The sequence below is a fragment of the Algoriphagus sp. PAP.12 genome (assembly GCF_026652115.1).
GTDB lineage: Bacteria > Bacteroidota > Bacteroidia > Cytophagales > Cyclobacteriaceae > Algoriphagus.
Genome location: NZ_JAPPSQ010000003.1, coordinates 230685 through 346027, shown reverse-complemented (window position 1 = coordinate 346027; position 115343 = coordinate 230685). Strand labels below are relative to the sequence as shown.

The following is a 115343-nucleotide window of genomic DNA, read 5'->3' as shown; positions in this document are numbered from 1 at the left end:
GATCCAAAGTTCATCAACGATAGGAAGTTCCTCTTCGATAATTCCATCCAATAGCTCATCTGGATTGTCACTCATTCCCAAAATATCCTCAGCTGTCCAGTAATTTGCATCAATCATGAGATTCACCTGTTCATCCATTACTAACAATTCATCTTCTGAATTGCTTGGATAGAATCGGTAGATCCCCACTGAAATAATGATCACTGCTGCTGCTGCCCACCTTCCCCAGGCAATTTGACGGTTAGGTTGAGCTTTGGTCATAATTTGATCGGGTAAGGAATCAAAATAACCTTCTGGTTCTTTAAAGGGCTTTATTTTTGGTATGGGTGACATAGCTATTAATTAGACTAAGTTGAGATAGATAGGTTTATTCATCTTTTAGAAAATCTTCAATTTTTTTTACTGCATGATGATAAGAGGCTTTTAAAGCGCCCACGCTGGTTCCTGTGATTTCTGAAATTGCATCATAGGTCAAATCATCTTGATATTTCATATGAAAGACCAAGCGTTGTTTTTCGGGCAATGTCAAAAGGGCTTTTTGAAGCTTTTTTTGGATTTCATCTCCATCCATACTTCCAGATTGATCCAAATAGGATTCCATTTTCTCCTGATGATCATCAATAGAGAAGAAATACCTCTTTTTCTTTTTATCCAGAAATGTCAGCGTTTCGTTGGTGGCAATTCGATACAGCCAGGTAAACAGGCTTGAATTTCCCTGAAACTTACCAATATGTTGAAAAGCTTTGATAAATGTGCTTTGGGTCAGGTCATCGGCATCCTCATGGATCAATACCATTCTTCGGATGACTTGATAAACACGACTTTGGTATTTTTCAATCAGTTTACGAAACCCTATCTCTTTTCCGAGAGGACTTTGAATGAGCTGAAGGATTTCCTGATCACTGCTATGCATTGTTTTCTTAGACTCCGATAGGCGCGAAGGGTTTATTGAATTTGCAGAATTTTCTAGAAAATCTGAAAATCCAATACATTGCCAATACTCTTAAGTCCTAATCCTAAGGTGATTACCCAAATTCCTATTGAAATAAGATTTATGATAAGTGGATTTTTATGTTCCCCCATCCAGGATTTTTGATTGGCTACCCAGATTAGCCAAGCACTAATCAGAGGTAGGAGAATTCCGTTGGCTAATTGAGCCAAAGAAATCAATTGAACTGGCTTGATTCCAAAAGAGGCAAAAATCAATCCTGAACCAACAATCACTAGAAATGACAATCTCATCGGTTTGGATTGATGATCTTGACTCCAATTCATAATCCCGCAAATAACCAAAGCTCCGGCCAATGGAGCGGTAATCGATGAAGTCAACCCTGCTGCCAAAAGCCCAAATCCCATCATATAGGTTCCTGCTTTTCCAAATACTCCTTCAAGCCCTGCCGCGACGTCTTTTGCAGAGGAAATGTTCATGCTTTCATTTACCGAACCGACAATCACGATTGCCATTGAAACTAATCCTCCCAGAAGTACCGATAAGATAATATCTCTGCGCATCGCAGGAATAGAGCTGGGTTTTTTCCATTTTTCCTTTGCCAAACTAGCGTAAAGAAAAAGATTGTAAGGCACTACGGTGGTACCAACCAAAGCAACTAAGGTTGGAATTTGTTCTGAAGATAGACTAGGGATAAATCCCTTGAAGACCATTTCCCAATCAGGTTGAACTAAAATGGCGGTAAGCAAAAATGCCAATGACATAAAGATGACCAAGCCAACGAGTACTTTTTCCAGGACTTTGGAATTTCCTATCCAAAGAATTAAGAAGGCCAATGAACCCAGTAATAAATTTCCAGAATCAATTGTTAGTGGCCCAAGATTGAAGACTGGTAGTTCGATAAATACCCCCAATCCCAGGTTCGCTCCTGTGATATTGCCAGATTCGTAGGCAATATTTCCCAAAACGATGGCAGAAAGCACCAATAGAATCTGAATGATCTTGAAAAACAATCCCGTATTCTGGTTTCGTATCAACTGGCTCAAATCTTTGCCTGTTGCCAATCCGATTCGACCGCTCATTTCTTGAAGAATAATGGTGGCGAGGATAGAAAGTCCCATTCCCCAAATAAGAGAATAGCCGAAATTGAAGCCTGCCAAGGTGCAAACCATAACTGTTCCCGGACCGATAAAAGCTGCTGCTACAATGGGACCAGGACCAATATTTTGGAAGAGTTTTTTTAGATTCAAGGGGTAGTTTTTTGCCAAAATAAGGTTTTGGGAAGAATTTTTGCTACTTCGAAGCGGTTCCATTTTCAAAAAATCATACCTATGGCAATTATGCGCCGAATTGGGAAAATAGTATTGGTGATACTTTTGTCATTGGTGTTTTTTCTTTTGCTGCTATTTAAAAGTGATATTCCCCAAGAGGAATTGCTTTCTAAGTACAGTTATCCAGAATCCCATTTTATAGAAATTGATGGAGTAACGCTTCACGTGAGACTCGTTGGAAGTGGAGAGCCTGTGATTTTGCTGCATGGAAGCTTTTCTTCTTTGCATACTTGGGATGAATGGCAAAGAGAGATGAGTCCTTATTTTTTGACCATATCAGTGGATTTACCAGGTCATGGCTTGACAGGACCTGATCCTTTACAGCGTTATACCATTGGAGATTATAGCCAATTTGTGTTAAGACTTTCTGAAAAACTAAATATTAACAAATTCCATTTAGCTGGGAATTCGATAGGAGGGGCTGTGGCTTTGAAAATTGCAGACACTAGACCTGATAAAGTGCTTTCTTTGAATTTGATAGATGCTGCTGGATCCCCCCAGATTCAACCAAGGCAATTGGATTCAGATTCTACAAGCACGAAAAGTAGCCCGTTGATTTTTGATTTGATTAAAAATCCTGTTTTCTCCAAAGTTCTCTTAAAATGTACGCCCAAGTTCTTGTTTACCAAGAATATCCAAGAGGTATACGGTGATCCGGAAAAAGTGCACGAAAAAACGGTTGATCGCTACTTTGATTTGATGCTTCGTGAAGGAAATCGCCAGGCAACCTTGGAAAGGTTTGCGTTGCCAAGGGATTATGTCAAAGAATTTTCAAGGATTACTATGCCTGTATTGATTCAATGGGGAGACCAGGATCAATGGATACCTATTTCTAATGCCATGGAATTTAAAAAAGTAATTCCAGATGCTCATTTGGTGGTTTTTGAAGGAGCAGGACATGTGCCTATGGAAGAAATTCCGACGGAATCTGTCGCAGAGTACTTATCCTTTCTGGGAGTGGAGATTAGGAAAGACTACCTTCAGCAACCCAAATTTGTGACCTATGCAGATTGAGATTTTAATTGGACTAGTCTTATTAATTCAGGTGATATTCCTGGTTGTGTTTCTTTTGGATAGAAAAAGGAATTCTGGTTCAGAACAGCTTCAAAGACAACTTATTGAGTTAAAAAGAGAATTGGAATCTGGTCTGGCAATGGCAAGAAAAGAGTCCAGGGAGAGTTTGAATTCTCAATTTCAATTGGTTTTCAATTCCTTGAGATCAAGTGCTTTGGATCAAAAAGAAGCTCTCAAGTCCTTTGGGGAAATTTTTCGCCAAAATGTTCAGGATTTTAATGGGGTTCAAAGAGAAAAGTTGGGAGAACTGAATCGCCGGCAGGAAGAATTGATGAAAGCCACAGAATTGAAGCTGGAAAGAATTCGTGAAACTGTAGATGAAAAACTCCAAAAGACACTTGAAACTCGACTGGGGCAATCTTTTGAAATGGTCAGCAATCAATTGCAAGCCGTTCAAAAAGGGTTGGGTGAAATGCAAAGCCTAGCCAATGGTGTAGGAGACCTGAAACGAGTGCTGAGCAATGTGAAAAGTCGGGGGGTTTTAGGTGAATACCAGCTTCAGGCGATTTTGGAAAACCAATTGGCTCCTGATCAATACCTGTTGAATGCCGATGTAGGAAAAGGTAACCGAGAGCGAGTGGAATTTGCAGTGAAAATGCCAGGACAAGATGCTCCAGTTTTACTGCCAATGGATTCCAAATTCCCTCAGGAATCTTTTCTCAGATTGGTTGACGCTTATGAGTCAGTGGATAAAGTGGCTATCGAATCCAATCGGATTGAATTGATCAAAGCGGTGAAAAAAGCCGCTGCTGACATTCAGAATAAATACATCCACCCACCGCATACGACAGATTTTGCCATTTTATTTTTACCCGTTGAAAGTCTTTATGCTGAAATCCTACGTGAACCGGGGCTTGCTCAGCAAATTCAACAGGATTTCAAAGTCTTAGTCACAGGTCCTACCACGCTTTCCGCCATTTTGAATAGCCTTCAAATGGGTTTCAGAACCTTGGCAATTCAAAAAAGAAGTTCTGAGGTTTGGCAAATCTTAGGTGCTATTAAGACTGAATTTGGCAAATTCGGAGACTTAATAGAAAAGACCCAGAAAAAACTCAATGAAGCAAATTCGGAGTTGGATAAGTTAGTGGGTGTTCGAACAAGAGCCATCCAAAGGAAGTTAAAAGATGTAGAAGAGCTTCCGGCAATTGAGAGTAGGCAAGTCTTGGATGATTAGTTAAAAATCTAAAGAAATCTTCTTAAATCCCATTGCCCTTTGCTAACTTAGCCTAGCTTCACAAAAGAATATTCTTAAATGCTGATTACCATTTAGAAAGATATTACTTTTGTAGCTTGTTTTATCACCAGAACAATACCTATGGGGATGCACATTGTAATTGCAGGAGCAGGGGATATGGGGTACCACCTTGCTGAGCAATTAAGTTATGATAATAAAGACATTACGCTGATTGATACAGAGCGTGAGGTTTTGGATTATGTTTCTTCCAAGCTGGATGTTTTGACAGTGTTGGGAGATGCCACATCCATCGATATCCTTCAACGAGCCAATGTTTCAAGTGCAAGCATGGTTTTGGCTGTTACGACCTCTGAAAAGACCAATATTGTTGCGGCAGTTTTGGCCAAACAATTAGGCGCAAAAAGAGTGATGGCCCGGGTAAGAAACCATTCTTACCTGAATAATGAAAACATCAATTACTTCCAGAATCTAGGAATCGATAATTTGATTTCACCGACTATGCTTTGTAGCCGTGAGATCTTCAATATGATTCAAAATTCCTCTTTTACTGAGGTATTCGATTTCGAAGGCGGAAAACTCAATATTGTTGGAGTGACTTTGGATCAAACCAATCCTTTGGTGAATCAAAGGATTATGGATATGAAACTCAATCCAATATTCGAGGATATCCGAATCATCGCCATTCTTAGGGATCTGAAGACCATCATCCCTCGTGGTTCTACTATTATTAGAAATCATGATCATGTCTTCTTTATTTCTAATAAGAAGCATACAGAGAGTATATTGGATTTGATAGGTCAAAAGAAGCGAACTATCAAAAACATCATGATCATCGGGGGAGATGATATGGCCTTGACCACTGCTTTGAAGTTGGAAGATCACTTTCGCGTTACCTTGGTAAACAAGGACAAGGAAAGATGTAAGTGGTTGGCGGAAAATCTACCAAATACCTTGATTATCAATGGTGATTATAAGAATATTGAGTTGCTGATTGAGGAAGGGTTGGAGCAAATGGATGCATTTTTGGCTTTGACTGAATCTTCTGAAACCAATATCATAACGAGTTTGTCTGCTAAAAATCATGGGGTGTATAAAACAATCGCTCATGTGGATACTCGTGAATACATTCATATTTCCCACAGTATCGGAGTCGATTCTTTGATCAACAAAAAGTTGGTTGCAGCAAATGAGATCTCCAGATATTTGAAGAAAGGGACAGTAGAAGCAGTGTCTGGAATCTATGGCGTGGATGCAGAATTTATTCAATATTCGGTTTGCAAAAACAATAGACTGACCAAATACGCCTTGAAAGATCTTCATTTCCCAGATACAGCCATTGTCGCGGGGGTAATCCGTGGAGAAGATGTGTTTATTCCTGATGGAGATTTTGAGCTGCAAATGAATGATAAAGCAATTGTTTTGGCACTGCCACAAGCCAAAGGACCTTTGGAAAAACTTTTTCACTAGTATATGATTCATTTCAAGGAGATAGCAAAAATCATGGGAGCACTCTTGTTGCTCATCGCGGTTTTGATGGTTCCTGCAGTAATTTTCTCAATCTATTTTGGAGAAGATCCATGGCCAATTTTGGTGTCTATGTGTATTTCTTCAGTGGTAGGGGGAATCTTCTTTTTCTCCTTTTCAAAGCAAGATCAGAATATCCGAAAAAGAGAAGGTTATCTTATTGTGGCGCTCAGCTGGGTGTTTATGACCCTTTTCGGGATGTTGCCATTTATTTTGAGTGCCGAGATCAAATCCTTTCAAGACGCTCTTTTTGAGACAATGTCAGGCTTGACTACTACTGGTGCGAGTATTCTGACTGATATTGAGGCGATGGATAAAGGGCTTCTCTTTTGGAGAAGTATGACTCAGTGGATTGGAGGATTGGGAATTATCGTTTTGACCGTTGCTATTTTTCCCTTGTTGGGAATCGGTGGCATTGAGCTTTTTGTGGCCGAATCTCCTGGTCCGACATCCGATAAAGTACACCCTCGGATTTCAGAAACAGCCAAAAGACTGTGGTATTTGTACGTAGGCTTGACTGTTGCTGCAACATTGCTTTATTGGATAGGAGGGATGACATTCTTTGATGCGATCAATCACGCTTTGACCACGCTAGCTACTGGTGGATTTTCCACCAAAAACGCATCCATGGCCTATTATGATTCGGCTTTTATCCAGTATGTGGCCATCTTCTTTATGTTCTTGGCCGGTACAAATTTTACAGTCATTTATTTTGGATTGATCGGGAAATTCAAAAGGGTTTTACAAAGTGATGAGTTTAAAACCTACGCTTTTGCCTTGTTGGCATTTTCAGTCATTTTGTTTTATCCGATTATCAATAAAGGAGGCGTGGATTATGAGCTGGCATTCCGAAAGTCTATGTTTCAGGTAGTTTCCCTGGTGACAACAACTGGTTTTGTAACAGACGATTATACTCAATATGGGCAGGGAGCAACTTTTGTGTTTTTTATGCTTCTCTTTTTGGGAGGATCTGCTGGATCTACTGCTGGAGGGATCAAGTTTGTAAGACATTTAACTTTCGTAAAGAATTCCTGGTTGGAATTTAAACGATTGGTTCACCCTAGAGCTGTGGTTCCATTGATCATCAACGGCGACAGAGTTACTGGAAGAATCATCACCCACATCATGAACTTCCTGTTGATCTACTTGCTCACATTTGTGATTGGTGCCTTGGTACTTTCTCTGATGGGCTATGATTTACCAACTTCCTTGGGAGCTGTAGCAACCTGTTTGGGGAACGTCGGCCCGGCAATCGGAAATGTTGGTCCAGTCGATAATTTTGCCTTTTTCTCAGGCTCCGCTAAAGTATTCCTATCATTTATCATGCTTTTGGGAAGACTAGAGCTATTTACAATCCTGATTCTATTTACTCCATTCTTCTGGAGAGCCAATTAATCTTGAACTGCAAATTGGGCCTGAATTTTCACGATTCGATCTTCCAGACTTTCTGAGGTGATACTGGTTCTACTCAATCTATCCACCATGATGGGGAATGAAAAGGGAGTGAACTGAACCGGCCGATTGACCACAATTCTATTTCTATTGATCTTCTGGATTGCCTTGATGAATTTATCTTGATCCATTTGTTGGTTCAAAGCTTCATTGTGGGCCTGTTTGAGCAAAAGATTTTGTGGATCATACTGTTCAAAAACTTGAAAGAGCAAGCTGGAATTCGCTTGAATGTGCTTGAAAGTCGTCGGTTTTCCTGGATATCCTTGAAAAACTAAGCCTGCGATACTGGCTATTTCTCGAAATTTCCTTCTAGTCATTTCACTTTCATTGACGCATTGAAGGACATCATTTTCTAGATTTTTTAAGGAAAAAATATCCTCTTCCAAAATTTCCTCAATAGCAATTGGAACATCAGAAAGTAGTTCAAAACCATAATCATTCATTGCCATATTAAAAGAAATAGGCTGACTTTGGGATATCCGATAAGCAATCATTGCACTCATCAATTCATGCATCATTCTTCCTTCAAAAGGATAAAAGAACAGGTGATATCCTTGTTGGCTTTGATGCGACTCTATCAGGAAAGTGTTTCGATCTGGCACAATCGAAAGCTTGCTTTGAAGGTCCAGAATGGGAAGAATCCGAGTGACTTCTTCAGAATCATGAATTCCCATATTGTAGGCTTCTAGAATTTTTAGGATTTGTTCGGAAAGCATGGAAGAAAGTGACATTCGTGCTCCCATCCAAGAGACTACATTTTTAGATTGCTTTTCACTGACTTTGACTATGGCATTCATGTCCCGAATTTGTAAAAGCTCCAATGATCTTCCAGCAAAGAAAAAGCGATCTCCAATTTTCATTTTAGAAATAAAGTATTCCTCTACACTTCCCAGATAGGCCCCGTTTTTAAACTTGACCTTCATCATGGCCTCGGAAACGATCGTTCCCATAGAAAGCCGATGTTTCATGGCGATCTTCTTGTTTTTTACTCGGTAGATTCCATCTTCATCCAAAATCACTTTCAGGAAATCTTCATAATTTCCCAAAGTGCTACCACCCACAGTTATAAATTCCATAACCCAATTCATTTCATCCACTTTGAGCTCTGAAAAAGAATAAGTCCTTTGAACGATAGGGAAAATATGATCCGGTGTAAAGCCTTCTCCAACTGCGAGAGTGACTAAAAACTGAATCAATACATCATAAGATAGGAGTGGAGCAAACTGAGATTCCATTTCTCCTTTTTCTATGGCTTTTCGAAGTGCCGCTGCCTCAATCAATTCCAAAGAATTGGTGGGAACAAAGTAGATTTTGGAGGGTAAACCCGGTTGATGACCAGCCCGCCCAGCACGTTGAATGAATCGAGCTACTCCTTTGGGACTTCCTACTTGGATCACTTTGTCCACAGGACGAAAATCCACCCCTAAATCCAAACTTGAGGTACAAACCACCAATTTCAGTTTGCCTTCATGAAGCGATTGTTCAACCCAGCTCCTCACAGTCATGTCCAAAGAACCATGATGCATGGCAATCCATCCGGCCCAATCAGGTCTTGCCTCCAATATCTTTTGGTACCATATTTCTGTTTGAGACCGTGTATTGGTGAATAGCAGAACTGTTTTGGCTGATTCTATGATAGGTATGACTTTATCCAATAGACGGATTCCCAAGTGCCCTGACCAAGGATATTTTTCTATTTCATCAGGAAATACAGATTCAATTAAAATCTCCTTATCCAGATCAGCTTTGATGATATGAATGGGAAGATCTTTTCCTAAAAGTGCTTTTGCAGCTTCCTCCAAATTGCCAATCGTCGCAGAAATAGCCCAACGCCTAAATTGATTTGGACAAAGATCTTGAATGTATTCTAGAGCTAATTGAACCTGAACACCTCGTTTGTTTCCAATCAATTCATGCCATTCATCCACCACAACAGTTTGGAGAGTTTGAAACAAATCTTGATGGCCTTTTTGAGAGATCAGAATATGCAATGTTTCAGGTGTGGTAATTAGGACTTCGGGTGGCCTTGCCTTTAATGCGGCTCTGGTTTTTGCGTCAGTATCCCCGTTCCTGACGGCCACTCGCCATGATAAACCAATCTGATCGCAGACTTCTTGCATAGCTTTTTGGATGTCTTGAGCTAAAGCCCTGAGTGGTGTGACCCAAATTAGTTGAAGGCCATTGTTCCTCTTTGTTTTCCAATCTTGGGGATTTTGATTGATGAAATCCATGAGGACAGGAAACCAAAGAGCAAAGGTTTTTCCTGAACCGGTAGGAGCATTTAAAAGCCCAGATTTTCCATCCAAATAATCGTTCCACGCCTCAACTTGGAACGGGAAGGCTTTCCACCCTTTACGCTTAAAATATGATAGTCCAATCTCTATCCTCTGATCTGGCATTTAATTATAGAATTCGAATTTCAATCTTTAAAATTATAACTGAAGATAAATGGGATTATAGAAACCTATATTCATTTGTCACAAAATGACAATTTGTTTTTCTTGATTAGTTAAGGTGACATAAATAGAAACAGAAATAGGTCTGAAAGAGAAAAACAAGCTTTATCGTAAAATGTTAATTATTGGAAATTCAAAGAAATAGTCCTGATAATGGATTAATTTGTGAAAAAACATCAAAAGATTAGTTTCATCAAGTATGAATCCCAATCTTAGTGAGATAAATCTAATTGCCTATACGTCAGAAATCTACTAAAACCATGAAAAAGTTGTTGCTAGGGCTGATCGTTGCCATAGGATTCTTTTCCTGCACCGATACAGCTTCAGATAAATATACAGGCAACCAGGTACAATATCAGTTGTTTCAGGCTTCTGACTTTAATTATACTGGTTTAGTCACAATCAAAGAATTGATAGGAGGGAATTTGGAGCTTAATATCCGAATGGAAGGAGATAGAGGAGATCGAGACACCCAATTTCCTGCCCACTTACATTTTGGAGGTTATGATACTCCCAATGCCCAGATTGCATTTATGCTAAATCCTGTGGATGCCCATGATCTTGAAAGTACCACGGTGTTGGAGCAACTAACAGATGGGAATAGGTTGCTATATGATGAAATTTTAGGTTTCAAAGGTCATGTCAAAGTTCACTTGGCCAGCGATGGCCCAGATTATGAGACTATCCTTGTTGCAGGAAATATCGGAGCTTTGGGACATTCCATGGAGTTTGATCGGGAGCAAATGGCTATTTGTGGAAAAGACTTTTAAAGAAAAAAAGCATTAAAAAAGGGGGATGAAATGAATCATCCCCCTTTTTGTGATTAGTTGGCTTAGTTTAATATCAATGGGAAAGTGATATCCAAGTCAGTTTCGCCTCCAGCGTTGACAAAGTTTTCAAAGCTTGGATTGTCAGTGCCTTCAAAATCCTTGTTCAAGTCATGTCTGAGAACAACTCTAAATGTTCCAGTATTTAATGCAGGGCTAGCAACAACTACAACTTTTCCTTTAACACCCAAATTGATTCCTCCCTCGTCATCATAGCTATAGGTAAGAGGAGCTGTAGTTCCTACAAAGGCAGAACCTAAGAAAAAGAATTGATGCTCGTCAGACTCTTCAAGGATTTCTTCTGTGATGTCTTCGCCTGCGATGGAGTTACCTACTTCGATTTCCATTTGATAGGTTTTTCCTGCTTCCAAAGTCACATCATCGACTTCGGGAGAAGTGCCGACTTCAATTCCTTCTGAATCAGATGCCGAAAAGCTAAATGGGCTTCCAACTGTTGCTCCTGTATCATCTAATTCTGTGAATACTAGGGTCACATCGGTAATTACTTCACCGTCATTTTCAGGAACTGGATCTTCAGAAGAACAAGAACTCATTGCAATAACTGCTGCAGAAAGGGCAAAAAAAGGTAGTTTTTGGTAAGTTTTCATAGCGTATTAAAATTGATAATTGATTTTAATTGTGATGTTTCTTCCGATATCATCAGTGAAGTAGCGGAAGCGGTTCATATATTCTTTATAGTTGGTATTCAGTAGATTTTGGACTTGTAAGCCTAGATTTAATTTATTTTCACCAACAGGCATCGCTTTTAAGTAACTGAAGTTAAAAAGCGCATAAGCTGGTGGGGCAGGGGCCAAATCAAAATCGGGAACTCTGGTTTGCTTTGCTACAAGCATATTACTCAATGTGAATTTGTGAGATTTTCCTTCCTCACCGATTTTGTATGCCAATCCCCAATCCATTCTGTCGGATGGAATAAAAGGGAAATAGGTGTCATCTTCGGTATTTCTGGCCCGAATGATTGATCCTTTCAAATAGCCACTGAATTTCTTGTTGAATTCATAGCTTCCAGAAAAATCAACTCCGTAGAAAAAAGCATTAGCCTGTAAATATTCATAGACATTGAACGTTCCTCTTAAACTTACATAGGTATCACCTGTAGGATTCAGGTAAATGTAATTTTGGATCCGATTTAAGTATCCGGTTAACTCAAAACTCGCTTTTTGACCTGAAAACTCTAATGAATTGACCCATTTTAGAGACTTTTCAGACAATAAGTTTTCATCACCTATTTCTACAGCTGCAGCTCCGTGATGGAGTCCTTGAGAGAAAAGTTCATTCACATTAGGCGGTCTCCAGGCAGAACCCAAATTGGAAGAAATGGTGAAGCTATTGCTAATCTGATAATAGGCTCCGAGGAATGCAGTGAAATTTTTATAGGTTAAATCACTTTGCTGCAGGTCATTTCCTATGTATCTGGCTGTAGATACTGTTCTATAATCAAATCGGGCACCAGCTTCTACCTCCAAAGGACCTTTGGAAAGCTTCTCCATTCCATAGATTCCTGCATTGAGCATATCGTAATTCGGAATCAAAGGAGTCACACCGGTTCCGGGAACATTACTATTGGCTTGTTGAATCAAATTGACTCCCCAGGTACCACTGAAATTATTTTCATGGGTATGATCTACAAAAAGATCCAGGGTGTTGGTAAATAGCTCCAGATCCAAACTAGCCTGCTCATTCAGATCTCCTCTTCTCTTATCAAATTCCTGTCTGTGATTCGATTGAAAACCATATTGAAGGTTTGCTTTCCAATTGGGATTGATATGGTAGTGAGATTTGAATTTGAGAAGTTGATGTGATACTTTTTGCTTTGGATTGATGATATCATAGGTGAAATCCCCTTCAACAAATGGCCTTCCATTGGCGATGATTGCTTCCAAATCAGTTAAGTTTCCAGTGTGTGCATCACTTAGGATTCCCAATTCGGTATTGAAATAACTGTAATAGAGTTCAGTTCCGAGATTTTTACCAGTATAGCCCAAAGTTCCGGAGAAATTCAATTCACTTAAACCGGTATTTCTTTGGAAATAATCAGGGCTTTGGATATTTCCAGCTCGCTTTGCAGAACCTTGGATTCTATAGCCCAGTCCTTGAATTTTTCCAGAACCACCCTGATGTTTGACAGAAATATTTCCCATTCTACCATTAGTTGCACCAACTAGGTATAGGTCAGTTGTGCTTTCCTTTTTGGTAGGTAAAGCACCAGGATTTACTAAAATTACTCCTCCCATAGCTTCAGGACCAAATCTGACCGTTTCAGCTCCTTTGATCACTGTGATTTCATCTGCCAAGAATGGATCAATTTCAGGAGCATGTTCAGCTCCCCATTGCTGACCTTCCAATCTTACTCCATTATTTAAGATCATAATTCTGTTGGAATGCATACCGTGGATCACGGGCTTTGCAATGCTATTTCCTGTTGAAAAAGTGGTGACACCAGCGACTCTTTTCAAACTTTCTCCAAGGGATTCGCCTCTTGCTTCAAGAAGGTCCTCTCCATAAAGAGCGGTTATAGCTGTTGTGGTTTGTACAGCATCCTTGTGGCCATGGACTTCAACACCGGAGAGATCCAAAGAACCTTCTTTCATACGGTAAGTTTTGTTGAAAGAATTGTTTTGAATAGTTATGGTGTCGTTAATGTCCTCATGACCAAGGTATTGTATTCTGATGGAATAGGTTCCAGGACAAAGGTTTTTTACCTGAAAGTTTCCATCTAAATCGGTAACTGCTCCATTTTTGATTTCCTCTATCCAAATATAGGCTCCGGGAATTGACTCATTATTTTCCAAATGAATCACCTTCCCACGGATGGATAAATTACAATTTTGAGCCATTAAGACATTGGATAGTCCCATGGCGATGAGTAGGAGTAGAAAAGGGTGTTTAATTTTCTTCACGACACAAAAATAGAGTCCTTCAGAGCATTAAACTAGAAAAAGTGAAACAAAGTTGCAAAAATGGATAAATGGTAATATCCTTGAAGAAGTGGGATGGCTTTAGGTGATTTTTTCGATATCCGATCTTTTGTATTTAGGTGCACCACCTTCTTGAGTTGCCATATAAGCTCCGATTTTACATGCGAAATCCAAAATTTGTTCAGGACTTTTCTTTTCCAAGAGGCTCCATATAAAACCACTCAAGAATGCATCTCCTGCTCCAATAGTGTCTTTTACTTGAATTTTGTACCCTTTATGGTGAAAAATAGATCCGTTTTGATAAATCAAGGCACCTTTGGAACCAAGAGTGATGCAGATAATATCTATTGGAAAGTTCTTGTCGAGGAACTGACAAAGGCTTTTTGGTTCAGGATCAGTGTTAAAATAGTCAGCAAATATTTCTAGCTCATCCTCATTGATTTTTAGAATATCAGTGAAACCTAAAAGGGTTTCTATGATCTCGAAGTCATAAAATGGAGGGCGTAAGTTGGCATCAAAGACTTTCAGGTTAGCATGATGCAGAAGTTCTAGGAGTGTTTGAAGACTGGTTTTATTTCTAACACCAAGCGTTCCAAAAACAAATGCATCAGAAGATTTTGCCGCTGTTTTCGCTTCTTCTTTGATGGTGATATAATCCCAGGCCACCTCCGGAAGAATAGTGTACTTGATGTTTTCTGGATCCGAACTATCCACCAATACTTGGGAAGTGGCATGATCTGGAGTGATTTGAATGAGGTCTTCACTTATTCCAAAGCTTTTATAATAGGATAGGAGTTTTTCACCATCCTCATCATTTCCAATTGCAGAAATCAAACGAGTGTCTATTCCTAACTGATGAAGATTGAGTGCGACATTCATCGGTGCACCTCCTGGTTTAGCACCTGATGGAAGGCAATCCCAAAGCATTTCTCCAAATACAATTACTTTATGAGCCATAGTTGTGGTGTAGTTCTTTTTGAATTTCCTCTAGTGATCTTCCTTTGGTTTCTGGCATTTTAAATTTAACCCAAAGTAGCTGCCAAACCATCATGAGCATGAAGAATGCGAAAATGTAACCTGGACCAAATTGGTTTGCGAAGAATGGGAATACATTGGCAATGACGGCGGCCAAAATCCAATGTGTAAATGAGCCTAAAGATTGCCCATAGGCTCGAAGTTCATTTGGAAACATTTCAGAAATAAATACCCAAATCACAGAGCCTTGTCCAATCGCATGGGACAGGATAAATCCAAAGACGAAAATAGGGAGCCAAAAGGTCGGTATACCCGATCCCAAGAAATTATATGCCATCAGGGAAAGGGAAATGATATATCCAACAGACCCGATGTACATCAATTTCTTCCTGCCTAATCTATCAATTAGATATAGCCCTAAAAATGTTCCTGCTAGGTTGACCAAACCAATGCCAATAGTTGATATCAGCGCGTTTTCTGTAGAAATTCCAGCCATTTCAAAAACCCGTGGAGCAAAGTAAATGATCGCATTGATTCCCGAAACTTGATTGAAAAAAGCAATCATAACGGCCAGCATGGTGCTGGAGAGGTATTTTTTATTGAAGAGCACTCCGAAACCAGCTTTGGCTTTGACCTGCTTTTCTTCTTCAATCGCCAATTGAATTGCTTCTTCAACTCCCTGAGGGTCTGTTCTCATTAAAATGGCTCTTGCTTCAGCTTCTTGGTTGAGTTTGGCTATTAAGTAGCGTGGACTTTCTGGGATTCTAAAAATCATCACAGAATAAATCAAAGCCGGAATTCCTTCTACTGCCAGCATCCATCTCCAATCCTCGGCCAATTCTGCAGTTCCTATCAAAAAGTTGGATAGGTAAGCAATCACAATACCGAATACAATGTTGAATTGGTAAAGTGCAACCAATAAACCACGATTTTTGGCTGGAGCTATTTCAGAGATATACATGGGGGCTACTACCGAAGATGCACCAACTCCCAACCCTCCGATAAATCGGAACATAGTGAATGAGGTAACATCCCAAGCTAGTCCTGAACCCACTGCTGAAACCAGGTAAAAGATCCCAATCCAAAGAAGACTCTTTTTCCTCCCAAATTTATCTGCTGGAATTCCTCCCAATAAAGCTCCGATGACTGTTCCGTATAAGGCAGATGCAATGGCCAACCCATGCATCCAGTCGCTTAGTTGCCAAACTTCCTGGATGGCGCGCTCAGCCCCCGAAATTACCGCGGTATCGAAGCCGAATAAAAAGCCACCAAGTGCTGCAGTGATGGAAATGAAAAAGACGTACTTGTTGGAGGACATAGGTTTTTTGGGTTTGAATATTCTACTAAACTAATGAGAAGGAGAATATTTCAAAATCCAAAAATTAAAAAAGCCAAAGAATCATCTAAAAGGATAGATAAAGCTTCCGTAACGTTCGACTATGGCCTTTTCCAACATCTCCTGATGATCCGGATGGGCGATTCGCATTAGTTCATAGGATCGTTGACGGAGATTTTTCCCATATAGATTGGCTATTCCAAATTCAGTGACCACATACTGCATGTGCGCCCTTGTGGTTACCACTCCAGCACCTTCTTTGAGGAAAGGGACTATTTTGGAAGCACCACGCTTGGTGGTAGATGTTAAAGCCATAATTGGCTTTCCTCCTACAGAAAGAGCAGCCCCACGCATAAAATCCATCTGTCCACCGACACCTGAATAATGATAACTGCCAATAGAATCAGCGCAAACTTGTCCTGTTAGATCCATTTCGACACAAGAGTTGATAGAAACCACTTTCGGATTTTTTCGGATGATTGAAGTATCATTGACGTATGCAGCCTCATGAAAAGAGAATTCAGGATTGTCATGGATTTCACGGTATAGCTGTTGGGAACCTGTTGTGAATGCTGATACAACTTTTCCCGGATGTTTTTTCTTGAAAGCGTTGGTTACTGCGCCGGATTTCATCAAGTCCAAGATGCCGTTGGAAAACATTTCTGTATGGACCCCCAAATCTTTGTGATGATGAAGAGAATTTAATACAGCATCTGGAATTGCACCAATTCCCATTTGAAGGGTGGATCGATCTTCAATTAATGAGGCGATGTGTCTGCCAATTTGAATTTCCTTTTCAGTGATTTTCTCAGCATAATTTACCTCTGGAAGCGGCTCATCCACATAAACTGCGCAAGTGAATTTGGAACAATGGACATGGCCGTCGCCATGAGTTCTAGGCATTTGTTTGTTGACTTGGGCGATGATAAATCTAGCAGTGTCAACTGCTGGTCGAGCGATGTCCACAGATGTTCCCAAGGAGCAAAACCCATGAGCATCAGGCTCAGAAACTTGAATGATGGCTACATCTACAGACAGAATCTTATTTCTAAACAAATGACCAATTTCACTCAAAAATATAGGGACATATCCACCTTGATCTGAATTTACAGCTTCTCTCACATTGGCAGAAACAAAAAGCGAATTCATAAAAAAACTTCCTTTGCATTCAGGAGCTACCAAAGGCATATCGCCTAAGGTAGTGATGGCAACAATCTCGACATTTTTGAGTTCATCTTTTCTCGCCGCCAATGCATTGATACAAGTGGTTGGGGTGGCAGCACTTCCATGGATAAAAACTCGCTGATGGCTTTCAATTATTTTTACAGCTTCTTCAGGACTGGTATAGTTGATCATGGTGGTAGCGTTATTTTTTTTAAAGATCCTTCTTAAGTTCAGAAATAAACCTGATAAAAATCAAGTGCCAGATTGATTTCTCAGATTGCTTGCCAAAGAATATTTTGTTTTGTGTGGGATAAATGAGTTTGTCCACCTTTTATTTTGCTATATTCGCAGGTGTAAAAATGCCCTCTGGAAAGCCCTAGGGCAGAAATGATGGAAAGTGTAAACCCTTAAGTATGACTACCCAAGTGGAGATCTATAAACCCAAAAACCACATTCGAATTGTAACAGCTGCATCCCTATTTGACGGGCATGATGCTGCTATTAATATTATGAGAAGGATCATTCAGTCTACTGGATGTGAAGTGATCCATTTGGGGCATAATAGATCAGTTCAGGAAATTGTCGATTGTGCTATTCAGGAAGATGTGCAGGCTATAGCCATTACTTCCTATCAAGGTGGCCATGTGGAGTTTTTCAAGTACATGTTGGACCTTCTCAAAGAGAAAGGTGCAGAGCATATCAAGATCTTTGGTGGAGGAGGAGGAACGATTCTTCCAGAGGAAATTCAGGAACTTCATGATTACGGGATTTCCAGAATCTATTCTCCAGATGATGGAAGATCCATGGGACTTCAAGGCATGATCAACGATTTGGTAAGCCAAGCTGATTTTCCTGTTGGAAAAGACACTCCTTTAGATCTTGATTACTCCAAAGATGACAAAAAAGGCGTAGCAAGGTTGATTTCATCTTTTGAAAACTTCCCGGAAGAATCTGCACAACTTTTGGAATCTGTAAGAGGAAAATCCAAAGCTTCAGAAACGCCAATCCTTGGAATTACAGGAACGGGTGGAGCAGGGAAGTCTTCTTTAGTGGATGAGTTGGTGAGGCGGTTTTTGTTGGACTTTGAGAATAAGTCACTCGCCATTATTTCAGTAGATCCATCCAAAAGAAAAACTGGTGGAGCACTTTTAGGGGATAGAATCCGAATGAATTCTATTCACCATCCACGGGTTTTCATGCGTTCATTGGCAACCCGTCAGTCGAATCTGGCTCTTTCTAAATATGTTCAGGATGCAGTAGATACAGTAAAAGCATCTGGTTTTGATTTGGTGATTTTGGAAACTTCTGGAATCGGTCAATCTGATACAGAAATCATTGAGCATTCAGATCTTTCCTTGTATGTGATGACCCCAGAATATGGAGCGGCTTCACAATTGGAGAAAATTGACATGCTGGACTTTGCAGACATTATTGCTCTAAACAAATTTGACAAGAGAGGAGCTTTGGATGCGATTCGGGATGTTAAAAAGCAATACAAGCGGAACCATAATCTTTGGGATGCCAAAGAAGAGGATTTGCCAGTATTTGGAACTATCGCCTCTCAATTCAATGATCCTGGAATGAATCAGCTTTATCGTGCTATCATCGCAGAGGTTGATTCTAAATTTGGTGGTTGGGAGTCCTCATTTGAATTATCAGGGGGAACTTCCGAGAAAATCTATATCATCCCACCGGCTCGAACCCGCTACCTCAGTGAAATCACTGAAAATAACAGAAGTTATGACCGTTGGGTAGAGGAGCAAAAGGAAATAGCCCAGCAATTGTATTCGATCAAAAAGTCCAAGGAGGCAATTATGAATACTCCTGTGGCGGATAAGGATCGTTTGATTAAAGAATTGGATGAGGTTTATGCTCAAGTAGAGTTGAACTTGGATCCAAAGAATAAAAAATGGCTAGAGGACTGGTCTGAGGAAGCAGCAAGGTATTCTGAGGATTATTATGTTTTTAAAGTTCGTGACAAGGAAATCAAGATTAAAACCTACCATACTTCACTTTCTGAAAGCAGAATTCCAAAGGTTTCTCTACCAAAATATGAAGCTTGGGGTGAATTGTTGAAGTGGGGATTGAGAGAAAATGTTCCTGGTAAATTCCCATTTACAGCAGGTGTTTTTCCATTTAAAAGAGAGGGAGAGGACCCAACTAGAATGTTTGCTGGAGAAGGTGGTCCGGAGCGAACCAATAAACGCTTTCACTATGTCTCCAAAGACATGCCTGCAAAGCGCCTTTCTACAGCATTTGACTCGGTGACTCTTTATGGTGAAGACCCGGATTATAGACCGGATATCTATGGTAAGATCGGAAACTCCGGGGTAAACGTTTGTTGTCTGGATGATGCCAAAAAGCTGTATTCAGGCTTCAACTTGGTAGATCCGTTGACATCCGTATCCATGACCATCAATGGTCCTGCAGCAACCATGACAGCCTTTTTCTTAAATGCGGCTATTGATCAACAATGTGAAGTTTACATCAAAGAGAATGGGTTGGTTGAGGAAGTTGAAGCTAAAATTGAGGCTATTTATAAAGAAAAAGACACTCCAAGACCCACTTACCACGGAGCGATTCCAGAAGGAAATAATGGTTTGGGTTTGATGCTTTTGGGCGTGACAGGAGATCAGGTTTTGCCTGCTGATGTTTATTCCAAAATCAAGCAGGATACCATCGCAAAAGTTAGAGGGACTGTTCAGGCCGATATTTTAAAAGAAGATCAGGCTCAAAACACCTGTATTTTCTCCACTGAGTTCTCTCTACGATTAATGGGGGATGTGCAGCAATACTTCATCGATAATAAAGTCAGAAATTTCTATTCCGTTTCTATTTCTGGATACCACATTGCAGAGGCTGGAGCCAATCCAATTACCCAGTTGGCATTGACACTTTCCAATGGCTTTACCTACGTAGAGTACTATGTTTCCAGAGGAATGGATGTGAATGATTTTGCTCCAAACCTTTCATTCTTTTTCTCCAATGGTATCGATCCTGAATACGCTGTGATCGGTCGAGTGGCAAGAAGAATCTGGGCAAAGGCTATGAAGTTGAAGTATGGAGCAAATGAAAGGTCCCAGATGCTGAAATACCACATTCAGACTTCAGGTAGATCCTTGCACGCTCAGGAGATTGATTTCAACGATATCCGTACCACACTGCAGGCTTTGTACGCGATCTACGATAACTGTAACTCTCTCCATACTAATGCCTATGACGAGGCGATTACCACGCCTACCGAAGCTTCGGTTAGAAGGGCGATGGCTATTCAGTTGATCATCAACAAGGAATTGGGATTGGCTAAAAATGAAAATCCTCTTCAAGGAGCATTTATCATTGAGGAATTGACAGATTTGGTCGAGGAAGCAGTTTATACTGAATTTGATAGAATTACCGAAAGAGGAGGAGTGTTGGGCGCGATGGAAACGATGTATCAGCGTGGGAAAATCCAGGAAGAAAGTCTTCACTATGAAATGCTAAAGCATACAGGAGAATATCCGATTATTGGTGTGAATACTTTCTTGTCCAGTGAAGGATCGCCTACAATCATTCCAGGGGAAGTGATCCGTGCAACCCAGGAAGAGAAAGAGGCACAAATTCAAACGTTGAATAGTCTTCATCAGGCTTACAAAGGCAAAGAAGAAGCACAATTGATGGCATTGAAGAAAGCTGCTGTTTCCAATGAAAATGTTTTTGAAAAACTAATGGATGCAGCGAAATATTGCTCTTTGGGACAGATTACCAATTCCTTGTATGAGGTTGGCGGGCAATATAGAAGAAATATGTAATGAACTTTATTAGGCCGAAATGGCTTAGTGATAAATTAATAATTTGAAGAAATGGCAAAAAGAAATGTGACCGTCACAATGAAGGCGGACTACGAATATGAATCTGTAAATCCTCAAGGGAACGTAGTTCAAATTGACATGTATGATCCAGCTGAAAAGAAGGCGCAATCTCCAATGGATATGTTGCTTACTTCCTTGGGAAGCTGTGCCTCAGTGGATGCTGTTCTAATGATGAAAAAGAAAAGAAGAGAAGTAGTGGACATGAAAGTAGAAGTGGAGGGAGATAGAAATGATGGAGTTCCGGCTTTTTATACAGATATCCATTTGAAATTTATTCTAGTTTCTCCAGATGCCAAAGAAGAAGAGTTTGCTAAAGTTGTTGCACTCTCAGTGGATAAATATTGCTCTGTGGCTTCCTCCTTGAAATCTAACATTACTTATAGCTCAGAGATTCAAAGACCATGAGAGTCGTAAAGGAATTGATTCAGGAGGAAGTGCGTGTGAGCATTTTCTCCTGGAACAATAAATACATCATCAAATATGAATTAGGTCCAATGGAACAAACATTCAAACTGAATGAATTGGATGTGTTGGAAGAAAGTGAGTTAGATGCCTTTTTGGAAGGTGAATTTTTTCAAAAAGTAAAACAAAGATTTGATGAAATGGGAAATTCATTTCGTGCTCAGGTGGAAAATCTTTAATTTTCAACAAAGCACCTTTAATGAAACTCAATATTTTCGCATATTTTGTAATTCTAGTTTTATTTTTTTCCTGCACTAAGGCTAAAAACAGTTCAGTTGAAGAAGATAAAGCCAAATTAGCTTCGTTAATTGATTCCATTGAAAAACAGGGAAATGTTTTAATGCGAGAAATTGACTTGCTGGCAGACTTTTATGATTCTTTGATTCAGAATAAAGAAGTTATTCTTCAGAAAATCACCAAGGATAAATATCATTTTACAGGGAATTATTCCAGTAACACTCCTGATTCAGATTCTTTATTAAGTTCTGTAATCATTCTCACAACTACTCCGGATTTTGCTAAAGCAAGAGATGAGATACGATTCACGAATGGGTTAGATAGCATGTTTGCTGCTCTCTTTTATAAGTACGATCTCATTACTCAGATTTATTCAAATTCAGAATTGCAGACCTCAAGAGTTTACCCGTCTTATGATGTGGTCAATATTTTGGACCCAAATATGGATGTCACAAATTTCAACTTTTTCTATGAGGCTGATTTAGAACATAACCCTGAAAAAGGTTCAAAATGGATATTGGATCCTTACGTTGATCCAGCAGGTAAAGGATGGATTTTATCTCTAGTTCATCCTGTTTTTGATGAAAATGAATTGTCTGCAGTGGTTGGAATAGATATCACCATTGATAATTTCATTCAAGAATTTTTAGAAAATCTAAATGGTGATTTCATAATTGTCACAGGAAAAGGAGATATAGTGGGAGGAAATGCCTCAGCAATAGAAGCTTTAAGTATGCCTCCATTAAAAAATCATGTTTATAGGGAAACTATTCAATCTGATAATTTTCGAATTTCTGACTTCAATCTATTTAGCAGCAAAAGCAAAGAAGTGAGAGCAATGGCAAATTCTTTCCTTTTGGAAAATCAAGAATCATTTGAGTTTATTGACGAAGGTTTTTTGACAAATGCAGTATCAATGCAGTTTAGCCTAATTAATTGGTATGCCATAAAAATCAATTTTGAGAGTCAATGAGAAGGAGCAGTTTCATACGAAATGATTTTTGGCTGACTTTAATTATTGGGTCAGCTTTGGTTCTCTTGGTTATCATCTTGGGACTAAGCTTTTTTACAGCGATTTTCAATGCTCAAATTGATTCAAGAAAGGATTTTCTTAACAAACAAACAGAACTGGCAGCTAGAGGTTTGGAATTGGAAGTAAGGAGATTTGAAGATGAATCCAAAGAAATAATTACTTATCTGGAAGATCCAGGGCATGAGCTTGATGATTTTGATGAGGAATTCACCTACACAGCAAGAAGGTTGTTTTATGCCTTTCCCAATTTACTAGATTCCATCTGGGTTGATATGCAGGATTCAGTTTTGGTTTTTACCATGAATGATCGTAATGATTTTTTCAGAACCCAGTCTGAAAAGCCGTTTCCAATGTCCGAAGACAAGGAATTTTCAAATTTGATCTTGGGTAAAAAAGGGTTTAGGGTTTTATATTCCTTGGATTTGATAGCCTATACCAAAGGGTACATTTCTAACTACTACCTCAATCCAGGTGGAGGTAAGTTCATGATTTTTGATGAGGAGCTAGTTCCTCTCAACAACACCTCTATTGAATTAAATCACCAACAAATAGAGCCTTTGATTGAGGATGTGGCTTTGGGCTTAAAAGGATTTTATGAGGCATCTTGGAAAAATAAAGGGGAAGAAACAACAGGGATTATCGCCCAATATCCATTTAGTTTTATCTTATCTAATAGGAGTGGTACTTTGATCTTTGCAGTCCCAACAGAAGGACTGACAAGTGGCATATATAGAACTTACTTTTTTCTATTCCTGGGCTTTGTTTTTCTTCTAGTTGCTACCATTGGTTTCTTTGTAGTTTCCTTAAAGAATAGCCTAGATTTTCAGCGTACACAAGAAAAAAACATCAAGGAGATCCAAGATTTATTTGATCAACAGTCCTTACTACTACATGAGTTAAAAGGGTTTGTATTCTTCCATGACTATAAAGGAAGAATGACTCGGGTTAGTAAAGAAGTGGAAGAAACATTAGGGCACAGTCAGCAAGAGTTCATAGAGGTTTTCCAAAATGAGTTTTCTCATCCAGGGGCAATTGACGTCAAAGAAAAGATAATTGCAGCATTGGAGGAAGGCCGTGATTTAATTGATTTAGAATATGATTTTATAAAGCCCAATGGAAAAAAAATAAGGCTAAAGCTATTCGAAAAGTTGGTTTTTGATAAGCTTGGAAGGTTTAATGGTGGTATGGGAATCTGTACGGATATCACGGATCAATATCAGTCTAGGATTAATTTGGAAGAAAGTGAGGATAGATTGAGAACCCTGATAGGAAATATTCCGGATACCATATTTATATATGATAATCAAGGGGTTGTGATTGATTATCATGGGATTGATAAAGAAAATATTGAAGATATTGGCAAAGAGCCAATCGGTAAAAAAATTGAAGATTTTGTTCAGCCACCTTTATCAGAAACTATTAGGAATACTTTTAACGAGGCCAAGGAAACCAAGACGATTCAAACAACAAATGTTAAGTGGGCTACTTCATTGAGAGAGAAACATTTCGAAATGAGGTTTTTTCCTTTGGATTCAGAAAGGATGATGTCTATTTCTAAGGATATCACAGGTCAAAAAATTTGGGAAAAAGGGCTAATGGATGCTATGAATGCTGCTGATCAGGCTTCAAAAGCTAAATCTGAATTCTTGGCCAATATGAGCCATGAAATACGAACTCCAATGAATGGGTTGTTAGGTATAATTGATTTATTGGAACAAACTAATCTTAGTAAAATCCAGAAACAATATGTAGACATAGTCAAAAACTCTGGAAATACGCTTTTAGGTATTATTAAAGACATTCTAGATTATTCAAAAATTGAAGCAGGTAAAGTAGAAATCCTCAAAGAAGTTTTTGACCCTATTAAAGAACTAGAAAATCAATCTCAAGCCCTTTCAGGTTTAGCTACACAAAAAGAGATCGAGTTTTCCTTTAAAAAGCCTACTCAGGAGCCATTTTTAATAGTAGGTGATAAAATTAAATTGAATCAAGTCTTTTTAAACTTATTGGGAAATGCCATTAAATTTACTCCTGACAAAGGTAAGGTGAATGTTGAACTTTCGGTCGATCAGGTTAGTGGAGATAGTTACTTTCTCAATTGTGCCGTAAGCGATAATGGGATTGGAATTTCAAATGATTTGATAGAAAAGTTAAGTGATCCATTTTATCAAATAGATAGTTCTGCTACAAGAAATTATCAAGGAACAGGACTTGGGTTAGCTATTGCCAAAAAACTATTGGAACTGATGGGGGGCGAATTGGAGATACAAAGTGAAGAGGGGAAAGGTTCCATATTCAAATTTTCTATTTTGGTCCAAAAAATTAATGAAAAGGATCATGTGCCAAAGGCAAAGAAGCTCTCCTGGGCTGAAATCAAAGAAAATGGGAAAAATAATCCTTTAAAAATTCTATTAACTGAAGACAATGATCTCAACTTACAGTTAATGCTTTTAATGTTGGATCAGTTAGGGTTTGAATATGAAATTGCAAGGAATGGTAAGGATGCATTGGAAAAAGTAAAAAAAGGAGATTTTGATATAGTATTAATGGACGTCCAAATGCCAATAATGAATGGACTTGAGGCATCTACAGAAATCAGAAAACTTCCAGATAAAAAGGATTTGATAATCATTGGGCTTTCTGCTAACGTCTTTGATGATGATTATATGAAAGCTATTGAGGCTGGTATGGATGATTATTTAACCAAACCGATTCGATTAGCAGTATTGGCTGAAAGATTGAATTTCTATTCCAAAAAGATTAGAGAAAGAGCATAAAAAAGCCCTCGACAGAGGGCTTCATTTTTTAGAAAGTAGAGTTCAAATCAAATGCCTCCAGATAATCTGCGACACGTCTCACAAACATGCCTCCTAAGGATCCGTCTACCACTCTGTGATCATAGGAATGTGATAAGAACATTTTATGACGGATCGCAATCACATCTCCAGTTGGCGTTTCAACTACCGCAGGTTTTTTTACGATTGCACCAACAGCCATGATCGCCACTTGAGGCTGAGGAATAATCGGTGTACCCATTACATTTCCAAAAGATCCAACATTTGAAACGGTGTAAGTTCCTCCAGCCAAATCGTCTGCTGTCAATTTATTGTTTCTAGCTCTATTGGCTAAATCATTTACTTTTTTGGAAACTCCAACCAAGTTCAGTTGATCTGCATTTTTGATCACAGGTACGATTAGATTTCCAGATGGTAATGCCACTGCCATACCCACATTGATATCTTTCTTCTTGATGATTTTATCTTCATCAATAGAAATGTTGATCATCGGGAAGTCACGAATAGCACGAGCTATTGCTTCAATGAAGAATGGGGTATAGGTAATGGACTCGCCATATTTAGCTCGATAAGCAGTTTTGTTCTTTTCTCTCCAAAGAACAATATTCGTCATGTCGGCTTCTACAAAAGAAGTCACATGTGCAGAAATACGCTTGGAATCGACCATTCTTTGGGCGATCATCTTACGCATTCTGTCCATTTCGATGATCTCATCAGTTGCGGAGATACTGACTTGAACTTTTGGTTCAGCAATGGAAGGTGCAGGTGTATTTACTGGAGCAGCAGCCGTTTTTTGTGATCTGTTATCCAAATAATTCAACATATCCTGCTTGGTCACTCGACCTTCTTTCCCAGTTCCAGGAATTTTAGCCAGTTCATTGGCATCAATTCCTTCCTCTTTAGCAATACTTTTGACAAGAGGTGAATAGAACCTAGAGTCGTTTGAAGCTTGAGAAGTTTGAGCTTCTTCCAGGATAGCAGATGTGTTTGCTGGAGCTGCAGCAATTAATTCTTCTTTTGGTGTGTTAGTGCTTTCTTCAGCCTTTGGTGACGGTGAAGCATCTACATTTCCATTTTCCGCTTCGATAATGGCAATAGGAGCACCCACAGCGACGACGTCGCCCTCTTTCACCAAGATCTTTTTGAGGACACCTGCATGTGTGGCAGGAACTTCCGTATCTACCTTATCAGTGGCTACTTCCAAGACAGATTCATCCTGCTCGATGCTGTCTCCCTCTTTTTTCAACCAGGTGAGAATGGTCCCTTCTATGATACTTTCTCCCATTTTGGGCATAAGCATTTCTACACTTGCCATACTATCTTTGGTATTTAATTGGGTTAATGTTTAAGTTTTAAAATTAAATTTTATAAAACTATCAAACAAACCTATGGTTTAAAATTTTATTTGTCATCACTGGAAAGCTGAACTCTTAATAAATTTAAAACAGCAACGCCAGTTAATTGAATATTCAGCAATCTATCTTGGGTCAATTGGAGTTTTTTTGCCACCGTTCCATTCTCTCCTGCACAAGCAATCCAGACTGTACCCACAGGTTTTTCTTCCGATCCACCATCAGGTCCTGCGACTCCACTTGAAGCTAGTCCAAAATCTGAATGGAAAATTTCACGAACCCCTTCAGACATTTCATGAACCGTTTCTTCACTGACCGCTCCATATTTTTCCAATGTTTCGGCCTTTACTCCCAATATTTCCTGCTTGAATTGATTGTGGTATGGGACGATAGAACCTTGGAAATAATTGCTGCTCCCAGGGACTGAGGTAATCAAATGGGAAATATATCCTCCGGAACAGCTCTCTGCCAAAGCTAGGGTTTTCCCGCTTTTCTTCAAAAGCTTTCCAATGGCTGTTTCGAGGGTTTCTCCATTGTATCCGAAAACATATTTACCAATTCTTGGGAAAATTAAGCTGATCTGTTGCTCTACCTGATCCTGAAGTTCAATGAGATTAGTTCCAAAAGCTGTTAGCCTTAATTTCACCTGTCCTAGAGAAGGCAGATATGCCAAACGAATATGCTCCGGAAGCGCATTTTCCCAGTCTGCAATTAAGTCTGCCAACCAACTCTCACCAATTCCTACTGTTTTGACCACTTTGTGATAAATCACAGGAAGCTCAAAAATCTCAGGAAGCTTTGGTAAGACAAAATCATTCATCAATCGCTTCATCTCATGAGGAACTCCTGGCATAGACATCCAATAGGTTTCATTTCTTTCAAACCACATTCCTGGGGCTGTTCCAGCTGGATTTGGTACATATTCACAGCAAGCAGGAAGATGACCTTGAAGCGTATTCAAAGGAGTCATTTCTCTTCCTCTTTTTTTGAAAAACTCGGTAATTGCGGCGACCGCTTCCGGAACTTCCACGATGGGACAGTCAAAATATTCAGCCATTAGGGGCTTTGTCAAATCATCTTGAGTTGGGCCCAAACCGCCTGTGATTAGAATCAAATCGACTCTCTTTTCAGCTTGCGAAAAAGCATCTAGGATATCATTCCTATTGTCTCCGACAGTTGTTTTATGTGCGACTTTTACGCCTTTCAAATCCAATTGTTGGGAGATCCAATGGCTATTGGTATCCATGATTTGACCATATAGGAGCTCGTCTCCTATGGCTATGATTTCTGCTTTGATCAGTTTCATATGATTATCTGACTTTTGCTTTTTTTAAGTATTTGGTAAATAATGAAGGAAAGAATCTTTTGATATAAACACCAAAGACTTCCTTACCTCCAATCAATACTTCTTCTTTTTGTTTGTGAATTGCTGAAAAAATTTGCTCGGCACAATCTTTTGGATCCATTCCATTCGCTTGTGCATCGTCCATTTGGTTCAGCGCAGTGCCATCTCCAGTCAAGGCATTGACTGAAACCTGGGTCTTGATAAAGCCTGGACAAATCATTGTTACCAGAATCCCGTCTTCAGAACTTTCAGCCCTTAATGATTCAAAAAAACCATGCAGAGCATGTTTTGAAGCGGCATAGGAAGATCGGTAAGGGGTTCCGAATTTACCAACTAGACTAGTTACAACTCCAAAGTGACCTTTTTTATTTTCTATGAAATAGGGGAGAATGGCCTTTGTCAAAGCGACAGTGCCAAAGAAATTGACTTCCATAAGTTTTCTGTCAACTTCCAATTGAGTTTCTGTTACCAAGGACCGTTGGCTGATTCCTCCGTTATGCAATAGAACATCGACTTTTCCGAAAAGCTGAACAGCCTCTTGGACTAAATCAGTTGCTTTATCCGTTTGAGAAAGATCAAGAGGTAGAATCTTAGCGTTTTGGGGATTTGAGCACGCTTCTTTGACTCTAGTCAACTCTTTTTCATTTCTAGCCGAAAGAATGACTTCATATCCGTTTGAGTTGAATAGATAAACACATGCTTCACCGATTCCAGAAGATGCCCCAGTAATCCAGATTACCTCTTTGGAAGTGTTCATTTTTTCACTTTTTCGTAGTCTACAAAGGAAAATGAATACTCATGCCTTTCATCTGCTGGATGAAACTCTCTGAAGGTTTCTTCCCAATTTTCTTTGCTGAATTCAGGGAAATAGGTGTCTCCTTCTGGCTCTGCGTCTACTTCTGTGAGGTTCATTTTATCCGCTATCGAGAGGGATTGTTTGTAGATTTCTCCACCTCCGATGACATATAATTTGCCAGCGTCTGCTTTTTGAGCATAAGTAACCGCATCCTCTATGGAGGAGAAAATATGGTGACCTTCAGGTACCGAATAGCTTGAATCTCGAGTGATGACGAGGTGAGTTCGGTTGGGTAGAGGTTTACCAAGTGATTCAAAAGTCTTTCTTCCCATCAGGATATAGTTTCCCGATGTGATAGCCTTGAATCTTTTGAAATCCTCAGGGAGCTTCCAAACAAGATCATTTCCTTTTCCAATAACTCTATTCTTAGCGACTGCAGCGATTAATATTATTTCCATCATTGTATAGCTGAGCCTGAATTTACTGGGGTATGATGGTTAAAAAAAGCTTTTGATTGATAAGTTAGATATAAAAAAAGGAGGTTGAAACACCTCCTTTTTTCGTTTTTATTGCTGTTTCATGGCTTGCATGACGTTGGGATAATCCGCCGAAGTAAATGATTTGGGACTATTAGGTTCTATTTCAATGACTTTCATGTCGACTTTGGATCCGTCAGTGGATGTGTAGGTCATTTCCATGAAATTCCCATTCGGAATATCTTTGAAATGCTTTTGATATTTTTCCTGTGCTCCTTGCTTGATGAACGGGCTGTTCATACCCCAAAATGAATTTACTCCATCTATAGGTTCAGTAGTAGTCCAATAATAGCCTTCCCCATCTTCGCTTTTTACATGATATTCTTCGCAAGCATAGCCTAAGATATCTTTCGTATTTCCGGTTTTTTCTAAAACCACATCTTTTTCTTCCATGTTTTGATCGATTTCCTCATCAGTCATATCGGTCATTCCATCTAGATCCAGTTTGTATGCAAAAGATGACTTTTCGCCATCATTGTCCATAAACATTATACTTGCCTGGTTAGGAGTGTCAAATACCATGGTGGTTACGACCTGAGGGTTTTTAGGATCCTGAATTTCCATGCCTGTAAAATCAGTACTTGATCCCATCAATGATTTGATGAAAACTGGATCGTCTTTCTTCCCATTTTTCTCAGTTGCATCCAATTGGAGAACCATAAACCCAAGGAAATTATACTCATCTGCAATGGCGACATCTTCACCCATTCCAGATAGAATGGACTCCATGTCAATATTTACAGGGTTTCCGTCATCATCAGTTCCATAGATACTTCCCAACTGTTTTTCAAGTTGCTTCTGGACCATCTTCTCAGCCTCTTTTTCAGCGCGTTTTTCTATTGCATTTTGCGCCCCTCTTTCAGCTGCTTTTTGGATTTTTTTGATGAATTGTGCTTCTGCCTCAAAGGTTAAAGAAAAAAGTAGAAGCAATATCAAAGTGTTTATCTTTTTCATAGAGTGTAAAAGTTTGTAAATCAGAAGACAAGTTCTAAAAAATAGAGAACAGTCAAAAATATAAAGTACAAAAATATGTATTTTAAAAGATTAGCTGAACTTATAGCCACGTAGAAAATCTTCAGTTTTCATCCTTTTCTTACCTTCCAATTGAAGTTCCAAAATTTCCAACTGTCCGGATGAGGTTCCCATTCTCAAATATGTTTTTTCGTCAGAATAGATCTTTCCTGGGATACTTGAAAGGTCAGTCTTAAATACTTTGGACTGGTAGATTTTACAGACTTTTCCTTCTAATTCAGTCCAGGCGGCAGGGTAAGGAGAAAGTCCTCTCACCAAATTATGGATGGATTCGGCAGAGTTTTCCCAGTCTATTTTACAGGTCTCTTTGAAGATCTTCGGAGCATGATGAAGCGCCTTGCTTTCGTCTTGAGGAAGTGGCTTGACTTCTCCTTTGGCAATGTCTTCAACTGTTTTGACAACTAATTCAGAGCCGATATTCATCAATTTTTCATATACCTCACCCAAACTTTCTTCTGGTAGGATAGGAGTTCTCTCCTGATGAATGATTGATCCGGTATCAATTTCATGCTTTAAGAAAAAGGTAGTAACTCCCGTTTCTTTTTCACCATTAATAATCGCCCAATTGATGGGAGCTGCACCTCTATAATTTGGTAGCAATGATGCGTGAAGGTTGAAAGTGCCCATAGGAGGCATACTCCAAACCACTTCAGGAAGCATCCTAAAAGCTACCACAATCTGAAGATCTGCCTGGTAGGACTTCAGTTCATCCAAAAATTCTGGAGACTTTAAATTGGTAGGTTGTAATACGGGAATCTCATGCTTTAAAGCGGCTTCTTTGACAGGAGAAGGAATGAGTTTCTGGCCTCTTCCTTTAGGTTTGTCAGGAGCGGTTATTACAGCCACTACATTCCAACCATTTTCTACTAATTTATCTAAGGAAGGAACCGCAAACTCAGGCGTTCCCATATAGATGATTTTCAAATTCTTATTTGACATAATGGTGTATTCTATTGAAGGTAAAACTATAGTGATCAGGAGATTAAGGGTAAATCAAGTAGTTTTTCCTCATGACTTTGTAAGCCTCAATTCCGGATTTCCAAGATTGCTCTATTTCCTGACCTGATTTACCTGAAAGCATTGCTTTTTTGATTTCATCTGTTCCCAAAAGCGTATTGAAGTAGTTGTTGAAGAACTTCTCTTTCATCCCAGACTTTTGATATGCTTCCATCAGATACTCTAAGGTGAATTGATGGTCCATCGATTCTCCTCTCAAATCCCTTCCGTAACAAAGCTTATCTTGATGAGGAGGGGTTTTAGACATCCCATCAATACTAACCGGAGTGAATGTGAAATCGCCGAATTTGGGATCTGGGTATCCGTAAACCTCAAAAGGAAAATAGGTACCTCTTCCCAATGAAATCACGGTTCCCTCAAACAAGCAAGTACTTGGATATAATCTGATAGAAAGATCGTTCGGAAGGTTTGGAGAAGGTTTTACGGGAATCGCATAACTGGTGGTATGGGTCCAGTTTTCCATTGGAATAATCTCCAATTCACAGGTTTTTCCTCCTTTAAGCCACTTTTCTCCATTGATCATTTGTGCCAATTCTCCAACAGTCAAGGCATGCACAACCGGGATTGGATGCATTCCAACAAAACTCTCAAAGCCTGGCTTTAAAATCGGTCCAGCGATGTAGTCTCCATTTGGATTGGGTCGATCAAAAATGATTACCTTTTTGCCATTTTCAGCTGCAGCTTCCATGATGTAATGCATGGTGGAGATGTAAGTATAAAATCTAACTCCTACGTCTTGCAAGTCAAAAAGGATGACATCTAGATCCTGAACCTGAGCTGCAGTAGGTTTTCTGTTTTTACCATAAAGTGAAACGATAGGCAATCCAGTCTTTTGATCCACGCTGTTATCTACTTTTTCTCCAGCGTCAGCAGTACCACGGAATCCATGCTCGGGAACGAATACTTTTTTGAGATCAACTCCCTGCTCCAACAAAAAGTCCACACTATGTTTATTTTCCTTTTGGGGCATAATGGATGTTTGATTGGCTACGATTCCAACTCTTTTCCCTTGAAGCATAGGGAGATAGAGCTCAGGTCTCTCATCACCCATGATGATTTGGCCTTGAGTTTGAGAATTAAACAATCCAAAGAGACCTAAAAAGGCGCTCAAAAAAATGACTAAGAATAAGTTTTTCATGTGCTTCATGCTATTTTGCGCTGTAATTGGACAAATTAAATCACTCCATTGAACCTTTCCTATTTCATAGCCAAAAGAATCAGTTTTAGAAAAACAGGCGGATTTTCATCTACGATCCACTTGATTGCTGTTGGCAGTTTGGCTTTAGGCCTGGCAGTGTCAATACTTTCTTTTATGGTGTTGGGAGGTTTTCAAAAGACAGTTGCAAACAAGGTATATGGCTTTACAGGTCAATATCAGGTACAGCGTTTTACTATGAGCAATGCTTTTGAAGAAAGCCCTTTTTCCCTTCAGAGCGACTTTGTACAAAATTACAGCCAAATTCCCGTGATTGAACGGGTTCAATCTTTTGCCCATAAGGCCGCTTTGATCAAAGGAGATCAGGAAGTAGAAGGAGTGTTGATGAAAGGAGTGGGGCAAGACTTTGATACTCTGACTTTTAAAAATTACCTCAAAGAAGGCAGGTTGATCCGGATTCCAGAGGAAGGAACATCCAATGAATTAATGGTTAGTTCGGTGATTGCCAATCGACTTCAATTGAAAGTAGGAGATCGGATTATTCTTTATTTCGTACAAGATCCGCCTAGGTATAGAAGAGTAGAACTTGTTGGGATTTATGAGACCTATCTCGAAAATTTTGATGAAAAAATCATCATTGGGGAGTTGCAGACTATCCGTAACCTGAATGGGTGGGCAAAAGATGAAATCGGTGGCTTAGAGATTTTTGTGAATAAAAAGCCAACTCGAAAGGTTTTTGAGACCATTGAAGAAAACTTGGATCTAGATCTAAAACTGATCGACTCGCAGGATAAATTTCTGGAGATCTTCGATTGGCTCAAGCTTTTGGATACAAACGTCTACGTATTTATAGGCTTGATCGGATTCGTAGCCATTTTCAATATGGCGGCAATCTTATTTATCCTCATCATGGAGCGGACCCAAATGATAGGCCTTTTGAAGGCTCTTGGTGCTAGAAATCAGCAGATTCGCAAGATTTTCTTCTGGAATGGAATGCGAATTCTGGGGAGAGGATTGTTAATAGGGAATGCGATTGGACTTGGTTTTGGGATTCTGCAAGACTTATTCCATTTGATCCCGCTTGATCAAGAAAGCTACTATATGAGCTATGTTCCTATCGACTGGAACTGGCCAATTTTTATTGCAATCAATATTGGGATTGCAGCTTTGACAGCGGCAGTGCTATGGATCCCTGTCTTGGTTATTTCAAGGGTGAATCCAATTCAATCGATTCGCTTTGATTGATTCGGTAAGGGGAGAAGATACTTTTGACTTTCATCCAAATCACTCCAAAAACAGCCTCCTTAAAGATTCCTTTGCTCATTTTTGAAGTTCCTTTGGTTCGGTCAGTAAAAATGATCGGAACTTCTTTGATCTGGAATCCCAATTTCCAGGCGGTAAATTTCATCTCAATCTGGAAAGCATAGCCTATAAATCGGATTTCATCCAAATTGATGCCCTGAAGAACTGATTTGTGGTAGCATTTGAAACCTGCTGTGGCATCTTTGATAGGAAGTCCAGTGATGAATTTCACATAAACTGAAGCAAAATAGGACATTAAAACACGTCCCATCGGCCAATTGACCACATTGACTCCTGTAATGTAGCGTGAACCGATACTCATGTCAAAGCCTTCCTCGGCACAAGCTTTATAAAGTTTGATCAAGTCATTAGGATCATGGGAGAAATCGGCATCCATCTCGAAGATATAATCATAGCCTTTTCTTAAAGCCCATTTGAAACCATTGATATAGGCTGTTCCTAATCCTAATTTAGCCTTTCTTTGAACCAAATGAAGTCTATCAGGAAACTTGTCCTGAAGATCGATGACAACTTTGGCTGTACCATCAGGAGATCCGTCATCTATGATCAAAAGTTCAAAATTACCCTCCAGATCCATCACAGTTTGGATCATGTCTGAGATGTTTTCGATCTCATTGTAGGTGGGGATGATAACGAGTTTTCTGTGGTCCATATTTTGGGTGAAAGTCCAAAAGTAAGGTTTCCTGATGGTATTTGAAGAATGGCTTTGCAATTTTTAGCGAAAGAGTACATTTGGAAAAAATTTGTTATGAACCCTAGAGTAGCCATTGTTTCATATGTTTCCGTTGGGGCCTATGATGCCAATACAGTCAATGAAGATGAAATATTATCATCTATCCTAACAGAATTAGAGATTGAAAACCAGATAGTTCCTTGGTCAGACCCAAAGGTCGATTGGGAAAGGTTTTCCTGTTTATTGATCAAATCAGTTTGGGATTACTTCGATTATTATCCTGAGTTTCTGGAATGGATCGAAAAAATGAAAGGCTTAGGGATTCCTGTGATGAATGACCTGGATACAATTCGTTGGAATAGTTCCAAAGCCTATTTATTGGAAATTCAGGAACGTGGGATTCCAACAATTGCTGGAAAAATAATTACCCAAAAAGGTGATCTTAATGAAGCTGCGATAAGCGTAGAATCTGATACGGTGGTTGTCAAGCCCTTAGTGAGTGGCGGAGCGAAGAATACCTTTAAAATCCCCATTTCTGAACTGTCCCAGTATGAGGGAAAAATCACAAAATTATTGAAAGATGAGGCATTTTTGGTGCAGCCCTTTGTACCTGAAGTCGCAGAAGTAGGAGAGTACTCTCTTCTTTTCTTTAATGGGGTTTTTTCGCATGCAGTATTGAAAACTCCAGCCCAAGAAGATTTTAGAGTTCAGCATTATTTTGGAGGATCCATACAAGAAATGCAGCCTTCTGATTCAATGCTAGAATCTGCTAAAAAAATCATGAGGGAATTTGCCGAAAATACGCTATATGCAAGAGTAGACGGTGTTGAAATTAATGGGGTTTTCCATTTGATGGAATTGGAATTGATCGAGCCCTATTTGTTTCTGGGGCTTAGCCCAAAAGCTATCCCGAATTACAAACAGGCTCTCAAGGAAAGGTTGCTTTAAGAACAGATATCCAAATTGCTTTGGGCATAATCAGAACCCATATTCGCAGCCCTTTGTATGTAATTACAGCCATCTGAATCTCCCAACTTAGCCATGCAAATGCCTTTTTTCGCCAAAGCTTCCATATGAGTTGGGTTTTTCTTTAACACGTTGTCAAAATCTTCCAGGGCCCATTCTAAATATCCTAAGTGCATGTAGGCAAAACCTCGATTGTAAACCGCTACCATATTGTCTGGTTGTTTGCTTACGTACATATTAAAGGAACCAGCGCAACCATAAGCATCACCAATATATGCTCGGGCCATTCCCTGATAAAAGTATATTTCAGGGTCATCATCATTGATTTCTTTTGCTCTCTCGAAGAAATTGTTTGCTAGTTTATAATCCTGGTTCTGAAGGAGAGCTCTTCCTGTTAAAAAAAGAATTTCATAATCTGCAGGGTCTGTTTTAGCTGCCCTTAATAGGATTAATTCGGCTTTTTCATATTCCTTTTCATTAAAATAGATTTTGCCTATTCCTGCCATTGCTTGAGCATAATTGCCGTCTATTGAAAGGATTTTTTCGTAGTCTTCGATTGCTTCATCCATTTTTCCCAATTCTTCATAAGAACGAGCTCTAAGATGAAGAGCTTTCACATCAGTGACATGCAAAAACAAATATTTATTAAGCTCTGAAATAGCTGCTTCATATTGTTTTTGATAAAATAGGTCTTCAGCTTGAAATAGATCAGAGGCACAGGAGGTTATCCAAAAAAATAGGAGGATAAAAGTCGGTTTACTTATTTTTCGTAGCATACCTAAATAAACAAAAAAATAAGGGGTAAAGAAAATGTTTTCTTTCAAAAACTTCCTAAACCCCTGATTTAACAAACTTTAAGATTTAAAGAACTCCCTTGGTGCTTGGTAGCTGGTTGATGTTTCGAGGATCTCTTTGGACTGCCATTTTGATTGCGCGTGCCAATGCTTTGAAAATAGCCTCGATTTTATGATGTTCATTCGCCCCTTCTGCTTTGATATTTAAGTTGCATTTAGCGGTATCTGAGAAAGATTTGAAGAAATGATAAAACATTTCGGTTGGCATATCACCGACTTTTTCACGCTTAAAATCCGCTTCCCACATCAGCCAAGGTCTTCCACCAAAATCGATGGCAGCCTGAGCGAGAACATCATCCATCGGAAGCAAGAATCCATAGCGATAGATTCCTTTTTTATCTCCCAGTGCTTTCAAATAAGCTTCACCCAAAGCCAAAGCGGTATCCTCTATCGTGTGATGCTCATCGATATGCAGATCCCCGTTGACAGTGATTTCCAAATCAGTAGATCCATGCTTACCCAATTGCTCCAACATGTGATCAAAGAAATGTAAGCCTGTTTTGATCTTGCATTGACCAGACCCATCCAGGTTCAAATTGATATGGATGTCAGTTTCAGAAGTGGTTCTTTTCACTTCAGCCTTTCGAGGAGGCATTTTTAGAAATGAATAAATCTCGTCCCAATCCTTGGTGGAGAAGCTGGCTGATTCCTGAAAATCACCAACGAAAATCGCTTTAGAACCCAAATTGTCAGCCAATTGAATGTCAGTTACTCGATCGCCGATCACAAATGAATTTGCTAAATCATATTCTTCAGAGAAATACTGGGTCAAAAGACCTGTTCTTGGTTTTCTGGTTTCAGCATTTTCATGTTCAAAGGTCTTGTCAATATGAATTTCAGTGAAGAAAATGTTTTCCTGCTCTAGGGTTTTCAGCATCTTAAACTGGGCTGGCCAAAAGTCCTTTTCAGGAAATGAATCTGTTCCCAATCCATCTTGATTGGTGACCATCACCAATTCATAGTCCAATTCCTCAGCAATCTTTCTCAAATTGGATATCACCTTGGGGATAAACTCCAGTTTTTCAAGGCTATCTACTTGATAATCAGTAGGTGGTTCTTTGATGATCGTTCCGTCGCGATCTATAAATAATACTTTCTTTTTCATGGTTGAATAGGTTTGACTACAGCTTGTAGAGCTTTTAAAAAGGCGGTGTTTTCCTCTCTCGTCCCAACAGTGATTCTCAGACAATCCTCACAGAGAAGAACTTTTGCTCTGTTTCGGACGATGATTTTTTGATCAATCAAATCATTGTAGACCTGAGTAGCTTGAGGAACCTGAATTAAAAGGAAATTGGCTTGAGAAGGATGAATTTTTTTGACAAAATCAAGCTTTTCCAATTCAGATTGGAGATACTCTCTTTCCTTTAGAATCTCCAGAATCATTTTTTCCACCTTGTCCTGATTTCCCAAGGCCTCAAGAACTGTATCCTGAGTTAGTCCGGAAATATTGTAGGGAGGTTTGATCTTATTCAGAATCTTGATCAACTCTTCTGAAGCAAAAGCCATCCCCAAACGCAAGGAAGCCAAGCCCCAAGCTTTAGAAAAGGTCTGCATCACCAAAAGATTGGGATATTCGTCCAAATGGGTAGTAAAGCTAGGCTCATCATTGAAATCAATGTATGCCTCATCTACGACTACCAAGCCATTGAATTGTTTCAAAAGCAACAAAACATCAGCCCTGTTTACTTTGTTTCCACTTGGATTATTTGGGGTACAAACAAAGATGATTTTGGTATTGGAATCGATTTGATCAAAAATTTTTTCCGTCTGTAGTTGGAAGTCCGAAGTCAAAGAGACTTTTCTGGTTTCGACATCATTTATGGATGCGCTCACCTCATACATTCCGTAAGTAGGAGGTAGAAGAATCACATTGTCTATTCCCGGTCTGCAAAATGCACGGTATAAAAGATCAATTGCTTCATCAGAACCATTTCCCAGAAATATCTGGCTGGGCCTTACATTTTTGATGGTTGCGATCTTTTCCTTCAATGCACTTTGGTAAGGATCTGGGTAACGATTGAACTCCGCATCAGTCACAGATCCATAGGGATTTTCATTTGCATCCAAGAACACTCCTTCTTTGCCAGTATACTCATCTCTTGCCGATGTATAAGGCTGAAGTTGAGCAATGTGTGGTCTTAATAATGAATTTAGATCAAAGCTCATAATTTGTTCTTTTTCAAATAATTAAGACGAACGGTTACTGCGTTCTTGTGTGCTTCCAGAAGTTCATTTTCGGCCATGACTTCCACTACTGGGCCCAAAGTTTTCAAGCCTTCAGGGCTGATTTTCTGGTAGGTGATTTTCTTGACAAAAGAGTCCAAGGAAACTCCACTGTAGTTTCTTGCATAACCATAGGTTGGTAAGGTGTGGTTGGTTCCTGAGGCATAGTCACCGGCAGATTCCGGAGTGAAATTTCCAATGAATACTGAACCAGCATTAACAATTTGTTCGACTACTTCTTCCTCATTTGCTACACTGATGATCAAGTGCTCAGGGGCATAGAAGTTAATCAAATCAATGGCCATCTGAGGATCTTCCATCACAACCGCCACTGAGTTTTTCAGGGCCTTATGAGCAATGTCTTTTCGAGGAAGCTCATCCAATTGCTTTTCTACTTCCTTTTTAACCTTCTTTGCTACTTTTTCTGTAGGGCTTACTAAAACCACTTGAGAATCAACTCCGTGTTCGGCTTGAGAAAGTAAATCAGCTGCCACGAAAGATGGATTGGCGGTTTCATCAGCATACACCAAAACCTCTGAAGGACCAGCTGGCATATCGATAGCAACACCATATTTGGTGGCCATTTGCTTGGCGGCTGTCACAAACTGGTTTCCAGGACCGAAAATTTTATCCACTGCGGGAACTGATTCGGTTCCAAAAGTCAATGCAGCAACAGCCTGGGCACCACCTGATTTGATGATTTTGGTAATTCCGATCAATTCTGCAGTGTACAGAATAGCTGGGTGGATTTTTCCTTCCCGATTTGGAGGAGTACAGAGAACGATCTCTTTACATCCGGCTAGTTTTGCAGGAACCCCTAGCATCAAAACCGTGCTGAAAAGAGGAGCAGTTCCTCCAGGAATATAAAGCCCGATCTTTTGAATAGGCATGCTTTTCCTGCGACAAACTACCCCTGGCATGACCTCTTCGATCAGCTCAGGTGTTGATTGAGCAGCATGGAATTTTTCTATGTTGTTTTTAGCAGTTTGGATAGCTTGTCTCAATTCAAGAGACAAGGCAGCCGCCGCAGCCTGAATTTCAACTTCTTCTACCAAAAGAGAATCCAAATCTACATGATCGTATTCATGAGCAAATTTAAAAAGTGCCTTATCGCCGTTCTTTTTAACTTTTCGAAGGATGGGCTTGACAATTTTATTGATTGCCTTTGTTTTGAAAACCGGTCTAGCCAGTTCTTTTTTCCAGGATGATTCGCCTGGGTTGACAAGCATTTTCATGATTCTTTGCTTTTAGGGTCTATCAAATCACCATTTTTTCAATAGGAATCACTAAAATTCCTTCTGCTCCAGCGGCTCTCAATTCTTCGATATTTTCCCAGAATTGATCTTCGCTCAATACTGAATGTACCGAAGACCAGCCTTCCTGCGCCAATGGGAGTATAGTAGGGCTCCTCATACCCGGGATCAAGCTAATGATTTTCTCAATGGATTCATTGGGAGCATTCAAAAGGACATATTTGTTGCTTTTTCCTTTTTGAACTGCATTCATTCTGAACAAAAGCTTTTCTACAATCTCCTTTTTCCAGTCAGCCAATTCCTGATTGGAAATCAGAACTGCTTCGGATTTGAAAATCTCTTCCACTTCTTTCAATCCGTTCATCATCAAGGTGGAACCTGAACTGACGATATCGCAAATCCCTTCAGCAAGACCAATGCTCGGAGCTATCTCCACAGAACCTGAAATTTCATGGATTTCCGCGTTGATGTTTTGGGATTTGAGGTAGTCTCCTAGGATTTTAGGGTAGGAGGTGGCAATGTTTTTTCCTTCAAAATATTCTATTCCCGGATAATTTTGACCTTTTGGAATCGCCAGTGAAAGGCGGCATTTGGAGAATCCCAATTTTTTCAAAACTAGGACATCCTTGTCTTTTTCGACCAGTTCATTTTCTCCAACTATTCCCAAATCAGCTACTCCGTCAGCTACATAGCCCGGAATATCATCATCTCTGAGAAATAAAAATTCAATGGGAAAGTTGGTGGAAGTGGATTTGAGTTTCCCTGTTCCATTGTAAAATTTGATGCCACATTCTTTGATAAGGCTTAGTGAGTCATCGGATAGTCTACCGCTTTTTTGGACGGCAATACGGATTATTTTTTCCATGATAGCAAGTTACGCTAAGAAGTAATAAAGGCTGAATAAAATTTTGGTGAAAGGCCGAATCCCTGTCATCGGCGTCACCGGATGGGTGTGTAAAAATATTCCTCTCAAGAGGAATGATGGAAATGATGCAACATATGCCTTTGATGGCCTGTTGTAGAAAAAATACTATGTAGTGCGTTGTTTTTCATTTCTTGCGACAAAGTTAACAAGTGAAATAAAACATCCAAGCTTAAGCTTCTTTTTACGGTAATTAATTTGGCAGTAAGGAGTCTTGGATTAAAAAATTCGTTATTTTTCTCTAGGAAAAAGTTCTTGAAAATGAGTTCCGAAAAGTTAACTAAACAGCAATTGAGAGAGAGTCACCAAAATCCGGATAATTGGATCTGGGGGATTTTTTACTTCAATCACGAAGATAAACGCCTGATGCCACCTAAGAGAAACAGAATGATGGGCTGGACAGTCAACTTTGCGAATCCTTTTTCAATTGGTCTCTTTGTTTTGATTTTGGGTGGTATTATCGGAATTAGTTTTCTTCTTAAAAACTCGAAATAAGTCAACCTTGAGCATAAAAAAGGCTGTCAGAATTAAAACTGACAGCCTTTTTTATGTCACTTTATGAATTAGCCTCCTGATTTTTTCGCTTGGTATCCGGCGCTTTGAAGCACTTGGACGACCTTGTCCCGATGATCTCCTTGGATCAGGATTTCACCATCTTTCGCAGAGCCTCCCACGCCACATTTGGTCTTAAGCATTTTTCCCAGCTCTTTTAGATCATCCTCTGTACCTACAAAGCCATCCACCAAAGTCACCTGCTTACCACCTCTGGCTTTTTTGTCCAACATCACTTTAAGCTTTTGCTGAGAAGGGGGGAGAGTTTCTTGATCTTCATCTGAGTCATAGCTATAGTCAAAATCATCACTGGTGGAGTAAACCACTCCATCTCTTTTCTTCCAATCGTTGTTTTTTCTTCCCATGTTCTTGTAATAAAAAAGCCTGCGTTCAGCAGGCAATTTAAGGAGATTTACTTGGCTCGGAAAGTCCAAACCATCCTTTTGGCATGGTTGACGACATCTTCGGCTATGCTTCCTGTAATCAAATGCAAGAAGCCTGTATGACCATGAGTGGCCATAGCAATCATTTCCGCGTCTATATCTTCTGCAAATTCAATAATTCCAGATTCTTCAGATGTGGAATTATAGATTTCTGCTTTTACATTTTCAAATTCATACTTTTTGACAAAGTGCTTGATTCGAGAGATTGAATCCCTGGTTGTCTCAAAACTTCCCGGAGTATTGACGTTGACTAAGTATAGTTCTGCATTGAATAATTTCTGAAGACTCTTGATGTTTTTGACAGTTTCATCTGAATCATCCCGGAAGTCACTCGCAAAAACTATCTTGTCAACATCTCCAGGTTTTACAGAAGATTTGATAGTCAAAACAGGGCATTTAGAATTCCTGACAACTTTTTCAGTATTTGAGCCGATCAATACTTCCTCGATTCCTGATGCTCCCTTCGAACCCATTACAACGATGTCAGGGCTCTCTTCAGAAATGGACTGGCTGATTCCTTGATATGCATTCCCGAAAACAATCTTGGTGTTAAGACTGAATTTTTTGCCTTGGTATTTTTCCTCCAACTCAGCCATTTGCTTTTTCTTGACTTTGGTGAGTTCGATGAAATATATCTGGTTTTCATAATCAGGATACTCTACACCTCCGCCCATGGTGCCCATGGTATCTAGCGGAGGGATTTCCATTACATGAAGCACTTCAATCTGAACATTGTCAACAGTTTCAGCTAGTGCAGTGGTAAAATCAAGGGCATATTGTGCCTGTTCTGAGAAATCGAAAGGGACTAATACTTTTGTCATGGTTAAAAATGTTTTTGCTTATGCCAAATTAGCATAAAATACAGACCAAAAAAGGACTTTTATCACCTTTTGCTCAAAGAAGCAATCCAACTCCAAAAAGGATCACCCAAAGCAAAGTACTCATAGCCATCTTTTTAAGGAAAGGGTCAGTTTCCTGAGAACTTTTAGCGTCTTGAACTCCCTTTCCGACTTTAATCATTAAGATTCCCGGAATTAAAGCCAATAAGCTGAAATATGCTCCTGTAAAAATGGCAAACCCTAAGAGAATTGCGTTTCCACCAAGGATTAGGAACCAATTGTAGCGAACAGCCTTTGTTCTTCCAATTCGAACGGGAATAGATCTTTTACCGGCTTTTACATCAGATTCTATATCTCTGATATTATTGATATTCAATACCGCTGCACTGAAAAGACCCAATGCAACAGCTATCCCTAAAGCTAATGGTTCGAAGCTTAACGTATGCAAGAAATAGGTGCCCAAAACACCTAGTAGTCCGAAGAATATAAATACTGAAATATCCCCTAAACCTGCATATCCATAAGGGTTTTTACCAGAGGTATAAGAAATAGAAGCCCAAATTGCAGCTAGTCCCAATGCCAAGAAAACACCAAATAGAACCCAATCCTGAACGGCTACAAATAGCAAAAGCAAACCGGAAACTAGAGACAAAGCACCAAAAAGATACATGCCATTTTTCATTTCCTTGAGAGAAATCAAACCTGATTGAACAGCTCTGACGGGACCTTGTCTTTCAGCTGAATCAGCTCCATGAACTGTGTCTCCATAGTCGTTGGAGAGATTGGAAAGGATTTGTAAAAAAATGGTCGTCAACGATGCCAAAAGCAATATTTCCCATCTGAATTCACCCATCCAGGCTGCTAGGAAAGAACCTGCAAAAATGCTCGCTAAAGCCAAAGGCAAAGTACGAAGCCTGACTGCGTGCAGCCAGGCTTCTTTTTTTGTTGCTATTTTTTGTTTCACTAATAGACTTGATTTATGCTCCAACAATCTCTAGGATTTCTTCATCCAATGGAGCAACTGCAGATGGAAAGAATTTCATCAATTCTCCATTTTCATTCACATAATATTTACAGAAATTCCAGGTAGGTTCCTGATTGTTCCATCCATTCAATTTTTCATCAGAAAGCCATCTGTACAATGGATGTTTATCGAAACCTTTCACTGAGATTTTTTCAAATACAGGGAAAGTTACCCCATAGTTCTCAGTACAGAATTCCTTGATTTCCTCATTGGAACCCGGTTCCTGGCCTCCAAAATTGTTCGCTGGGAAGGCTAGAATTTCCATCTTTTCTCCATAATTCTCATACAATTCCTGCAAGGCTTCGTACTGTGGAGTATAGCCGCATTTGGAAGCTACGTTGACTAAAAGGACTTTTTTTCCTTTGTATTGGCTGAAATCAATTTCTTTGCCATCCAAGTCCTTCAATTTGAAATCATAAAAGCTGCTTTCCATTTTGTTTGAGGTTAAAGAAAACATTCCTGCCTGCAAATCCTCGGGTCTTTCCAAAGTTTTACCGCAGGCAAATGAAACTAAAATAAGTACTAAAAAGGCTAAATTTTTCATGATTACATTCGTTCAGGTACCGCTATACCTAGCAAACTCATTCCTTTCTTGATTGTTTTGGCAGTCAAAGCAGAAAGCGCAACTCGGAAGGCTAGGATTGCGGGGTCATTTTCATTGAAGATAGGTAAATCTGCATAAAAACGGTTGTATTCCTTAGCCAAATCGAAGAGATATTGAGCCAAAATGGATGGAGAATAATCATCTCCGGCTTGCTTGATTTTCTTTTCAAAATCATTGAGTAGGAAAATCAAAGAAGATTCAGATTCTTCTACTTTTTCGATTCCTTTACCATCAAAGTTGGTGTAATCCACTCCCAATTGATCGGCTTTTCTCAAAATGGATGCGATTCGAGCATGAGAATATTGGATGAATGGACCGGTATTTCCTTGGAATTCGATGGATTCCTGTGGGTTGAAAAGCATTCTCTTCTTAGGATCCACTTTCAACAGGAAATATTTCAACGCTCCCAAGCCCAAGATTTCATACAGTTCAGTGGCCTGCTCAGGAGTGAATCCTTCGATTTTTCCCAATTCTTTGGTGTGAGCAGCGGCTGTATCCACCATCTCTTGCATCAAGTCATCGGCATCCACTACGGTGCCCTCACGGGATTTCATTTTCCCGGTTGGCAAGTCTACCATTCCGTAAGAAAGGTGATACAGACCCGGACCATAAGGACGACCTAGTTTTTGCATGATTTTAAACAAAACATCAAAGTGATAATCTTGTTCATTTCCAACTACATATACAGACTTGTCTATTTTGAAATCATCGTATTTCAAGTCTGCGGTTCCCATATCCTGAGTGATGTAAACAGATGTACCATCCCCACGAAGAACCAATTTTTCGTCCAGCCCTTCTGGTGTCAGATCTACCCAGACTGAACCATTATCTTTTTTGAAGAAGACTTCTTTTTTCAACCCTTCTTCTACTATGTCTTTTCCTAATAAATAGGTGTTGGATTCGTAATAGGTTTTATCAAAATCAACGCCCATGCGCTTATAACTCGCATCGAAACCTTCATAAACCCATCCGTTCATTTGTTTCCAAAGGGATACGATAGCCTCATCGTTGGCTTCCCACTTACGAAGCATTTCCTGAGCTTCCAAAAGAATAGGAGCGTTTTTCTTAGCTTCTTCCTCTGTCTGACCCTCAGCCATCAATTCCTTGATTTGCTTTTTATATTCCTGATCAAAAAGGACATAATATTTCCCAGCCAAATGATCTCCCTTCAAGCCGGAGGATTCTGGAGTTTCGCCATTTGCAAAGCGTTGGTAAGCCACCATGGATTTACAAATGTGAATTCCGCGGTCATTGACCAAATTGGCTTTGGTAACTTCGTAGCCATTCGCTTTGAGGATTTCCGCAACTGAATAGCCCAAGAAGTTATTTCTAAGATGGCCTAGGTGCAAAGGCTTGTTGGTATTGGGGGAAGAATATTCCACCATTACTTTTTGGCCATTTGCAGGCAATTGACCAAAATTTGGGTTTGCATAGATTTTTGCAAAAATATCCAGCCAGGAATTCTCATTCAAAACCAGATTCAAAAAGCCTTTCACCACATTGAAATCTGCAACCTCTGCAACATTCTCCTTTAAATATTCACCGATTTGATTGGCTGTGTTTTCAGGAGTAGTTCTGGAGACTTTTAGAAAAGGAAAAACAACAAAGGTGTAAGTGCCCTCAAATTCCTTTCTGGTAGGTGCAAGACTGATTTGATCTAGAGAAAGATCGTGATTAAATATATTTTGAAAGGCCAGTTGGATGCCTTGAATGATGTTTTCTTGGATATTCATGATTATTACCGGCTTTTTGACCGCAAAGAACGCGAAGGTACGCAAAGAATTTTTTTTATGAATCTGAATTTCTATCAGAAGTTGTCTACCAAAGATTTCGTGGTGACTTCCAATACCTCAAAAGCATTTTCAGCCATGGTGTTTTCTGTGTCTAGAGTGGGGTTGACCTCTACGATCTCCCAGCAGCAAACTCGTTTGTCCTTGATCAATTCAGCATTTAACTTGATCGCCTCTTCCACTGTCAAACCATCCGGAACTGGAGTACCTGTTCCTACGGAAATTGAACTATCCAAACTGTCTACATCGAATGAAATATAAATTTGATCGCAATCCTTTAATATTTCCAGGGTTTGGTTCGCAATAGAGGTAATCCCTTCTTTTCTAACTTGGTCAGTTTTGAAATTGGTGATTCCATATTTTTGAATCAAATAATCCTCTGGTTTTTCAGTATCACGGACCGAAATAAAAACAATGTCTTTCGGGTCGATTTTCGGTTGATCTCCTCCGATTTTTTTGATTCTTTCCCAATATAAAATCGTTTCTTCATCAGGTTGGTTTTCCAGGCAATCCAGATTGTCTAGCTGAGAAACCATGGCCAGAGGCATACCGTGCATGTTTCCGGACGGTGTGGTATAGGGGGTATGGAAATCTGCATGGGCATCTATCCAAATCACTCCCAATCTTAAATTAGGATCTGCTGCTTTGATTCCCATGATTGTTCCTGCGGCTGTTGAGTGATCTCCGGCCAGGATTATTGGAAATGTTTTTTCTATTCGGAGTGATTCAACAGTACTGTACACATTTTTAAGTACCTGATAGACTCCGTCAATGTATTTAGCATGGCTAAACTTGTTGCCTTTCCAAAGGTAATTGTTGGCGTCTTGGACATGAATCGGATCAAATTGCGTGAAGAAATCGGACTTTTTATCCAAAGAAGCCACTTTCAAAGCATCTACGCCTAAGCTGGCTCCTCTTGTTCCAGCTGCTAATTCAGATCGTACTTCTACTAGTTTGATATTTCTCATGGGCTTTTCTAAAAATTGAATTGGGTTTATGCCAACAAAACTAACCAAAAGGGCTTGTGGAAAAAATTTTCTCTATAACCCTATATAATAGATAGGGAATATAGGAAATATGAAAAAATGATTTACCTTTGAAGCATTAATCAAAACCAAAAAGAAAATGAGCGCATTGAATTCCCTATCTCAAGCTTCGACCTTTGGTGTCTGGACGATACAGTCTGACCCAAAATTTCTACAATCCAATCCTTCCAAAGAATTGATGAAATTTTATTTTCAGGAGTCCGGAGAGTACATGCAGGGAATATGTCGATTCGAGACTTCTTATGGTTTTATGATGCCTTTGTTCAAATCTTTGGTCCGATTAGGAGCAAAGTCCTGGTTGGAAGTCAATTATTCTTCCCAAGAGAAATCATTTTACTTTTTATTCCCAAAAAATAAAGTGAAGGAAGTGGATAATCTATTGAATTCCATCCATTTATTATTGGATAAAGAGCTGCAGTTTAAGTCCTCTCTTAATCAGTTGATTTCCAATAAAAAACGATTTTTGGCAGAACAAGCTCTTTTGGCCACATCAATGGGTATTAAAGCATAAACCTCGAACAATCATTAATTGAAATTATCAGCAAGGGCAATTCCGTTAGGTTTTGTCCTTTTTTCATTTGAAATCCGCCATTATTGTTCAATTTTTGCAAGTACTTTCAACTCATTCAAAAACAGCATCGGCTAATGAATCGATACATCGATCTTATTCAACAAACCTTTGATTTTCCAACCAAAGAGTTTCGTGTTGAAAACAACGAACTTTTATTCAATGGTGTCAACTTGATGGAAATCATCGAGACCTATGGAACGCCTTTGAAATTGACCTATTTGCCCAAGATTTCTGAAAGTATCCAAAACGCAAAAACCTATTTTGGCAATGCGATGGAGGCCCATGATTATAAGGGAAAATACACCTATTGTTATTGTACAAAGTCCTCACATTTCAGCTTTGTATTGAATGAGGCTTTGAAAAATGATATCCATATTGAAACCTCTTCCACCTTTGATATCCCATTGGTAAGAAGTCTATATGCAGAAGGAAAGATTACCAAGGATACTTATATCATTTGTAACGGCTTCAAAAGAGATCTTTACAAGCAATACATTTCTGAATTGTTGAATGACGGATTTAGAAACTGTGTCCCGATTCTGGATAACCTAAGTGAAATAGACTATTACTTGGAGCATGTGAATGTTCCTTTCCAAGTAGGGATTAGAATAGCTGCAGATGAAGAGCCGAAGTTTGGTTTTTATACTTCTCGACTAGGGGTGAGATACAATGATATTATTAAGCTTTACGAGGAGAAAATCAAAAACAATCCGAACGTAAGCTTGAAAATGCTTCATTTCTTCATTAATTCTGGTATTCGCGATACAGCCTATTATTGGTCTGAATTGACGCGATTTATTCAGAAATATGTGGATTTGAAAAAGATCGCACCAAGCTTGGATACCATGGATATTGGAGGCGGCTGGCCTATTAAAACCAATGTGTTCTTTGATTATGATTACCAGTATATGGCTGATCAAATCGTGAAGAATATCAAATGGATGTGTGCTAAAAACAATACGACGGAGCCGAATATATTCACCGAGTTTGGAAGCTATACAGTAGGAGAGAGTGGAGCTGTGTTGTATTCGATTTTGGAGGAAAAACTTCAAAATGACAAAGAGCTTTGGTATATGATCGATGGATCCTTTATTACCCAATTGCCAGATAGCTGGGGTTTGAACCAAAAGTATATCATGCTTGCGGTCAACAATTGGGATGAAGAATATCACAACATCAACTTAGGTGGATTGACATGCGATAGTATGGATTACTATAATTCAGAAGCGCATCAATTCAATATCTACCTTCCTAAAGTTGAAAAAGAGAAGAAAAAACAGCAGTACATCGGTTTCTTCCATACAGGAGCATATCAGGAATCTCTGGGAGGGTATGGAGGAATTCAACATTGTTTGATTCCTGCTCCAAAGCATGTGCTGATAGATAGAAATCCTGACGGAAGCATCAAGCACTGGCTTTTTGCAGAAGACCAAACTGAAGAAAGCATGTTGAAAACCTTGGGGTATAAAAAGTAAGCCCTGATAAAAAAATAAAAAGGAGTGGGATTCTATCTCACTCCTTTTCTTTTTTGGGTTAAAATCGATTAATGGCAGCCCTCGGCATGATCAATCCATTTTCCATCAAGGCTTAAATAGGCCCCCATACAATCAGCAGTCATACAAGAATGCACTGGAAGAACACCCAATAAATCCCCGATTTGAACTGAATTCAAAAGTGATTTAGAAGCTTTGACAATTCCGTGTTCTTGAGAAATGCTCTTTAAACAGGAACGATCTTCATGATCTGGGATCGTCCAACCGTTTTCGTTCAGATAGACGATTTCTCCAAAGTTTTTATTTCCATTTTCATCCACCAATACATCTTTGGCAAGGTGAACTCCACCTCCATGAACCAAGATTTCACCTCTGTCTCTGTTGATATCGACTACAGGAACAGCTAATGCAACAGCGATTTCAGATTTCTCACATCCACCCAAATTTGCCTGCATTAAATCGAAGAATACAAAGTTTCCTGGGCCCATTTCATCGATATCTCCAAAATCCTCCATCACGGCACATCCGGGTGTGTCACCGGTTCTAGTCACCAATTCAGGGTATTCGGATTGATATTTGGCTTTCAGCATTCCCAGCGCATCTCGTGTTTGCTCATAAAGAGCAGGGATATCTGGCATGTAATAAGAGTGACCTGCATGAAGGTAGAATCCTTTGAAATACAATTCATCGGACTTTTTAGCAGTCAAAAGTATTTCTTCAATCAATCCGAAATCAGATACATGAACACCCGTACGGCCATATCCTGCATCGATTTCAATAAAAAATCCCACTTTTTCAGTCAATCCATCTACCAATTTTTGAGCAGTGACAGGATTGATCACTTGAACTGATAAAGACTGGGTTTTTGCCAATTCATTCAGTTTGGGGATTTCAAGAGTATTGAATGGAAAAGCGATATGGATGTTGTCCCAGCCTTGTCCACAAAGATATTCTGCCATTTTGATGGAAGAGGTCGTTACTTCCTTGATTCCATACTCTTTGGCCCAATCGCCGATGATATGAGACTGTGCAGTTTTCCAGTGAGGAACCAGTTTCATATTATGCCTTGCAGCCTTATCGCTCATTCGCTTGATATTGGCTCGGCAGATTTTTTCATCGATAAGTAAAGTGGGAGAGGTGATTTGGGATAGATATGACATAGATTAAAAGTGATATAATATTTAGTGAATGTATATTTTTTGAGGAAAAACCATAATTGAACAATTTGCTGGAAGACCCCTGCCAATCGGCAGGCAGGGCTGAAGAATGACCGAAGCTTGCTTCATTCAAACTTCAAAAGGAGTCCTCAAATTCAATCCAATACTTTCTCAAAGTAAGTTTTTTGTTGATACTGTTTTCCAGATATTCCTTTCATGGACTATGGACTTTCAACTATGGACAAGTTTTCCTTAAATAGGATCTTTATGATGTTGTAGACTTTTAAAGAAATCTTCCTTTAAATTTTTTGAAAAGTAACAAAGAATTATGAATCTCCTTCCATTTTGAGTGGAATCAAGCCCTTTTGATTTGTTCAAAGGTTGAATGGACACAATTAGGTGATGTATTTAAGTTCGTTTTCAAAAGAATTGATTGTATCAAGTCCAACAAACTCTAGAATTTCTTACTTAGAATGCCTTTTTGCCACCAAATCTGCTAATTTTGTCACCCGATTAAAAAGGCTGAATTGAACGGCCTAAATCGACATATCGAATTAATAAAGCGCAGTATACACTTCATGGAAGCAAAGAAAATCCGGAGTACCTTCATTGAGTTTTTCCAATCTAAGCAACACCATTACGTTCCTTCTTCACCGATTGTGGTTAAAAATGACCCGACCTTGATGTTTACCAATGCCGGTATGAATCAATTCAAGGATGCATTTTTGGGAAATGAAGTTGCCAAGTATTCACGAGTGGCCAATTCACAGAAATGTCTTCGTGTCAGTGGAAAACACAATGATTTGGAAGAAGTAGGGGTTGATACCTACCACCATACCATGTTTGAGATGTTAGGGAACTGGTCTTTTGGAGACTATTTCAAGAAAGAGGCAATTGCATGGGCATGGGAGCTTTTGACTGAAGTTTACAAATTGGATAAAGACAGATTGTATGTTTCTGTTTTTGAAGGAGACAAAGGAGATAATCTAGGCCTTGATAAAGAAGCCTATGATTTCTGGAAAGCCATCGTTCCTGAAGATCGCATTATCATGGGATCCAAAAAAGATAATTTCTGGGAAATGGGCGATACAGGACCTTGTGGACCTTGCTCTGAAATTCATATTGACTTGCGATCAGCTGAAGAAAGGAATGCTGTAGCCGGTAAGGATTTGGTAAACATGGACCATCCTCAAGTGATTGAGATTTGGAACCTGGTATTTATGCAATTCAATCGCTTGGCTGACGGAAGTTTGAAAGAACTGCCCGCAAAGCATGTGGATACTGGAATGGGATTCGAGCGATTGGTTCGTGCCATTCAGCATAAGCATTCCAACTACGATACAGATTTGTTCCAGCCTTTTATCCAATATTTGGAAGGCAAGTCTGGTAAAACTTATGGGAAATCAGAAGAAACCGACATTGCATTCCGGGTAATTGTAGATCATATCCGTGCTATATCTTTTACAATCGCAGATGGACAATTGCCATCCAACAATAAAGCGGGTTATGTGATTCGCAGAATTTTGAGAAGAGCTGTTCGCTACGGATATACCTTCTTGGGCTTTACCGAGCCGTTCTTGTATGAATTGACTCCATTGATTGCAGAAAATTTCGGACAGATTTTCCCTGAAGTTCAGCAACAACAAGACTTCATTGCCAAAGTAATCCAGGAAGAAGAAGCTTCATTCTTAAGAACCTTGGATAATGGTTTGAAAATGCTTGATCAGATCAAAGAAGAGTTGAAAACTAAAAATGAGACGGTTATCTCTGGAAAAACAGCCTTTGATTTATACGATACCTTTGGATTTCCATTGGATTTAACTTCTTTGATTGCCCGTGAAAACGGATTGTCATTGGATGAGAAAAGCTTTGCTGAGGAGATGGAAAAGCAAAAATCCAGATCTAGAGCTGCTTCAGAATCTGAGACAGGTGACTGGGTAATGGTACATGAAGACGAAGGAGTGGAATTCATCGGATATGATTTCTTGGAATCCTATTCCCATATCATCAAGTACCGTGTTGTTAAGGATAAGAAAGGAGATAAGTTCCAGCTGGTGCTGGACAAGACTCCATTCTATGCAGAAAGCGGTGGACAGGTAGGAGATACCGGCTATTTGATTTCAGATTCTGAGAAAATCAGAGTGATCGATACCAAAAAGGAGAATGATCTGATTGTTCATTTTGTGGAGAAACTTCCTTCAAATCCTGAAGCTAGATTCTCTGCTGAAGTGGATCAAGTGAAAAGAACCTTGACCATGAATAACCACACGGCTACCCACTTGCTACAATCTGCTTTGAAAGAAGTTTTGGGTGACCATGTTCAGCAAAGAGGCTCTTTGGTAAATGATCACGTGTTGAGATTTGATTTTTCACACTTCTCTAAAATGACTGAGGAGGAGATCTCCAAAGTAGAGGATATCGTGAATGCGAAAATCCGCGAAAACATTCCATTGATTGAAAAGAGAAATGTGCCAATCGAGGATGCTAAGAAAATGGGTGCAACTGCACTTTTCGGGGAAAAATATGGTGATTATGTGCGTGTGATCACTTTTGATCCCAACTATTCTGTTGAGCTTTGTGGAGGTACCCACGTTCCTTCTACTGCTCAAATAGGATTGTTCAAAATTACCTCTGAAGGGTCTGTAGCATCAGGTGTTAGAAGAATTGAGGCGATCACTTCTGTGGAAGCAGAGAAATATTTGAAGGAACAAGAAAGTCTTCTGAAGGAGATTCAGGATTTGTTGAAGAATCCTAAAGATTTGAAAAAGGCTGTGGAAACCCTTCTACAGGAAAGAAATGACCTGAAAAAGGAAATTGAAGGTCTTCACCTTGAAAAAGCCGCTGGAGTGAAAACTGAGCTTTTGAATCAGTTTGTTTCTGGTGATGGTGTGAATACATTGATAGCCAAAGTGACTTTGCCAAATGCTGACTCATTGAAGAAGTTGGCTTACGAGTTGAAAAACGAAGTAGATACCGCTTTTGCTATTTTGGCTGCAGAAATTGATGGAAAGCCACAGATTGCGGTGATTTTGGATGAGGGATTGGTTCAGTCCAAAAACTTAAACGCAGGTCAGATTGTTAGAGATTTGGCGAAAGAAATCCAAGGTGGAGGAGGAGGTCAGCCTTTCTTTGCTACCGCAGGTGGAAAGAATCTGGCAGGATTGGATAATGTGGTTGCCAAGGCAAAAGAAATGTTTTTATAATCGCTGAATTGCATAGAATGGTAAGCGAAGAAATTAAAAGTAAGTATCAATTGGTAATTGGCCTGGAAGTCCATGCCCAATTAGCAACTGAGAGTAAAATTTTTGCCTCTGATTCAACCGTGTTTGGGAATGATCCCAATACACAGATTTCAGTGATTACATTGGGGCATCCCGGCACTTTGCCTAAGGTGAACAAAAAGGCCGTTGAATATGCCATCAAAATGGGATTGGCCTGTAATTCTGAGATTACTCGAGTGAATATCTTTTCCAGAAAAAATTATTTCTATCCTGACCTTCCAAAGGGCTACCAAATTACCCAAGATAAGGGGCCAATTTGTGTAGGAGGAATCGTTCCTATTCAATTGAGTGATGGAACCAAAAAGGAAATCCATTTGAACAGAGTTCACATGGAGGAGGATGCTGGTAAATCAATTCACCAAGCTGGTGAAACAGATACTTTGGTGGATTTTAATAGAGCGGGTACACCATTGATTGAAATCGTAACTGATCCTGATTTGAGAACTGCTGAAGAGGCAGTGGTCTTTTTGGCAGAAATCAAGAAGCTAGTCAAATACTTGGATATCTGTGACGGAAACATGGAAGAAGGGTCCATGCGTTGCGATGCCAACGTCTCTGTCATGCTCAAAGGTGCCAAAGAATATGGAAAGAAAGTAGAGGTCAAAAACATGAACTCTTTCCGAAATGTAGGGCGAGCCATCGAGCACGAGCATAACCGTATTATCAAATTATTGGAAGCAGGGAAGGAAGTGATTTCTGAGACCAGGACTTTTGATGCCAATACAGGTAAAACTGCCAGTATGCGTACCAAGGAAGATTTGAACGATTATCGTTACTTCCCAGAGCCTGATTTGAGCCCCGTTGTCATTTCTGATGAATGGTTGAAATCAGTTCAGAAAACTATGCCTCTTCTTCCAAGAGAATTAAAAGCGAAATTCATATCTGAATTTGGTCTTCCTGATTATGATGCAGGGGTTTTAACGGAGGCAAAAGAAATGGCTTTGTATTTTAATTCACTCTGCGAGAAAACCAAAAACTATAAAGCTGCGTCTAACTGGTTGATGGGACCTGTAAAGTCCTATTTGAATGAATCAAGCATTGAAATCAATGAATTTCCGATCACCCCGGAAGAATTGGCCGGTCTGATTCAATTGGTTGACGATGGAAAAGTGAGTTTTTCTATAGCTTCTCAAAAAATTTATCCTGAAATGCTCAAAGGAAATCATGAGACACCTTTACAGGTAGCCCAACGATTGAATTTGATTCAGGAAAGTGATGCCACTTCACTGAAACCAATAATAGAAAGTGTATTGGCTGAAAACCAGGCGAAAGTAGCAGAATACAAATCAGGCAAAAAAGGCTTGATAGGGATGTTTATGGGTAAAGTCATGCAAAAATCCCAAGGAAAAGCAGACCCGAAAGTTGCTACCAAGCTACTAACAGAATTACTAAACCAATAAATATGAAAAACCCAATGACAGGACTATTCTCATTATCTCTGTTGCTGCTTTTCTCCTGTGGAGGAACCCAAAATGTAGAAGATGGGAAAGTCCATGTAAGCGGAAAGATTTCAAATGCTCCGGAAGGGGTAGTAGTACTTTCACAATTTACTGACAGTAGACCCAAGATTATTGATACCTTAGATGTGGCTTCCAATGGCGAATTTGCCATTGATTTGGAAGTTAATGAGCCTACATTCTACCAATTGTATTTGTATGGAGAAAAGGCAGTCCGATTAGCCTTATTAGATGAGGATGTAGAAGTTAAATATGATTTCAATGATCCAGAAAATGTATCAATTGAAGGCTCTAAGGACTCTAAAGAGATGCTCAAATTGGAGCAATTGATGATCGCATATCAAGAAGAGGTTAATCAATTGAATGAAGCCTATTATGAGGCGATGAGTAATAACAATTCAGAGGAAATCAAGGCAATCCAAACCAAAGCTTTGGAGTTGGAAGCTAATCAGGCCGAAAAAGTGAAAGATATGATCACGAGCATGGGGGATAGCTTTGCTTCTTTGGCAGCTATTGGTCTATTGAATCCTAAAACTGATTTTCCTTTCATGGATGAGTTAGTAGCTCGATTGAATTCCAATTATCCAAATACGAAGTCTATTATGCAATTGAAGCAGCAGTTGGATGAGTTGAGAGTTTTGTCAGTTGGCCAGCCTGCCCCTGAGATTGCATTGACCAATCCGAATGGAGAATTGATCAAGCTGTCTGACTTCAAAGGAAAGTATGTGATGATTGACTTCTGGGCTGCTTGGTGTAAGCCTTGTCGACAAGAAAACCCGAATGTGGTTCGATTATACAATGAGTACAATTCAAAAGGCTTTGAGGTATTAGGTGTGTCATTGGATAGGACGAGAGAAGACTGGGTGAAAGCAATCCAAGAAGATGGGCTTCTATGGCCTCAGGTTTCTGATTTGAAATACTTCAATTCGGAAGCTGCTGAGCTGTATCAAATCAATGCCATTCCTGCTACCTATTTGATAGATCCTGACGGTAATATTTTAGCAAAGGATCTCCGTGGACCAAGCTTAGAAAAGAAGCTTGCAGAGATCTTCGATTAAGTCTTTAATTTTGGATAAACAAAGAACCCCGTCTTAAAAGAAAGTCGGGGTTTTTTCGTTAATAAAAAAACCTCCGACAACTAAGTCAAGAGGTTTTATGAGCAGAAATTCGTTTGCTTTAATAAAAGGAAGGAAGAAAAAGTACCAAACAGTCCTTCCTTTAAAAATCGTTTCTGTTAAAAAGGAATAGCAAAAGTTGTTTATCACCCGAGACAAAACTAATAAAAAGATTCAAAAGAAAAACAACCCTTAAATAATTTTATTTCCAGGTAATAAGAAAATACCTAGAAATAATTGTACTATAATTTAAAAAAATCGTTTTAGAGCAAATGGAAGGGCTTTTTCTGAAATGCATTATTTTTTTGTTAAAATCCATTTTGACAAAAATTGCCGGAAATAAAAAAGCCAAGGAATTTACCTTGGCTTAAATTTTTAGTGAACTGATATTTATTTTTCGATTTTTTCATAACTGGCAATTACTCCACGTACCATTGCGGAGCTAAATCCTTGATGTTCCATTTCGTTTAATCCGACAATCGTACATCCTTTTGGTGTGGTAACTTTATCAATTGCAGCTTCAGGGTGCATGTTTTTTTGAATCATCAATTCGGCTGCACCTTTCACAGTTTGGTTAACAATTTTACTTGCGGTCACAGAGTCAAATCCGATTTGAATTCCACCTTGAATCATGGCTCTCATAAACCGCAGAACATATGCAATTCCACAAGCTCCCAAGACGGTAGCAGCCTCCATTAAGCTTTCATCTATAGGAATTGTAAAACCTATTGAATCGAAAAGCTCCTGAATAGTTTCTACTTGCTGAGGAACAGCATTCTTGGAGCAAATACAAGTAATGGATTCTTGAATGTCTGCTGCGATGTTTGGCATAGCCCGAAACGCAACGGTATCTGGCTGTAGAACCTCATACATCTCTTCCAAAGTAACTCCTGTGGCAAGAGAAATGATAATTTGCTTAGAAGGCTCAAGCGCCGGCTTAATTTCATTAAGGATGGGAGTGACGTTGTATGGCTTTACTCCCAGAATAACTAAATCAGCATATTTAGCAGCCAAGAGGTTGTCGGGATGCACATGAACTCCCTGTGCTTCATAGCTAGCTAAGGATTTTGTATTACGCTTGGTTAAGGTTAGGTTTTTTGGGTCAAAGCCAGGAATGGAAAGCAAACCATTGGCGATAGATGTGCCTAGGTTGCCGCATCCGATAATTGCAATTTTTGAGTCAGTAATCATCAATTTTCTAAAAGGTTTGAAAGTCAATTGAATAAAGGTAAAGAAAAGGACTGTTTTATTTGAAATTTTTGAAATCAGGAAAGCATCAATTCAAAATGATTAAAAGTCTAAAAATGAAATATTTGGAAAAAATAATTGACATAAAGTAAAGTATGCTTTACATTTGGTAAAAATAATTTGACTTATGGATAATGATTCAATGTTAAAAGTTCCTTTGCTGGCGAGAGGATGGAGATTTGTTGCGATCGCTTTATTTCCGTTGCCAGCGATTCTTGTCATAGGATTGGCTTTTGCCAGAACGGGTATCGATCCTAATGAAGCGGCACAGGTAATCTATGGCTTTTGGGCTATGGCTTTTGGGATATTAAACTTGACTAAGGAAAAACAAGAGGATGAGATGATTCAGCGATTTCGACTTCAGGCTTTCCAAACAGGGTTCTACTGGTTGATCTGGGGTTTGGGGGCATTGATGCTAATCAATTATGTACGGTACGACCGCCTGACTTCTGAAATCTTTACAGCCTATTTGGTCCTGTTCCTATTGAACCTGTACATCTATGCAGCATTTCAGTTGCAGCTTTATAAATCACGAAAAGAAAATTGATATGACTTCGCAGGTGACTAAATTACTTTTGCCGCATCCGTTTCAAAGAATAGGATGGTGGATGATTATCCCTTTTTCTGTTTTACTTATCCTTAATACTTATTTTGACTTTAGCCCCGAGATTCTAAATTTTCAATTTGAAACGGGTAAGTTGATTGATTTTTTAGGCGAGAATTTCACTGATGAAATTGCATTGATAGGAATTTTCATATCCCTATTTTTCATTGCTTTTTCTAAGGAAAAAAATGAAGACGAGTATATTCAGAAGCTTAGGTTGGATTCACTTTTAATTGCCTGTTATTTCAATACATTCATTCTGATCATTGGGACTATATTTTTATATGGCTTCGCATATTTGGAGTTTATGGGGTATAATATGTTTACCATTCAGGTAATATTCATCATTCGATTTAGATGGGTTCTTTGGCAACAGAGTAAATTTGTAAACCTGGCTGAAGGATGAAAAACACGATTAAAGTAGAAAGAGCCAGACATAATCTGACTCAGCAGGATTTGGCAGAAAAAGTTCAGGTCTCTAGGCAGACGATCAATTCTATAGAAGCAGGGAAATATGTGCCTTCTACTGTTTTGGCACTTAAAATCGCCAAAGTTTTTGAAATTGCCTTGGAGGAAATATTTGAATTGGAGGAAGGGGATTAATTTCTTATTTGAAGAATTTAGGTTCTATTTTTATTAGTTTGAGACATGCAAGTAACCCTTTTAAATTTCCTTTTTTGTCTATTCTTGACAATGAATCATAATCAAAGTTTAGAGCCCAATTCCAAAGTCCAAGTTCTTCCAAAATGGGAGAAAAATGAAGAAAAGACCTATCAGTTCACAAACCAGAGTTATGAGCTTCTTGGCGGGGATACCATTTCTAAAAACAGAGTTTCTTACCAAGTAGAAATGAAAGTCCTGGATAACAGTTCCAATGATTTGCTTCTTCAATGGACTTATAAAAATTTTGTAAATGAAATTTCTGAACCCAATCATTCATTTTTTGATCTGATTGAGGAGGGTTTTGATCTTTTGGATGGGATTCGATTTCAATTTAGAATTAGCAAATCTGGAGAGTATTTAGGTTTGAAAAATGAGGAGGAAATCACAACATTTGAAGCCAAGGTTTTGGAAAAAGTCAAAGAGTTGATAGTCAACAAGTATCAAGTGAATACAAATTCAGGAATGGCATTTGGAATGGCCAAGGGTGCCGCAAATCCTTTTGAATCTAAAGATTATGGAGATTTCAATACATTTTTTCGATTGCACGGTGGAACCTATGATTTAAATAAGGAAGTAGAAATCCCAGTGAGTTTGGGATTATTGGGAAAAGGAGAAAAGATGAAGGTTGTTCTTGAAGAACTAAACCAAACCCGACAAGAATTTGTATTTAGGTCAATTTGTGATTTTGATTTCATTGGAAACAATCAACAAAATGATTCCTTGGATGATGATTTTGGGAAATTTTCCCTGATCAATGAATCAAAAATCAATAAGTTGGGTTGGCCAATTTATTCTCGAGAAGAAAGAATTACCAGTTCCACTCAAAAAACAAAGGTAGAAGTTAGAACTTTGGAGTTGCTCTAGTCGTTTTTTGGTCCAGCTATTGCCTTTAAAGTCCTGTGCTTTGAAGGGAATAAATTACCTTTGCGTTTTTAATAGAAATTTGCCGATGCCCAAACTGATTAGAATAACCACTGTACCACTTTCATTGAAACAATTGCTGGCAGGGCAAATGAGATTTGTGAAAGAGCAAGGATGGGAGGTGGTCATGGTAAGTGCTGATGGGAGAGAGGTTCCCAAAATCATGAAGGCCGAAGGAGTGAGACATGAGGTCATTCCGTTTACTAGAAAAATTACACCATTTCAGGATTTGATATGCATTTGGAAGTTGTACAAACTTTTGAAGAGTGAAAAGCCTGATATAGTCCATACACATACTCCTAAGGCTGGTTTGCTGGGAATGATTGCCGCTAATCTTGCAGGTGTTCCAGTTCGAATTCACACATTGGCTGGGATGCCAGCGATGGCAGCAGAAGGAAGTAAGAAAGGTTTGTTGGAAGCTGCAGAAAAATGGACCTATTCCAATGCCACAGAAGTTTGGCCTAATTCTTTTGGATTGGAGAAGTTTGTTTCTGAACAAGGTTTTTGTCCAAAAGAAAAACTGAAAGTGATAGCTCATGGATCCTCCAATGGGATCGATTTATCCAAATTCAATCGCAATGCTCTCAAAGAAAATCATCTGGTAGCTGCTACGATGAGGATTCTTCCGGGTGAGGATGATTTCATCATTCTGTCCGTGGGTAGGCTAGTAAAAGATAAGGGGATTGAGGAATTGGTCAGCGCATTTTTGAATTCAAAAATAGTCAATCAATCCAAATTGGTGCTTTTGGGAGCATTTGAGCAAGAATTGGATCCCTTATCTCCAGAAACTATTCAAACGATTCAGGACCACCCTAGAATTGTTCAAATTGATTGGTCCGATCATGTGGCCCATTACATGGCATTAGCGGATGTTTTGGTACATCCCTCACATAGGGAAGGGTTTCCAAATGTGCTTTTGGAAGCAGGAGCGATGAATTTACCTGTGATCTGCTCTGATATTCCTGGAAACACTGATTTGATTTCCCAACAACAAACCGGTTTGATTTTCCCTGTAAAGGATGCTGATATTTTAAAGGAGGCAATGGAGTTTGCTTTTGTAAAAAGGGATGCCATGTTGAAGATGGCTGCTGCCTTATATGAGGTGGTTTCTGAATTTTACCAGAGGGAAACTATCCAAATGAAAATTTTTTCCAATTATGAACGTCTATTGAATGAGGCTGAGAAAGGGGAATAGTTTATATTTGGGTCAAGTTTAAACCCTTATTTTTCCTGATGAAATACCTTGTAACCGGTACAGCCGGATTTATCGGATTCCACTTAGCAAAAAAATTAGTAGAAAGAGGTGATGAGGTGGTGGGTCTCGATGTAATCAATGATTATTATGATATCAATTTGAAATTCGCCCGTTTAGAGTCAATGGGGATCGCCAAGGATTCAATTAAAATGGGGGAGTTGACTACTTCAAATGCCAATCCTAATTATTCTTTTGTTCGGTTGGATTTAGTGAATAAAGATGCATTATTTGAACTATTCCAACGAGAGAAGTTTGATGTAGTTGTTCATTTAGCTGCTCAAGCAGGTGTTAGATACTCTTTGACAAATCCAGAAGTTTATATCCAGAGTAATATCATTGCCTTTTTGAATATTTTGGAATGTTGCAGATTTAATCCTGTGAAGCATTTGGTATATGCCTCTTCGAGCTCTGTTTATGGGTCAAATGAGAAAATGCCTTTTTCTACCTCAGACTCTGTAGATCACCCAATTTCACTTTACGCAGCTTCCAAAAAGTCAAACGAATTGATGGCACATACATATAGCCATTTGTTCAATATTCCCACAACTGGGCTTCGTTTCTTTACGGTCTATGGACCTTGGGGGAGACCTGATATGGCCTTGTTCCTTTTCACGGAGGCAATTATAAAAGGGGAACCTATTAAAGTGTTCAACTATGGAGAAATGAAAAGAGATTTTACCTACATAGATGATATTGTGGAAGGGATAATCAAAGTAGCTGATCGGCCTGCAAAACCAAATTCTGACTTTGACTCTCAAAATCCTGATCCTGGAAGCGGAAAAGCTCCTTACAAGGTCTATAACATAGGAAATTCTTCTCCTGTCTTATTGATGGATTACATTCATGCAGTAGAGAAAGGGTTGGGGAAAAAGGCCAAAATGGATTTGCTACCACTTCAACCAGGAGATGTGCCAGCATCTCATGCAGATGTCAGTGATTTAATTCGAGATACTGGATATAAGCCAGATACAAATATTGAAGATGGTGTTAAAGCCTTTACGGACTGGTATTTAGATTATTATAAAGTTAATCCAAATGAATAAATCAATATTGATCACAGGTGGTGCCGGTTTTATTGGTAGCCATGTGGTGCAGCTTTTTGTTGAAAAATATCCTGCTTATAAGATTGTCAACCTAGATGCACTTACTTATGCTGGAAATCTAGAAAACCTGAAATCTGTAGAAGCGGAATCCAATTATTTCTTTGAAAAGGCAGATATCCAAGATGCAGATTTGTTGAAGGAAATTTTTGAAAAACATCAAATTACAGATGTAATCCATTTGGCTGCTGAATCTCATGTGGATAGATCCATCACTGATCCATTGGCTTTTGTGAAAACAAATGTCTTCGGAACAGTTAACCTTTTGAATGTGGCAAAGGAATTCTGGAAGGAAAACCTTCAGGATCATCTTTTTTATCATGTTTCAACAGATGAAGTCTATGGCTCCTTGCATGATGGAGGTTTCTTTGTGGAAACCACTCCTTATGATCCACAATCCCCGTATTCTGCATCCAAAGCTGCTTCTGACCATTTTGTAAGAGCTTATGCCAATACTTATGGAATGAGAACTGTAGTTTCCAATTGCTCTAATAATTACGGTCCCAATCACTTTCCTGAGAAACTAATTCCGCTTTGTATCAACAATATCAAAAACAATAAACCACTTCCTATCTATGGAAAAGGTGAGAATGTAAGGGATTGGTTGTTTGTAAAAGACCACGCTAGAGCAATTGATACCGTTTTTCACAAAGGAAAAGCTGGTGAAACCTACAATATCGGTGGCTTTAATGAATGGAAAAACATAGATATTGTTCGTTTACTTTGCCAAAAGATGGATGAGAAATTGGGGCGTGAAGCTGGCACTTCCGAGCAGTTGATCACATTTGTGAAAGATAGAGCAGGTCATGATTTGCGATATGCAATTGATTCTTCCAAAATCAAAAATGAATTGGGCTGGGAGCCAAGCTTACAGTTTGAAGAAGGAATTGAGCTGACCATAGATTGGTATCTGTCCAATCAAGATTGGTTGGATCATGTGACCTCCGGATCCTACCAAGAATATTACAATGAGCTTTATAATGCTTAAAAGAAACCAGCCTAGTGCTGGTTTTTTCTCGAAAAAAATACTTTCAGTTAGTTACTTGATTACTCAGTTCATTTGATTTTTTTTTGTTGTGCTTACATAGGGAAATAGATGATCTGTCAAGAGAAGGATTTTGGAAATTTTATTGAGATTATTCGATTCAGCCTATTTTTGGATGGCTTCAGAATTTAAAGATGATCATAACCAGATTGGATCGAGACAATTGGTTTTATTATCTCTTTCTGAAACCCTGTACATAATTATTCCAATCGTACTATTGATGCATTATTTTCTTTCTGCTGAAATAAGAGAGGTTATAAAACCTTATGGAAAAGCTATAACAGCTTTGGTTTACTTTGGTCTTATAATAGTAAATAGGAGGAAATATCTGAAACAAATAAAGGCTAACGAAGAAATTGTTAAGTTCAAATCCTCTGTATTCTATTATTTGCTTTTGCTTTTACCAATAATACTACTCGTAATAGTATTTTATCGTCCAGGGTTATAGGCCTCTTGTTGATTTTTTTCATCAAAATAAAAAATCACCAATCCCAAAACCATCAATCCAATTCCAGCCAAGCTTTCGATGGGTTTATCCCAAAAAATGTAAATAGAAATAGCTGTGCTAAAAATGATGTAAATATATTGAAGGTAAGGTTTGAAGGGAGTTTTGAAACCTGTAGTTTCTTTCACCTTAAGGGAAGAGTATACTGTGATCGTACCCATAACTTGCAGTACAAAGCCTGCATAGATCATCACCTGCTCAAAAGAACCTGTCAGGAATAAAACCAAACTTACCAAAGTATTCAATAGGATAGCCCTGACAGGAATATGGTTGGAATTCAGCTTTGCCAAAGGACTCCAAAATTTGAAATCTTTGGCCATTGCATACGTGATTCTTGGTCCAATCCATGCATATCCAGAAATGGTCGCGATCAATTGGAACCCGATCAGTATTCCTATCCATTTGCCCCAATCAAATCCTAATAAGTTGTGAAAAGCAATCTCTGCAATCTGTACTTGTCCCGACAGTTCATCGACACTTGCATGCTTTAAGACTATCCATTGAAATAAAACATAGAGAATCAATACCAGTGAAGTAGCTCCAATCAATGCCTTTGGGAGGTCTTTTTGAGGGTTTTTGATCTCCTCTAGAATATAGGCAGCAGAATTCCAGCCTGTATAAGCATAGAATACATAAATCAAGGATACAGAAAATCCGGGTAGCAAAACTTCCGATTTCCAAGAGTCCGAAAAATCAAATGCAGAATTTGATGCCGAGGGAGAATAAGCAAATCCCAATGCTATAAGGGCTATTAAAAAGGTGATTTTAAAAAGGGTAAATAAGTTTTGGAACTGTCCCGATCGATGGACTGAAACCATATGAACCAATGGGATCAAGACCAAAAAAGACAATCCTGGGAGAATTCCGGCATTAAGAATCGGGTTCAAGTAATCATTCATTGCCATTGCTGCAATGGCAATAGGAGCGGAGAAACCTACCGTTAGTGAAATCCAGGCATAGAGGTAGCCTATGGACGGGTGGAGTGTCCCTGATAGGAAAATATAATCGCCACCTGTTTTACGAAAGTAGGTCCCCAGTTCGGCATACACCAATGCCCCAATCAAGGCCATGATTCCTCCGACAATCCATAAAATCAGAATTGTCCAGGTATTCTGAACTTCCAGAAGCTGGAAACCCAAACTTGTGAATACTCCTGTGCCAATCATGTTGGCTACAACCAAGCTTCCAGCTGTGATCCAGGAGATTTTTTTCATTAGAGAGATTCCAATTCAACTTTTGAACTTCCTTCGCCGATTTTGACCGGATAAAACTCCGGTTGGATTCCAAATTTAGTTTGGTAGGCTTCTGAGAGTTCTTTTATAAAATCTTCGGATCGCGATTCCTCAATCAAATTGATCGTGCAGCCACCAAAACCGCCTCCCATCATTCTGGATCCCAGAATTCCTTCAAAATTCCGTGCAAAATCCACCATGAAATCCAATTCCGAACAACTTACTTCGTAGAGGTGTTGAAGCCCGTTATGTGAGCCATAAAGGAGTTTGCCAAGCTTGTGAAAATCCTGATTTTGTAGAGCTGATGCGGCATCATGAACTCTTTCGATTTCTTCCAAAACGAATTGAATTCTATTGAACTCGATCGGAGTTAAATGCTTTCTATATTCCTCTAAATTTTCCTTTTTCAAATCCCGGAAATTGATCTTTTTCCCTTTCCCAAGCTTTTGCAAGGCAGACTCACATTCTAATCTGCGGGTGTTATATTCAGAATCCGCGAGGCTGTGATGTACCAGACTATTCGCCAAAATCAAGGTGTATTGACCTAAATCACAGGGGAAATACTCAAAAGTCAGCGTATCGCAATCCAATTTGAAAACATGGTTTTCTTTGGAAAAAACTGAAGCAAATTGATCCATGATCCCGCAATTGACGCCTACATAATTGTTTTCAGCGGCTTGAGACAATTGTGCCAATTCAATACGGGAAAAACCCAAATTAAATTGATCATTGAGACCAAAGGCAACAGCGCACTCTAGGGAAGCAGAGGAGGAGAGTCCTGAACCAAAAGGAACATTTCCTTCCAAAACTGCATCAAATCCGGGAATTGTTGCTCCTTTTTTCAAAAACTCGTCGATCACTCCAATAATAAACTTAGCCCAGGAAGTAGTAATGCTGTTATAGTTTTCCAGCATAAAAGAAACCTGTTCCTGCTGATTGATGGAGTATATTCGGAATGAATCTGTCCCATTTTCCAAAAAGCAAAAAGTAGTTTCCTTATCGATGCCAGCTGGCATTACCCAGCCATTATTATAATCAATATGTTCTCCGATCAAATTGATCCTTCCAGGAGAACGGTATACTCGAGGGGTCTTTTGAAATCTTGAATGAAATTCTTCTACTGCCTTTAGGCTATAATTGGGGGTATTCATTGAAAATGATAAGGTTTGAGAAAAAGAACCTGAATATAGAGAATGTGTCAGAGAAAGTGTGAAAAAAGAAAGGCTGACTTGATTAAAGCCAGCCTTTAACTTAGAATTCTAAAAGATTAGTCTTTTTTTATTGCTTCAAATAAGTCGATGGGAGTGCTCTTAACCTTTTCTTCAAAGGCTTTCCAATCTCCATTGATAAACTCATTCAACACGGCATAGGCTTCATCAGCTGCTTGCTTGGCATGTTCCAAAAGACGCTTTTCTGTCGCTCCAGGAGCTTTGTAAGAAGATCTTACATAACCTCTTGGTGCAAATTGCATCGACATGGTAGTAGGGTATAGATTTCGAATGATGCCTTGACCTTCTCTAGTCGGGCCGTTAAAGGCTTCTTTTACCTTATCTAGCTTTTTCTTGATGTCCTTTGTAGCTTTTTGAAGCTCTTTTACTTCTTCAGTATCCACATCTTTGGTGATGCTTTCTACTTTTTGAATTGTTTTCTCCACATCTGACATCTGTTCAGTAGCCTTGCTCATTTCTGTCTGCATTGCTTCCATTTGTTTCATGAAATCATCCTTAGCTTTCAAGTCAGCCAAAGTAGTTTCGATTCTGGGGTCGCTAAATACATTGATACTCGTTTCAGCTTTTTGATCTCCGTAAACGAATTCAACTTTGTATGTTCCAGGCAGTGCATCATTTCCACTAGCTTCAAAGAATCCATTTCTTCTACCACGACTTCCACCAGATGTCTCAGCAGTAGATTTTCTGTCCAATCTCCAATTGATTCGATTGACACCCTTCTCAGGTACTGTTTTCAAAGTTCTGATCTGTTCTCCACTCGCATCATAAATATTTACCGTAACTGTGTCTAGTTTTTCTTTGTCATCATTGATGATAAAGCTCAATCTCCCTCCAGTATCTCTGTTTTCTCCTGCGTATTTTCCATCAGCAGGGAATCTTTCTCCTGATGGTTGTTGGATTTCAACCTGGTAAGCATCTGGTGCAGGTACAGCAGTGATTTTAGCTTCCGGAGCTTCACCATTGTTTGCTGCAAAAACTCGAAGGGGTCGGATATCATCCAATACCCACATAGAACGACCAAATGTACCAATCACCAAATCAGCTTCTCTTTCCTGAATAGTCATGTCGTAAGTAGAAACCGCCTTAGGATAGCCATGTTCCCATTTATTCCAGGTTTTAGCTTTATCGAATGAAACATAAAGACCGAACTCAGTTCCCAGGAATACCAAGTTTGGCTCTTCGGTATCTTGCTTGATGGATAGGGTATACCCCCAAACCTTAGAGTCATCCACGATTCGGGTAAAAGATTTTCCAAAATCCTTGCTATGGTAAGCATAAGGAGTAAAATCATTGTTTCTATAATTATTCGCGATCACCCAAACCTCACCAGCATCATATTTTGAAGCCTGAATTTGAGGAATCCAACTTGCCTCAGGTAGACCTGGAAGCTTAGAGGCTACATTTTTCCAGGTTTCCCCTCCATCTTCAGTGAATTGAAGATTGCCATCGTCTGTTCCAACCCAAATGATATCCGGATCAATAGGACTTGGAGCTATCGCGATAATTGTAGTATGGTTTTCAGCGCCTGTGATGTCAAAAGTAAGACCTCCTGTTTGTTGTTGTCTTTGTTTCGTAGAATCATTGGTCGTCAGATCGGGAGAAATGATTTCCCAAGTTTCACCACTGTCAGTTGATTTGTGAAGAAACTGTGATCCGTAATAGAGTGTATTTGCATCATGTGGATCTTGTGCAATGGCTGCATTCCAGTTGAATCGAAGGAAAACGTCCTTGTCAGGATGGGTTGGTTTGATATTTCTATTATGACCTGTCGCCTTATCAAATCGGGAAAGATTTCCAGCCTGAGACATCGTATATCCATAACGGGAATCGGCAGGGTGAGAAACTACATCGAAACCATCACCAAATGAAACTTCTTGCCAGTAACTATTTCGAATTCCGTCTCTTCTCCAAACATAAGCTGGTCCAGTCCAGGAACCATTATCCTGCATTCCTCCATAGATATTATAAGGGAGTTCATTGTCAACATTCACATGGTAAAACTGACCAACCGGCAATTTTTCTGCGAAATACCAAGTTTTCCCTCCATCTCTGGAAATATTCAAACCACCGTCATTTCCATCAATCAATAATTTTGGATTGAATGGATTTACATAAAATGCGTGGTGATCTGGGTGAACTCCAGCATATTGGAGTATTTGTTGGAATGACTTTCCTCCATCTTCAGACATACCTACTCTTGAATAAAGGGTATACAGTCTGTTTTCATTTTGTGGATCTGCATGGATTTCAAAATAGTAAAAAGGTCTGTCGCCAATGTCACCACCTGCATTGACCATAGAGAATTTTTCTCCTCCATCCTCAGAAACATACAATGCATTTTTACTGGATTCCACCAGTGCATAAACTTTATCACTTTTGGCAGCGGAAATGGTTAATCCCATTCTTCCCAAATTACCTTTTGGAAGACCATTGGTTTCATCTAGTTTTTTCCAATTGTCTCCACCGTCATAAGTAACATACAATCCACTGGATTCACCTCCAGATTCAAAGAACCACGGATAACGTCTATGCTGCCACATATTGACAAACAGTTTGTTTGGGTTGTTGGGATCCATAATCATTTCCCCAACACCGGTTTTGGTATCTATGTATAAGATTTTCTCCCATGTCTTTCCACCGTCAGTTGTTTTGTATAGTCCACGATCTTCCTGCTCTCCCCAAGGGGAACCGATTGCCCCAACATAAACGGTATTGGGATCCTCAGGGTGAACGATAATTCTGTGGATAGCTCTGGTATTTTCCAAGCCCATCAATTCCCAAGTTTTTCCAGCATCCAAGGAACGATAAACTCCATATCCCAAACTCAAAGAGTTTCTTGGGTTTCCTTCACCTGTTCCAACCCAGATGACATTTGGGTTTTTCTGGTAAATAGAAATGGCTCCAATAGAGTGAACTTTTTGATCATCAAAAATGGGCTCCCAATTGATTCCCCCTGAGGTTGATTTCCATAAACCTCCTGAGGCAGAACCAGCATAAATAATAGAAGGATCCGCATCCACCGCATCAATGGCTGTGATTCTTCCACTCATGCCAGATGGGCCTACATTTCTGGTTTTCATAGACTTGAATAAGTCCATGTCGACTTGCTGAGAATGAGCAGAAAAGCCCAAAAGCACCAACAAGATCAGTGAGTAGATTTTTTTCATAAGAGTGTGATTGACATTTATGCTCTGAAACTACAGGATTTCTTTAAAGTGAGGGGTCTTTTTTATGGGAATGGATAAGAAAATCCGTAAAAAGTCAAGATTCTGGTTTTCTTAAAATTTGACCGATGGTTTGTCAAGGCAGGTCATTTTGGCTTTCTTTGGCAAAAAAAATAAATACCTATGTTGAGTCAGTATTTAAAGCCTGTTGCAGGGCTTTTTCTTTGTCTGATCGATGCAAATTTTGCATCAGCTCAGACTGGTAGATTCCAGCAGTCCGTGAATTATCAAATGGATGTTTCCATGGATGTCAAAACAAACAAGTACACTGGTACTCAGTTGTTGACTTATACCAATAATTCTCCTGATACGTTGGACAAGGTGTTCTATCACCTCTATTATAATGCATTCCAACCTGGAAGTATGATGGATGTTCGTTCTAGAACCATCGCTGATCCAGATAGAAGAGTAGGTGATAGAATTTCCAATTTGGGGCCAGATGAGATTGGCTATATGCATGTCAAATCTTTGACTCAAAATGGAAGTGACGTCCAGTTTATGGAACAAGGAACAATCCTAGAAGTAAAATTGGATGAGCCAATTCTTCCTCATACTTCAGCGTCATTTGCAATGGAGTTTGAAGGTCAAGTGCCTGTACAAATTAGAAGGTCAGGAAGAGATTCTCAAGATGGAGTGCGCTATTCTATGTCTCAGTGGTATCCTAAGATGGCTAACTATGATGAGCAAGGATGGCATGCAAATCCTTATATCGGAAGAGAGTTTTATGGAATTTGGGGTGATTTCGATGTGAAAATCACAATTGATAAGACCTATACACTGGGTGGTACAGGGTATGTTCAAAATCCAAATGAAATCGGTCATGGGTATGAAGATGAAGGAGTTTCAGTACAAGCTCCTGCTGGAAATACCTTGACTTGGCATTTCAAAGCTCCAATGGTTCACGACTTTATGTGGGCTGCTGATCCGAATTATCAACATGATAAAATCCAGATGGACAATGGAATCACCGTTCACCATTTGTTTGTTCCCAGTGAAGAGACTTCCAAAAATTGGGATTTGCTAAAAGAGTATACACCAAAGGCTATCGAATTTATGTCTGAGCACTTTGGACAATATCCTTACAAGCAGTTTTCAGTAATTCAAGGAGGAGATGGAGGAATGGAATATCCTATGTCTACTTTGGTGACTGGAGGTAGAAGTCTTGCTGGTCTTGTAGGTGTAATGGCTCATGAGTTGGCCCACAGCTGGTATCAAGGTGTCTTAGGAACTAACGAGTCTCTTTATCCTTGGATGGATGAAGGATTTACGAGCTACGCTTCAAGTTTGACAATGGCTAGTATTTTCCCTCGGGAAAATCAAAATTCAAACGTTCATTTTGGGAGCTATAGAGGCTATTTCAGCTTGGCTAAGTCAGGTTTGGAAGAACCAATGTCAACTCATTCTGACCATTATCACACCAATAGAGCTTATAGCTCTGCAGCATATTCTAAGGGAGCTGTTTTCATGGCTCAAATGGGGTATATCATTGGCGATGAGGTTAGAGATAGAGGCTTATTGAGATATTTCAATACTTGGAAATTCAAGAGCCCTAATGTGAATGATGTGGTGAGAATCATGGAAAAGGAGAGTGGGATTGAGCTTGACTGGTATAAAGAATACTGGGTTTATTCAACCAAAACCATCGATTATGCAATTGGAGAAGTACATCCAAGTGGCGATCAAACTACTATTTCTTTGAAAAGAATTGGTTTGATGCCAATGCCTGTAGATGTGGTAATTACATACAAGGATGGAAGCAAAGAATTGGTATACCTACCTCTTGTGATTATGAGAGGTGAAAAAGCTGAAGAAGCTGGAATGCCTAAAAGAATCATGACTCAAGATTGGCCTTGGGTAAATCTTGAGAAGACAATTGTATTGGATAGAAAAATGGAAACAATCAAGTCCATTGAAATCGATCCAAGTAAGCGATTGGCTGATGTCAATGAAGAAAATAACAAAGTGGAGTATTAAGACTCCACTTTTAATCTAAGGACAAAAAAAAGGTGGCTGAAAGCCACCTTTTTTAATTTTCGTTGGATCAACCAGCGTTTTTCTTATCCTGTACTTCTTTACGGATATCTTGCGCAATGTTTTTAAGGTCTTGCATTCCTTTTCTTACTCTCGTACCAGCGGCTTGATTTCCTTTTTCATAGAACTTTACGAAATCTTCCTCTAGTCCCAATACAAGATCTTTAACTTCACTAAATCTGCTCATAGTAAAAGTGCGTTTTTTAGGTTGATGATAAGTTTATTTTGATCCAATATAGCCCAAATACTTGCTAATTCAATCCTGAGGGCCTTTTTTTTGGATTTTTTTTTATTCGCCAAAGGCTACTGCCAATTCTGAATTTCTGTATTGACCAGAGGTCAACTTATCTTTCACGGCAGCAAAAGCTGTCAAGGTTTCTTGAACATCTTCTAAGGTGTGAACAGCAGTTGGGATTAAACGCAAGATAATCATGCCTTTAGGTACCACTGGGTAAATCACTACTGAACAGAAAATGTTATAGTTCTCTCTCAAATCGTGAGAAAGTGCCGCGGCTTCACCTACAGTTCCATTCAATACAACTGGGGTAACAGGGGAGTTGGAGGCACCCGTGCTAAAACCGTTTTCATGAAGGCCATTTCTCAGTGCATTCACGATTTTCCACAGGTTGTCCTTTAATTCTGGTTGTGTTTTCAATAGCTCCAAACGCTTCAATGCACCTTCTACTAATAGCATCGGTAGTGATTTAGCGAAGATTTGAGAACGCATGTTGAATCTTAAATAGTGAACTACTTTCTCATCACCTGCGATAAATGCTCCGATAGAAGCCATTGATTTTGCAAAAGTAGAGAAGTACAAATCCACCTCTTTGGTTACGCCTTGCTCTTCAGCAGTACCAGCGCCAGTTTTTCCCAAGGTACCAAAACCATGCGCATCATCAACCAAAAGACGGAATTCGAATTTCTCTTTCAAATCACAGATCTCTTTCAACTTTCCTTGGTCACCTGTCATACCGAATACACCTTCAGTAATCACAAGGATACCTCCTCCAGTTTCGGCTGCCAATTTGGTGGCTCTTTCCAACTGCTTTTCGCAATTTTCAATATCATTATGAGGGAAAACGTATCTCTTACCCATGTGCATGCGAAGTGCATCAATGATACAAGCATGACATTCTGAGTCGTAAACTACTACGTCTTTTCTATCCAATAGCGCATCGATCACAGACATGATCCCCTGATATCCATAGTTCAACAAGTAAGCTTTCTCTTTGCCTACAAATTCAGCTAGTTCATCTTCCAACTTCTCATGAAGGGATGTTTGTCCAGTCATCATTCTGGCTCCCATCGGATATGCTGCTCCCCATTTTGCTGCTGCTTCTGCATCAGTCTTTCTTACTTCTGGGTGATTGGCGAGACCTAGATAGTTGTTCAATGACCAAGTCAACACTTCTCTTCCCTGAAACTGCATACGAGGAGAGATTTCTCCCTCGAGTTTAGGGAACATATAATATCCATCGGAATACTGAGAGTGTTTGCCCAAGGGGCCTAGGTTCGTGTGGAGTTTTGCAAATAGATCCAAAGCTTAATGAATTTAAGTGAATGCGATTTTCGAAAATTAGTATTTGAAAATCCGCCAAAAATAAAACTTTAATGGCTACCAAGCAAAAAACAGAAGGAAGGATGATGCTTCTTTCCCAATCCTCAGAATATTTTCCTTACTTAGAGCAGTACAAATTAAAAACCCAAAAGAAACGCTAGAGGATGGCAAAAATCAACAAACTTTTAATAGCCAACAGAGGTGAAATTGCTCTTAGAATCATGAGGTCTGCTAAAGAGCTTGGAATCAGCACCGTTGCAGTTTATTCAGAGGCAGACCGATTATCTCCCCATGTTAAATTTGCAGATGAAGCAGTTTGTTTGGGACCACCGCCTTCGAATCAATCTTATTTGTTGGGGGATAAAATCATTAAAGTTTGTAAAGATTTAAATGTAGATGCTATTCATCCAGGTTATGGATTTCTTTCTGAGAATGCAGATTTTTCCAAGAAAGTAACAGATGCTGGGTTGATTTTCGTTGGTCCATCTCCCCATGCCATCGAGGTAATGGGTAGTAAATTGGCTGCGAAACAGGCCGTTTCTCAATATGATATTCCTCTGGTTCCGGGAACAGAAGAAGCGATTTCAGACATTGATGCAGCAAAGAAAAAAGCGGAAGAAATCGGATATCCTATTCTCATCAAAGCCAGTGCTGGTGGAGGAGGAAAGGGAATGCGGATCGTTGAATCCGAGGCTGAATTCGAAGAGCAAATGCAACGAGCAGTTTCTGAAGCTCAGTCAGCATTCGGAGATGGGGCGGTTTTTATCGAGAAATTCATCACTTCTCCTCGTCATATTGAAATCCAGATTTTGGGAGACCAGCATGGGAATACCGTTTATCTGTTTGAAAGAGAATGTTCCATCCAAAGAAGACATCAAAAAGTCATTGAAGAAGCTCCGTCAGCTGTAGTAAGTCCAGAAATGCGAAAAGCAATGGGAGAGGCTGCAGTGGGAGTTGCAAAAGCCTGTGATTATTATGGTGCTGGTACTGTGGAGTTTATCGTAGATGGCAAGCTGAATTTCTATTTCTTAGAAATGAATACCCGTCTTCAGGTAGAACATCCAGTCACTGAAATGATCACTGGCAAAGACTTGGTGAAAGAACAGATTTGGGTGGCTGAAGGGAAAGCGTTGAGCTTTTCACAGGATGATTTGAAAATCAATGGACACTCTTTAGAAGTTCGTGTATATGCAGAAGATCCTCGTACCAATTTCCTTCCAGACATTGGACGTTTGATTACCTATAGAAGGCCACAAGGGCCTGGAATTCGAGTGGACGATGGCTTTGAAGAAGGAATGGATATTCCGATATACTATGACCCAATGATTGCCAAATTGATCACTCATGCAGAATCGCGTGAAGACGCAATCAATAGAATGCTTCGAGCAATCGATGATTATGAGATAACAGGGATTCAAACGACATTGGATTTTTGTCGTTTTGCCTTAAAACACAAAGCTTTCACCAGTGGGAATTTTGATACCAAGTTTGTTGAAAAGTATTTTAAGCCTGAAGTATTGGATCAGAGTCTTTCAGAAGAGGAAGAGTCGCTTTTAGCAGTTTTAGCTGTGGAGTTTTTTCATTCTCAAAAAGGAAAGAAAACCGGTTCTGTTTCAACTGCTACGGCCTCAACTTCTGGAGCTTGGAGAAATCGATTGAAATAGATGGCGGAAATATTACCCCTAAAAGCATGGAGATATGCTGATCATCTAAGCCCTGAGATTGAGGAATTGACAGCTCCGCTTTTTGATGTGGTTTCTGAAAAGCAGAGAGAAAAGCTCTATGAAAATCCTTTGAATAGCATTCATTTATCAGTTCCTCAAGGATTGAGACCAAGTCAGGAAGCTAAATTGACTCTAAGTCAATGGAAGGAAAAGGGAATCATTCAACAAGATTTAATCCCAGGGATTTATGTGTATTATCAATATTTCAGACTACCGGGAGAGCAGAAGGAGCGATGTAGAAAAGGTTTTATTATTCAGGTCAAAGCGTATGATTGGCAGGAAAAGCAAATTCTGAGACACGAGAATACGATTGTTTCAGCTATCAATGATCGGATAGAACTCTTAAAAGCCGCTCAGATTCAAGCAAGTCCGACTCATGGATTGTATGAAGATCCAAGTTTTGTATTGGAGTCTTTGATGGATGTAGCCATAGATTCACCAATTTATGAATTAGAAGATTATCAAGGTGTCAGGGAGGTTTTGGCAGTGATCCATGATGCAAAAGTGATAAGCAAGTTTGTTGACTTTATAGCATCCAAACAATTGATTTTGGCGGATGGCCACCATCGTTTGGAAGGTGCTATTGCCTATAAACATGCGATGGAAGGTCAATTTCCGGATGAAAAATGGCAAGCCCATGAATATCATTTGATGTATTTGACCAATGCACTTGGAAAAGATTTGAAGATTCTACCTACCCATCGACTTTTCTATGGTTTAGAAATGGGAAAGGAGGAGTTTCTTGAGAAACTTCGGTGTTGGTTTGATGTGAAGAAATTTAATGATCCTGACGAATTGGGCTCTTATGCATTTCATGTTTCAAAAACCTATGGGTTGGTAATCGGAGACGAATCCTATTTTATAAAACTCAAAGAAGAAAAGTTCCAGGAATTAAACTTGAAAATACCTGAAGTCCTTCAAGAATTGGATTTGGTAGCATTGCATGAAGTTTTGTTTCATCAGATATTAGGTCTAACGCTGGAAGGTCAAAGGAATAGCGGAAATATAGCCTATGAGAGGAATTTTTCCAGATGTATACAGGAAGTTCGTTCTCAAAAGGCGACCTTTGCAATCATCACTCGCGAGCTTCAAATTGAGCAGGTTTTGAAGGTTTGTCATTCCGGACATTTAATGCCTCAAAAATCTACTTATTTCTATCCAAAAGCATTAGGTGGATTGCTTTTTGCGAGTGTCAATCAAGAAGAATTTAACTACCCTTATGACGCCTTTTTTAACCAAACTGAAGGATAAAAAACTAATTTTAGCATCCAATTCTCCTCGAAGACAAGAGCTATTGAAAGGATTGGAATTGGAGTTTACAGTTAAAGTAAATTCTGTAGATGAAACTATTCCAAGTGATATTCCAGCAGATTATGTTGCTGCCTATTTATCCAAATTGAAGGCGGAGTCTTTCCCTGATGAATTGCAGGAAAATGAAATCCTAATCACTTCTGATACTGTAGTAGTACAGAATGGACATGTTTTGGGTAAGCCAAATAATGAGGATGAGGCTTTTGATATGATCAAAAGTTTGTCAGGAGCAACCCACAAAGTAATGACTGCTGTGACCATCATGGATCGTCTGAAAAGAATCACCTTAGAAGATGAAACCAAAGTGACTTTCCGATTTCTAGAGGAAGAAGAGATTTGGCACTATATCCGTGAATACAAGCCATTTGACAAAGCAGGATCTTATGGAATCCAGGAGTGGATTGGTTTTATCGGCGTATCTACCATTGAAGGTTCTTACTACAATGTGATGGGATTCCCACTTCACTTGGTTTATGAGCAATTGAAAAAGTGGTAAGCTTACTGCTTCAGTAATTGCTCCAAACTTACTCGTAAAATCTGCCCCATAGTTTGGCAAGACATAAACTTCTGGTTTTTATAATGTCTTGCCAGCTCTTTTCTCAAAGAATCAATATTTTCTGAGGGGGCAATTTGGTCCTGATCCATGGCATCCAAAATCCCTTGAATCTCATCATGTGAGGATCTGACTCGAGTGGCAATTAAGGCTCTTTCTTCACGCTGATATTGACGCATAGATTCGGGAGTGATGTGTTTCATTCCCAATTGAATTAATACATTGTTTTCTTTGAAAAACTGAGGAAGGTAGATGGATCTTTTTCCTTCATAGCTCTGCTGATCAAAGTCGATTGCACGAATCCGATAATGGGTTTCCTCAAAATCTGGAGTCACATCTATCACAAAGTTGGAAGAATGCATGTCTCCCAATAATCGAACAAAGCATCTCTCATTGAATTTGACGAACTCTTTTGCCAAACGAATTGGGTTCAGGTGTGGGTCAGACATGTGAAGCCGCATGAATTTATCACCTGGAATCCCCGCAATATGTTCTTCAATCAAGGTGTTTTGATGAACCAGATAACTGATTCGATTGGGAGAAAGAAGGTGCTCCAGTTCCAATCCATAAACCCGCGAAGCATCGGCGTTTTTGATGTAAAAATAATCAAAGTTATCGTTGATTCTATTTACAATCCGAACACGAAAGGGTTGGGTATTTCCATAAATGCACAAGTCAATTCGATCCACATACAAGTGCTCCATCACACTCATATCGCCTCCTGCTTTTAGAATGGCATAGATTCTTTTGACATTCAAGTGTATTTCTTCCCGGTCTGATTGATCATAAAAAACAGTCTCCCAAAAAGTGTCTTGTTCCTTGGAATCATATAGTGCAACCGAATTACTATAGCGAAGCAATTCATGATAATGGATAGGAATATCGACTTCTCGCGAATTTTCAACGAGATATTTTCTCAGCGCAGAACTGATGGGGTAGACTTTTTTCTTTTTACTGATCAGAGCCATTTTAGAAATCTACATGTTGGCTTTTCTTCAGGTTTCTATCAAAGATAAAAGGGCCAAAAGGCAATACTGAAGCAATCAATGCAAACAAGGTTCTGCTAAAATCCCACTTAAGTTTAGAAGCTGTCGGGAAAACGGTGTAGATGTAAAGGATGAATAAAACTCCATGTATCCAGCCCATATAGGTGACTGCGATTGGCATATCAAACATGTATTTCAAAGGCATTGCAATGAATAACAAAATAAGGAAGGAAGCACCTTCTATTAAACTGATCCACTTGAATCGTTTGGCCCAGGTATGTTGTTCAGGGGTCATGGTATTTGATTATCAGATATTAAATAGCGTTTTCAAGGTCGTCCAAAGTTTCCTTTTCAGATTACTGTCTTCAAAAATTGAAGTCAAAGAATCCGCAAAAAGGTACTCTGTTTCGTTTTCTGCATGGATATGATAATCCAATATCGGGAAGGCATTGATTGGATGTTTTATCCTTCCAAATTTAAGAACTACATGAGCATTGATTGCATGGAATTCGTCCAAGCTTCTTCCTTCCAATTCCTTCGAGTTCAATAATCCAACTTCACTCATGGAATGCCCAACTGCCTGAAGAATTTTGACCAGCATATCCATGATTTCAGCATTTAACGATTCCTCCTCATGAAGGATCAAAATGCCTTTTTCGAATTTGCCTCGAACTTGAATTGGCTCTAACTCTACCTCAGGAGCAGTTTCTTGCTTGGTTTCAATTTTTGTCAATCCAGGAGAAGTGGGTTCTTGAACCTGGTTCAGATTAGGATTTTCAGCTTGAAATCCTGATTCTTTTGCCAAAGAATCCTTATCCTCATCAAATAAAAAAATATCCTCATTGAGAATATATTTCAGTTCACCCAACGTGCTTTTATCCATGCCTGAAAATTGCCTAAAAATTCCTCTTAAGCCAAAAAAAGGGAAGACTTTATGTCCTCCCTTCTAATTATTTTGTGATATCCATGTTGAAAATTGACTTCAGCTCCACGGCATCTTCTGGTTTCATTCTTTTTGCCAAAACCAATCGAAGTTGTCTTCTTCTTAAAGCTCCATCGTACAATTCTTTTTCTTCTTCGGTTTCTGGAACTGCCTCAGGGATTTCTATTGGTTTTCCGTTCTGATCCACTGCTACGAAAGTGAAAAATGCTCTGTGAGTGATTGTCTTTTTACTTGCAGGAATGTCTTCTGCAGTCACCTCGATAAAAACCTCCATAGAGGAATTGAAAGCCCGGGTTACTTTGGCATGAAGAGTGACCACATTTCCCAAAGAAATGGGTTGCTTGAAAGAAATGCTATCTGCTGAAGCTGTTACAACGATCCTATTTGAATGCTTTTGAGCAGCGATTGCAGCCACGACATCAAGCCAGTGCATCAATCGGCCTCCCATCAAGTTGTTCAAGGTATTGGTATCATTTGGGAGAACCATCTCCGTCATGATCGTTGCAGATTCTTTTACAAATTTCTTCTTTGCCATATTGTTGATTTTGAACAAAAATAGAAATAAAATTTTTCTAAACTTGACTTACATCGTTTTTGTCAAAATTTTATTCTGAAAAACATGAAAAAGGTTTGGAGAGAAGGTTTATTTCCAGCCGTCTTTACCCAATAGCGGTACAAATGCGAAATTATCGTATTCCTCTCTTTCCAATTTTCCTCCTGCTTTTTTGGTGATTTTCACCATGCTCTGCCTTTTTCTATCTCCGACGGGAATTACCAAAACCCCACCAGTTTTCAATTGCTGAATCAAAGCCTCAGGAATAATCGGAGCTCCGGCAGTTACCAAAATCTTATCATAAGGAGCATGTGCGGGTAAACCTCCTGTGCCATCTCCGTAGAACAAATTCATTTCTATGCCCAGTCTTTTAAGAAACTTGGATGTTCCTTCGAAAAGCTTCTTCTGGTATTCTATTGTATAGACTTCAGCGCCTAAAAGATGCAAAATACTTCCTTGATAACCTGATCCGGTACCTATTTCTAAAACCTTATCTCCCGGATGGATATCCAACAATTGGGTCTGGAAAGCTACAGTGTAGGGTTGTGAAATCGTTTGACCTTCACCGATAGGAAAGGCCTTGTCTTCATAGGCATGGGAAATCAGTGCTGAATCAAAGAAGAAATGTCGCGGAAGGGTGTTAATAGCATCCAAAACCTTTTGGCTGTGGATTCCTTTGCTTTTGAGTTCGGCAACTAGGGCTTTTCTTTTTCCCTTGTGTAAGTAAGTGTCTTCGAGTTTAAGGAGTGGCATTAGAAATTGAATTTCGATCGAAGATAACCGATATTTTGGCTTAATTTGAAACTGAAAAGGGCAATTTTTGCTTATCCTTTGAAAGCCAGTAGAAAGCAAATTTTATGTTTACAGGAATAATTGAAGGTTTTGGAACAATCCAAAATATCACCCAAGAGGGAAGTAATTTTCATTTTGATTTAGAATCCAGTTTGGCTGGAGAATTAAAAATAGACCAATCCTTGGCCCATGATGGAGTTTGTTTGACGGTCGTAAGAACCAGTCCAGAATCTTATAGGGTAACTGCCATTGATGAAACTATCCAAAAGACCAATTTATCGGGTTGGAAAGTAGGGAAGAAGGTGAATTTAGAAAGGTGCATGCCTGCAAACGGAAGGTTTGATGGTCATATCGTTCAGGGACATGTAGATCAAACAGGTGTGGTCAAATCCATTCGCGATGAGGACGGTTCTTGGCTTTTTGACATTGAATTTGACCCTGCATCAGGAAATGTGACTGTCGAAAAAGGCTCCATTACGATCAACGGCACGAGTTTAACCTGCTTTAATTCCAAAAATGGAAAATTCTCAGTTGCGATTATTCCTTATACCTTTGAGCATACCAATTTCCACCAATTACAGGTTGGGGATACTGTCAATTTGGAGTTTGACATTGTAGGGAAATATATTCAGAGAATCATTCGGGGGTATCCAAATGCCTGATTTAAAAAGGGGCTAAAGCAAAAAAGCGACAAATAAAGATTTGCCGCTTTTTTTATGATTGATTGGAGTTTATTTCAAGCTTATGTTTTTGTTTTCAGGATCTTTGACCAATCTAAACCCAACATTGGATGTGCCTGAATCAAAGGCTTGCCCTTGCCTTGCGGAGGGTCTATAATTCACACAATAATTGGCTGCGCAAAGGAAAGAGCCTCCTTTGATTACCCGCTCTTGTGCGAAAGGATTATCTGGATTATAGCAGGGGTTCATATTTGCATCCAGTTTTGGAGCTTGACCTGCCAATCTTGCAAATTTCAAAGCATCATACCAGTCACTGGTCAATTCCCAGACATTGCCGATCATGTCATACAATCCGAATGTATTGGGTGCAAATGATTTTACTGGACTAGTTCCTATAAATCCATCTTCCCCCAAGTTCTCGTTAGGAAAATTACCTTGGAAAGTATTGGCTAAATACTGTCCATTTGGAGTCAACTCATCTCCCCAAGCGAATCTTTTCCCATTCATTCCACCACGAGCTGCAAATTCCCATTCGATTTCTGTCGGAAGTCTTTTTCCTGACCAATCTGCGTAAGCTAAGGCATCCTCATATGAAATATGAACTACAGGATGGTTTTCTTTTCCAGTCAAATCAGTTTCAGGACCGCCTGGATTTCTCCAAGAAGCGCCATTTACCCAAGACCACCAAAGTGAAATGTCTTGAAGTGGAACTTGATAGGGAGGAGGAGTAAATACCATGGAACCAGGTACCAAAACAGAATCATCTGGCTTCGGCGTACCAGGAGGTAATTGTTTTTTCAACTCCTCCCAATCAATTGGTCTTTCAGCTACAGTCACATATCCTGTTTCTTCAACAAATTTGGCGAATTCAGCATTGGTGACTTCATGTGTATCCATCCAAAATCCTTCTACCTGAAGATCTACTGCAGGTTTTTCAGCTTCATAAGCATCCGCTTCATTGGTACCCATTGTGAATTGTCCTCCTGGAATCCAAACCATACCATCAGGTTGGTTATCCGGCTTAGGGGTAGCAGCAACAGTTAATTTTTCTTCATTGGAAACAGACTCCTTCTTTTGATCACATGAATAAGTTGAGATCAAGAGTGCTGCCCCCAAAAGAATATGAATATTTTTTGTGTTATGCATCATTGATAGTTTTCAATACGAAAATTAAGAAGAATCCTCAAGAAATGAAGGTTTTGAGTCCTATTCTGATAAATATCAGTTTACAAGAGGTCGATTCTTCGTTGAACTTTTGATCGGAGTTTGTTGAAAAACTGCTTTCTTTCTTTTTCTCCTACCTTGCTAATCTGACTTGATTTTTGAATCAAATTTTGAATGTTTTTGTACATCCCTTCATTGAAACTGGGGTCTGAAGTTCCAATAAAATAGATCACATTGTAATTGAGGTAGGTTAATTTTTGATTATCTATTTCAACAAAAAAAGTATTATCTCCCAAAACAAATTCATTGACAAAAAATTGGTATTCAGCCATATTTTCGGAAACGGAACTGTTGGGAAGAAATTTTTTCCCAGATTCTGCCATGCATTCCAAATGATCCAAAACTTCAAGCAAACAGACATAAAGTCTATGCGTATCTTCTTTTTTTTCAGTGATACCCATTTCATGGTAAAGTTCAATTTGCTTCAATGTTGTATTGAACCCTTCCATATTCCAGATCTCTGTAGTATCGATCTTATTGTAAGTTTTTAGAATCTTTTGAGTCAACTCAAATAATCCCGGAAATTGGGAATTTTGAATTGAGAATCGTTTGTCTTTCAGGTTTTCATTGAATAGGATAGACTTCATCCAAAAAAAGAATTTAAATGAAGCCAATTCAGGATGATAATAATGATACCAAGGAGGTGCATCTTTCAATAAAAAATAGATGTGTTTTTTACTGAAGCTATTGACCATTTCAAGCTGAAAAAGGACATCCTGCATCCATTTTAAAAAATTGCCATCATCAAAAGTATTTTGTTCTCCTTTGAACAGAATGGTATTTGAGTTTTTACTCACCACTTCGTCTATGGATATGTTGAACTTTGATGAAAGGATTTCAATCTCTTTAAAATCCAAAAGTTTTTCCCCTCTGATTCTTCTATAGGCACTATCCTGGCTGATTTCCAGAACTTCAGAAACTATATCCACCAGAGAGGAATAGGAGGGAATGGATGATTTGATTTTTTGAAAAAAGTTGGCTTGAATATCCATCAATTGGCGATAAGCTAAATTGGCAAAATACAATTTGGAGTTAATTAAATATAACTAGAAAAAGTGAATGATTCTTTATTCAAGTATTGAAAAAAAATAAGTTCAACATGCTGAAAATCTGATCACTATCTATTTATTAGATAGCTATTCTTAGTCAGATAATGGGTTAAACAAAAAAAGGCAGTCTCGAACTGCCTTTTTTATAATTGATTTTTTATCAGAACTTATTGCTCTGCTCCTGCACTTGCAGCAGAATGAAGCTTACCAAGCTCCTGATCGATTGTCCATAGTCCAACTCCTTCTTCACCGATTATATCGAATAATTCAACAGCTCTTCGAGACATAGTCTCTTCCTCTCTTTGCTCGGTTACATACCATTGCATGAAACTAAATGTTGCAAAATCTTTCACGCTGAAGGCATGATCGACGATGTTATTGATGGATTTGGTTACCAAAATTTCATGCTCCAAAATCAATTCAAATACCTCTCTTAATGAATTGAAATGATGTCGAATTCCTGTAATTTCTGGTTGGATAGCGTGCCCCCCAGCTTCATTGACATATTGGAAAATCTTCATCATGTGCATTCGCTCTTCATCTGCATGGGTGTAGAGGTATTTAGCAGCATTTTCGTATCCCATCATATGACACCAGGAAGCCATGGAAAGATAGTATGCGGAAGATTTACCTTCCATCTCAATCTGATTGTTCAATAATTCCTCGGTGTCATGCAGCAGAGATCTCTGAAGTGTGACTATTTCTTTTTGTTTCATATCAAAAGTGTTTACACCAAAATAACTATTTCTAGGGGTAGAGGTTCCGATTTGGAGCCCTTCTTACCAAATTTAGAATAGGTTTAATTAAAATGAAACACTTATCTACTTAAAGGTGTGGGGAATACAGAGAGACTTTCGGATCCATTTTCTGAAACAGATTGAACAGAAAAGAAGTAATTGTCTTTGGAATAGGGAAGAGTCAAGTTGGTATCTGTCGTGAAGAATTTTTTCTCCCAAACAGGGGAGGAGGTCTCTCTCATCAATACGTAATAACCTTTTACTTTACCAACTTTCGGGGCTTCCCAAAGCAAAATAGAATGATTACTCAAGCCTCTTACATCGATCTTTACATTTTCAGGCTGGCCAGCAGAATGTGCCAATGTAGCCAAAGAGGCCAAGTTGATTCCGGATACTTTTCTCAAATATTCGAAGTCCATAAATTCTGGTAAATCTCCATATTGAACACCATCTTCGACTCTTACATTTTCATGTTGGTGAGGGAAGTTTTCATTCATTTCAGAAAGACGAACAGCTGTGAATCCGTTTCTGGCAAAAGAAGTTTGGTCACCACCTCTTAGGAATCTGTCAGGTCTGTAAATTAGTTTGATCTCAAATTGGTCCACATAGCGCTCGCCCAATTCTTTGATATAGCGAGCCAATTGTCTGGATTTTGAATCATTGTCAGCTCCAGTATAACGACGAACTCTAGCTTCTTCCTCTGTTTCTGCAACAGGGATAGTTTCAGAGAAAACTCTCATTTTCAAATTGTCTTTGAGAAGTGTTCCTGAAGACTCACTGTTTCCTATGATGTCATTGTTGAGCACTGCAGCGATATTCCATCCTTCTTCTTTGGCTTTGTCAGCCATATAGGTCGCTCCTTTTAATCCTTGTTCCTCACCCGTAAAAGCTACGAATTTGATGGTCGCTGGGAATGAATGAGAAGCCATGACTCTGGCTAATTCTATGACAGCGGCCGTACCACTTCCATCATCATTTGCTCCTGGGGCGAAATTATCCGCATCCATGACATTTTTGTTTCGGGAGTCCATGTGAGCAGAAAGGATGAAAATCCTATCATCATTTGGATCTGTGCCTTTCAAAGTGGCCACTACATTAGCTCCAGGTGAATCTTGCTCAATTCTTCTTCCATCGCCTGGAATGGTGAATTTTTCGATTTCGGCAGTCATTCTACCATTTGAGCTTTCTGCAAAATGATTGAATTTAGAAAGTACCCAATCTTGTGCCGCCGGCATCCCATTTTGGGTATCTGTACTGAGGGTATGTCGGGAATTATAAGAAGCGAGTTTGCGAACATAGGATTCCAATGAATCTGAGGAAACTTCCTTGACCATAGCATCAATTTCAGGGTTTCTGTTGATGATAGTCTGAGAAAAAGTCCATTGACTGAGCAAACCTAAACTTAGGGTGAATAAAATTTTGCGCATAGTAAGGTTGATTAATTGCATAAAGCTAAATTTATCCCAGTCAAATTAACAATCATTCGATTTTTACATGAATACCTTCTTAACCCCCAACAAAGGCGATTACCCTGCCTTTTATTCTACCTACCTAGATTTATTAACTGATGAAAATTATTGTGATTTAATAGATTCTCAAGTTCAAGAATTGAAAGACCTCTTTTCTGGGAAACCTGAGGACTGGGAAAATCAACCTTATCAAGAAGGAAAATGGTCTCCAAAAGAAGTTTTGGGTCACGTGATAGATACAGAGAGAATCATGACATTCAGGGCTTTGTGTTTTGCTCGAGGTGAACGCTCTTCATTACCGGGTTTTGATCAAGATCCATATGTGTTAAATGCTCGGTTTGGATCAGTGGATATTGATTTGCTTTTGGAAGATTTTGCAGCTCAAAGGAAAGCCTTGGTTACCATGATTAAGACATTGAGGGAAGATGTTCTGGATAATGAAGGAACCGCAAATGGTTCTCCCATTACCCCAAGAGCCTTATTTTGGATAATTCCGGGTCACTTTATCCATCATTTGAATATTCTAAAAGAGAGATACTCATGAAAATAGAAATTGGAGTTGTAGATGCTTTTACCGATGAGGTTTTCGGCGGAAATCCAGCAGCAGTTTGTCTTTTAGAGCAAGAATTGTCAGCTGAAACCATGCAGAAGATTGCCATGGAAATGAATCTGAGTGAAACTGCATTCGTACAAAAAAAGGATGTTCCAGGTCATTTTTCCCTTCGTTGGTTTACTCCAACTTTGGAAATAGATCTTTGTGGACACGCAACACTTGCTTCCGTATTTTGGATGCTTCGAAACAATTGGGCTCAGCCCAATGAAACTATTCATTTCCATACGCTTAGCGGTGAACTTCAAGTGAAAAGTCATGGAGATCAGCTGGAAATGAATTTTCCTTTACTTCCAACTTTCGCGGATACACATCCAGTTTTCAAAAATGAGTTATTTGGGAAGGAAATCATTGGAGCTGCTCAATTGAAGAAGAATTGGATTTTTGAATTGGAGTCAGAAGATGCTGTAAGAACTTTTAAACCTGTAATCCAGCAAATAGCAGATAACAGTGAGGAAGGCTTTATTGTCACAGCTGCTGGAGATGGTGAATTCGATATCGTTTCTCGCTTTTTCGGTCCAAATGTAGGAGTTCCTGAGGATCCAGTTACTGGTTTTGCACATTGTGCATTGATGGATTATTGGTATCAAAAAACCGGGAAACTCCACTTGAAAGCATTTCAGGCGAGTAAAAGAGGAGGGAAGTTGGATTTGGAAAAACAGGATGATCGCGTGATATTGAGAGGAAAGGCTGTTTCAGTATTTACAGGAATAATGACCTTAGAGTAATTTATGGTTGAAAAACTGAATAAAAAGAGAACCTACGGTAGGTTATTTAAACACTTTACCGATTATTGGCTGACTGATGCAAGCTTCGGTTTGCTGTTATTGATATTGCTATTCACTGTATTTGTGTTACCTATTTTGATTGAATATGGGCACATTGATATGGTATTTGTCAATTTGGTTTTCCTCTTTCTTTTTTTTACTGGTATTTGGTCTTCCAGACAAAAGGTCCTGATTTTTTTAACCTCCGGATTATTCTTTACTCAGTTATTTTTAAGGATTTTGAGGTTTTCCAATTTTCCTGTGGAGTTTTATCTCACCGAACGGATTGTAGGTATTGCCAATATGATGGTCTTTATTTTTCTAAATATTAGACTTCTTTTTCGAGATAGAGAGATCAATGTTTACAGGGTCATTGGAGCGATAAATGTGTATTTGTGTATGGCTATTCTGGGAGCATTTGTTTTTGAAATTATCCACCTCACAGTTGGTCATAGTATTGAGGGAGAATTGAACTTACAAGGTATAGATGAGGACTTTGGACAATATATTTATTTCAGTTTGGTTTCTCTGACTACAGTAGGTTTTGGGGAGCTTTACCCTGTGAATGTAATGTCCAGAATGCTTGCAGTTTTCCTAAGTACAGTAGGAATTCTTTACCCAGCTGTAGTCATAGCTAAATTGGTTTCAGAGAGCAAATCTTAAGTCCATTGGTGTAAAACCACCTGCATTTTTTAGGCATTCAGTTTAGCTTTCCTCAAAATCACTAAACTGTATGAGAAAAATTTACTTATCCGCTTTGTTTCTCCTTGGAATAACTGTAGCTATGGCTCAGGAAGATCGAAAGATTCCAGTAGAAACTCAGATTGAGAAAACCCACGAAACGACGATAAAGGGTAAAAAAGTCCCTTATAAGTCAATCACAGGAACCCAGCCTGTTTGGGATGAAAACGGAGATCCAATTGCATCTTTGTTTTATACTTATTATGAAAGAACGGACGTGTCCAATAAGGAAACCAGACCATTAGTGATTTCCTTCAATGGAGGTCCTGGATCTGCTTCTATCTGGATGCACTTGGCTTATACTGGCCCGGTTATTTTGAATATCGACGATGAAGGATATCCTGTTCAGCCTTATGGCTACAAATCCAATCCAAACTCCATTTTGGATGTGGCAGACATTGTTTATGTTGATCCAGTAAATACTGGCTATTCAAGAATTTTGGATCCTGAGAAAACGCCAAGATCTACTTTTTTCGGAATCAATTCTGATATCAAATATCTGGCTGATTGGGTAAATACTTTTGTAACACGTGCTGGTAGATGGGCTTCTCCGAAGTATTTGATCGGTGAAAGTTATGGAACTACCCGAGTTGCTGGTTTGGTAGCTCAATTGCAAAATGCTCATTGGATGTATTTCAATGGAGTTATTTTGGTATCTCCAACAGATTTGGGAATTGATAGAGATGGACCTGTGAAAATGGCTAATTACTGGCCTTATTATGCTGCCACTGCTTGGTATCATGGTCAATTGCCAGCTGACCTTCAAAGCCAGGATTTAGACGATATCATTTCAGTGGTTGAAAAGATGGCTGTTGATGAGATTCTACCGGCTATGACCAAAGGTGGAAGCCTTTCAGATGCTGAAAAAGATGCGATTGCAGCTAAAATGGCTCGTTATTCTGGTATCAGTAAAGATGCCATCCTAGCTCATAATTTGATGGTTCCTACCAGTTTCTTCTGGAAAGAATTGCTTCGTGATGAAGGAATGACTGTTGGTCGTCTGGATAGCCGATACAAAGGCTTTGATAGCATGGACGCTGGTGACCGCTATGATTTTGATCCGGCTTTGACTAGCTGGAACCATGCCTTTGCTCCGGCATTTAACATGTATGCCAGAGAGGTGTTAGGATTCGAAACTGATTTGACTTATAACCTTTTTGGCCCAGTTCACCCTTGGGATAGATCCAATGAAAGAACGGGCTATGATCTGGGAACAGCCATGAGACAAAATCCTTACTTGAATCTAATGGTGCAGTCTGGTTACTTTGATGGAGGTACAGACTTCTTCAATGCGAAGTATAGCACTTGGCAAATCGATTCAAATGGTAAGTTGAAAGATAGAATTTCATTCAAAGGGTACCGTTCTGGTCACATGATGTATTTGAGAGCAGAAGACTTGGCAACTTCCAACGAAGATATCCGTCAATTCATCCAAAATTCCATGGTTCAGCCGGACCAGCCTGCTAAATATTGATAGTTTTACTGATCTTAATAAAATACAGCCTCGAAGTAATTCGAGGCTTTTTTTGTGTTTTTAGACCAATATGGCTTTCTCAGATATCTATATTTTGTCAGGCTCAGCTGAGTCGAAATATGGTTAGATCCACATCGTTGAGGCTTCGATATATGCAACTTTAGTTGCTTTAGTGCTCAGCCTGACGAATTATCAGAATTTGGCCTAGCTTTTTTATTTACGGAATCAACTGCTGGAAATCTTCAAACTTCTCAATGTGTTTTCCTAAAAAGTCTCCAATGAGTTGATAGACATCATTCAGGCTTTTTCCTTCTTTTCGTAAAAACTGAAGAGATGTAGAACCATCGGATTTGGATAGTTTTTTCTTTTTTGGCCCTTTAAGAATAGGATGATGGAAATATTGGATCTTTTGGTAATCAGGTAATCCTAGCGTTTCGGCCAAAAAACTCTGAGCCAAGCTAGATCCATATAAATCCTGCCCACGAACGATCAAATCAACCCCAAACCTTAAATCATCGATGACCGAAGTCAATTGAAAAGAGGGAAGTCCGTCTCTTTTTCTAACAATAAAAAAGGAAGAATCTTGAGGAATCACTTCCCAAACTTTTTTGTCGGGATATTGAATGATATTGACCAAATCACTTTCAAGGGAATTAATCCTCCAAGTCATTTCTGGCTTGTCCAAAGAAAGGTTTCTTCCTAAACAATGCCCTAAATAATAGCCAGAGGAATTCATTTGTGAGATTTTCTTTCTGGAACAATTGCACCCGAAAAGAACACCTTTTTCTCTGAGTTGCTCCAAAGCTGACTCATAACTATCCATCCGAAATTTTTGAGACCATTCTTCTTCCAGCTCTTTCCTGTTTTTGGGACCTTTCTCGATTGGTATTTCCAAAAAATCCAGAGATTCAAAAATGTCCTCGACAAATTCCGGTCTGTACCTCTCCTGATCCAGATCATCAATTCTCAATAAAATTTTTGCCCCCGTTTTTTCTGCCAATGCTTTGGTTAATAAGAAAGAATAGGCATTTCCCAAATGGAGGAAACCACTCGGAGTGGGAGCAATACGCGTCAGGGTCGGATTCATTGCGCCAAATTAAGTAGATTGGAAAAAAAACAACTATCAGAATGAAGCAGACCTCCAAAATATTTCTTCCATTGATTGCAGCATTAGTATTTAGCTCTTGTCAATCTGACTCAGATAAAGTTTTGACAGGACCTGAGTTGATCAAGAAATCTATTGCATTTCATGATCCAAAAGGCAATTGGGAAAGTTTTGAAGGAACTTTTGTTTTTCAGGATAGTCTACCTCCAGGAAGAGATTCCCGATTTTATAAAGTCACTTTGGATAACTCAGAATCAAAGATGAAGTATTGGATCGAAGGATTGGAATATGAGGTAATCCAAGATTCTGTTTCTGTGATTGAAGGTGAGGTTGAAGATGCAAGAGCATTGAGAATGCGGAATTATTATACCTATTTGTGGGGCCTTCCAATGAAATTACAAGATCAGGGAACCCAAATCGATTCGGAAGTCTCTGAAGAAGAAGTCAAGGGCAAAATCTATAAGGTAGTGCGCGTTCCCTATGAAGAGGATATTTGGTATTTCTATCTAGATCCAGAAACCTACCAAATGGAAGCCTATAAATTCTATAAAGATGAACCGAATCAGGTAGGAGAGATCATTTATTTAGAAGGATTGACAGAAACCAATGGAATGAAAATCCCAAGAAATAGAACATGGTATAGAACTGAGAAACCAGAATTTTTGGGAACTGATCAATTGAAAAATGTCGAATAAATTTCTCGATTAAGGTCTTTTAACCTGAAAAAGAATTCCAAGAACTGAGCATTCTCTATTTTTGAACGTGAAAAAAATCATCTTCCTCTTTGCTTTTATGACCTTTGGGTTTTGCCTTTATGGGCAAACTACCTATTCGGGAAATATCCTGGATAGCAGTGATAAAGGCTATTTGGAAGGAGTAGAGGTCCAAGTATTAGGCGGTAAGGAAATCGTTCAGTCCAATGGTCGAGGCTATTTTTCCATTCAAGCCTCATTAGGAGATACACTTAGATTAAGTTTTCCGGGCTTTATTGAGCAGAAAGTAGTTTTAGGAAGTGAAAGATTTCTCATGATCCAACTACAGGATATGGCACGTTTTCTTCCAACGTTTGAGGTTCAAGGCAATTTGTATTCATACAGAATGAAAGATGGTCGATTGGTCTTGAAAGATGAAAATGAGGCTGATTTACCTTCAAGAAAAGGGGAGGTTTTAGCCAGTACTCGGGAAAATGATCCCAATGGAGGAGTCGTGATCAGTGGTCCGATTTCCTATTTCACCAAAAAGGCTAAACAAGCCCGGGAATACGAGAAAAAGAAAATTTGGCATTCCAGACGGGAAGGATATTATCAGGTGATTGAATCAGATTCTGTTCAGCAGGAAATGATGGAAAAGTACGATTTGGATTCTCAGGAATGGGATGATTTAGTGATCAAATTCAATCAGTTTCACCAAAGTCACGAATTTTTAGATTGGTCAGAAGCCAAAGTCAAGAAGAGTTTGGATGAATTTTTCCGATTTGAAACTGAATTCTCCTTTTAGGATTTTCTTTTAAAAGACCAGGTGATAAAGAATCTGGCAACCATTTCCCCAGAAGGGTTTCTCCCAGTGGATATCATAGTTAGCGTATTCGTATCATTGACTTCCATGGAATCTATAAGTGAAAATAGCTCTTCGCCCTGATCGCAAGTAAGAATAATCTTTTGATCCGCTTTCTTGTGGAATTCTGCTTTAAAGTCTACTACCAACATGCTGAATTTTCCTTTCCCTGCCAAAGCCATTTGACATAATGCTCCAGTACTTAATTCACCGGCTCCTGCCAAGGCAGCGAAGTAAATGGAACGAAAAGGATTCTGGCTCCTCCAAAAATAGGGGATACTAACTTCACACTTATTTTGATCCAAAGTTTTGATTTTCAATCTCCAAAAAATAGCTGATGGAAGTTTGAAAAGCATGGCAAACCAAAAAATTAGTGGATTTGTCATTTTCTTCTGGTATTCCAATCTTTCTTTCGTCAATTTTGTGGAGATTACACTAGTTTCCATAGAATCATAATATCAATCAAATTACGAATTTTTGCTTGGCCTCATCAAGGTGGTATCCTTTTTGGATTTTTAAAAGCAAAATAAAAATTAGAATCATGAAAAAAATCATCATCCTATTGTTAACAGGTTTAGTGGTCTATTCCTGTGCAAAAGTTCCTTTGACGGGTAGAAATCAATTGGCTATGGTGGAAAATGCGGAAATCATGCCTTTGGTGGAGGAGCAATATGCTCAAGCGTTGAAAGAGAACAAAGTCGTGACTAATACTGCTGATGGTCAAAGTGTCGTACGTGTTGGAAAACGCATTTCTGCTGCCGTAGAGGCCTTTTTGATCCAAGAAGGTTACCAGGAATTGGTGGAAACATTTGAGTGGGAGTTTAACCTATTGGAGTCTGATCAGGTCAATGCATGGTGTATGCCGGGCGGTTTGGTAGCATTTTATACGGGAATTATGCCGGTAACTCAGAATGAAACGGGAATCGCTGTGGTTATGGGACATGAGGTTGCCCATGCGGTTGCTTCTCATGCGAGAGAGCGTATGTCAAATGGCCTGATTGCTAATATGGGACTAAGTGTATTATCTACTGCAATGGGACAAAATCCTTCCATGACCCAGCAAATTTTTCTACAATCTGTGGGTATGGGTTCTCAGTTGGGAATGTTGAGTTTCTCCAGAAAGCACGAATTGGAAGCGGATGAATTGGGATTAATATTTATGGCGATGGCAGGATATGATCCTCGCGAGGCGCCTACCTTCTGGGAGAGAATGTCTTCAGCTGGGGGAGAAGCTCCACCTGAATTCCTTTCAACTCACCCAGGTCCAGATAGAAGAATCGAAAGATTGAATGCTAACATGGACAAAGCATTGAAATACTACAATCCACAATAATCGAGTTAACCTATAAAAGCGAAAAGCCGAAGTCTGAGAAGATTTCGGCTTTTTACATTTACTTCCTTATCTGAATTTTTCAGTTTAAGATGATAAATGAGTATGGTGCTTTAGCCCGCTAAAGATATTTAGTGTGTGCATTGGAGCAATGGCTAGAACTGGTCAATTTCAATACTTTATGAAAAAGTAAAATTTGATACGGGTCAATTTGTTATATTTGTACGTATAATAATCTTTGCTATGGATACCAAATTGACCTTAAAGCTAAATAAAGACGTTATTGAGAAAGCAAAGGAATATGCTTCCAATAAAAAAATGAGCCTTTCCCGTATTATTGAGACCTACTTACAATCATTGACTTCCGAAAATGAAAATTCGGATTTGGAAATTTCTCCTTTTGTAAAAAGCATATCGACAGGTGTTGAAATACCCGCTGATTTAGATTACAAAAAGGAATATTCAGATTTTTTAATAGAGAAGTATAAATGAGCAAACGAATTTTTATAGATACCAATATCATGTTGGACCTATTAGGAGAAAGAAAACCGTTTTATGATCCAATTGCGAAAATTGCAACGCTAGCGGAAAAGGAAAAGCTGACCATGGTTGTATCGCCTATTTCATTTGCTACAGTTAACTATTTTTTGGCTAAATATGAAAATTCACAAATTGCCAGAGAGAAACTGAGAAAGTTTAAGATAATATGTGAAATATGCTCGCTTGATGAGCAAACGATAGAAAAAGGACTGAACTCATCCATCAGGGATTTTGAAGATGCACTTCAATATTTTAGCGCAACGGAATCTGATTGCAGCATAATCATTTCAAGAAACGGAAAAGATTTTAAGCAGTCACTTTTGCCTGTGATGACTGCTGATGAATTCTTAAAAAGTTTAACCAGTTAGCTACTTTAGAAAACCTTTTCCGTATTTCCTTTTGACCGTAGGTGAATTAAATGTCTTGCGACTTGCTTTCGTCTATTCCGCGAAAAAAGATAAGATAGAAGGGTTTTAGCCTTAATAGTATTGAAATACTACAATCCACAATAATCGAATTAACCTATAAAATCAAAAAGCCGAAGTCTGAGAAGATTTCGGCTTTTTGCATAATAACTTAATAACAATTAATTCCAAGACGACTACCTATTATTAAAGCCCCTCAGCTTCACTTGAGTCAGCTTTCTTTTAGTGTCCAATGGGAAGTCACCACGCATCATCCAATCATAATAGCCTGGTTCTTCTTTGAAAACCTGCTCGATTGGTTTGCCTTTGTGTTTGCCGAAATTAAAGATTTCAACTCCCTCTGAGTTGAAGATGAATCGACCCGCCAAATCCACCATTTTTTCATTGACTAGATCATGGATTTTCTTCATGTCATTTTCAAAAACTCCCAATTTATTTCCCTGCAAGTCTTCAGCTTCTTCTCCGATATATCGCTCAACTTGGGCTCTGAAAACATCCAAAGTAGCCAAAGTGTCAGCTTCCGCACTATGGGCGTTTTCTAACTTTTTACCGCAATAGAACTTGTAGGCCGCAGTCAGATTTCTTTTTTCCATCAAATGGAAGATCTTCTGTGCATCCAAAAGGTTTCTTTTATCTAAATCAAAGTCGATTCCAGCTCTTAAAAACTCCTCAACTAACAAGGGAATATCATACTTTAAGACATTGAAACCAGCCAAATCAGCTCCACCGATAAATTGGTGGATATCTTTCGCTAAGTCTTTGAAAGTAGGTTCATTCTTTATGTCCTTGTCATAAATCCCGTGGATTAGAGAGGACTCCAAAGGAATAGGAATGCCAGGGTTTACTCGTTTGGTATAGATATCCTGGCCGCCATCCGGATGAACCTTGACGATGGAAATCTCGACGATTCTGTCAGTTCCTACGTTGGTTCCTGTGGCTTCCAGATCGAAAAATGCAATTGCGTTTTTTAAGTTTAAATCCATTTTATTCAAATTTTGCTTTGATGCCTTCCAGGTCCATGTTGTCATAGTTTCCAGAGCTCATCAACAGCAGATTCGTGTTAGTATAATCTTTTTCCAAAAGGTACGATTTTAAAGCCTGACTATCAGTAAATAGCTTTAAATCCTTCCTTTTAAATCCAATTCTCAGTGTTTCTTCATCCATCAATTCCAATCTTTTCATAGCCGCTGCATGTGGGTTCAGGTAGATAATCGCCTCATTGGGGGAATCCATGGTTCCCTCGTAATTGGGAAGGAAATCCTTGTTCAAAGAAGAGTAAGTATGGAGCTCTTGAACAGCTATTAAATGCCGATCTGGAAACTGGGATTTGACTGCATTGGCAGTGGCTTTCAATTTAGAAGGAGCGTGGGCAAAATCCCGGTATAAAGCTCTGTCTTCCTTCGCTTTAATCAGTTCCATTCTCTTGGCCGCTCCTTTGAAAGATTGGATTGAATCATAGAATTGACCCTCAGTCAATCCCAAAGCTTCGCATACTTTTTTGGCTCCCAGAAGGTTTTGGAGATTATGTTCTCCGAAAATATGAATGGGGATTTCTCCCTGAGAAGTCATTAGAACTGTTTTTCCATTTCGAATTTCAGCAGGATGAGCCTGATAAGGATTCTTTTTCCCTTTCATTTCACTGCTTTCTGCTTCTTCTTTGACCAATGGGTCCGCTTCACAGTAAATCAATTCTCCGTCTTCAGGCGTCATGTCAATCAATTGTCTGAATTGATTTTTGTATTCATCAAAATCAGGGAAAACATTGAAGTGATCCCAGGCAATCCCTGAAAGTAAAGCGATATCATGTTGATAATGAAAAAATTTGGGACGTCTATCTAGGGGAGAGGTTAGGTATTCATCTCCTTCGATAATGATCACAGGTGCATCTGAAAGGCGAACCATCAGATCAAATCCTTCGATTTGAGCACCTACCAAATAGTCAAAATCCACTCCTTGATCTTTCAGGACATGAAGAATGATAGAGGTAATGGAGGTTTTTCCATGAGAACCGGCAATAACCACTCTCTTTTTATTCTTGCTTTGATTGTAGATGAATTCAGGGAAGGAATAAACCGGAATCCCCAGTTCTTTGGCTTTCACCAATTCAGGATTGTCAATTCGGGCATGCATTCCCAAAATAATCCCGTCCAATCCTTCGTGTATTTTTTCAGGAAACCAGCCAAATGCTTCAGGGAGAATTCCTGCTTTTCCCAATCGGGTTTTGGAAGGCTCGTAGATTTCATCGTCAGATCCTGTGACCTTGTATCCTTTTTGGACTTGAGCCAAAGCTAGATTGTGCATGACCGCACCTCCGATAGCGATAAAATGATAGTTTTTCATGGTGTTGGTTTGGTAATCTGGGTTCAAACTTAAAAATAATAAACGGCCGAATCTGGAAAAAGCTGATTTGCTTCCCAATTTTTTGAGGCCTTGTCATTTTCTGTATTTTCGCATGCAAATTTAATTTTTCAAGAATGCTGCCAGACAAATACGCCTACCTAATCTTATCTCTTTTATACATGGTCGCCTGGGCGATTGTTTATTGGAAAAACCCTTGGAAGAGCGGAATGATCAAAGTGTGTGCAGTTGGTGGGATTATGGGAGTGATAGCTGAGGTTTGGTATTTCCGTGATTATTGGAGACCACCGACACTATTTGGCGAAGGAATGGTCGGGATCGAAGATTATATCATCGGTTTTGCCTTGTTTGGAGTGGGAGGGTATATCCATTCTTCCTTTACTAAAAAGGAGATTAATTACGATAAGCAAACGCCTGCCAAAAACTGGAATTTCTTTGTTCTGTTTTTATTGGGTTGTGGAAGTTTGACCCTGTTTAGCATCGGTCTTGGGATTCATTCGGGTTATGTGACCTTTCTGACCTTCTTCTTACTTTCTGTCTATATCTGGGTTCAAAGACCTGATTTGATCGGTCTTTCATTGATTTCAGGTTTTGCCACGCTGGCTATTTCCTTTTTGATTTATTACATCAATTTCAATATTCTTTTTCATGATTTCTGGGACAAATATGGAATGTTAGACGAACCTATTTTAGGTTTTAAAATCGCCAATATTCCACTTTCGGAAATGCTCTGGCACTTTAGCTGGGCGATGCTTTGCTCCATGTTCCGTGGATATCGAAATGGCGTTTATTATAAATGATCCTGAGTATCAATCGGATTGATTTTTGTTGATATGATTTGGGGATAACTTCCAAAATTTTGTTTACAACCCTGTGAAAAACTAAGTGGATTTTGTCTAAAAATCTTGAATTAAAGAGGATACATTTGTTGTATGAGTGAGAAGACGGACTTTCAGAGAAACAATAGAAAAAAAGGGAATTACAGTGCACCCAATAGCATGGGAAAAGTACCACCACAGGCGGTAGATCTAGAGGAGGCGGTATTGGGCGCCTTGATGTTGGAAAAGGATGCATTGACTAATGTAATTGATATTCTGAAGGTAGAATCTTTCTATAAAGACGCTCACCAAGTGATTTTTAGGGCCATTTTGGACCTTTTTACCGAATCTCAACCGATCGACTTGTTGACTGTAACAGCACAGTTGAGAAGGAATGGTACGTTGGAGGTAGCTGGTGGAGCATTTTATGTGACCGAACTGACTTCCAAGGTTGCGTCTGCGGCAAATATCGAGTACCACGCCAGGATCATTACTGAGCAAGCTATCAAAAGAGAATTGATCAGTATTGCTTCAGATATCCAAAAAGATGCTTTCGAAGATACGACAGATGTCTTTGAGCTTTTGGATAAAATGGAACAGTCACTTTTTGAGATTTCTGAGAAAAACATCCGAAAGAATTATGCGGATATGAAATCCATTATGCGTGAAGCCTTTGCAGAATTGGAATCCAAGAAGCATCAAAAAGATGGTTTGACTGGGGTTCCTTCAGGCTTTACGGCATTGGATAGAGTGACTTCTGGCTGGCAAAAAGCAGATTTGGTCATCATCGCTGCCCGTCCTGCGATGGGTAAAACAGCCTTTGTCCTTTCGGTTTTGAGAAATGCCGCTGTGGATCACAACAAACCGGTGGCGATCTTCTCCCTGGAAATGTCCTCTGTTCAGATGGTGAATCGTTTGATTTCATCGGAAGCTGAATTGGATTCTGAAAAAATCAAAAAAGGTTCTTTGGCTGAGCATGAATGGGCGCAATTGGTGCATAAAACCGCGAAGCTTTCCAAAGCACCGCTTTTCATCGATGATACACCGGCATTGTCCATTTTGGAACTGAGAGCAAAAGCAAGAAAGCTAAAAGCCCAGCACGATATCCAAATGATTGTAATCGACTACTTGCAGTTGATGTCAGGTGACTCTAAGAGTAGTGGTGGTGGAAACCGTGAACAAGAAATTGCGAGTATTTCTCGAGCCTTGAAGAAAATCGCCAAGGAATTGATGATTCCTGTGATTGCACTTTCTCAGCTTTCTCGTGCGGTGGAAACCAGGGGAGGTGATAAGAGACCTCAGCTATCGGATTTGAGGGAATCAGGAGCCATCGAGCAAGATGCGGATATGGTAATGTTCCTTTATCGTCCTGAATATTATGGGATCACCGAGGATGAAGAACATAATTCAACACAAGGAGTTGGTGAAGTAATCATTGCAAAACACAGGAATGGTTCTTTGGATACAGTAAAACTTCGCTTTATCGGTCGATTTACACGTTTCACAGACTTGGATAATTTCGGTGGTTTTGGAGCTCCAGCTTTGAATCCAGCAGAGCCGATGTATGGAAACAAATTTGCTTCCCAATCCAGTGGCGCAGGGGATTTTGATTCTGGTAGAACTATAAAAATGCAGTCAAAAGCCAATGATGATCTGGATGATTTGCTAAATTCAGACTCCAAGCCAACTGATTTTTAATATGAAAGGAATTGTCCTCGATTTAGATTCAAAAAATAAAATTTCATATCAGGAAGTCCCTTCCAAATCTCTGGAAGGAGACCAGATTCGGATTCAAATCAAAGCTGCTGCGTTAAATCATCGAGATGAATGGTGCCGACAGGGAAAATATCCCAATCTGACCAATGGAGTGATTTTAGGCTCGGATGGGGCAGGAGCAATTACTGAGGTGGGAGCAGATGTGAAAGGGTTTCAAATCGGTCAAGAGGTCATCATCAACCCAGCCATGAATTGGGGTGATAACCAAGAAGCTCAATCCAAAGATTTTTTGATTATGGGAACGCCACATGATGGTACTCTTTGCGAGGAAGTTTTAGTGAGCGCTGACCGTGTTCACGCTAAACCCAATCATCTGAATTTTGAAGAAGCAGCGGCTTTGCCATTGGCAGGCTTGACAGCATATCGAGCATTGATATATCAAGCTAAGACAAAGCCTTCCGATAAAGTTCTGATTTCAGGATTTGGTGGTGGCGTTGCCCAGTTTGCAGCTCAATTTGCCTTGGGGCTAGGAGCTGAAGTTTACGTGACGACAAGTAGTCCTGCTAAATTGGAAAAAGCTGTTTCAATGGGCGCAAAGGGTGGTTTTGACTACCGAGATTCCCAATGGGTTGATAAGTCCAATGCTGAGGTTGGAGGTTTTGATGTGATTATCGATGGTGCTTCAGGTGATGGTTTAAATGATTTGATCAAAGTAACTAAGCCAGGAGGAAGAATTGTGATTTATGGAGCTACACAGGGCAATCCTGCTACCTTGGAAGCTAGAAGAATTTTTTGGAATCAGATTAAAATCATGGGTAGTACGATGGGCTCTGATCAAGACTTTGAAGAAATGTTGACTTTCGTTCAAAAATATCAAATCAAGCCAATTGTAGATTCTGTGTCACCTTTTTCAGAGGCAGTGGAAGCTTTTGATAAAATGCGAGATGGCAAGCAAATGGGTAAGATTGTATTAGTTCCTTAAAGACTTTTGGGTACTTTTTGCCCTGATACGTGCCTGCCTACGGAAGGTAGGTCTCCACGGATCATATTGGGAACAAAAAGCTTAAATAAACAGGTGGGCCTCAGACCTAGTGTAGTATCAAACCGTTCGTGGAGACACGATCGAGGGCAGGGAAATGCTTAAATAAACAGGTGGGCTTCAGACCTAGTGTAGTATCAAACCGTTCGTGGAGACACGATCGAGGGCAAGGATTTGAGACTAGAGTAGAATCAAGTCGTTGGTGAAGACGGGAACGAAGGCTATTAGGAACTAAACAACCTATAAGTCTCTCCAAACTCCTTTCTGGCAATTCTATAGACTTCATCAAAATCTGGGGAAGTCACCAAAAAATCACCAGGTTTTAAGATCATGGATTCACCCCAAGAAGCTTCAAAGCAGATTTCTTCATTTTTACCCAAATCAGAAATGTCTTTTTCAGAAATTTCAATAGCCCAGATGGTGATTTTGGATTGGTAGGTTGCCCAACCTTTCTCCAAAGCTTCTTTCATTTCATAGCGCTTCTCAAAAGAATTTTCTCTGACCAAATACAATTCAGAAGAACTAGTTTGATTTTCTACCAAATAATCCCCCTTTTGAGCAGTATTCTTGGTTTCTATTCCATCAGAGGTTTTCGTAAAGACTGTTTCACCTTCCACAGCTTTTTTTGCTTTGATCAAAGAAGTTTTTAGGTATTGCTTCCCTTGACTTTTAAAAATTGGAAGGAAGTGCTCTAGCATCTGTTTTTGAGAAACTTGCATAAAAATTGGCTTTTCACTAAAGTACTGAAATTCAAATTACTAAATTGAATAGGAATAATTTTTAATCAATTTAATAGAATTTTTATGAAAACTCTGGCTGAAAAATTTGATCCAAATACTGGTAAGAAAAGGATACTCGCATTGGATGGAGGGGGAATTCGGGGAGCCTTGACACTTGGGTACCTCAAGCATTTAGAGGATATTATCAGAAAGCAACATGACAATCCGGAAATGCTGCTTTGTGAGTATTTTGATATGATTGGAGGTACCAGTACAGGTTCTATTATCGCAGCTGCTTTGGCAAAAGGCATGAGTGTGGATGAAATCAAAGACAAGTATTTTGAACTGGGGACCAAAATTTTTGGCAAAAAATACAAGTGGTACCGGATCTTTGAAATTGATGATTTGCTGAAAGCAAAATACGATGATAAGGCATTGGTGAAGGAACTTCAAAATGTGTTTGGGGATACTTTACTGGGAGATCAGGAAGCCGTCAAGACCGCCTTGGTAATCGTTGCCAAACGAGCTGATACAAATTCAGTTTGGCCACTTAATAATCATCCAAAAGGCAAGTTTTATGATTCTGGCAATGGAAATAATAAAGCCATTCCCATCTGGAAATGTGTCAGGGCCAGTGCTGCAGCGCCTACTTATTTTTTACCTCAATCCATCGAAGTAGGAGGAGATAATGGGTTTGCAGCATTTGTGGATGGGGGAGTGAGTATGGCCAATAATCCAGCACTTCAATGTTTGATGGTGGCAACGTTGAAAGGCTTTCCTTATCGCTGGAACATGGGAGAGGACAATCTGATGATCGTGTCTGTAGGCACAGGAATGACTCGCTGGAAAAAGATGCCCAAGAATATCGGAAAGAGCACTTTGCTCAATTGGGCAGCTAATCTTCCTGAGATGTTTATGCAGGATGCTAGCTGGCAAAACCAACAAATACTCCAGTGGCTTTCTAATTCACCCACCAGTGTTGAAATTGACTCAGAGGTCACCGCTTTGGAAGATGATATTTTGAGTGATGAACCGGGAAGAAAAAAAGGCCTGATCCATTATCTGCGTTATAATGTGTTTTTGGATCCGGTGGATTTGAATGAGCGCTTTAAACCAGAGAAACCTTATACCCAAAAAGATGCAGATGATCTAGCAGCGATGGATAATGCCAAAAACTGTGAAAAGCTATATGATTTGGGCTATCAGGCTGGAGCTCAGGAATTAAAACCTGAGCATTTTCCGGAGCAATTTAAAGTTTGATCAATCTAGGTCGTTTTCAAAAAGGAAGTTTTGATAGGCATTGTTTAGCTCTTGTAAAGTCTTGGTTTCTAGCTTGGTTTTGGCCAAGTCGATACCTTTTTCAAAGGTTTCTTTCGCCTTTTCTAATTCATCCCATTCTGCAAAGAAATGTGCTGCGGGATAGTAAGTAGGAAGGTATTCTGGGAATTCATGGAGAAGTTGATTGAAGAGTTCATCGGACTCTTTGGGTTCTGTTTCTTGGAGCTCAAGAGCTAAAGCATATAGGTTGAAAGGGTTTTCCGGTTCCTCAGAAATAAATTGTCTCAGTAGCTCAATACGGTCTAAATTGCCCATGAATTGTTTTTTTAATTAAGGGATGACTGTTATTTTCACGCGAAATAAAACTAAAATAATCTAATCCGAAACCAATGAAGATTCTTGTTTGTATAACCCACGTGCCGGACACTACTTCCAAGATTCAGTTTACAGCCGACAATACCAAATTTGATACCACTGGGGTTCAGTTCATTATTGGACCATATGATGATTATGCCTTGGCGAGAGCTGTGGAATTGAGAGATCAAACCAGTGGAAAATTAACGGTTTTGAATGTAGGTGAATCTGAAACGGAACCTACTTTAAGAAAAGCTTTGGCAATCGGTGCCGATGAGGCGATCCGAGTTAATGCCAGTCCAAAGGATTCTTTTTTCGTAGCTGAGCAAATTGCTCATTATGCAAAAGAAGGAGGATATGATTTGATTTTGATGGGTAGAGAATCGATCGATTTCAATGGCGGAATGGTCCATGGAATGGTTGGAGAGATTTTGGGAATTCCTTCATTTTCTCCAGTTATGAAATTGGATTTGGATGGTACATCCGTCACTATGTCCAGAGAGATTGAAGGTGGAAAGGAAGTAGTTGAAGCTTCTTTGCCTTTGATCGCGGGATGTCAGGAACCTATCGCTGAGTGGAAAATCCCAAACATGAGAGGGATCATGTCTGCGAGAACTAAGCCATTGAATGTAGTGGAGCCAGTATCCGAAGAAACCCAAGCAGTTGCTGTAAAGTATGAACTTCCTCCAGCTAAAGGAGCAGTGAAGTTGATCGACAAAGACAATGTGTCTGAGTTGGTGAAATTGTTGAAAAACGAAGCAAAAGTACTTTAAGCAATTTTTAATAACTTACGATAAATCAATAGAATATGTCCGTTTTAGTATATATAGAACATGCCGAAGGAAAAGTAAAGAAAACCAGCTTGGAGGCTGTTTCCTTTGCGAATGCTTTGGCAGTAAAAACAGGAGAAGGAGATGTAGTAGCGTTGGCATTGGGAAGTATTGACCAGGCTGAACTAGCTGCAGTAGGAAAAGCTGGAGCTGTAAAAGTATTGCAGGTTTCTGATGCAAGATTAGATGCAGGAGTCATCCAAGCGCATGCAACTGCGGTTGCTCAAGCTTTTGAAAAAGCAGGCGCAAGTACAGTCGTTTTGGCAAAGTCTTCTTTAGGAGATGCTGTTGCAGCTCGATTGTCTATTAAAATCAAAGCAGGATTGGTATCCAATGTTGTGGAATTGCCAAATACGGATGGCGGATACTTGGTGAAAAGAAGTATCTATACCGGAAAGGCATTTGCTGAAACAAGCTTGACTACAGTCAATAAGATCTTGGCAGTGAAGAAAAATGCCGTTGATCTAAAAACTGATGGTGGAGATGCCGCTGTTGAAGCTTTGGAAGTATCTATTCCTGATTCTGATTTTGCTTCTAAAATTGTTTCTACAGAAAGAGCAACCGGTGAAGTGCTTCTACCGGAAGCTGATATTGTAGTGTCTGGAGGTCGTGGAATGAAAGGCCCTGAAAATTGGGGAATGATTGAGGATTTGGCGAAAACTTTGGGAGCGGCGACAGGTTGTTCTAAGCCAGTATCTGACATGGGATGGAGACCTCATCATGAGCACGTTGGACAGACAGGAGTGAAAGTTGCACCTAGTTTGTACATCGCAATAGGAATTTCAGGTGCGATTCAGCATCTTGCAGGGGTCAATTCATCTAAATGTATAGTCGTAATCAATAAGGATCCAGAAGCTCCATTTTTCAAAGCTGCGGATTACGGGATTGTTGGAGATGCATTTGAAGTTGTTCCTAAATTAAACGAAGCACTAAAAGCAGAACTTTAAATTTTTGTGGAGAAACTCATAGAACTTGAGATTTTGGGCCTTTCGTCCAACCATTCCCAATCAGGGTCATTCACTCTGGTACTGGGAGAGGTAGGGGGAATCAGGAGATTACCGATTGTCATTGGAATGTTTGAAGCGCAGGCTATTGCTCTGGAGATTGAAAAAATCATCCCCAACAGGCCTATGACCCATGACCTTTTCAAATCCTTTGCGCATGGGTTCAATTTTGATATTGATCAGATCGTGATTACTGATATGAAGGAAGGTGTTTTTTATGCCAAAATTCAGTGTAAAAGCGAACGTATCGACGCTGAAATTGATGCCAGACCTTCAGATGCGATTGCCATCGCCATTCGATTTGGCTGTCCAATTTTCTGTAGTGAAAAAGCCATGTCAGAAGGAGCAGTCGAACATTATGAAGTGGAAGGTCAGGAAAGTCAGACTTCCAAACCTGAGCCCGCTCAAAAGTTTCCAACAAAAAAGGAACCTTCATTGAAAGATTATAGCCTAGATAAGCTCAACCAAATGCTTGACAAGGCTATTTCCAATGAAGATTATGAGAAAGCCGCAAGAATTCGAGACGAAATCAATAAAAGAAACTAATGAATTTAAAGTCCTGAGAAATCAGGACTTTTTTCTTGCCTCTGACTTCCCTATTTTTAGCGCTTTATTCGAAACTATCGCACATGGATTATATAAGAGGAGTCCTTGGACTACTTGTCATTGTAGGTGTAGCCTATATATTCTCAAACAATAAAAAAAAGATCGATTGGAGATTGGTTGGAATAGGTATTACCCTCCAATTGATTTTTGGGTTTTTGATCACCAAAGTACCTATTGTAGCTTCCGGCTTTTCTTTGCTTTCAGATGGTTTTGTGAAGTTTCTAAGCTTCTCTGAAGATGGAGCTCGCTTCATATTTGGAGATTTAGCTGGTGATACATACGGATTCATCTTTGCCTTTAAGGTTTTGCCTACAATTGTCTTTTTCTCAACGGTTTCTGCTGGATTGTACTACCTGGGAATTCTTCAAAAAATCGTATTTGCCATTGCTTGGGTAATGGCAAGAACCATGAGGCTTTCCGGTCCGGAGAGTTTATCAGCTGCTGGCAATATATTCCTTGGCCAGACTGAAGCACCATTGCTTGTCAGACCTTTTATACCTCAGATGAGCAAGTCAGAATTGATGTGTCTGATGACAGGTGGGATGGCCACCATTGCCGGAGGTGTATTGGCAGGTTACGTGGCCTTTTTGGGAGGAGATAGCCTCGAAGAGCAAAGTAGATTTGCTGCTTATCTTTTGGGTGCAAGTATTATGAATGCTCCGGCTGCGATTGTTCTTTCTAAGATTTTTATTCCTGAGACAGAAAAAGAATTGATTCAGGATAAACTGGAGGTCAATAAAGAGAGTTTGGGAGTCAATTTGATTGATGCCATGTCCATTGGTGCCTCTGATGGTCTTAAATTAGCCTTGAATGTGGGTGCTATGCTGTTGGCATTTATCGCCGTTATTGCAGCCATTAATTATGTGTTAGCTGGTGTCATTGGAGAGTTTACCGGTTTGAATGCCTTTGTGGCAAGTTCTACCAATGGTCAATTTGATGGATTCTCTCTGGAATACATTTTTGGCCAGATTTTCCGGGTATTTGCCTGGGTAATCGGAGTGGAGTGGGGTGATACCCTTCAAGTAGGAAGTTTATTGGGGCAAAAAACTGTGATCAATGAGTTTGTAGCCTATTTATCTCTTTCAGAAATGAAGGAAGTTGGATCGCTATCTGCCAAATCCATTGTTATTGCAACTTATGCCCTTTGTGGTTTCTCCAATTTCTCATCTATTGCAATTCAGTTGGGAGGAATAAGCATCATTGCTCCAAATCAGCAGGGGAATTTGAGTAGATTGGGCTTGAAATCATTGATGGCAGCTTCATTGGCCTGTTTGATGACTGCTACCATCGCAGGAATGCTTTTCTAATCATTCTTGGAAATAAGGAGCCGTTTGTTCTTTCAAATTGGGCGACTGATTCAGAATTGTCGGCCAATCTGATACCCATTGGATAGGATCCAGAAAAAGAGATCTTCTGTTAGCTCCATTTGAAAGTCGGGCTTTGGTGCGCAACATCCCATGATATAGTAACCAATCTTGATTGTGATCATCTGTGATGATTTCTGCATTGTGTCCCGGCCCGGCGACCTGATCATTTCCTTGTAATACCAAAGTTCCTGACCCTTCCTCCAAAAGAGATTTTCCATGTTGATCCAAATAAGGACCTTCTAGCTTTCTTGCTCTGCCAACCAAAATCCTGTAGCTGCTGTTTTCACCTTCACAGCAAGTTCCAGCCGAGCCAAATAAATAGTAAAAGCCATTTCTAAAATGGATATAGGAGGCTTCCAAATGATTCCCAGCTAAATGGATTTTTTCACCTATGGCCTTTTTACCTTCCTTGGAGAGTTCGGTTAAATATAGTCCGTGGAAACTCCCACAGATCAAGTATTTCTTTCCATTTTCCTCCCAATAAAATGGATCAATGGAGTTTTTTACTCCAATTTCTTCTGAGGTTAATACGGGTCCTTGATCAATAAAAGGCCCGTTTGGAGTTTTGGATATGGCCAATCCGATTCCTGGATTTGGATCTCCCCAAGTCGAAAAAGAATAATACATATAAAATTGACCATCTACCTCAGTAACATCTGGAGCCCAAATTCCTCCTTTGGGTTTCCAGTTGGGTTTGGATTCAAATGAATCTCCTTGCAATTCCCAGTGGATTAAATCCCTGGATTTTAAAACCGGAACCAAATGATATCCGCCTTCCTCAGCCCAATTGTCCTCTGTTCCATAGGCATAAAATTGATTCCCAATTCTTAGCACTGTTGGGTCCGCTAAAACAGGTTCAAAAACTGGATTTTGAAAAGTATGGTTTTGAGATTCCGAATTGGAAATCAGGGAAAATAAGCTTAGAAAAAATGGAATAAAGATCCAGTTCATTGGAAGAGAGTTTTGCAAGAATTTAATATTGAGAATATTCGGCAAAAAGAAAAGCAAGCCTTCAAATGACTTGCTTTCAAATTATAAGGCTGGCAATTATTATTTGCCGTAAAGACTTTTTCCAGCCTCTTCGTATTTGTCACCTGCAACCCAAGTTGGTTGATTTGGATCATTGGCTATCATTTCAGCCGAAAGTATAAAGGCTTTCCAATATTTCACTGCGTAGTCCAAGTCAAAGTTATCGACATGATCTCCAGGCTTGTGGTAATACTTTTGGATTTCATCATCAAATGCACGGAAACCTAAAGAGAAGGTCGGTGCTGGGATTCCTTTTCTGGCAAAATTTACGTTGTCAGAACGGTCGTACAAACCCTGCTCAGGAGATGGGTCAGCAATTGCTTCCAATCCGATTTCAGCCACCGCTTGATTGATGTGGAAGTCACCAGTAGTTCTTCCTAAACCAATTACTGTGATCACCGAGGTATCATTATAACCGCCATTGTCTATGTTTAAGTTATAGATGATTTCATCCAAAGGAACCAATGGATTTTCAGCGAAATATCTTGACCCCAACAATCCCTTTTCTTCGGCCGTCCAAAGAGCCAATAAAATGGATCTTTTTGGTGGGTTTTTAGCAAAATATCTAGCTGCATTCATTACGGCTACTGTACCAACAGCATTATCTCTAGCTCCGTTGTAAATAGAATCACCTTCTGCATCCGGCCTTCCTACACCCACGTGATCATAGTGAGCTGAAAGCATGATGTATTCATCTTTCAATTCAGGGTCGGTACCTTCTATGTAGGCTATGACATTTTTACCTTCAATGGATTTGGAAGTTTTTCCTTCAATCTGAAGCGTAGAGCTAGAAAGATTATCCTGGCTCATGGCTGTTCTGATGGTGTTGTCCAAATCTTTCACCCAAATATAAGGCAAGTCTGAACTGGCGCCCTGATCGATACCTAGTGTAGTTCTATTCAAATAATTTGCAGCCATTTGCCATGGAACTGAAGGAACATTGAATCGCTCAATCAAAGCTATGGCTCCAGCTTCTTTGGCTAAAGCTGTTTTTTCTCTACCTAAAGAAAAAAGATCAGCTGGACCCAATCGATTTGGGGCCCCTACATTTGAGATGGCAATTTTACCTTTCAAATCTTTTCCTTGTAAATCTTCTGCCAGACCAAAACCCACATCAACCAATTCATAGGTTCCGTCAATAGATTTTCCATCTAAAACCAATAGGTCCTTTCCTTGCTCGTAAGTGGTTTTTCCAAACTGTACACTCCCTTTGGTAGGAGGAGCAGAAAGTCGAAAAGGGATATCTTGATAAAAACCATTGGCACCTGCAAGTGGTTTTGCACCGGCTTTTTCAAGCTCGTCGGCAATGTATGTGTATGCTTTTACGATTTCCGGTCTAGCAGGGTCTCTTCCCATCAATTCGTCGGAAGCCAAATAGGTGAAATCAGCAATAGCCTCTTTGTCCTTGAAGGATTTTTCGACTTGATTTTTTTGGGCTAAAATGGGGTTGGCTGCCAATAATAGCAAACCCAATCCCAAGAAGTATTTATTCATAGGGTAGTCTTTATAAAGGCAAAATAATTGAAATAAAAGAAAGGCTTATAGTTGCCCGTGTAATTCTTGGGAATTCATCCCTAAATCTTCTAAAATCTTAGAAAAATGCTGAGGAATTGATGCTGTAAGCAGGATATTCAGGGAGGAAACCGGGTGAGTGAGTTCTAATTGATATCCGTGAAGTAGCAGATTTTTTAACCCAAACTGAGTTTCAAAAAAGTGATTTTGTTTGTTGTTTCCATGCTTTTTATCACCCAAGATATAATGTCTTTTATGTGCTAAGTGCCTTCTGATCTGGTGGGTTCTTCCGGTTTTTGGAAAAGCTTGAACTAGGGAATATCGACTAGTTGGATATCTTCCAGTAGTATCGAAAGGAATTTCGGCACTCTGAATCAATGAAAATTCAGTGAAAGCTTCCTGGATCTTTCCTGATTTCTCATTTTTTAAACCTTGGTCAACTTTGAAATTTGACTCTTGGGGAATTCCTCTTACTATGGCTAAATAGGTCTTACTTACCTGTCGTTCAGCAAATTGTATTTTAAGTAAGGGCAATATTTCCTCAGAAAGTGCAAATAACAACAAGCCACTAGTAGGTCGATCCAAGCGATGAACCGGATAAACCCGCTGTCCGATTTGGTCCCTTAGCAGTTGTACGGCAAAGGCAGATTGTTCCTCAGCAGCCATGGAAGTTCGATGAACCAGCAAACCAGCTGGCTTATTAATAGCAATAAGGTACTCGTCTTGATATATGATTTCTAAATCCATAAAAAAAGCCGGAAAATTCCGGCTGGTGAAATTAGAAAATTGTTCCGGAACCAATGCATTCTTCACCTTCATACCAGGCAACAAACTGGCCAGAGGCAATTCCTTTTTGTGGCTGATCAAATAGGACATATAGGCCATCATTTTTTCTAAGCAATATGGCTCCAACCAGTGGTTGTCTATATCTGATTCTAGCTTGATATCGCGCAGATTCTCCCGGTTTCAATTCCAAATCTTCTCGGATCCAATGAATTTGATCTTCTTTTACAAAAAGAGCATTTCTCAAAAGCCCTGGATGTTCATCTCCCAATCCGGTATAGATGACATTTTCTCGCGTGTCTGTAGCAATGACAAACAAAGGCTTCCCAGTTCCTCCCACATGAAGGCCTTTTCTTTGGCCTACAGTGAAATAGTGAGCACCATTATGTTCTCCGACCATTTTTCCTTGATTTTGAGAATAATGGATAGGATAGGCGAGACCTTGAAGAGTTTCCTCATCCAAATCTTCTACTTCAATTCCCGCAGGGATTTGATACTTCTGATAGATTTCCAAGTTTTCAGGAATCTCTAGAATTCTACCTTTTTTAGGCTTGAGTTGCTGCTGGAGGAAGTCCGGTAGTCTCACCTTACCGATAAAGCAAAGCCCTTGCGAGTCTTTCTTTTCTGCAGTAATTAGATCAAGCTCCTTGGCAATCGCACGAACCTCAGACTTTTGCAAATGTCCGATAGGGAATAGGGCTTTCGCTAATTGATCTTGGGAAAGTTGGCAAAGAAAATAGCTTTGATCTTTGTTCGGATCAGCTCCTGCCAGTAATTGATAGACAGGTTGGCCATCTTTTTCCAAACTTCCTTTTTGGCAATAATGCCCTGTGGCCACAAAATCAGCTTTGAGCTTTTGAGCGGCTTTAAGGAAAATGTCGAATTTGATTTCCCGGTTGCACAAAATATCCGGGTTTGGGGTTCGTCCTGCTTCGTATTCTGAGAACATATAATCCACGATTCTCTCGCGGTATTCCTCACTCAGGTCAATTGCCTGAAAAGGAATTCCCAGCTTTTCTGCCACTAGCATGGCGTCGGTGGAGTCTTCCATCCAAGGACATTCATTGGAAATTGTCACGGATTCATCATGCCAGTTTTTCATGAACATGCCGATGACTTCATAGCCTTGCTCGATAAGCAAATGGGCTGCGACAGAACTATCCACTCCTCCGGAAAGTCCTACGACTACTCTTGGTTTTTGATTCATAGCTGCATTCATTAATGGATTCAAGGTCCATTCGATTACAATACGTGGAAAACCGAACTGATGATCTAACAGTTCAATTTGATTCAAAATTACAAAGGAATTTGGTTCAAATTTCAATATTGAGACAGCAAGTGACTCAGATATTGGAATTATTCATCTCCAAAAAGGACTGGAAACCAAGCAATACTCTATTTTTGGATTCCTATTTTCATAACCAGCCCTTTTTCTCTCTATGACTTTTCAATTAATCAAAGATGCCATCTTAGGTAAGGAGCAGGATTTCACTGTTCTTTCCTTGAAAACAGCCATCATGGTTTTGGCTATACCAATGATTTTAGAGATGATGATGGAATCTGCATTCGCGGTTGTGGATATTTTCTTTGTTGCCAAATTGGGTGAAAGTGCCATCGCCACCGTCGGGTTGACCGAGTCCGTCATAGTTTTGGTATATGCCATAGGGTTCGGTATCAGTATGGCTGCTACAGCTTTGATTTCGAGGCGATTTGGTGAAAAAGAATACGAGAAAGCGGGAGATTCTGCATTTCAACTTTTGCTGGTTGGAGGAAGTATTTCTGTGTTACTAGGATTAGGCGGATGGTTTTTGGCAAAAGATATTCTTCAATTGATGGGAGCAGAGTCCGATGTGTTGGAGATTGGTGTCAGTTATGCCAAAATCATCTTTGCGGGAAATTCTGCGATTATGTTGCTATTCCTGATCAATGGAGCTTTTAGAGGTGCAGGTCAGCCTCATTTGGCCATGAGAGCCTTGTGGATAGCCAATGGATTTAATATCGTATTGGATCCTCTTTTCATTTTTGGAATAGGAGGCTGGGCAGGCTGGGGGCTTGATGGAGCTGCCATTGCAACTACTTTGGGAAGAGGTTTGGGAGTTTTGTATCAATTATACCATTTGTTCAATGGGAAACACAAGCTTCATATCCTGACTCAAAACATCAAGGTACGTTGGAAGACCATCCGCAAAATCCTGGACATCGCAATAGGTGGAATGGGACAATTTTTAATTGATTCAGTCGCTTGGTTGGCTTTGACGAGAATGAATGCAGAATTTGGTTCTGCAGCTTTGGCTGGTTATACGATTGCTATGAGGGTCTTGATTTTCACCATTTTACCTGCTTGGGGTTTATCTGGAGCTGCAGCAACTTTGGTGGGACAAAATCTGGGAGCAAAGCATGTGGGAAGGGCCGAGGAAGCAGTTTGGTTGACCACCAAATACAATGTGATTTTCATGGCCTCGGTTACAGGAATCTATTTGTTGTTTTCCAAACAATTGGCTGGTTTCTTCACCGACATTCCAGAGGTTCAGGATATCGCCGCACAAGGGCTTTGGGTGATTGTTTTAGGTTATGTTTTCTTTGCAATCGGAATGGTGTTAACCCAGGCTTTTAATGGAGCGGGAGATACCAAAACCCCAGCTTGGATCAATATTGGGGTTCTATGGTGCATTGAGGTTCCTTTGGCTTGGGTATTGGCATTTCCTTTAGGATTTGGATTTTTGGGAATATTTATAGCCATTGCATTCGCGCATTCCTTTCATGCTTTGGTATCGCTTTATTTCTTTAAAAGAGGGAAGTGGAAGAGAATGGCGGTTTAGTTTATGTGACTTTTGTAAGATCAAAAGTCACCAATCCGGATACCAATCGGAATCTCTTGCTTTAATTGGCTTGAAAATGCACTCGGACATTTTCTGCCGAATTGGGTCAAACGCTAAAAATCGCCGGATTTCCGAACTAGCCGATTTTCTTCACGCTTATTGACCTCAATCCTTCACCAGCCAATCAAAGCTTTCTCCATAATCAATCACATACTTATTGAAATTCGACTTTCTGTAAAAATTTGAAGTTAGCTCAAATCTATCGGAGCGGTGGGTCGATTTGGCAGCGGGGAGTGAGTGGGACTTGTGCGGTTGAAGTCCCGTATATTCTTATCGGGACCAAATCTTGTCCTCGAGCAATCGGGATTTTGGTTCTTTTGTATCAAGACAAAAGAAGAGGCAAAAAAGAAAATTTTTAAATAAAGATAAGATCAATGTGTTTTTGGTCCTTTTTCACTTCTAGGAAAAAGGAAGTAAAAAATAAGAATGATTTGGGGATAGAATTCAAAAAAGAGTTGATTCTGAAGAACCAGAATCAACTCTTTTGGATAATGGGCAACTTTAATTCAAAGTCACATATTTGCTATCCACAGTTTCATTAATGAAATAGATTTTTTTACCTCCAAAAGTTTTACTCTCGCTATTATAAGCCGCAGCCTGAACAATCCCATTGCTGGTTGTTTTTACACCACTTAACTCAGAAGCTGTAAATGTCACAGAAGTAGTCTTGCTTTCTTTTGTAACTACTTTGCTACCATCCGAAATCAACCAGAGTATATTGTCACAGTTGGATGGGATAGATTCAATTGCTAAGGTTACATCACCGGAAATGCTGATGGTTTCTGTTACAGAAGTGGCGAATTTGACAACTGAAGGCATTTTTTTAGATGTTGAATGACTAAAACCATCGAATCCATTGGCACCAGAAACAACCCAATCATTTGCTTGGCCTGAATTGATATCCAAAGTGATATCTGTATAGTTGTTGATGTAAGAATTGCTGACAGTTTGAAGGTCGAAATCGTTTAAGGAAACGTCACCTACGTTAACAAGAGAAGTTCCTCCTGCAGAAGTATAAAAATTAGCTGAAGCCACATCCAAATAAATGTCTCCCAAACCTGGAACAGTTGTTCCTCCAGGTGTGTTGGACTTCGCTTTGATTGCAGCCATAATCCCATCTGCATCACCGGGTTGAGGAAGAGGATTTGTAGAGGTTTGCTCTATAGGATCTTCAGAGTCATCACTACATGAAGTGAATAAAAATGCTCCGAAAGTTAAGAGGAGGAGATACTTAAAGAATTTGAATTTCATCGCTTAAAAGGTTTAAAATGATATTCAAAATTCCTTCAAAGCAACAAATTCATCAATACGGCAAATGGCGTATTTTTAGCCTAATCCCCACTAAAACACTGCACGTTCATGAAATAGGGCATGTTGTAAAAGCTTTTTTCCGCATAAACTGCTGATCCAGCACCCATTTGGGTAAGGCTTGGATTGAGAATGTTTTTTCTATGACCAGGAGATTCCATCCAAAGACGGACTATTTCTTTTGCAAAAGATATGTATGTATGAGGTGGAACTGGTTCTCTTTTGGTAGTCATGTAAGTGAATTCGCCTGGGCTTTGTGGACGATTTACTTTTCGACCGTATTCATATTGGATTCCTGCCGTGGAGCTAATATTCTCTGCGATTAAGATTGGGTTTAAACCTACGATTTGAAATCTGTCACGCAAATGTCTTTTGTTTCTGATTTTACTTTGGTGCCCATAAAAATTGTATTTGGCCATATCAGAAGCATGTCCTGCTGCTGCACGTTCGATTTTATCAGAATGACGAAAAGGCTTTAGGCCATTTTTAACCCGATGCTCATTGGTGACATAAAAAATGGCAGCATGGAGTAAGGGATAATCGATTTCTCTTGGGTTTAGGTTTTGGTAAATAGGCTCAAAACGATAAAAAGTTTTCCAAGAATAGTCCGAATAATCTTCGTAATCCCAGTTTTGGGCGAAAAGAAGAGATGATATCAGACAGGCAATAAGGGTGAAGCTATACTTGAGCATTTGAGGGGATTTGGAAAGCGAACCTTTCTTTTTCACGCTCAAATGCTCAAAATAGTATGCCAGAATTGAATTTCTTCTGGATTTATTATTTCAGCTTGGATTAGTTATCCTGAGGGATTTCCAAAAACAAAGCAATTAACTCTTTGGGAGTGGCAGCCCTTTGAAGTTTTTCATCCTGAAGGAACAATTGAAGTTGATATTCCAATTCGAAAATCAATCCATTGATGAAGATTGGGTCCATGTTCAATTTTTGAATGAAATGATCATTTTTTCTGGCACCAAAAAGACTGATTCCATAGGAATGAAAGACCTCAGCGGCTTTTTTGAGTAGAGTAAATTGTTGGTTCATGTTTCATAGTTTAGGAGGGAACAACAAGTACATTACCGGTGTAACGATTCTGGATAACAAGGTGCTACTGATCAATCCTCCGATAAGAACGATTGCCAGTGGCGAAATCAAAGGGTTGGTACTCAGTGCGATTGGGATTAATCCACCGATCGCTGTAATGGTTGTGAGTACTATGGGTAAGAAACGTAATTCCCCGGCTTCCCGGATTGCTTCTACCAGTCCTTTTCCTTCTTGTCTCAATTGATTGGTAAAGTCCACCAATAGGATGGAGGTCTTCACTTCAATGCCTGCCAATGCAATTAGGCCGACAATAGCTACAAATGAGAGCGAGTTTCCAGTAATCCAAAGAGCGGTTAATGCGCCTACCATTCCCAATGGTATGACAGAGAGTACGATAATTGTGCTCTTAAAGGTTTTGAAAAGCAAAATTAATACAGCGATAAAGAGGAAAACTGTGACGATAATCACTGTGTTGAAACCGGCAAAGGATTCCTGTCTTGTTTCGTATTCTCCTCCCATGGTATAGTTGTATCCTTGTGGAAATGAGAATTCCTCCATTTGGGAAATCACATCATTCAATACGTTGTCTACCAAGAAATTAGAGTCTACAAAGGCTGTAACAGAGACCGTTCTTGCTTTATTATAATGGTCAATAGCCAAGGTTGAACTTTCCAGTTCTAGGCTTGCAATCTGATCCAATGGGATTCCTACTCCCTGCATGGAGTTGACATAAAGCCCTTTGAAGTTCTCCAAACTTGCTTTTTCTACCCGAGGAGTTGATAATACAATGTTCCTTTCATCTCCTTTCAAATCAGTGAATTTCCCCAAATCCAATCCTGCAATGGCCATTCTGACGGTTCTGTCGATATCGACTATGCCAACTCCCAACTGACGCGCCTTTTGTTTTTGAATGGCAACTCGAATATCAGTCTTCAAATTTGCGACAGGATTGTTTACATAAATCGTTCCTTCGGTCTGTTGTAGGAGTGTTTCCACTTTTGCAGCCAAAGTCCGTAAACTGTCCAAATTTTCACCACTTAACCGAACCTCGATTGGAGCAGTGACTGGAGGGCCTTGCTCGAAATTCTTGATTTCTATTT

107 protein-coding genes (2 of these 107 cut by a window edge) are annotated in these 115343 nt (G+C 39.4%); 49 read left to right on the top strand and 58 right to left on the bottom strand.

Annotated elements, in window-relative coordinates; translation table 11 throughout:
- The 3 genes in view from O0V13_RS06480 to O0V13_RS06470 are tightly spaced (at most 53 nt apart) and all read right to left on the bottom strand, a layout consistent with a single transcriptional unit that may run on beyond the window.
- On the bottom strand, positions 1-333 hold the 5' portion of the coding sequence (locus tag O0V13_RS06480) for a hypothetical protein (RefSeq protein WP_268034182.1). 30 nt of this gene lie to the left of the window's left edge; 333 of the gene's 363 nt are visible here — the first part of the coding sequence; it begins with the start codon at positions 331-333; the stop codon falls past the left edge of the window.
- Positions 334-367: 34 nt separating this feature from the next.
- A complete protein-coding gene (locus O0V13_RS06475; protein ID WP_268034181.1) occupies positions 368-913 on the bottom strand; it encodes an RNA polymerase sigma factor in 546 nt (181 codons plus the stop codon).
- Between the two features lie 53 nt (positions 914-966).
- Positions 967-2199: an Nramp family divalent metal transporter gene (locus tag O0V13_RS06470; RefSeq protein WP_268034180.1), complete on the bottom strand. Its 1233-nt coding sequence runs from the start codon at positions 2197-2199 to the stop codon at positions 967-969.
- Between the two features lie 81 nt (positions 2200-2280).
- Here O0V13_RS06470 and O0V13_RS06465 point away from each other — a divergent pair, with 81 nt between their 5' ends.
- The 4 genes from O0V13_RS06465 (at position 2281) to O0V13_RS06450 (ending at position 7468) form a co-directional block, all read left to right on the top strand.
- Positions 2281-3294, top strand: coding sequence for an alpha/beta fold hydrolase (locus O0V13_RS06465; protein ID WP_268034179.1), 1014 nt, complete (start codon positions 2281-2283; stop codon positions 3292-3294).
- Entirely contained in the window at positions 3284-4528 is a 1245-nt protein-coding gene (locus tag O0V13_RS06460) for a DNA recombination protein RmuC (protein ID WP_268034178.1), read from the top strand. The genes O0V13_RS06465 and O0V13_RS06460 overlap by 11 nt, the downstream gene beginning before the upstream one ends.
- A 141-nt stretch (positions 4529-4669) precedes the next feature.
- On the top strand, positions 4670-6016 hold the full coding sequence (trkA, locus tag O0V13_RS06455; protein ID WP_073569989.1) for a Trk system potassium transporter TrkA: 1347 nt from the start codon (positions 4670-4672) through the stop codon (positions 6014-6016).
- Positions 6017-6019: 3 nt separating this feature from the next.
- Complete coding sequence (locus O0V13_RS06450) at positions 6020-7468, top strand: TrkH family potassium uptake protein (protein ID WP_268034177.1); 1449 nt, start codon at positions 6020-6022, stop codon at positions 7466-7468.
- On the opposite strand, the gene O0V13_RS06445 is transcribed toward O0V13_RS06450, so the two are convergent.
- A complete protein-coding gene (locus O0V13_RS06445) occupies positions 7465-9924 on the bottom strand; it encodes a ligase-associated DNA damage response DEXH box helicase (RefSeq protein WP_268034176.1) in 2460 nt (819 codons plus the stop codon). The two genes, O0V13_RS06450 and O0V13_RS06445, sit on opposite strands and share 4 nt — an antisense overlap.
- Positions 9925-10241: 317 nt before the next feature.
- Between O0V13_RS06445 and O0V13_RS06440 the strand changes: the two genes are divergently transcribed.
- Positions 10242-10751: a hypothetical protein gene (locus tag O0V13_RS06440; protein ID WP_268034175.1), complete on the top strand. Its 510-nt coding sequence runs from the start codon at positions 10242-10244 to the stop codon at positions 10749-10751.
- A 62-nt stretch (positions 10752-10813) separates the two neighbouring features.
- On the opposite strand, the gene O0V13_RS06435 is transcribed toward O0V13_RS06440, so the two are convergent.
- The 5 genes from O0V13_RS06435 to O0V13_RS06415 form a co-directional block, all read right to left on the bottom strand.
- Positions 10814-11416: a hypothetical protein gene (locus O0V13_RS06435; RefSeq protein ID WP_268034174.1), complete on the bottom strand. Its 603-nt coding sequence runs from the start codon at positions 11414-11416 to the stop codon at positions 10814-10816.
- 6 nt (positions 11417-11422) lie between these two features.
- The gene (locus tag O0V13_RS06430; protein WP_268034173.1) at positions 11423-13729 is read right to left on the bottom strand and encodes a TonB-dependent receptor; all 2307 of its coding nucleotides are present in this window, start codon (positions 13727-13729) and stop codon (positions 11423-11425) included.
- Between the two features lie 99 nt (positions 13730-13828).
- Complete coding sequence (locus O0V13_RS06425; RefSeq protein WP_268034172.1) at positions 13829-14704, bottom strand: carbohydrate kinase family protein; 876 nt, start codon at positions 14702-14704, stop codon at positions 13829-13831.
- Positions 14694-16061 (bottom strand): sugar porter family MFS transporter, encoded by a 1368-nt coding sequence (locus O0V13_RS06420; RefSeq protein ID WP_268034193.1) that lies wholly within the window; start codon positions 16059-16061, stop codon positions 14694-14696. Before O0V13_RS06420 ends, O0V13_RS06425 begins: the two co-directional genes overlap by 11 nt.
- 60 nt (positions 16062-16121) lie before the next feature.
- Positions 16122-17414, bottom strand: a complete 1293-nt coding sequence (locus tag O0V13_RS06415; protein ID WP_268034171.1) for an acetyl-CoA hydrolase/transferase family protein — start codon at positions 17412-17414, stop codon at positions 16122-16124.
- 221 nt (positions 17415-17635) lie between these two features.
- On the opposite strand from O0V13_RS06415, the gene O0V13_RS06410 reads away from it, so the two are divergent.
- Genes O0V13_RS06410 through O0V13_RS06390 form a run of 5 tightly spaced genes read left to right on the top strand, consistent with a single transcriptional unit; the run spans position 17636 to position 25582 of the window.
- Positions 17636-21013 carry a methylmalonyl-CoA mutase family protein gene (locus O0V13_RS06410; protein WP_268034170.1) on the top strand — a complete coding sequence of 1126 codons (3378 nt, stop codon included), beginning with the start codon at positions 17636-17638 and terminating at the stop codon, positions 21011-21013.
- A gap of 51 nt (positions 21014-21064) precedes the next feature.
- On the top strand, positions 21065-21478 hold the full coding sequence (locus tag O0V13_RS06405) for an OsmC family protein (RefSeq protein WP_268034169.1): 414 nt from the start codon (positions 21065-21067) through the stop codon (positions 21476-21478).
- Positions 21475-21714: a hypothetical protein gene (locus O0V13_RS06400; RefSeq protein ID WP_268034168.1), complete on the top strand. Its 240-nt coding sequence runs from the start codon at positions 21475-21477 to the stop codon at positions 21712-21714. The genes O0V13_RS06405 and O0V13_RS06400 overlap by 4 nt, the downstream gene beginning before the upstream one ends.
- Before the next feature lie 20 nt (positions 21715-21734).
- Positions 21735-22745 carry a PDC sensor domain-containing protein gene (locus O0V13_RS06395; RefSeq protein WP_268034167.1) on the top strand — a complete coding sequence of 337 codons (1011 nt, stop codon included), beginning with the start codon at positions 21735-21737 and terminating at the stop codon, positions 22743-22745.
- The gene (locus O0V13_RS06390; RefSeq protein WP_268034166.1) at positions 22742-25582 is read left to right on the top strand and encodes a PAS domain-containing hybrid sensor histidine kinase/response regulator; all 2841 of its coding nucleotides are present in this window, start codon (positions 22742-22744) and stop codon (positions 25580-25582) included. Before O0V13_RS06395 ends, O0V13_RS06390 begins: the two co-directional genes overlap by 4 nt.
- A gap of 28 nt (positions 25583-25610) precedes the next feature.
- Here O0V13_RS06390 and O0V13_RS06385 read toward each other — a convergent pair whose 3' ends face one another.
- From O0V13_RS06385 to O0V13_RS06355, 7 genes are all read right to left on the bottom strand, one after another.
- Entirely contained in the window at positions 25611-26915 is a 1305-nt protein-coding gene (locus tag O0V13_RS06385) for a dihydrolipoamide acetyltransferase family protein (protein WP_268034165.1), read from the bottom strand.
- Between the two features lie 86 nt (positions 26916-27001).
- Complete coding sequence (locus tag O0V13_RS06380; protein ID WP_268034164.1) at positions 27002-28258, bottom strand: competence/damage-inducible protein A; 1257 nt, start codon at positions 28256-28258, stop codon at positions 27002-27004.
- A gap of 4 nt (positions 28259-28262) precedes the next feature.
- Entirely contained in the window at positions 28263-29054 is a 792-nt protein-coding gene (locus O0V13_RS06375; protein WP_268034163.1) for an SDR family oxidoreductase, read from the bottom strand.
- On the bottom strand, positions 29051-29554 hold the full coding sequence (locus tag O0V13_RS06370; RefSeq protein WP_268034162.1) for a dihydrofolate reductase: 504 nt from the start codon (positions 29552-29554) through the stop codon (positions 29051-29053). Before O0V13_RS06370 ends, O0V13_RS06375 begins: the two co-directional genes overlap by 4 nt.
- A gap of 105 nt (positions 29555-29659) precedes the next feature.
- Positions 29660-30583, bottom strand: a complete 924-nt coding sequence (locus tag O0V13_RS06365) for a DUF4412 domain-containing protein (protein ID WP_268034161.1) — start codon at positions 30581-30583, stop codon at positions 29660-29662.
- A 90-nt stretch (positions 30584-30673) separates the two neighbouring features.
- On the bottom strand, positions 30674-31600 hold the full coding sequence (gene fmt, locus O0V13_RS06360) for a methionyl-tRNA formyltransferase (RefSeq protein ID WP_268034159.1): 927 nt from the start codon (positions 31598-31600) through the stop codon (positions 30674-30676).
- 43 nt (positions 31601-31643) lie between these two features.
- Positions 31644-32816 (bottom strand): exo-beta-N-acetylmuramidase NamZ family protein, encoded by a 1173-nt coding sequence (locus O0V13_RS06355; RefSeq protein WP_268034158.1) that lies wholly within the window; start codon positions 32814-32816, stop codon positions 31644-31646.
- A 48-nt stretch (positions 32817-32864) separates the two neighbouring features.
- Here O0V13_RS06355 and O0V13_RS06350 point away from each other — a divergent pair, with 48 nt between their 5' ends.
- Positions 32865-34079 carry an ABC transporter permease gene (locus O0V13_RS06350; protein WP_268034157.1) on the top strand — a complete coding sequence of 405 codons (1215 nt, stop codon included), beginning with the start codon at positions 32865-32867 and terminating at the stop codon, positions 34077-34079.
- Here the strand turns inward: O0V13_RS06350 and O0V13_RS06345 are convergent.
- A complete protein-coding gene (locus O0V13_RS06345; protein WP_268034156.1) occupies positions 34036-34809 on the bottom strand; it encodes a polyprenol monophosphomannose synthase in 774 nt (257 codons plus the stop codon). The two genes, O0V13_RS06350 and O0V13_RS06345, sit on opposite strands and share 44 nt — an antisense overlap.
- A 96-nt stretch (positions 34810-34905) precedes the next feature.
- Between O0V13_RS06345 and O0V13_RS06340 the strand changes: the two genes are divergently transcribed.
- Positions 34906-35778 carry an ATP-grasp domain-containing protein gene (locus O0V13_RS06340; protein ID WP_268034155.1) on the top strand — a complete coding sequence of 291 codons (873 nt, stop codon included), beginning with the start codon at positions 34906-34908 and terminating at the stop codon, positions 35776-35778.
- Here O0V13_RS06340 and O0V13_RS06335 read toward each other — a convergent pair.
- The 5 genes from O0V13_RS06335 to hisG form a co-directional block, all read right to left on the bottom strand.
- Positions 35775-36572: a tetratricopeptide repeat protein gene (locus tag O0V13_RS06335; RefSeq protein WP_268034154.1), complete on the bottom strand. Its 798-nt coding sequence runs from the start codon at positions 36570-36572 to the stop codon at positions 35775-35777. The two genes, O0V13_RS06340 and O0V13_RS06335, sit on opposite strands and share 4 nt — an antisense overlap.
- 85 nt (positions 36573-36657) lie before the next feature.
- The gene (gene hisB / locus O0V13_RS06330; RefSeq protein WP_268034153.1) at positions 36658-37755 is read right to left on the bottom strand and encodes a bifunctional histidinol-phosphatase/imidazoleglycerol-phosphate dehydratase HisB; all 1098 of its coding nucleotides are present in this window, start codon (positions 37753-37755) and stop codon (positions 36658-36660) included.
- The gene (gene hisC / locus O0V13_RS06325) at positions 37752-38816 is read right to left on the bottom strand and encodes a histidinol-phosphate transaminase (protein ID WP_268034152.1); all 1065 of its coding nucleotides are present in this window, start codon (positions 38814-38816) and stop codon (positions 37752-37754) included. The genes hisB and hisC overlap by 4 nt, the downstream gene beginning before the upstream one ends.
- The gene (gene hisD / locus O0V13_RS06320) at positions 38813-40108 is read right to left on the bottom strand and encodes a histidinol dehydrogenase (protein WP_268034151.1); all 1296 of its coding nucleotides are present in this window, start codon (positions 40106-40108) and stop codon (positions 38813-38815) included. The genes hisC and hisD overlap by 4 nt, the downstream gene beginning before the upstream one ends.
- A 22-nt stretch (positions 40109-40130) precedes the next feature.
- A complete protein-coding gene (gene hisG / locus O0V13_RS06315; RefSeq protein WP_268034150.1) occupies positions 40131-40991 on the bottom strand; it encodes an ATP phosphoribosyltransferase in 861 nt (286 codons plus the stop codon).
- A 318-nt stretch (positions 40992-41309) separates the two neighbouring features.
- Between hisG and O0V13_RS21705 the strand changes: the two genes are divergently transcribed.
- Positions 41310-41543, top strand: a complete 234-nt coding sequence (locus O0V13_RS21705; protein ID WP_442780909.1) for a DUF5808 domain-containing protein — start codon at positions 41310-41312, stop codon at positions 41541-41543.
- A gap of 68 nt (positions 41544-41611) precedes the next feature.
- Here O0V13_RS21705 and O0V13_RS06310 read toward each other — a convergent pair whose 3' ends face one another.
- The 6 genes from O0V13_RS06310 to rocF all read right to left on the bottom strand — a co-directional run bounded on the left by O0V13_RS06310 (position 41612) and on the right by rocF (position 47268).
- Complete coding sequence (locus tag O0V13_RS06310; protein WP_268034149.1) at positions 41612-41965, bottom strand: translation initiation factor; 354 nt, start codon at positions 41963-41965, stop codon at positions 41612-41614.
- A gap of 47 nt (positions 41966-42012) precedes the next feature.
- Positions 42013-42864 carry a universal stress protein gene (locus O0V13_RS06305; RefSeq protein WP_268034148.1) on the bottom strand — a complete coding sequence of 284 codons (852 nt, stop codon included), beginning with the start codon at positions 42862-42864 and terminating at the stop codon, positions 42013-42015.
- Positions 42865-42937: 73 nt separating this feature from the next.
- The gene (locus tag O0V13_RS06300; protein ID WP_268034147.1) at positions 42938-43846 is read right to left on the bottom strand and encodes a 1,4-dihydroxy-2-naphthoate polyprenyltransferase; all 909 of its coding nucleotides are present in this window, start codon (positions 43844-43846) and stop codon (positions 42938-42940) included.
- Positions 43847-43859: 13 nt separating this feature from the next.
- Entirely contained in the window at positions 43860-44450 is a 591-nt protein-coding gene (locus O0V13_RS06295; RefSeq protein WP_268034146.1) for a glutathione peroxidase, read from the bottom strand.
- Between the two features lie 2 nt (positions 44451-44452).
- Positions 44453-46243, bottom strand: coding sequence for an arginine--tRNA ligase (argS, locus tag O0V13_RS06290; protein ID WP_268034145.1), 1791 nt, complete (start codon positions 46241-46243; stop codon positions 44453-44455).
- A gap of 74 nt (positions 46244-46317) precedes the next feature.
- On the bottom strand, positions 46318-47268 hold the full coding sequence (gene rocF, locus O0V13_RS06285; RefSeq protein WP_268034144.1) for an arginase: 951 nt from the start codon (positions 47266-47268) through the stop codon (positions 46318-46320).
- A 157-nt stretch (positions 47269-47425) separates the two neighbouring features.
- Between rocF and O0V13_RS06280 the strand changes: the two genes are divergently transcribed.
- Together O0V13_RS06280 and O0V13_RS06275 are read left to right on the top strand one after the other, a co-directional pair.
- Positions 47426-47857: a hypothetical protein gene (locus O0V13_RS06280; protein WP_268034143.1), complete on the top strand. Its 432-nt coding sequence runs from the start codon at positions 47426-47428 to the stop codon at positions 47855-47857.
- A 134-nt stretch (positions 47858-47991) separates the two neighbouring features.
- Positions 47992-49392 carry an arginine decarboxylase gene (locus tag O0V13_RS06275; protein WP_073570022.1) on the top strand — a complete coding sequence of 467 codons (1401 nt, stop codon included), beginning with the start codon at positions 47992-47994 and terminating at the stop codon, positions 49390-49392.
- A 68-nt stretch (positions 49393-49460) separates the two neighbouring features.
- On the opposite strand, the gene O0V13_RS06270 is transcribed toward O0V13_RS06275, so the two are convergent.
- Entirely contained in the window at positions 49461-50570 is a 1110-nt protein-coding gene (locus tag O0V13_RS06270; protein WP_268034142.1) for an alanine racemase, read from the bottom strand.
- A 575-nt stretch (positions 50571-51145) separates the two neighbouring features.
- Between O0V13_RS06270 and alaS the strand changes: the two genes are divergently transcribed.
- Genes alaS through O0V13_RS06255 form a run of 3 tightly spaced genes read left to right on the top strand, consistent with a single transcriptional unit; the run spans position 51146 to position 56363 of the window.
- Positions 51146-53770, top strand: a complete 2625-nt coding sequence (alaS, locus tag O0V13_RS06265) for an alanine--tRNA ligase (RefSeq protein ID WP_268034141.1) — start codon at positions 51146-51148, stop codon at positions 53768-53770.
- 17 nt (positions 53771-53787) lie between these two features.
- Positions 53788-55248, top strand: coding sequence for an Asp-tRNA(Asn)/Glu-tRNA(Gln) amidotransferase subunit GatB (gene gatB, locus O0V13_RS06260; protein WP_268034140.1), 1461 nt, complete (start codon positions 53788-53790; stop codon positions 55246-55248).
- Between the two features lie 2 nt (positions 55249-55250).
- Positions 55251-56363, top strand: a complete 1113-nt coding sequence (locus O0V13_RS06255) for a TlpA disulfide reductase family protein (RefSeq protein WP_268034139.1) — start codon at positions 55251-55253, stop codon at positions 56361-56363.
- Positions 56364-56810: 447 nt separating this feature from the next.
- Here the strand turns inward: O0V13_RS06255 and proC are convergent, their stop codons facing one another.
- Entirely contained in the window at positions 56811-57611 is an 801-nt protein-coding gene (proC, locus tag O0V13_RS06250; protein WP_268034138.1) for a pyrroline-5-carboxylate reductase, read from the bottom strand.
- Positions 57612-57795: 184 nt separating this feature from the next.
- Between proC and O0V13_RS06245 the strand changes: the two genes are divergently transcribed.
- The 8 genes from O0V13_RS06245 (at position 57796) to O0V13_RS06210 (ending at position 63704) form a co-directional block, all read left to right on the top strand.
- Complete coding sequence (locus O0V13_RS06245; RefSeq protein ID WP_268034136.1) at positions 57796-58215, top strand: hypothetical protein; 420 nt, start codon at positions 57796-57798, stop codon at positions 58213-58215.
- Entirely contained in the window at positions 58169-58678 is a 510-nt protein-coding gene (locus O0V13_RS06240) for a hypothetical protein (RefSeq protein WP_268034135.1), read from the top strand. The genes O0V13_RS06245 and O0V13_RS06240 overlap by 47 nt, the downstream gene beginning before the upstream one ends.
- Complete coding sequence (locus tag O0V13_RS06235) at positions 58675-58875, top strand: helix-turn-helix transcriptional regulator (RefSeq protein WP_073570029.1); 201 nt, start codon at positions 58675-58677, stop codon at positions 58873-58875. Before O0V13_RS06240 ends, O0V13_RS06235 begins: the two co-directional genes overlap by 4 nt.
- A 90-nt stretch (positions 58876-58965) precedes the next feature.
- Positions 58966-59799, top strand: a complete 834-nt coding sequence (locus O0V13_RS06230) for a hypothetical protein (RefSeq protein ID WP_268034134.1) — start codon at positions 58966-58968, stop codon at positions 59797-59799.
- An 85-nt stretch (positions 59800-59884) separates the two neighbouring features.
- A complete protein-coding gene (locus tag O0V13_RS06225; protein WP_268034133.1) occupies positions 59885-61051 on the top strand; it encodes a glycosyltransferase family 4 protein in 1167 nt (388 codons plus the stop codon).
- A gap of 38 nt (positions 61052-61089) precedes the next feature.
- Positions 61090-62154: an NAD-dependent epimerase gene (locus O0V13_RS06220; RefSeq protein WP_268034132.1), complete on the top strand. Its 1065-nt coding sequence runs from the start codon at positions 61090-61092 to the stop codon at positions 62152-62154.
- A complete protein-coding gene (gene rfbB, locus O0V13_RS06215; protein ID WP_268034131.1) occupies positions 62147-63199 on the top strand; it encodes a dTDP-glucose 4,6-dehydratase in 1053 nt (350 codons plus the stop codon). The genes O0V13_RS06220 and rfbB overlap by 8 nt, the downstream gene beginning before the upstream one ends.
- 172 nt (positions 63200-63371) lie before the next feature.
- On the top strand, positions 63372-63704 hold the full coding sequence (locus tag O0V13_RS06210) for a hypothetical protein (RefSeq protein WP_268034130.1): 333 nt from the start codon (positions 63372-63374) through the stop codon (positions 63702-63704).
- On the opposite strand, the gene O0V13_RS06205 is transcribed toward O0V13_RS06210, so the two are convergent.
- The 3 genes from O0V13_RS06205 to O0V13_RS06195 all read right to left on the bottom strand — a co-directional run bounded on the left by O0V13_RS06205 (position 63686) and on the right by O0V13_RS06195 (position 69389).
- Positions 63686-64975 (bottom strand): APC family permease, encoded by a 1290-nt coding sequence (locus O0V13_RS06205; protein WP_268034129.1) that lies wholly within the window; start codon positions 64973-64975, stop codon positions 63686-63688. The genes O0V13_RS06210 and O0V13_RS06205 overlap by 19 nt on opposite strands.
- On the bottom strand, positions 64975-66144 hold the full coding sequence (gene galK / locus O0V13_RS06200; RefSeq protein ID WP_268034128.1) for a galactokinase: 1170 nt from the start codon (positions 66142-66144) through the stop codon (positions 64975-64977). Before galK ends, O0V13_RS06205 begins: the two co-directional genes overlap by 1 nt.
- Before the next feature lie 116 nt (positions 66145-66260).
- Entirely contained in the window at positions 66261-69389 is a 3129-nt protein-coding gene (locus O0V13_RS06195; protein ID WP_268034127.1) for a VPS10 domain-containing protein, read from the bottom strand.
- Between the two features lie 180 nt (positions 69390-69569).
- Here O0V13_RS06195 and O0V13_RS06190 point away from each other — a divergent pair, with 180 nt between their 5' ends.
- Positions 69570-71420, top strand: a complete 1851-nt coding sequence (locus tag O0V13_RS06190) for a M1 family metallopeptidase (protein WP_268034126.1) — start codon at positions 69570-69572, stop codon at positions 71418-71420.
- 67 nt (positions 71421-71487) lie between these two features.
- On the opposite strand, the gene O0V13_RS06185 is transcribed toward O0V13_RS06190, so the two are convergent.
- Both O0V13_RS06185 and O0V13_RS06180 read right to left on the bottom strand, forming a co-directional pair.
- Complete coding sequence (locus tag O0V13_RS06185; protein ID WP_073570037.1) at positions 71488-71664, bottom strand: histone H1; 177 nt, start codon at positions 71662-71664, stop codon at positions 71488-71490.
- A 102-nt stretch (positions 71665-71766) separates the two neighbouring features.
- Positions 71767-73017, bottom strand: coding sequence for an aminotransferase class I/II-fold pyridoxal phosphate-dependent enzyme (locus O0V13_RS06180; RefSeq protein ID WP_073570038.1), 1251 nt, complete (start codon positions 73015-73017; stop codon positions 71767-71769).
- A gap of 182 nt (positions 73018-73199) precedes the next feature.
- On the opposite strand from O0V13_RS06180, the gene O0V13_RS06175 reads away from it, so the two are divergent.
- Genes O0V13_RS06175 through O0V13_RS06165 form a run of 3 tightly spaced genes read left to right on the top strand, consistent with a single transcriptional unit; the run spans position 73200 to position 76566 of the window.
- Positions 73200-74699, top strand: a complete 1500-nt coding sequence (locus tag O0V13_RS06175) for an acetyl-CoA carboxylase biotin carboxylase subunit (protein ID WP_268034125.1) — start codon at positions 73200-73202, stop codon at positions 74697-74699.
- Positions 74700-76010, top strand: coding sequence for a DUF1015 domain-containing protein (locus O0V13_RS06170; RefSeq protein ID WP_268034124.1), 1311 nt, complete (start codon positions 74700-74702; stop codon positions 76008-76010).
- A complete protein-coding gene (locus tag O0V13_RS06165) occupies positions 75979-76566 on the top strand; it encodes a Maf family nucleotide pyrophosphatase (RefSeq protein WP_268034122.1) in 588 nt (195 codons plus the stop codon). The genes O0V13_RS06170 and O0V13_RS06165 overlap by 32 nt, the downstream gene beginning before the upstream one ends.
- A gap of 2 nt (positions 76567-76568) precedes the next feature.
- Here the strand turns inward: O0V13_RS06165 and O0V13_RS06160 are convergent, their stop codons facing one another.
- From O0V13_RS06160 to O0V13_RS06140, 5 genes are all read right to left on the bottom strand, one after another.
- Positions 76569-77591: a hypothetical protein gene (locus O0V13_RS06160; RefSeq protein ID WP_268034120.1), complete on the bottom strand. Its 1023-nt coding sequence runs from the start codon at positions 77589-77591 to the stop codon at positions 76569-76571.
- 1 nt (position 77592) lies between these two features.
- Positions 77593-77904, bottom strand: coding sequence for a DUF3817 domain-containing protein (locus O0V13_RS06155; RefSeq protein ID WP_268034119.1), 312 nt, complete (start codon positions 77902-77904; stop codon positions 77593-77595).
- A 12-nt stretch (positions 77905-77916) separates the two neighbouring features.
- Positions 77917-78492 (bottom strand): hypothetical protein, encoded by a 576-nt coding sequence (locus tag O0V13_RS06150; RefSeq protein WP_268034118.1) that lies wholly within the window; start codon positions 78490-78492, stop codon positions 77917-77919.
- Positions 78493-78559: 67 nt separating this feature from the next.
- Positions 78560-79087 carry an acyl-CoA thioesterase gene (locus O0V13_RS06145; RefSeq protein WP_268034117.1) on the bottom strand — a complete coding sequence of 176 codons (528 nt, stop codon included), beginning with the start codon at positions 79085-79087 and terminating at the stop codon, positions 78560-78562.
- A gap of 108 nt (positions 79088-79195) precedes the next feature.
- Positions 79196-79858, bottom strand: coding sequence for a protein-L-isoaspartate(D-aspartate) O-methyltransferase (locus O0V13_RS06140; RefSeq protein WP_268034116.1), 663 nt, complete (start codon positions 79856-79858; stop codon positions 79196-79198).
- Positions 79859-79962: 104 nt separating this feature from the next.
- Between O0V13_RS06140 and O0V13_RS06135 the strand changes: the two genes are divergently transcribed.
- The gene (locus O0V13_RS06135; protein ID WP_268034115.1) at positions 79963-80559 is read left to right on the top strand and encodes a riboflavin synthase; all 597 of its coding nucleotides are present in this window, start codon (positions 79963-79965) and stop codon (positions 80557-80559) included.
- A gap of 69 nt (positions 80560-80628) precedes the next feature.
- Here O0V13_RS06135 and O0V13_RS06130 read toward each other — a convergent pair whose 3' ends face one another.
- The 4 genes from O0V13_RS06130 to O0V13_RS06115 form a co-directional block, all read right to left on the bottom strand.
- Positions 80629-81726 carry a formylglycine-generating enzyme family protein gene (locus O0V13_RS06130; RefSeq protein ID WP_268034114.1) on the bottom strand — a complete coding sequence of 366 codons (1098 nt, stop codon included), beginning with the start codon at positions 81724-81726 and terminating at the stop codon, positions 80629-80631.
- Between the two features lie 77 nt (positions 81727-81803).
- Complete coding sequence (locus tag O0V13_RS06125; RefSeq protein WP_268034112.1) at positions 81804-82826, bottom strand: hypothetical protein; 1023 nt, start codon at positions 82824-82826, stop codon at positions 81804-81806.
- 191 nt (positions 82827-83017) lie between these two features.
- Complete coding sequence (locus O0V13_RS06120) at positions 83018-83566, bottom strand: ferritin (RefSeq protein WP_268034110.1); 549 nt, start codon at positions 83564-83566, stop codon at positions 83018-83020.
- Between the two features lie 101 nt (positions 83567-83667).
- The gene (locus O0V13_RS06115; protein WP_268034109.1) at positions 83668-85014 is read right to left on the bottom strand and encodes a M28 family metallopeptidase; all 1347 of its coding nucleotides are present in this window, start codon (positions 85012-85014) and stop codon (positions 83668-83670) included.
- 67 nt (positions 85015-85081) lie between these two features.
- On the opposite strand from O0V13_RS06115, the gene O0V13_RS06110 reads away from it, so the two are divergent.
- From O0V13_RS06110 to O0V13_RS06095, 4 genes are all read left to right on the top strand, one after another.
- On the top strand, positions 85082-85600 hold the full coding sequence (locus O0V13_RS06110) for a DinB family protein (protein ID WP_268034108.1): 519 nt from the start codon (positions 85082-85084) through the stop codon (positions 85598-85600).
- Positions 85597-86394, top strand: coding sequence for a PhzF family phenazine biosynthesis protein (locus tag O0V13_RS06105; RefSeq protein ID WP_268034106.1), 798 nt, complete (start codon positions 85597-85599; stop codon positions 86392-86394). The genes O0V13_RS06110 and O0V13_RS06105 overlap by 4 nt, the downstream gene beginning before the upstream one ends.
- A gap of 3 nt (positions 86395-86397) precedes the next feature.
- Positions 86398-87096, top strand: coding sequence for a potassium channel family protein (locus tag O0V13_RS06100; RefSeq protein WP_268034105.1), 699 nt, complete (start codon positions 86398-86400; stop codon positions 87094-87096).
- 70 nt (positions 87097-87166) lie between these two features.
- Positions 87167-88648: a S10 family peptidase gene (locus O0V13_RS06095; RefSeq protein WP_268034104.1), complete on the top strand. Its 1482-nt coding sequence runs from the start codon at positions 87167-87169 to the stop codon at positions 88646-88648.
- 217 nt (positions 88649-88865) lie between these two features.
- Here the strand turns inward: O0V13_RS06095 and O0V13_RS06090 are convergent, their stop codons facing one another.
- Complete coding sequence (locus O0V13_RS06090; protein WP_268034103.1) at positions 88866-89735, bottom strand: glutamate--tRNA ligase family protein; 870 nt, start codon at positions 89733-89735, stop codon at positions 88866-88868.
- Positions 89736-89776: 41 nt separating this feature from the next.
- Between O0V13_RS06090 and O0V13_RS06085 the strand changes: the two genes are divergently transcribed.
- Complete coding sequence (locus tag O0V13_RS06085; protein ID WP_268034102.1) at positions 89777-90448, top strand: DUF6503 family protein; 672 nt, start codon at positions 89777-89779, stop codon at positions 90446-90448.
- A gap of 67 nt (positions 90449-90515) precedes the next feature.
- A complete protein-coding gene (locus tag O0V13_RS06080; RefSeq protein WP_268034101.1) occupies positions 90516-91250 on the top strand; it encodes a hypothetical protein in 735 nt (244 codons plus the stop codon).
- On the opposite strand, the gene O0V13_RS06075 is transcribed toward O0V13_RS06080, so the two are convergent.
- Positions 91247-91693 carry a DUF4442 domain-containing protein gene (locus O0V13_RS06075; protein WP_268034100.1) on the bottom strand — a complete coding sequence of 149 codons (447 nt, stop codon included), beginning with the start codon at positions 91691-91693 and terminating at the stop codon, positions 91247-91249. The two genes, O0V13_RS06080 and O0V13_RS06075, sit on opposite strands and share 4 nt — an antisense overlap.
- Before the next feature lie 155 nt (positions 91694-91848).
- Between O0V13_RS06075 and O0V13_RS06070 the strand changes: the two genes are divergently transcribed.
- From O0V13_RS06070 to O0V13_RS06060, 3 genes are all read left to right on the top strand, one after another.
- Positions 91849-92640: a M48 family metallopeptidase gene (locus tag O0V13_RS06070; RefSeq protein WP_268034099.1), complete on the top strand. Its 792-nt coding sequence runs from the start codon at positions 91849-91851 to the stop codon at positions 92638-92640.
- A 240-nt stretch (positions 92641-92880) separates the two neighbouring features.
- Positions 92881-93129 carry a DUF6364 family protein gene (locus O0V13_RS06065; protein WP_268034098.1) on the top strand — a complete coding sequence of 83 codons (249 nt, stop codon included), beginning with the start codon at positions 92881-92883 and terminating at the stop codon, positions 93127-93129.
- On the top strand, positions 93126-93545 hold the full coding sequence (locus tag O0V13_RS06060) for a type II toxin-antitoxin system VapC family toxin (RefSeq protein WP_268034097.1): 420 nt from the start codon (positions 93126-93128) through the stop codon (positions 93543-93545). The genes O0V13_RS06065 and O0V13_RS06060 overlap by 4 nt, the downstream gene beginning before the upstream one ends.
- 233 nt (positions 93546-93778) lie before the next feature.
- Here O0V13_RS06060 and O0V13_RS06055 read toward each other — a convergent pair whose 3' ends face one another.
- Positions 93779-94585 carry a 3'-5' exonuclease gene (locus O0V13_RS06055; protein WP_268034096.1) on the bottom strand — a complete coding sequence of 269 codons (807 nt, stop codon included), beginning with the start codon at positions 94583-94585 and terminating at the stop codon, positions 93779-93781.
- Position 94586: 1 nt separating this feature from the next.
- Entirely contained in the window at positions 94587-95942 is a 1356-nt protein-coding gene (locus tag O0V13_RS06050) for a UDP-N-acetylmuramate--L-alanine ligase (protein WP_268034095.1), read from the bottom strand.
- Between the two features lie 134 nt (positions 95943-96076).
- On the opposite strand from O0V13_RS06050, the gene O0V13_RS06045 reads away from it, so the two are divergent.
- The 3 genes from O0V13_RS06045 to O0V13_RS06035 all read left to right on the top strand — a co-directional run bounded on the left by O0V13_RS06045 (position 96077) and on the right by O0V13_RS06035 (position 99476).
- Entirely contained in the window at positions 96077-96760 is a 684-nt protein-coding gene (locus O0V13_RS06045; RefSeq protein WP_268034094.1) for a lycopene cyclase domain-containing protein, read from the top strand.
- Positions 96761-96892: 132 nt separating this feature from the next.
- Positions 96893-98476, top strand: a complete 1584-nt coding sequence (gene dnaB / locus O0V13_RS06040) for a replicative DNA helicase (RefSeq protein ID WP_268034093.1) — start codon at positions 96893-96895, stop codon at positions 98474-98476.
- A gap of 1 nt (position 98477) precedes the next feature.
- Positions 98478-99476, top strand: coding sequence for a zinc-binding dehydrogenase (locus O0V13_RS06035; RefSeq protein WP_268034092.1), 999 nt, complete (start codon positions 98478-98480; stop codon positions 99474-99476).
- 281 nt (positions 99477-99757) lie between these two features.
- Here the strand turns inward: O0V13_RS06035 and O0V13_RS06030 are convergent, their stop codons facing one another.
- Complete coding sequence (locus O0V13_RS06030; RefSeq protein WP_268034091.1) at positions 99758-100252, bottom strand: hypothetical protein; 495 nt, start codon at positions 100250-100252, stop codon at positions 99758-99760.
- Between the two features lie 84 nt (positions 100253-100336).
- Here O0V13_RS06030 and O0V13_RS06025 point away from each other — a divergent pair, with 84 nt between their 5' ends.
- Entirely contained in the window at positions 100337-101512 is a 1176-nt protein-coding gene (locus O0V13_RS06025; RefSeq protein ID WP_268034090.1) for a patatin-like phospholipase family protein, read from the top strand.
- Here the strand turns inward: O0V13_RS06025 and O0V13_RS06020 are convergent, their stop codons facing one another.
- The gene (locus O0V13_RS06020; RefSeq protein WP_268034089.1) at positions 101513-101845 is read right to left on the bottom strand and encodes a tetratricopeptide repeat protein; all 333 of its coding nucleotides are present in this window, start codon (positions 101843-101845) and stop codon (positions 101513-101515) included.
- 74 nt (positions 101846-101919) lie between these two features.
- On the opposite strand from O0V13_RS06020, the gene O0V13_RS06015 reads away from it, so the two are divergent.
- From O0V13_RS06015 to O0V13_RS06000, 4 genes are all read left to right on the top strand, one after another.
- The gene (locus O0V13_RS06015; protein WP_268034088.1) at positions 101920-102657 is read left to right on the top strand and encodes an electron transfer flavoprotein subunit beta/FixA family protein; all 738 of its coding nucleotides are present in this window, start codon (positions 101920-101922) and stop codon (positions 102655-102657) included.
- A gap of 35 nt (positions 102658-102692) precedes the next feature.
- Positions 102693-103661, top strand: a complete 969-nt coding sequence (locus tag O0V13_RS06010) for an electron transfer flavoprotein subunit alpha/FixB family protein (RefSeq protein ID WP_268034087.1) — start codon at positions 102693-102695, stop codon at positions 103659-103661.
- A 6-nt stretch (positions 103662-103667) separates the two neighbouring features.
- A complete protein-coding gene (locus O0V13_RS06005) occupies positions 103668-104264 on the top strand; it encodes a bifunctional nuclease family protein (protein ID WP_073570073.1) in 597 nt (198 codons plus the stop codon).
- 83 nt (positions 104265-104347) lie between these two features.
- Positions 104348-105631: a NupC/NupG family nucleoside CNT transporter gene (locus O0V13_RS06000; RefSeq protein WP_268034086.1), complete on the top strand. Its 1284-nt coding sequence runs from the start codon at positions 104348-104350 to the stop codon at positions 105629-105631.
- Here O0V13_RS06000 and O0V13_RS05995 read toward each other — a convergent pair whose 3' ends face one another.
- The 4 genes from O0V13_RS05995 to mnmA all read right to left on the bottom strand — a co-directional run bounded on the left by O0V13_RS05995 (position 105632) and on the right by mnmA (position 110222).
- Positions 105632-106642 carry a family 43 glycosylhydrolase gene (locus O0V13_RS05995; protein WP_268034085.1) on the bottom strand — a complete coding sequence of 337 codons (1011 nt, stop codon included), beginning with the start codon at positions 106640-106642 and terminating at the stop codon, positions 105632-105634.
- Positions 106643-106741: 99 nt separating this feature from the next.
- Entirely contained in the window at positions 106742-108214 is a 1473-nt protein-coding gene (locus O0V13_RS05990) for a M28 family peptidase (RefSeq protein WP_268034084.1), read from the bottom strand.
- Between the two features lie 45 nt (positions 108215-108259).
- Positions 108260-108979 carry a pseudouridine synthase gene (locus O0V13_RS05985; protein WP_268034083.1) on the bottom strand — a complete coding sequence of 240 codons (720 nt, stop codon included), beginning with the start codon at positions 108977-108979 and terminating at the stop codon, positions 108260-108262.
- Positions 108980-109010: 31 nt separating this feature from the next.
- Entirely contained in the window at positions 109011-110222 is a 1212-nt protein-coding gene (gene mnmA, locus O0V13_RS05980) for a tRNA 2-thiouridine(34) synthase MnmA (RefSeq protein ID WP_268034192.1), read from the bottom strand.
- Positions 110223-110454: 232 nt separating this feature from the next.
- Between mnmA and O0V13_RS05975 the strand changes: the two genes are divergently transcribed.
- Positions 110455-111834 (top strand): MATE family efflux transporter, encoded by a 1380-nt coding sequence (locus O0V13_RS05975; protein WP_268034081.1) that lies wholly within the window; start codon positions 110455-110457, stop codon positions 111832-111834.
- Between the two features lie 561 nt (positions 111835-112395).
- Here O0V13_RS05975 and O0V13_RS05970 read toward each other — a convergent pair.
- The 4 genes from O0V13_RS05970 to O0V13_RS05955 all read right to left on the bottom strand — a co-directional run.
- Positions 112396-113145, bottom strand: coding sequence for a hypothetical protein (locus O0V13_RS05970; protein WP_268034080.1), 750 nt, complete (start codon positions 113143-113145; stop codon positions 112396-112398).
- Between the two features lie 80 nt (positions 113146-113225).
- Positions 113226-113894: a CAP domain-containing protein gene (locus tag O0V13_RS05965; RefSeq protein ID WP_268034079.1), complete on the bottom strand. Its 669-nt coding sequence runs from the start codon at positions 113892-113894 to the stop codon at positions 113226-113228.
- Between the two features lie 100 nt (positions 113895-113994).
- Positions 113995-114243: an acyl carrier protein gene (locus O0V13_RS05960; protein WP_268034078.1), complete on the bottom strand. Its 249-nt coding sequence runs from the start codon at positions 114241-114243 to the stop codon at positions 113995-113997.
- Positions 114244-114246: 3 nt separating this feature from the next.
- On the bottom strand, positions 114247-115343 hold the 3' end of the coding sequence (locus O0V13_RS05955) for an efflux RND transporter permease subunit (protein WP_268034077.1). It continues 1936 nt past the right edge of the window; 1097 of the gene's 3033 nt are visible here — the last part of the coding sequence; the start codon falls outside the window, past its right edge — the gene reads right to left on this strand; the stop codon is at positions 114247-114249.

Excerpts from the sequence above, each read along its gene's own strand:
- O0V13_RS06445 (WP_268034176.1), bottom strand. The coding sequence starts at position 9,924 with ATGCCAGATCAGAGGATAGAGATTGGACTATCATATTTTAAGCGTAAA.
- O0V13_RS06375 (WP_268034163.1), bottom strand. The coding sequence starts at position 29,054 with ATGAACACTTCCAAAGAGGTAATCTGGATTACTGGGGCATCTTCTGGA.
- trkA (WP_073569989.1), top strand. The coding sequence starts at position 4,670 with ATGGGGATGCACATTGTAATTGCAGGAGCAGGGGATATGGGGTACCAC.
- O0V13_RS06185 (WP_073570037.1), bottom strand. The coding sequence starts at position 71,664 with ATGAGCAGATTTAGTGAAGTTAAAGATCTTGTATTGGGACTAGAGGAA.
- O0V13_RS06115 (WP_268034109.1), bottom strand. The coding sequence starts at position 85,014 with ATGCGCAAAATTTTATTCACCCTAAGTTTAGGTTTGCTCAGTCAATGG.
- O0V13_RS06060 (WP_268034097.1), top strand. The coding sequence starts at position 93,126 with ATGAGCAAACGAATTTTTATAGATACCAATATCATGTTGGACCTATTA.
- gatB (WP_268034140.1), top strand. The coding sequence starts at position 53,788 with ATGGTAAGCGAAGAAATTAAAAGTAAGTATCAATTGGTAATTGGCCTG.
- O0V13_RS06390 (WP_268034166.1), top strand. The coding sequence starts at position 22,742 with ATGAGAAGGAGCAGTTTCATACGAAATGATTTTTGGCTGACTTTAATT.
- O0V13_RS06170 (WP_268034124.1), top strand. The coding sequence starts at position 74,700 with ATGGCGGAAATATTACCCCTAAAAGCATGGAGATATGCTGATCATCTA.
- O0V13_RS06435 (WP_268034174.1), bottom strand. The coding sequence starts at position 11,416 with ATGAAAACTTACCAAAAACTACCTTTTTTTGCCCTTTCTGCAGCAGTT.
- dnaB (WP_268034093.1), top strand. The coding sequence starts at position 96,893 with ATGAGTGAGAAGACGGACTTTCAGAGAAACAATAGAAAAAAAGGGAAT.
- O0V13_RS21705 (WP_442780909.1), top strand. The coding sequence starts at position 41,310 with ATGAGTTCCGAAAAGTTAACTAAACAGCAATTGAGAGAGAGTCACCAA.
- galK (WP_268034128.1), bottom strand. The coding sequence starts at position 66,144 with ATGAATACCCCCAATTATAGCCTAAAGGCAGTAGAAGAATTTCATTCA.
- fmt (WP_268034159.1), bottom strand. The coding sequence starts at position 31,600 with ATGTCAAATAAGAATTTGAAAATCATCTATATGGGAACGCCTGAGTTT.
- O0V13_RS06400 (WP_268034168.1), top strand. The coding sequence starts at position 21,475 with ATGAGAGTCGTAAAGGAATTGATTCAGGAGGAAGTGCGTGTGAGCATT.
- alaS (WP_268034141.1), top strand. The coding sequence starts at position 51,146 with ATGGAAGCAAAGAAAATCCGGAGTACCTTCATTGAGTTTTTCCAATCT.
- O0V13_RS06280 (WP_268034143.1), top strand. The coding sequence starts at position 47,426 with ATGAGCGCATTGAATTCCCTATCTCAAGCTTCGACCTTTGGTGTCTGG.
- O0V13_RS06065 (WP_268034098.1), top strand. The coding sequence starts at position 92,881 with ATGGATACCAAATTGACCTTAAAGCTAAATAAAGACGTTATTGAGAAA.
- O0V13_RS06045 (WP_268034094.1), top strand. The coding sequence starts at position 96,077 with ATGCTGCCAGACAAATACGCCTACCTAATCTTATCTCTTTTATACATG.
- O0V13_RS06370 (WP_268034162.1), bottom strand. The coding sequence starts at position 29,554 with ATGATGGAAATAATATTAATCGCTGCAGTCGCTAAGAATAGAGTTATT.
- O0V13_RS06160 (WP_268034120.1), bottom strand. The coding sequence starts at position 77,591 with ATGGCTCTGATCAGTAAAAAGAAAAAAGTCTACCCCATCAGTTCTGCG.
- O0V13_RS06140 (WP_268034116.1), bottom strand. The coding sequence starts at position 79,858 with ATGCCACTCCTTAAACTCGAAGACACTTACTTACACAAGGGAAAAAGA.
- O0V13_RS06145 (WP_268034117.1), bottom strand. The coding sequence starts at position 79,087 with ATGGCAAAGAAGAAATTTGTAAAAGAATCTGCAACGATCATGACGGAG.
- O0V13_RS06135 (WP_268034115.1), top strand. The coding sequence starts at position 79,963 with ATGTTTACAGGAATAATTGAAGGTTTTGGAACAATCCAAAATATCACC.
- O0V13_RS06110 (WP_268034108.1), top strand. The coding sequence starts at position 85,082 with ATGAATACCTTCTTAACCCCCAACAAAGGCGATTACCCTGCCTTTTAT.
- O0V13_RS06050 (WP_268034095.1), bottom strand. The coding sequence starts at position 95,942 with ATGAAAAACTATCATTTTATCGCTATCGGAGGTGCGGTCATGCACAAT.
- rfbB (WP_268034131.1), top strand. The coding sequence starts at position 62,147 with ATGAATAAATCAATATTGATCACAGGTGGTGCCGGTTTTATTGGTAGC.
- O0V13_RS06155 (WP_268034119.1), bottom strand. The coding sequence starts at position 77,904 with ATGACCCCTGAACAACATACCTGGGCCAAACGATTCAAGTGGATCAGT.
- O0V13_RS06205 (WP_268034129.1), bottom strand. The coding sequence starts at position 64,975 with ATGAAAAAAATCTCCTGGATCACAGCTGGAAGCTTGGTTGTAGCCAAC.
- O0V13_RS06025 (WP_268034090.1), top strand. The coding sequence starts at position 100,337 with ATGAAAACTCTGGCTGAAAAATTTGATCCAAATACTGGTAAGAAAAGG.
- O0V13_RS05960 (WP_268034078.1), bottom strand. The coding sequence starts at position 114,243 with ATGAACCAACAATTTACTCTACTCAAAAAAGCCGCTGAGGTCTTTCAT.
- O0V13_RS05985 (WP_268034083.1), bottom strand. The coding sequence starts at position 108,979 with ATGGATTTAGAAATCATATATCAAGACGAGTACCTTATTGCTATTAAT.
- O0V13_RS05965 (WP_268034079.1), bottom strand. The coding sequence starts at position 113,894 with ATGCTCAAGTATAGCTTCACCCTTATTGCCTGTCTGATATCATCTCTT.
- O0V13_RS06130 (WP_268034114.1), bottom strand. The coding sequence starts at position 81,726 with ATGATGCATAACACAAAAAATATTCATATTCTTTTGGGGGCAGCACTC.
- O0V13_RS06475 (WP_268034181.1), bottom strand. The coding sequence starts at position 913 with ATGCATAGCAGTGATCAGGAAATCCTTCAGCTCATTCAAAGTCCTCTC.
- O0V13_RS06440 (WP_268034175.1), top strand. The coding sequence starts at position 10,242 with ATGAAAAAGTTGTTGCTAGGGCTGATCGTTGCCATAGGATTCTTTTCC.
- O0V13_RS06195 (WP_268034127.1), bottom strand. The coding sequence starts at position 69,389 with ATGAAAAAAATCTACTCACTGATCTTGTTGGTGCTTTTGGGCTTTTCT.
- O0V13_RS06270 (WP_268034142.1), bottom strand. The coding sequence starts at position 50,570 with ATGTCATATCTATCCCAAATCACCTCTCCCACTTTACTTATCGATGAA.
- O0V13_RS06070 (WP_268034099.1), top strand. The coding sequence starts at position 91,849 with ATGAAAAAAATCATCATCCTATTGTTAACAGGTTTAGTGGTCTATTCC.
- rocF (WP_268034144.1), bottom strand. The coding sequence starts at position 47,268 with ATGAGAAATATCAAACTAGTAGAAGTACGATCTGAATTAGCAGCTGGA.
- O0V13_RS06020 (WP_268034089.1), bottom strand. The coding sequence starts at position 101,845 with ATGGGCAATTTAGACCGTATTGAGCTACTGAGACAATTTATTTCTGAG.
- O0V13_RS06295 (WP_268034146.1), bottom strand. The coding sequence starts at position 44,450 with ATGAAAAATTTAGCCTTTTTAGTACTTATTTTAGTTTCATTTGCCTGC.
- O0V13_RS06210 (WP_268034130.1), top strand. The coding sequence starts at position 63,372 with ATGGCTTCAGAATTTAAAGATGATCATAACCAGATTGGATCGAGACAA.
- O0V13_RS06275 (WP_073570022.1), top strand. The coding sequence starts at position 47,992 with ATGAATCGATACATCGATCTTATTCAACAAACCTTTGATTTTCCAACC.
- O0V13_RS06165 (WP_268034122.1), top strand. The coding sequence starts at position 75,979 with ATGACGCCTTTTTTAACCAAACTGAAGGATAAAAAACTAATTTTAGCA.
- O0V13_RS06310 (WP_268034149.1), bottom strand. The coding sequence starts at position 41,965 with ATGGGAAGAAAAAACAACGATTGGAAGAAAAGAGATGGAGTGGTTTAC.
- O0V13_RS06030 (WP_268034091.1), bottom strand. The coding sequence starts at position 100,252 with ATGCAAGTTTCTCAAAAACAGATGCTAGAGCACTTCCTTCCAATTTTT.
- O0V13_RS06245 (WP_268034136.1), top strand. The coding sequence starts at position 57,796 with ATGGATAATGATTCAATGTTAAAAGTTCCTTTGCTGGCGAGAGGATGG.
- O0V13_RS06190 (WP_268034126.1), top strand. The coding sequence starts at position 69,570 with ATGTTGAGTCAGTATTTAAAGCCTGTTGCAGGGCTTTTTCTTTGTCTG.
- O0V13_RS05995 (WP_268034085.1), bottom strand. The coding sequence starts at position 106,642 with ATGAACTGGATCTTTATTCCATTTTTTCTAAGCTTATTTTCCCTGATT.
- O0V13_RS06425 (WP_268034172.1), bottom strand. The coding sequence starts at position 14,704 with ATGGCTCATAAAGTAATTGTATTTGGAGAAATGCTTTGGGATTGCCTT.
- O0V13_RS06230 (WP_268034134.1), top strand. The coding sequence starts at position 58,966 with ATGAATCATAATCAAAGTTTAGAGCCCAATTCCAAAGTCCAAGTTCTT.
- O0V13_RS06000 (WP_268034086.1), top strand. The coding sequence starts at position 104,348 with ATGGATTATATAAGAGGAGTCCTTGGACTACTTGTCATTGTAGGTGTA.
- O0V13_RS06220 (WP_268034132.1), top strand. The coding sequence starts at position 61,090 with ATGAAATACCTTGTAACCGGTACAGCCGGATTTATCGGATTCCACTTA.
- O0V13_RS06095 (WP_268034104.1), top strand. The coding sequence starts at position 87,167 with ATGAGAAAAATTTACTTATCCGCTTTGTTTCTCCTTGGAATAACTGTA.
- O0V13_RS06365 (WP_268034161.1), bottom strand. The coding sequence starts at position 30,583 with ATGAAAAAGATAAACACTTTGATATTGCTTCTACTTTTTTCTTTAACC.
- O0V13_RS06240 (WP_268034135.1), top strand. The coding sequence starts at position 58,169 with ATGCAGCATTTCAGTTGCAGCTTTATAAATCACGAAAAGAAAATTGAT.
- O0V13_RS06345 (WP_268034156.1), bottom strand. The coding sequence starts at position 34,809 with ATGGACCACAGAAAACTCGTTATCATCCCCACCTACAATGAGATCGAA.
- O0V13_RS06015 (WP_268034088.1), top strand. The coding sequence starts at position 101,920 with ATGAAGATTCTTGTTTGTATAACCCACGTGCCGGACACTACTTCCAAG.
- O0V13_RS06175 (WP_268034125.1), top strand. The coding sequence starts at position 73,200 with ATGGCAAAAATCAACAAACTTTTAATAGCCAACAGAGGTGAAATTGCT.
- O0V13_RS06305 (WP_268034148.1), bottom strand. The coding sequence starts at position 42,864 with ATGACAAAAGTATTAGTCCCTTTCGATTTCTCAGAACAGGCACAATAT.
- O0V13_RS06255 (WP_268034139.1), top strand. The coding sequence starts at position 55,251 with ATGAAAAACCCAATGACAGGACTATTCTCATTATCTCTGTTGCTGCTT.
- O0V13_RS06055 (WP_268034096.1), bottom strand. The coding sequence starts at position 94,585 with ATGGATTTAAACTTAAAAAACGCAATTGCATTTTTCGATCTGGAAGCC.
- O0V13_RS05975 (WP_268034081.1), top strand. The coding sequence starts at position 110,455 with ATGACTTTTCAATTAATCAAAGATGCCATCTTAGGTAAGGAGCAGGAT.
- O0V13_RS06225 (WP_268034133.1), top strand. The coding sequence starts at position 59,885 with ATGCCCAAACTGATTAGAATAACCACTGTACCACTTTCATTGAAACAA.
- hisC (WP_268034152.1), bottom strand. The coding sequence starts at position 38,816 with ATGAGCTTTGATCTAAATTCATTATTAAGACCACACATTGCTCAACTT.
- O0V13_RS06075 (WP_268034100.1), bottom strand. The coding sequence starts at position 91,693 with ATGACAAATCCACTAATTTTTTGGTTTGCCATGCTTTTCAAACTTCCA.
- hisG (WP_268034150.1), bottom strand. The coding sequence starts at position 40,991 with ATGGAAAAAATAATCCGTATTGCCGTCCAAAAAAGCGGTAGACTATCC.
- O0V13_RS05990 (WP_268034084.1), bottom strand. The coding sequence starts at position 108,214 with ATGAATAAATACTTCTTGGGATTGGGTTTGCTATTATTGGCAGCCAAC.
- O0V13_RS06150 (WP_268034118.1), bottom strand. The coding sequence starts at position 78,492 with ATGGATAAAAGCACGTTGGGTGAACTGAAATATATTCTCAATGAGGAT.
- mnmA (WP_268034192.1), bottom strand. The coding sequence starts at position 110,222 with ATGAATCAAAAACCAAGAGTAGTCGTAGGACTTTCCGGAGGAGTGGAT.
- O0V13_RS06415 (WP_268034171.1), bottom strand. The coding sequence starts at position 17,414 with ATGATCAACTATACCAGTCCTGAAGAAGCTGTAAAAATAATTGAAAGC.
- O0V13_RS06395 (WP_268034167.1), top strand. The coding sequence starts at position 21,735 with ATGAAACTCAATATTTTCGCATATTTTGTAATTCTAGTTTTATTTTTT.
- O0V13_RS06465 (WP_268034179.1), top strand. The coding sequence starts at position 2,281 with ATGGCAATTATGCGCCGAATTGGGAAAATAGTATTGGTGATACTTTTG.
- O0V13_RS06405 (WP_268034169.1), top strand. The coding sequence starts at position 21,065 with ATGGCAAAAAGAAATGTGACCGTCACAATGAAGGCGGACTACGAATAT.
- O0V13_RS06355 (WP_268034158.1), bottom strand. The coding sequence starts at position 32,816 with ATGAAAAACTTATTCTTAGTCATTTTTTTGAGCGCCTTTTTAGGTCTC.
- O0V13_RS06410 (WP_268034170.1), top strand. The coding sequence starts at position 17,636 with ATGACTACCCAAGTGGAGATCTATAAACCCAAAAACCACATTCGAATT.
- O0V13_RS06010 (WP_268034087.1), top strand. The coding sequence starts at position 102,693 with ATGTCCGTTTTAGTATATATAGAACATGCCGAAGGAAAAGTAAAGAAA.
- O0V13_RS06090 (WP_268034103.1), bottom strand. The coding sequence starts at position 89,735 with ATGAATCCGACCCTGACGCGTATTGCTCCCACTCCGAGTGGTTTCCTC.
- O0V13_RS06035 (WP_268034092.1), top strand. The coding sequence starts at position 98,478 with ATGAAAGGAATTGTCCTCGATTTAGATTCAAAAAATAAAATTTCATAT.
- O0V13_RS06385 (WP_268034165.1), bottom strand. The coding sequence starts at position 26,915 with ATGGCAAGTGTAGAAATGCTTATGCCCAAAATGGGAGAAAGTATCATA.
- O0V13_RS06120 (WP_268034110.1), bottom strand. The coding sequence starts at position 83,566 with ATGAAACAAAAAGAAATAGTCACACTTCAGAGATCTCTGCTGCATGAC.
- O0V13_RS06380 (WP_268034164.1), bottom strand. The coding sequence starts at position 28,258 with ATGAAACTGATCAAAGCAGAAATCATAGCCATAGGAGACGAGCTCCTA.
- O0V13_RS06100 (WP_268034105.1), top strand. The coding sequence starts at position 86,398 with ATGGTTGAAAAACTGAATAAAAAGAGAACCTACGGTAGGTTATTTAAA.
- argS (WP_268034145.1), bottom strand. The coding sequence starts at position 46,243 with ATGAATATCCAAGAAAACATCATTCAAGGCATCCAACTGGCCTTTCAA.
- O0V13_RS06450 (WP_268034177.1), top strand. The coding sequence starts at position 6,020 with ATGATTCATTTCAAGGAGATAGCAAAAATCATGGGAGCACTCTTGTTG.
- O0V13_RS06340 (WP_268034155.1), top strand. The coding sequence starts at position 34,906 with ATGAACCCTAGAGTAGCCATTGTTTCATATGTTTCCGTTGGGGCCTAT.
- O0V13_RS06335 (WP_268034154.1), bottom strand. The coding sequence starts at position 36,572 with ATGCTACGAAAAATAAGTAAACCGACTTTTATCCTCCTATTTTTTTGG.
- O0V13_RS06085 (WP_268034102.1), top strand. The coding sequence starts at position 89,777 with ATGAAGCAGACCTCCAAAATATTTCTTCCATTGATTGCAGCATTAGTA.
- O0V13_RS06460 (WP_268034178.1), top strand. The coding sequence starts at position 3,284 with ATGCAGATTGAGATTTTAATTGGACTAGTCTTATTAATTCAGGTGATA.
- O0V13_RS06235 (WP_073570029.1), top strand. The coding sequence starts at position 58,675 with ATGAAAAACACGATTAAAGTAGAAAGAGCCAGACATAATCTGACTCAG.
- O0V13_RS06105 (WP_268034106.1), top strand. The coding sequence starts at position 85,597 with ATGAAAATAGAAATTGGAGTTGTAGATGCTTTTACCGATGAGGTTTTC.
- hisB (WP_268034153.1), bottom strand. The coding sequence starts at position 37,755 with ATGAAAAAGAAAGTATTATTTATAGATCGCGACGGAACGATCATCAAA.
- proC (WP_268034138.1), bottom strand. The coding sequence starts at position 57,611 with ATGATTACTGACTCAAAAATTGCAATTATCGGATGCGGCAACCTAGGC.
- hisD (WP_268034151.1), bottom strand. The coding sequence starts at position 40,108 with ATGAAAATGCTTGTCAACCCAGGCGAATCATCCTGGAAAAAAGAACTG.
- O0V13_RS05970 (WP_268034080.1), bottom strand. The coding sequence starts at position 113,145 with ATGAAATTCAAATTCTTTAAGTATCTCCTCCTCTTAACTTTCGGAGCA.